A 115,343-nucleotide genomic window follows, 5' to 3' on the forward strand; every position below is an offset into this window, starting at 1 on the left:
GCACCAGATGATTCATGGAGATAAAAATCCGTTCTGGGATAATCTGTACACACAGATTTCATACTGCCACAATTGAAGTTTAAATTTGTCCAATGTAAAGTTTCTGATGCATCCAGCTGAAGTGATTTACCGGTATAATCTTTGCCTTCATATAAGGTCACACAGTTTGGATTATTATTTTCGTTCATCATTAGTGTTGGTGCATCTTCTCCAACTTTTAAAAAAGTAAACGCAAAACTTTCAATTGCTGTTTGTGTAAGACTCCGGTACGCAGCCATACCAACGATGGCATACCCTTCTCTTTTGTATGAACAGACAAGACTTCCATAATCATCGTGTGTTCTGATAATCTGATCATTGCTTAACACAAATAATATATTCTGACTCTCTCCATCAAGAGTCATCCCTTTATGTACTCTGATCTCTTTAATATATAAAGGGCTGATATTCCCAGAGCCATTCGTAGGTTTACCGGCTTCCGCTTCACCCGGATAGCCTGTTGTTGCTTGCTCAGTATTCACCCAAAATAAATTATAAACAGCCGGGTTATCAAAATCGTGCATCATCTGCCAACGAATGTAGTCAATATTTGAAACAGGCGTATTCATACTCCCTTTGTTCACACAGAGTGTTTTATGAATTTCGCTGTTCGGTGCAAGTAGAGAGTCTACATAATATGATTCAAGTGAACCTTGAATTGCTGACCGTCCTGAGACAAGATCGTGTACATAAGCAACAGGGAAATTCGCCACATCTACACTATAATCGTGACCATAGAAATCACTGAAGTTTCCATTCAAAGCATATGCAATCTGATTGACAACTTCGCGTAAATTTAAGCTCACCCACATTCTAAGCTGTTGAAATTCGTTGATGTCATTGATAGTAGAAAAAATGCTGTGCATATTTTCTTCAATAAACAAACAATATTCATTTGCGTTTATTAATAAGCTTTGTAAATTGGTTAACTGACCTCTTAAAAATGACTCTTCAAGAGAAAGGGTTTCTGTATATTTCTGGTTAATCCAATAAGATGCCACCATTGATATCCAAGTAGAATAAAACCCAGCGGTATATGCAGCAGATCTGATGTCATTTTCAAAACTAAACTCTTCTGCAACCCCAACCATTTCCATTGAAATATCTTTATACCTGACATAAGCTTCTTGAATATTTCCATCAGCAATTAAGGCATCAATAGACTTGAATTTTTCCTCGTACATATTGATTTTGTTATCCAGAGACTGACAAATGTGGTCTAATATATCTTTTTCTATATAGTTTTTTGCTCTACATAAAAATAAATTATATAAATTACTATAATCTGGATTACTCTTAGGCCATATAATGTTAATGATTTCTGATAGTGGTTTGCCGACTTCTGGGATCGCCCCCGTAGAAATGATGAATACCTTTTTTAAGGCATTTAAAGCATCGTAGTGAGCATCAACATTTATTTGTTCACATCCTAAATCATAACTGTATTTTTCATTCATAATTTTAACCTAGCTTTATATTTAATGATGTCAATCAAGTTTTGTGAAGAATTTTGAATCTGCTGTGATGAAAAATGTTAAAAATCAATTACAGAAAACGTTTTTACAGTAACTGTGCAAAAGAACAATTAAACTTTCGCTCAGATAGTTCTTTATTCATCACTAACTTCACAAAATTTATGGTAAATTTAAATTGCAAAACAGAGCATACCTCTGCAGATTCATGATTACAACCACATCAGATCTCATTATATAATTGTTGATTCAGTAGATAGCCATGCCAACAGAATTAAAACTTCATTCATCAATAATATTACGCAAAATCAGAGCATGAACGGTGTCAGCTCTGTTTAAATTGAACCTTCAATACCAGGTTATGGCTTCTCAATAAGTCCAGTGATATTTTTTATTCTCTTCATTTCAAACATTCAATAAACCCAACTCATGAAAACATGCGTCACAATTCGTCAAACTCTCAGCCTCTATTTCTTTTCTCAGCTTTCAGCATGAAAAATTGCGACGCTTGCTTCAAATTGAAGGGTTAAGCTTCAGGACTGTGACAAACCACTTCGATGTTATGCCCGTCAGGACCAATGACAAAAGCAGCATAGTAGTTCGCGTGATAATGCGGTCGCAGACCTGGCTCACCATTATCTTTGCCGCCTGCCGCCAGCGCAGCCCGATAAAAATCTTCAACTTGCTGACGGTTTTCAGCCGCGAAAGCTAAATGCAGATGTGACGGTTTCTCATCCGTCTGAAATAAGCACAGTGACGTTTTATCGTCTGCACTCAGCTCAATTCCAAGCTGATTCTCCGCAACGATGACGACACCAAGCGGTTCAAGTGCCTTGAGGAAGAACACTTTACTCTCATCATAGTCACTGACGCCAAACACAACGTGGTCAAACATAAGGTCTCCTTACCCTTGAAAAATCCCAATCAACCGATAACCATGCTCGCTTAGCGAGCGCAGCCATTTCATTTACTTCAACTTCGCGAAAGACGAAAAGTCATGTCTTCAACTGGAAGCTTTCACTGTCTTCCTGATTAAACTCATCCCTCATCGCACTGATGTCACTTTTGATAACTTTGCGGAATCCAGCTCAGACAGAGTGATTACGCTTTTGGGCCACTTCAAGCGCTTTTTGTATTTTGATTCGATGATTCGCTTCCCATTCGGCCAACTGCATACCACGTTCTGCATCCAGTTTTTCTTTTGCCATCTGGTACACTTCATTTGCTCTGGATTGCGGAATCGCAACAATGCCTTCCATATCAGCGACAATCATATCCCCGGCACAAACCCTCACCCCACCACAAACAATCGGCATGCCTGGCTCAAAAAACTGCTGCTTTTTACCCGGGACAGGAAACACGCCTTTTGCATACACCGGAAATGCCATCTTGGTTATCTCACCCAAGTCTCGGATCACACCGTCAATAATGAAGCCCTGAATACCGCGTTCTTTTGCCACTGCACAGACATTCCCGCCCGCGACTGCATACTGACAGTCAACACCGTCTACAACCACAATGGAGCCTTCAGGTGCACTGTATATGGCTGAATGCAACATCAAGTTATCACCAGGCGCCAATTGCACTGGGTAAGCGGGTCCGGAAATTCGCTTCATATGCTGCCAAAGCGGACGAATCGAGAGATCAAAAAAGTGTTCGCGACTTAACACATTTCCATAATCAGTCGTCGCCAAATCAGAGAAATTCAGTTCCATCTTTTCTTCCTTTATGTCCTTCAGTTCAGACAAGACGAGCATTTCCAGAAATATATCTAATGCAATCGCCCAATCTGTCTCCGTTTTATCAATACAAAAATGAATTCATGTGTTCATTCATGACGGGCTTGCCATGTCGCTCTTCGGCCAAAGCCAGCTTCGCTTTCATGAACCGAGAAACGCCGCCCACAAGCTGAACATTGACAGTCAATCTCTGATTCAGATGTCTTTTGATTTGAATTACATGCTCGTATTTTCACCCATCCCCGCTCTGCTTCAGCATAAACAGAATACGAGCAAATGAAATACTTTGAGCAGCGGCATCCTGTTTTCTGAACCCGCTCTAAGAAGCGCACGATTCGGTCAACTGAAATAAGGATTTTCTGCTTCTCTGCAAGTCCATCCCAAACGGATGACCTCGACAATGACACAATATTGACCAGATGATGGGCAAGTTCAACAAGAACTTGATTATCCGGTATATTCAAAACCCTGTATGACAAATCCGAGATTTCTCTTTCATTGCCAGAATTGAGAGACAAGAGCAGCGATTCAATATTCACAGACAAAACCTGATATGAATGAGGTTAATGCAACTAAATATAGTTTCACTCCCGTGCCAGCAAGTATCAGCGCTGTCACTTATTTGTGATTTTCGAACATCAGATCATTTGGAAAATAAACACTTTCCTTCTGAATGGTGAACAATCAAAACCTGCCCCATGGATCAATACAGGTCTCTTACACGACGCAAACAATACCAATGCTCGTCCGGACGAAGGACCCATTCCAGTAAGGGCGGCAGCTTGAAGAAAGACGGCTCAACGCTGGTGATCTGCCAACCGGCAAATGCAGTCTCGATTTCTTCACGATCGACGCCACGAATCAACGGACGAATACGTCGCGGCCAGCATAACAGGATCACAGTGGCATCCGGGGTAGCCAAAGCATCCACACATCGAGCCATATCGCGCTGCTGTTCAGTGTTGAAATCGTGAAACGTACCGGTGTCCAGAATCAGCCGGAAGCCAGAACCCACGTCAGTTTCTGAAAGCCGGGTGACGTCTCCCTGTACTATCGTCATCTCCACACCCTCAGCCTGAACCCGCTCACGTCCTCTTTCCAGCGCCTTCTCAGCAAAATCCACACCGGTCACCTCCCAGCCACGCTTGGCCAGTTCAATTCCCCAGATAGCACTGCCTGTGCCAATATCCAGGGCACGCCCGTATGGCGGCTCACGATCCTGCTCTGCGCGAACGAGCTGCAAAGCTAAAGATTGAAAAAATTCCTGATCGGTATCCTCCCAGGGATGAAAGCCGATCGCATATGCAAATTTCCAGTTCATGTGCCCTTCCTTACACCGCCAGAAATCACATGTGCCAGCGCAGAGGCAGACGGTCACTGTCGAGCGTCTGGTCAAACAACATGTGAGGCATTGCCCTCTGGGCTCAAGGTGATTTCGGATAGAGATGGAGCAGCAACTCCGGTTCCAGAATTTGTCGCGCAATGCCGCTGTAATGATAGTAGTCGTTTTTTAACCGCCACTCATTCAATCGGTTCATTCACCGCCCATGGCATGCAAAAGAAGGATTGGTTCGTTACAGCTCCCTATTGCTGAAACCGCAAAGGTAACCGGATCACAATTCATGCTACCTGTTCATTGCTGTCTGAAACTGAGCTTAAATAAAATTTAAACTTATCAATAAGTTTGAGGCTTTACATTTCACTAAATATCTGTGTATAAGAGTCGCCTTTAATCAGCAGTCCTCTTCAAAAATAAAACCATGAAAATACTTTATATCATCATACTCGCCATTTCGATTTCAGGCTGTTCCAGTATCATTGCCCGAGTGGGTGAGAATCATCAAAATGGGAATGAATATGCTGGCTTTGATTACGCACTGGAAAATGCGGCTAATTGCAATTTTTCGTTATTTGTAAATGCTCCGCCGGCAATCGTCCTCATGCTCCCGATATCAATCGCTGATATCCTTTCGTCTGCAATTCTGGACACATTGCTTTATCCGATAGATGCCTTAATTGAAAATAATAACCGGTACAAATCAGCACTATGCCGGGCGTCTCTGCACTCAAGATAATTTGGTTTATTCACCAGATAAAGTCAGTTGACTCAGTTTAATTTCACCGAAAGATGGAGCATCAGTGGCATAAATCTGGCCCCCGATGCTTACGATGATCTTTTGCTGCCCGGGGCTCGTGTTTCCAATTGGGGAAGCGAATCGGTGATTTGATACCAGGGCGCTTTAGACGATATGAAAATATGAGACTGAGGCGTTATTCCCGGATCGCCCTGAACTGTCCCGAGCGTGATGCTTGTAACCTGGCCATCTTCCGTCCCGGCCAGAGTCGAGCCGCACGCTTTACAAAAGCACCATCCATTGCCTTGTGGCGTTTCGTAGACCTGCAAAAATTCTTTCCCATCCACCCAATGAAAATCAGTCGGATTTACATCTGCATAAGTCGCAAACGCTGCGCCATGTTGTCGCCTGCACATTGAACAATGGCAGTTACTGGCTTCAAGGAGCGGCCCTGTTACCTTATAAGAAACGCTGCCACATAAGCATCCACCTTTGACTCCCATAGCCACATCTCCCTTGTTTTTCAAACCAATGGGCGGGGCCCGCGCTGATCCTCTGCCAGATGGAGATCGTCGCTTTGAACCCGGATCCAGTCAGCATTTACTGTGGTGTCTGTAACAGATTAAAGATGGCAGGAGAAACCTTAGAGGACAAACGCTGTATTCAGTCTTTGCTGGATCCAACGAAAAGACAGCACAATGATCCCATCAACACATGTAGCAAGAAAGCGCGCAATCGGAGCGGTTCAACATCGCTGCAGTCATAATCCTTTCATCCAGTATTTCAGCCATGCAGGCACTTCACGGACGTATGAGTAAGTATCGCGCAGCTCAGTATAATCAGGCGCATAACCGTAAACTTCATCAAATCCTGCATGTTTTAATGAAAGCTTTGCGCGAGAGAGGTGGTAGCGTTGTGAAATTGCAACAACCGACATCCCCTGCCCGAACTTAGACACCGCATGCAATGAAGTTAAATGTGTATTGATGCCACTGCTATCAACATCAATATCCTTTGAGGGGATGCCTTTCGCAATCAAATAGTCTTTCATTACCATCGCTTCATCAAAGCCTTCCGGCCCGGTTCCGCCACTGACGAAAATGCTTTCAATCTGATGATGCTGATACAGGTAAAGTGCTGCGGCTAACCTTGCTTCCAGCCTGTCCGATGGCGAGCCATCAGGCTCAATTTTATTGCCATAGACAATACCAACATCCGCGACAAAAGCTGTTTTACCATGTGAATCGACATAAATCGCCAGGACGCAAAGAGTAAAAATGATGCTCAAAGCACCTAACATTCTGACCATCATTGTAGAAAATAACCCTTGAGATATATTCACTCTGTGTAGTTCCAAAGTTCATCCAAAACTATCTTTTTTCTGTTCTGAAATGAGTCGTCAACCGAACTGCTCTTTTATTTCACTGTTCAGATAAAGCCATAATCTGCAAAAAATCACCAAAGGCATTGAATTCATTTGATTAATTTGTGATATATCGTCCTAGAAATGAAAATATTTGGCCTTTAGTGACCAAAACTATAAAACTATTTATGTGCTTGATTGCATCTTGTTAATTTTAATCCAAAAAGATTCTTGGCACTGATTCATAAATATTTTTTTCTTCGGCGTAATTTCCATCTCTGCCGGTTGGGAAATAATTTCATAGCTGATCCAACACTCAGAACATGCTTGTTCACTATATTTATTCGTTTGATCGCGTTCGACCTGATTTTTTAATGTCACACCATTTTCAAACTTCACAACCAATTCACTTTTTTCAATCATGATGTCTCCGTCTACAGCCGTACTCTGATGAAATTGTTGCTCCAGAACAGACACACCATTCACTTTCTCTTTAAGAGCTAAAACATATGTAAATAGAGAATTCATGTTATTTCATCCTAAAAATAATATAATATCCTGTCTCTAGACCCCAGTGGCAACAAACCAAATTCCTGTCGCTGCGATCAAGGTAAAAGGGATTGACGAACCGATGATAGATCGTTTATTGAATCGTTTATGAAACAAAAGCATCAAACATAAATATGGCATCCAAAGCACCGCTGAATACAGCAATGTAAAGCCGACAACATAACGTCCTTCATAGCCTACTGGGTTAGACCCATCATAATATGCTGAAATTCCTATCGTATTAAAATAACACAGGCCGACCATAAGCATGGAAAGGCATACAACTGCGATCTGGAGTAATGACAGACGATTCATTTTAAAAGAACTCACCTGATGGAACAGAGACAAACATAATCGAGTTCCCGGCATGCGAATATACATCACCCAATTCTACGCATATTCAGCATGCCATTCAGAAAGATAGACTGGATAGCTAAACACTGCTCACTCGCTACCGAAATCGTCGGGTTTCAGTGTGTTCCGGCTTGCTTTACTTGCTGTGCTCATTTTAAGCCAAGCTCTTTTGATAGAAAATTTTATCAACCCCAATTTTCGGAAAGTCTGTATATCGGCCAACCTCTTTAAAGCCGAGCCGTTCATAAAATCCGGGTGCCTGGAATGTATACGTATCCAGGTATATGTTTTTTACACCCAGACTTCTGGCTTCTGACTCAACAGAATCAATGAGCTTGCTTCCAAGACCTAAACGACGGATCGGCTCAGATAACCAAAAATAGTTCACATGAAGGCTGCTCAAGATGACCTTCCCGACTAAACCACCAAGAATTTTGCCATCTTCATCCCGAATGAAAGCACCAAAACCTTTCTCATCAAGATCAGGAAAATGTGGTTCATTATATTCAACTAAACCACGATATATTTCAGATATCTCATCTTCAGATGGTGAGACAGTAAAATCTAAATTCATCTTAACCTCAGATTGAACAACAACTGACATGGGACTTGACGCTGTCAGGTCTCAGCGATGCCTCTGTATTGCTTATTCCGGCATCTTCAAATACATCCCAAAGAGCGACCTGACGGATCTGCACCAGAACAGACACGCTACCGCTCTTAACACTGAAGTTACCCGACAGGACTGTTCTGAAAGAACATCGCATGATATTTCGATATGGGACAGATTTCACCATTTGGCGTCTTTTTGATTATATATCTGTGGCTTAGGACAAGCTTCAGGGCGGTAAAAAATCGCCCCAAATCAAGGAGGCGATTTTATTCACTTCAAACGTTATTGCATCAGCGCAGAACTACTTCTTGTAGTACTCATAAACTTTGTTGAATGCCGCGGCGAAAAGCGCCATATGCTGTTCTGAATAGACCGGGTGCGTATGGAAGACGATGGATGTATCACCCAATTGTCTTGCCGCCGGGCAGTCGGTTTGCGTGTAATCAATCTGACGATGCGCCGGGTCATTAAACGGATAATTATTGGAGCCAAATCCATTTTGTTTCTGGAATGCTTCTTCGTTATAAACTTCCGGCCATGGCACCGGATAACCGGGTACGCCTTCCGCTTCAATTGCTTTGATGAACGTTTTGAGATCGCAGTTGAGCAGGCTGATATCAAGCACAAATGGTGCCCACCAGAATGAGTTTACCCGAACCTCATCATCTGCCGGAGCGTGCAGAACGAGAGGATGTTCCTGCAACAAAGCACTCAGAAAACGGCCGTTTCGGATACGCTGATCCAGTGCCGTTGCTTTGAAACGGGACAACTCGCAAAGACCAATAGCAGACTGAATCTCAGTCATCCGGTAGTTGAAACCAACCTGCGTGTGAATATAAGGAAGTTTCTGAGCAATTTCGAACAGACCCAGTCTTTTGGCAACGTCATAGCCATGATCGCGAAAAGAACGACATTTCCAGACCAGATCTTCCGAGTTCACATAGACGGCACCGCCCTCACCGCCGGTTGTTATGTGCTTGCTCTGACAGAAACTGAAACAGCCGGCATCGCCAATCGTGCCCAGATAAGCATCTTTATATTTTGCCCCTAACGCCTGTGCGCAGTCTTCGATGACCTTCAGGTTGTGCTTTCTGGCGATAGCCATGATGGCATCCATGTCAGTCGGCACGCCAAAAGTATGCACAACAACAATCGCTTTGGTTTTTTCGGTAATTTTACTTTCGACGGATTGCGGGTTCAGTGTATGGGTATAATCAACATCAGCAAATACCGGCAAAGCTCCCGCCTGGAGAATTGAAAATGCAGTGGCGATAAAAGTGTAAGACTGGCAGATCACCTCATCGCCCGAACCAATCCCCAGCGCAGCAAATGCCGTGTGCAGTGCAGACGTCCCGTTGGTTGTGGTGACAACATATCCGTCGCCCAGATAGGCAGCTAATTCGGTTTCAAAAGCCATGCCCCGTTTGCCGGTCCAATAGTTAATTTCGCCGGTTTTCAGGACAGATTCGATCTCGGTCATCACAGAGAGGTCAAGACTTGGCCAGGCTGGCAAAGCTTCTGAAATCACTGGGGTGCCGCCTTGAATTGCAAGTTTACTCATGATTTTTCCTACTTAAAGATGTGAGGCAAGCCAACGGGAGAGAGAACAAATCGTTAATGCAGGGTTCGCAATACCCAGCCGGGGAAATGCCCCGGGCCCGATGGCATACACGCCCGGCATGGACGTAAGCTCCAATGATTCGGTCAGTGCAATATCACCGCTACCGCCAATGGGATGCGTGCAGCTTTCATGCTCATAAGCGCCATAAGGGAATACAAATCGTGTGTATACATCGGATTTTTCAGTTTGATTCAGCGCATCCAGTGCCTGATCAAGCTCGGTTCCTTCTGTTGCTCCGAAGAAAGCACCCGATTGCTCTGTGGGCGTGTCATACAAAGGCACTAATTTTGTGTTCAGTTGATCACTGGCAAAGTCCACGATCCGTCTGGCCAGCTGGTTATAATTCTCAACCGCGGCAGCAGCATGATTCGACTGGATTTCCAGCGTGGTTTTCCCTTCACTGTATCGACAGTGCAGCTCACTGAATTCAGACTGCTCCGGGTTTTGCTCCATCACCGCCATCAGTAATATCAGGCGCTCCCCACGCTCGAGGTTCGGACGTTCAACGACAAAAATATTGGCATTGAGATCGTGATGCTCACTGAAACCATGCCACAGCATTTCATGGCGATAATCAGCAATCCGGTCGCCGCCTTTGGTTTTCACGGCTATCCCCAGGCAGTAGTGATCAGTCACCCGGGCGGTCGTTGAGTGTCCCAGCGATTGCGTAATAATCTTGTTATTTACCAGTGCCGAGGCCGAGAGAATGCATCGCTCAAACGGCACTTCATTCATCGTCTGGCCTTGCTCGTCAATCAGATAAAACCCGTCCGGTTTCTTGTCTACTCTGGCAATGGTGGCACGCTCAATGTTGATCACGCCGTCCCGGACAAATGGTTCCAGCTGATATAAAGGGCTGTAAGACGAAAACGCAGCATTCTCGCCGACAACGGCCGCCTGAGGTGCATGCTTCAAAGGCATGCTGACCGCCTGCTGCCGGGTCATTTCCGGATATTTCTCGGTGAATTCCTGCTGCAGCTGACGATAGAGTCCACCAGCACCGTTCAGGCGTTTTTGCCAGACTTCCGGCCAGCTTTCCAGCGCTTGGGGTTCAAGTGGCAGCATGACACCGTGATAGCACAGCGAGCGACCGCCCAGGCGTTCACTGATTCCGCCAATGGCCCAGTGTGCATCTGCTGTCCAGTGCACTTTCTTTTCGTCACCCGCCAGCACCCGGGTATCAAAATGAACATGGCCTTTTCGTAGATCTGGCCCGGCTTCATAAACCACAATTTTGTTCCCCTTCACGGCGGAATGAAGCGCGAATTCGAGACCCGCAAGCCCTCCTCCGACGACACAAAACGTCGACATATTTTCTCCCTGATTAAAAGCCCCTTTCGGGTTTAAAATTATCGTCTGTCGGCGAGGTAAAGAATCAATAACCCCAACAAACCGACAGCCGAAGAAATAAAAATGGTTTTTCCGATATCGAAGAAATAATTACCAATAAAGTAGACAATCGATGAAACAGATGAAGAGATAAAAAATGAAATGGAAAGTAATGAACTGCCGATACCAGGCCGCCCTTCAGCCAGTGATTGTAAAAAACCAATCGGAATACTGATTAAACAAGCGGCCCCCAGCGCGATCATGGGGATTAACAGATAAACATGAATAATATCCTGCGTGACGGACAATAACATGGTAGAGACAGAAAAGATAAATGCACCCGTGATAATGACCCCGGATGTTTTCTTGCGCTGTGCCGTCTTCGACCAGTAGAAAATAAAGAACACTTCGAACACTGCAATACAGGCTTCAAAGATACCGATATCCGAATACTCTCCCTTAACCTGATTCACAATAATAAAAGGCACCGTTGCATCCAGCGTAAACAGCATGTTGGTGACCAGAGAAACACTCACCAATTTCAAGATGTTTTTACGGTGAAATACCTTGGACACAGGCTCTGAAGACAGCTCAGATTGATAGCTTTCATTCACAAAATTTTCTTTCAGATAAAGCGTAAAAATGAGACAGCACATGATCCCTGAAAACAGCCAAATGAAGATCAACTCTTCTTTTTGTAAGGCCAGCATGCCAATCATGCCTAATGTCAGCACATATCCCATAGAATAGGTTGACCGAAGGGCCGCATTTTCATGATGAGCACTCGCTGATCCTTCCACATTCCGTTTGGCAGCGGCATAACCAAAAATCAGTGAATTCAGCACACAAAATACGGGCAGCAGCAGACAGTTCGCTAAAAAGTAGGTCAGCGTATTCGGCCAAACATAAACGGTGATGTTCCCTAAGATCCCACAAATGCTGCAAAGCACGATGAATTTGACAAAACTCCCTTCTTTATCCGACTTCATGCCAAAGTAAATGCTGAAGAAGGTAATAATGACGCCTGAGAATAAAATCACCAGACTGTAATAAATCTCAGGTAATCCGATGACATCGACACCAAATATATTTTTATAGGGGTTCACCGCCGCATTTGCACTGGCAAACAGTAAAATCGCAAACACCTGTTTATTGAAGAATAATGAAGCGGATGAATCTGACCGGCCAAGTGACTTTAAAATATTGAACATAATATGCCTTTGTCTCACATACACAAATGAGAACATCATCAAATAAGGATTATTTTTATTCCTGACTATAAAGAGAAAGGTCAGTTGGCGAGAGCGTAATGACAGGTAAAACTTTTTTAAACGACCGAAATAAATTTACTCGAGTGACTTTGAATTCCCTTTAGAAAACATTCAGAAATCAGACAGTAAAGTGTGAGCCAGATTTTCCAAGTTGTTTAAAACACTCACAATATCACGCTGATAAAAAGTTCATTTAATTCCGAAATAATCGCTGATGAACCAAACACCCTGAATGATTCACTTCTATTTGCATTGTAACTGATACTTTATTCCGTCACCCCCTGATTCCTCTTAGGCAGCATCCAATTCGCCATAAGACGGTAGCAGTGCTGGGAAGTTGATCTGTCAGACGGCCTTGGAAACGAGTTCAGGACATAAATGTTTTCTCTCAGAAGTCATGGGCCCTTACCCGATAGAACCCTTAGCCGATATACTCCTTAACCGATAACCCCCTTCCTGCTGGTCGAAACCCAGTCTCTCAAACAATGCGCGTGAACGGGCATTTCGCCGGTCAACATCTGCATTGAGCGTCCTGATGCCTTGAGAGAATGCATAATTGATCAGTAACTGAAGCGATTCAGACATGAACCCTTGCCGCCAATACGTTGCATTCAGCAGGCAACCCAGCTCACACGATGAACCGCATGCACTAAAACTGTGAATACCACAGGTTCCGATAACTTTATTTGTCGATTTCTCCACAATTGCCCATTCGAATGATTCCTCAGATTGCTCAAGCCGAATAACACTCTCGATCATTTGATGAACTGTTTCCACAGCGCTGAACACAGGATCGGAAGCAAACACCATCACCTGCACATCACCATAGATTTCGAACAGGTCCTCAGCATCGGCATGATGAATCGTCCGTAATAAGACACGATGACCGACTAAATCAGGCTTCATGACTCTCCTTTTCGAACAGGCAATTTTTCGATGCGCTTTATCCCGGAAATTTATCAAATTCGGGAGAATTTAATCCGGCCCGGTGCCACGCCGTCTGCTCTGAACAAAAAATGCGGGCATCGACCTTTTTCGATGGTTCATCATTCAGGCTGCCGGCCGGAACAACGAGGCTCTTGCCACTTTTTGACTGATAGGGCAAAGCGGAACCACACGCCGTACAAAACACCTGGGTAAAGGAACGCACCGGATCATCGTAACGCTTCAATTGATCCTGCCCATGAAGCCACGTGATATTTTCAGGTGATGTGAACAGATTCGAAGCGTGCGCAGAACCCGTCATCTTTCTGCACTGTTCACAGTGACAAAAGTAGAAACTGCTGAATTGATCTTCCAGCGTATAGGCAACGCTTCCGCAGCAGCAACCGCCAGTCAGTATCTTGCGCATTGAAACCTCCTTGTTTTCACCATTTACCATGGACTTTTACGGCAAACTCAAAGCACCCTCCTCATGTCGTATGCTTCGAGTCTGCATGTCAGCCTGATCATTCAAAGACAACAGCTTAACTCACGCATTCCTTCGCCGTCTTCGCTTTTTCCACCCCCTTTTCAATCAGCGCCATCACCTCTTTATCTTTGACTGATGACAGCACTTTATCCATCAGGCTTTCTGCCGTTGCCTCTGAGGATGAATCAATGAAACAGCGATACGCATTTGCAATTTGCTCTGTTGCAGCCATGAACGCCGTAGGATCGCTCAGATCGGTTTCAGCCACTTTCTCCACTGAGGCGGCAAAATCTTTCGCCGACTGCGCTGCATCACCTAACCGGTCAAAATTCATCTGACTCAAATCAACCGATTCAACTTGTTTCTGAAAGCCATCCACGGCCTTGCTGGCAGCTTCTTGCGCCTGATTCATTGCATTCGTTGCATCCTCACATCCAACTAAAGCAGAGATCAGAAAGAATGCCGTGATTGTTTTTTTCATTTTTCGCCCTTTAAGCAGAGAATTGCAGGTGGGCCATACTAGTTCAAGGCAGAGCGGCATAGAACAAAAATACCGTAACGGAGTGTTTACCGGAACAAATGTGCCAGCCACGATCAATCGGCTTTCACGCTGACACCAGCCGATAAAAAACCCCGCATCATGCGGGGTTTTGATAGGGTTCTGTCTCTTTGCTCTCGCCTCAGATAAAGCTCAGGAATTTCTCCTTGCTCTCTGTATTCAGTAGATCGACTGCAGCGGTGATTGCTGCTGCAATCTTCTTCTCCCGTGCAGCCAGCATCGGCGGATCATCAGGGTCAACTTCATCTTTATGGCGATAAATATTGAGCATTGTCTGGTACAGACGCTTGAGACCATTGTCGTCACTGAAGTCATCCAGATCATCCTCATACTCGTTGGTCTGATGCACCACTAAGATACGGGACAGGAAAACATACTTCTCGTCCATTTTGAGTTCAGACAGGACATCACAGAAAGCTTCCACCTCTTCTGCTGTCGCATCGCTGCAGAACTGGTCGCCCGATGAGAATTCAATAAAGCTGAGCAACAGGGTTTTCGACGGGAACAGCTGCAAAATCAATTCATACAGACTCAGCAGTTGCTTCTTCTGTGGTTTTTTTGCCACCCGGGCCGCATACAGCACGGAAGCCAAAATCATGCCGATATCATCAGACACGAAGAGTGACGTTCTCTCCTCCTCATCCTCTTCTGCTTCGCCCAAAATGAGCAATTCACGGGCAAAGTGAAGCGCCTGATCACTGGAAACAGCTGCATCGGTCTGTTCCTCCTGAGCCGACTGCTGCATGAAACGGGCAAACAAACCGCCGGAGGCTTTCGCCTGTGAATCAATATAGGCTTTGATGCCGGCTATCAGTCGCGTGGCTCTATCCCTATCTTCATCGTCAAACGAATGCCTCAACGCATTCAGGTTTTCCAGTTCACGATAGCAACTCTGGAAAAGATGCTTGTGATAAAACGCCCATAAAGGTTCCAGCGCCGGATCGGCAAAGAAGCCATTTGATTCCTGAGACAAAATATAGGCGACCGACAGCAGCTGAGCCCCTTTCGCATATTCGGCCTGATTCAGCGAAGGAACGACCGCCAGAAGATCGTTGGGGGTATCTTCATACGCGCGCAGAATAATATCGTTGAGTATCTCACCGAAACCAGCTTTATCCCGCTGATAAAGTTCGTGGATCTCCTGAAGGCGTGTCAGACCGAAATGGCTCACCAATGGTTCGTTAATCAGGTCGTAAAGCCTCTGCCGAATCTCTGCGGCACTCAGCGCTCTGATGGTAAAACGGGCAGCCGCTTCTTTTTTACTGCACAGCTCAAAGTCATCCGAGATAATTTTCAATTCAGTGCCACTGAGCTCTTTTTTGCCCATCAAGCGCACCAGCACATCCAGCGTTCGCAGGCACTTGTCGTTCTGAGCCGCTTCACCATCATCGTCAATGTAGAAGCTGTCCGGATTCTGATAGGTCACCAGGAAGCGCTCAATAATATCTTCCAGGGTCACATCCTGCTCCAAGTCAGATGACAGCCGCATTCCGTCGGAGCCGAAATATTCAAAACGCTTGTAAATATAGTGTTTGTGCTCAAACGCCAGCTTTCTGAGATTGACCGGCTGTAACTGTTCCAGAATTTCGGGGTGCTGATTCTCTTCAATGTAAGCCAGAATCTGCTCGCCGTTCTCGAAACACTTCAGGAAAAAGCTTTTGTTGGTCTCGTACTCGTTATACTCGTCGTATTCCTGATAGAAAGGGTCATCCTGAATATCGGCCAGCGTAGTTGTCTCATCATAAACGGGCTGATCGTAATACCAGAGATCTTTCAGAGGCACATCTTTGACCGCTTCGTACATCGCCTGACGCAATACCTCGCGCTCCTCTGCGATGGTCCGGCCATGAAAGTTCAGATCATCAAACTCACCCTCGGCTTCTTCCCGCGAGATCAGCTCATCTGCAAACTCTTCGTCGTCATCATAAGCATCGCTGACTTGACTGAAGCCATGTTCCATCCGGACAAAGGGATCATCATCCGCAATATTTCTTGGCCGGCGTTTCAATGACTGAATCAGGGCCTCTTTGTAATATTGATAACGGCTTTCGTCGGCTAAGAAGCAATTCAGCAGATCGGGGACAAAATTCTCCGATTCCATGTAATGCGTCATGATACAGCCAAACATCCCGTCAAAATGACAGCTGGCGTACGCATCCAGCACCAGATTACTGTACCCATGCTGATAGAACAGATACGCCATATAATCAGCACCGTGATACATGATCTGGTTAAAGTCACTGTCTTCCGGATAATACTCGCCAATCAGATAAGCATATTCCGGGTATTTTTCCGCCAGTAACACCAGCAGGTAAATACCAAACAGCATGCTGGATGAGAAAAACAGTTCGTTGGAAGCATTCACCCGCAGGCTGAATTCCACCAGTTCTTCACAGAACGCTACGATCAGGGGTTTCAGGTCTTCCTGTTCTAATGCGTGCTGAAACACCACCATGTGGGAAAAACGCAGGTACGCATCATCTTTGCTGAGCCTGACGAGCGCTTCATCCGTCAAGGCTTCCACAGGTTCGGACTCAAGCTCGTCGTCACTGCGCAACAGGAAGATCGCCTTAAACTGATCTGGGTTGAACAGGTCGCAAGGCTGAAACTGTTTTTTATCGTGGGAAATAAAACCACCGACTCGATGAATCAGTTCACCGGTTTGGTAAGCATGCCGCAGTTGAGATTGAAACGTGAAAATGGCTTCTTTTAATGAATTTTTATCTTTTAAATTGACCTGGATAAACTGCTGTTCCATGACTGTCCCATTCATGCTTTCTTGAAAATCACATCATTCAAATACTCAGGACTGAATGACTTTGAAAACGACCTGTCCTGGATATCCGGCTCTGGTTATCCAAAACAGGCCATGATCTCAAATTAATAAAAAGTAACCGACTCCAGCCGATCCAATGAATCCCCCATGGTGAAGGTAAACGGCCTGCCTAATTGAGCCGCCATGTTGCGGCACCTTTGATCAAGAGAAGAACTGGTTGAATAATCAACCTTGCCATATTCGTGGCGGACTGTACCCAGTGAGCCCAGCTCGATCTCTAGCTGGTTCATGCCCCCTCTCCCCTGGATGCGCCGGAGGGACTCACGCGGGGAATTATTGGTGATTTCAGTGGAAAGCAGAATCTGATGATTATCCAGTTTGGCCTGCAGATGAGGATATGCTAACCGGATATCCGTAGGCACGGCATAACGACTTCTCACAACGGACATACCGACAGGCTTCTCATCTTTATGGTCCACGACAATCGCGCTAAATGGCAACGCTGGAGACAGTGTCATCGCAACCGTGCAGAACGCCTCTCCCTCAGTCTGTGTTGTGCCTTGCATCGCCATCAGAAGCGAATCCATCATACTGTAAGAAATGCCAACCATAACTTCCTTCACGGTCAGCTCCGTTGTGAATTCTTTTTTCAGTCTCGCTGCTTCCTCACGATATTCCGCTTTTTCTATCTCCATATCTTCTGGACGAAGTAAAAAGCGAACATTCATCGTGCTTTTTTTATCCGCCAGAATTTTTTCGAATGCACTTTGAATCGAAGCCTTTTGTGTTTCAGTGATCTTGTTCTTCTCGGATGTGCTTAATAGCAGGCTTCTCACATTACGTTTTTCATCATCAAAATGAATCTTCACGACCTCTGGTGCGATACCAGCCTCTTTGAAGATTTGATGCAGCCCATCCAGATAAACCGGCTGAATCTTCTCGTCATCATTCAGCGAGAAACCATCGGCAACCGGCCGATCAAAATTCAGCCTTGCGACGTTCACATCATTTCCGCAGCCGCCCAATACCAAAGTCAAACCAATGATCCCAATGTGAGAAAACTTGTACATCTAATCCCTTACACTCAAATAATGCATTTAGTTGAACAGCTTAGGCGGCAGTGGATACATGAAAGGGAAAGGAAACACCCTTGTTTGGGACAACCATCACATGAGTCATTTGAGTGATCGTTTTGGAGTCGTTATTCAACCAATACGGGGATTATGCCCGGAATAAAGACAAGAACGGTTGAGGGACAGAATCAATGAGTGAAATGAAGTAAGTGAGGTGAAATACGAGTTTTATCATATGTTTCCCAAAGCAAAGGTTGCAACATGGCTTAACTGTTCAGAATCAAAGTCATATTCAACAACTTGTAAGCTTGAGATATTGCCAGAAATACAAAAATCTATCCGATTCCAATGGCTAGCTATTTCCTGGCACGCCTTTGGATTCAAACTATTTCCGATGCCGATGTGAGGAATAAAATCTATATCTAAACGCAGGTTTTCTGAAAAAGCACCTTCGTACAGCCTGTCATGTAATTTAACCAGATGGCTATAACCTTCATCAGGGACAAGAAAAACATGATAGTAATCGTTGAACGCATCCTTATTGATGGTAGAGCATCGTATTTTGAATTCGAATGGTATGAATCCTCGTGCTATCGACGCCACTTCTTGTGTAAATGTCTCAGCAGCAATATCGAAAACAGGAAAAACCAGCGTGAAATGGGGCTCAACCACGGTATAGAACAAACCATCATGCTTTGCTCTGTAAGCTTGAATCTTGTTGTAGTCTTGCTCAGAGATTTCCGGGACAGCAATAACCAAAAGCGCCATGATTCCTCCTTTTCACATCAGGCCAAAAGCAAAGATAAACATTCGCACAACCGACCCTGAAAGTGATGCTGCATTAAGAATGGAAAGCCTCATTCAGATTCATCGGCAGTCCCTTCCCTGTAATCTACTCGTGACCAAGAACAGGGCAAATGACCACAACACGCCCCAGACACAAACCTCAATACAAACCCATGATGGTCATTTCAGCCATAACATGAAGGAACGCGTCTTAAAGCACATACCAGATCCAATTGAAGATCTTGCTAACTTTTAATACTGAGACCAAAGCTTATTCGCATCAATTGATAAACTTATATCTCTTGCTGAAAGCATTAACATGTGCTGAGAACCTTTTTGACCGCAGCTAATCGAAAGTTTTCTTTCTCCATCCTTTGATAAATACCCATCAAATATTGAAAATACCTTACCTGAAACATGAATGGTTTTTTCAACTTTTAATTTTTTATACTTCCGGTCAAGAACATCAAATATTGATTTCAATTCTATTGAACAAGCAGATGCATCTGGAAAATATTTTTCGGCACTAATTGAGTACACCTTTTTATTTGATTCGATTATTTGAACTTGAATTTCATCAAATATTTTTATCTCTGAAAAATCCAGAACATTAAGTGTAATTAACCTTGTTGGATAATCATTTTGAGCCTCACCAACAAGCTCTTGCGGCAAAGCAATACCGATCGGATATCCCAAAACATTTTTAAGATCAGCATCAAACGCAAAGGCTTGACCACTAAACAATGCTACTACCCACAAGTTGGCATGTGATAATTTCACATTTTTCTCCATGAAAGCTAACGCCCTAAACCAAAACCAGTTCATACTGTTCATCATCCTGAACAGAGGAGTCTGAACCCGCATGAATTGGTGCTATTAACATGCTTTGTGATCTGCATTTTTAATTCAAATCGATATCTGGATGGTCTTTGAGACTGTACATTTCTTCTAAGAGCTTTTTATAAAATTCTAGCGGTGGCATTCCCATCTCGGCTCTTCTCTCATCAACTGTCTCAGGGTTTTCGATGGGCTTGAATACAATTGCTCCGTCACTCAAATTGGCCTGGGTACCATAAAGTTGTTTGTGACCTTTGTCTATACGTACGCGGTCAGTCAATAATGCGACCTCTTGCCCCGTCACACCTTCCCGATTCAAGTAAGATTGCTCCAACAACGGAAGCATTTTCTCCTGGAAATCAATATCCGGTGAATGTTGAACAATTAACCATGCTGAGTTAATCCCTTCCTTACCCACTTCTGCTGCTGTAAACCAAGAACGTCCATTCAGAATGGATTTTAGTTGTTGAGTGTTTCGTTCATCTATCAGCAATGCCTTTTCCTGTAACGCCTTTGACGATTTATGCCAACCAGATTCACCCAGCTCTTTACGGATTTCCTGATCAACTTTCGCCATTTCTAAAAGTTGGGATTGTAAGTCTAGGTTTATTTCTGCTGAGACATAACAAGGGATGATTAGCAATAAATAAAGGATTCGCATGATTGAATGACCCAGTTCGCATAGAACAATCGGTTTACCGAGAAAATTTCTGATACGGTTAAATTTTATCTGCTAGCTTTTTTAGATAAGATTTTGCTAACTCATGATTGTCACGACTCAGCCATTTTATGCAATCGAAAAGTTCCCAGATCAGACCTTTGTCACCATTCGTATAAGCCAGAAAGTCTTCGTGTTTTGGAGCCGGTTTGTCCGTTAGCCTGGTATTTACGACATCCGCCTTATCAAATAGCACCTTGTACGGTTTAGAGATTTCAAAAGACTCATTTAAATCCAGGCAATGGATTTCTGCACTGGTCAAATCGTTAAAAATGTATTTTTTAAAATACGCATTTTCACTGTGAAAACCGTCGAGACAATAGAAGATCTCTTTACCCGATTCGAAGGAGGCAAAACAGGATTCCGCCGCTTGATGAAAACCATTTTGCGTGAAAACGAGGATGTCAGCATCTGAAACACGGTCCCCTTGGCCTGAAGCCAATGAGCCCAGTAAAACCGCTGCAACGACATTTTCTTCTGGTAAAAATGCTGAACATACCGACTGAACTAATTCATATTGAAGCGGCAGATGTTCAAATGTTAAATCGTCCTGACTCAAAATTTTCTCCGTTTGTATCAGACCTCATTCAGGTGTTTGCAATGCCATCATGAAACCGAATCCATTGCACCATAAACACTCTGTGAAAGTCGCTATTCACTCAATAAACTTTGTGTAATTTGATCTGTATTTTTTCTCAAATATTCGATGTCGGCTAGATACGCGAGATGATGACCATCTCTGATGTTTTCAATGAAAGCTTCATTGCCATTGGACGCTTCACTGTGCATATGGTCTACCAAAGCTTGAACTCTGTCGATCATCGTCATGACCAAAACCTCACGATCAACGTTACATAAACCATAAGCATCACAAAACTGTTTTGCTCTGATGGACTGAGAGTTCAAATCACCCAATGCGTCATATTCATGTGTTTTAAAAGGCGCCCAACAGTAAACCGCATATGCAATATCCCAAATCCTTGGGGCCGGATGGGCAGTATCAAAATCAAAAATTCCTACTGTTTGGTTACCTTGCAGTACAACGTTATAAGGTGCGTAATCACCGTGGCAAATCACCTCCATCGGTTCTCTGCCAGGATGCATCCATTCTGATTTTTCAAGCGACAACCTTGAAATAAATGAGCGCGATGCGTCATGGTATTTACGCAAAAGCCGGCCCGCAGATATGAGTGCTTCTTTTGTCGCAATATTCCCTTTTAATGGATAATTGAAAACGTCACCATGAACATATGACAAAACTTCATTCCCATTCTCATCAAAGCCGTATGATTCAGGCGCAGCATCAAACCCTTCATTCTTGAGGTGTAACAAGAGCTTATGGACAGCCGCGGACCATTTCCCTTTGGGTCGATAAATTTTGTCTTCAGAGCGAAAAATTGAATTGGCTCGCCCACCTCGTAATTCTTCCATCACTATCCTTGTGTCGTTTGGACTCGTACTGATAAATCCGCACTCATGTGAGCGACGCGACTACCAAACCTAAGCCATGATGCGGTAAACACGAAAGCCAACCTTGAACTTGAAAAGCCAACCCTCAGGGACGCGGTTCAATGCTTTGTGATAGTTCATGCGTAAACGTATTGCTCAATCCTTTTACCACGATTATCGATTGGTACCGCTCATAGTAAAAATGCCATACGTTCTGAGTCACGCTCGATCAGTTTGTTAAACGTTATCTGACCTTGTGCTTTTGATCTCCCTTTCGGGATCGTGTGGAAAGCAGTTTGTATATGACCGAGCCACATGACACTTACCTTTGTCATCCACCAGCACACAAACCAGATTACACGGTTTACCCAACGCACTTCGCCAATGATGATGTCGATGCTGATAATCAGCCTCAAATTCAATTCTTATATGAGCTGCGTTGACCCATTCGGATGGAATATCTCTTTTTGAGAGAAGTTTCAGTAACATCTCTGAATACTTCGCAATCATCAAATCAAAACTTGGTGAGTACGGTTCAATATTCTTGGACTGAAGATCGATGGAAAGATGTTTAGGCTCTAGAAACTCGATGTATTTATATAGCTTTCCTATTGCCCAATAACCAGAGACATCATTATTTCTGCTACAAAATGAGCCAATAATGCCACTTGCGATACTTCCCAATTCTCTTCTTCGCCCCATCATATTGTTCCTTAGCTTCTAAAACCGCATTAGATGTGAACTATGCAAACAGCTGATCTAATCCATTGCACCGTAAACACAAAAACAAATTGAATTAAATCCATCAGTCCAGAGTTACCTTGATTGCTTTGCTATCTTTTCGTTTGTTTACAATACGGAGTCATACTGCACTAGCAATAACAAACTTTATGACGCATTGATCTTAGTTTTTTTAACTAATTCGAATTGGCGAACTGTCATATTTTCTGCATTCATAAAACAACGTGAATGATATTTAAAATCATCAGATATATATGAGATGGCGACAAGTAATTCTGTTTTATGATCAATGCTAGATAACTCAAAATTTTTACCATGTTTTTTACGAGCATAGTAGATGCATGAGTTAACATTTAAATCGATTAAAGCTTCTTTATATTTTCTTTCCTGTTCAGATTCTCTATAAACTTCTTTTTGTTTTTCAACTTCAATCATCTCAACAAGCTTATTTGTTTTATAATCAACATAAAATTCATAACTTACGAATAAAGTGACAACAGATAGAACAACGCCTAAAAACACACCAACAACTATTTTTAACATCTTCAGCTTCCAAGAAAAATTTAACAAATTACATGGTCTCTTCCTCATCAGACTTTGCCACACTTAGTAAGTCTGATCCCGTAATTACCGGAGGCCACCATGTCACAATCTACTTATGGCATTGATTGAGCTAAACATCGCTTCAGTATCCACAGAGAGGCGAACCGAGGCAAGGTGTTGATCCACAAAGAATATCACGTTCAAAAGTTCTCTCAACAATTGCCAATATCCCACCCGCGATCAACGGTATGGAAGTCTGGATGCTTCTCACTACTGGGTTCGAGAGTGAACAAAACTTGGACACATCCCTGAGAGCATGGCATCAAAATATGGCACGCCTTTCAACGCGCTTCGTCAGAATCAAATCGCCCGGTCAATAAGCGATTTTACTGCTGCATCGTGCCCGTGATCATTGGTTTCATGAGCGGACGGCATTACTGAATCAAATTCATTCTGTACGTTAGAGTGTCTGTCCCGATACTTTTTTAAAAACCAAGGGCGTCTTCGCCAACGAAACCAGCTTGCTAAAACTGCTCTGTACGGGGATGTTGAAGGCATCCGAGAAGTGGACATGGAACTATGACTGACGCTGACACAGAACAATGAATACCCACCTTCTTAGCGACATCCGTACCTCACTTTGATCCACAAAGATCAGGAGGTACGAATGCACTCTCTTCCAAACCATTTCAAATTTGATCTGAAGTCATACTTCTGACTAGATCCAACAAATTCACGCTAATCAGTCGGACACAAATACGACCCGACCAACGGCACTTCCACTCTTTCAGCCGTTAAACTGCCTTCTACTTCAATGTTTAAAGGATTCGATGAAATTCTAGATTCTTCCACCGGCACGATCGAGTTTTGAATGTGGTATTGATAAATACCTCCCTCTTCAGGATATGAAAACTCCATTCCAGATAAAATTTCGGTTTCTTCTTGTCGGAGTGCAAAACGACTACGAACTACAAAGTGATCAGCATGCTCTTCAACGTATTGTTCAAGCAATTCAGCAAAGTCTTCGTAGCATTCAAACAGTAACATCTCATAATCGTATTGTGATCGATCGTCTCTGTTCAGTAACGGCTTGAAATATACATATGGCTGGCAACGAGTTTCACCTTGATAAAGCAGTTCGATACCTTCTTCGTTTTGCTCAGCGATGCTGAAATCACTTTTGCTAAGAATTAATGTTTGATCAAAATTGATCAGGGTAATGGTTACATCATCCATCGTTCATCTTCTTCTACTTGACCGGTTTGAATTCGATTGTTTTGACGCAGACAGCTCTCGACTACTCACCAGTAGAAAGGCTTTCCCACGCTTGGAAAGTCGGATGCCAGACTAGCCGGAGGTCACCATGTCACAATCTGTTTATAACATTGATTGATCCAAACATAGCTTTAAAAGTGTCTGTCCCGGCATTCCTGACAGTTCCTCTGGAATTTCCTGTTATGCAATTGGCTGCCATAAATGCAACTATTTGGTGTCAAAATCAAACTATCGCTTGGTGGCAACTGTCTTTATTGAGACAATCCTCACCGTTATTTCTATACCAACGGACAACCATGAAACTCTTAGTTCGCAACCTTGCACGCACGACAACCGAACACGACATTCGCAAACTGTTTTCTGAATACGGTGCAGTCGCTGAATGCACTCTCGTTTTAGATCAGGAAACTGGTTTATCGAAAGGCTTTGCTTTCGTCGAAATGCCTGACGATTCAGAAGCAAAATCTGCGATTGCAGCACTGAATCTGACAAGCGTTGCCAAAAGCAAGATTCGAGTCAAAACAGCTCAATAAAACAGATTCTTAAACCAGCTGAAAATGCTGGTTTTTTATTGCCCCAAAACTGCGTAACGCCTGGCAAAGGGGCTGGCAACGCATGACCATTCAACTCAAACACAACAACCTTAATCACCGCAATTCAAAGCGACGGGAAACACCAAGCCCTGACAGTCCCTTTTGAGCCGGTGCTATGTGTTTACTCTACGTATTCTTGTTCAAACACTATCCCGTTAAATGTATGCGTACAACACTTACAGAATGGTCGTAATGTTGACTCGTTTACTTCAGGATTAGTCACTTTCAGAATACCCAGTTCATCGACATATAAGCCACTGTAATAACTACTTTCACCAAGACGAACATAGTCTTGAGCACTATCAAATTCTAATGATACCAGCCAGTAGATGGGTTCTTTTTTATCGAGCCTCGAAGCTGCCTCACTAAACACCACATCCCACTCATTTCCTACTTTAGAAAGAAGAAACTTAAACAGTGGCGTGTAATCTAAACCTCGCCTCACTCCTTTTCTCATACCAAAAGCCGTATCTTTTCTTCGACTCTCTCGATAATCACCACCATGACAATGATAGACACCATGAGTTCTGGTATTAACCTTTCGATATAAAGGATTCTTCTCAAACTTTTTCACCTCAGCCTCTCGAACACAGAATGAATGACATGGACTCCCCCTCTTTTGGCTTTGCCACAATTGGAAAGTCTGATTACAAAATTCTGAAAGACCAACATGTCACAATCTATTTATAGTATTGATTTATCGTAATATATTTTCAGCTGTCACGGTGAGGGTTATACATCTACACCCAATTAAGGTGTGAGCAACGCTGTCACGAAACTAAACCATTGTGCCTTCAACGCCGAACCTAAGCTTGAACTGAATGAAAATATCAAGTGTTGGGAATCACTCTTAAATGCTTTATTATACTTTAGCTTTATTCCACGGACTTGAGTACGCTGATATTAAATAGCTTTCTAAGGGATCGATTACTTCTTTTGCATACATCCCAAAATAGATATCGATTTTCCCATGCTTTTCAATCGCTTTCATCGTTTCAGGAAACATATGCTCTTCCCAGTGTTTTGTTGGTGCTTTTCCTTGAAGTGACGACCTCAAGCCTCCTAAATGCTGCTTGAATCTTTTACGTAGACTAGGATTCTCCGCGCGCAAACCGTATAAGCCAAAATACAAGGGAATAATATTGTCACCCTCTTTTATTGTCCATGCATACACACCAGAGCCGACCCTATTCAACCGATGAACATCCATAGTCGTTAATACTAAAGCTGTGACCATCAAATGTAATACTCAACTTCGGTGTTGGGAAAAAACCGTGTTTGATTGGCTCAAATTCCATTTTATAGCTCCTTTTTTTAAGAGAGTTTTCTTAACATGTCGATAGTTTTCGTATTGTTTTGAATGTGAGCATAACGAATGACATGGACTCCCTATACTCAGACTTTGCCACAATTGGAAAGTCTGACTCTTAATCACCGGAGGTCACCATGTCAACATCTGTTGATGGCATTGATTGAGCCAAACAGAGCTCCAGTATCCACGGTGAGGAGCACCAAAGCCGGCTGTTGATCCACAAAATAATAACGCGCTCAAAAGTCCTTGAAACTTTGCAAACATGCCATCCGCCATCATCGGCATGAAAGCCTGCGGAACAAAGGTGCCCGTCCCGATATTTGCAATGGTTTTCAAGTGGCTGTCCCCGTCATGAACTGTAAAAATCTCGCGTCTTTTCCTCTTTTGATCAACAAGCAGAGCAACGGCCACCTTATCTACGCATGTCTACGCAAAAGGAAAGGTCCAAAGCCGCTTTAATCACATTGTTCAACAAAGGCCCAACGAGATGCGCTTGTCATCGTTCCGTTCAGTTTTACTTTTTCTTTCGCTGCAATTTCAGTAATACCGAGTGATTGTGCGTTCGCTTTCAGATATTTCCCAAATTGTGCATTCCAGGAGACAGAAGGCGGTACTTTCTTATTCTGGTGAAAACCACCCATGTAATTTTCAATAATATCAGTGGTTAGTACAGATGGAAGTTGATTTTCATGCATCTCAGCAAGGACATCCTTTAATCGGTTCATATCTACAGAAATATGTTCAGCCATCATTACCTGCCTGTTCTTGATGTACATTCACGTTTCCTCAACAGATTTCACCACACTGGGTCAGTCTGACGAAGAAATCTTTGGTGGTCTTCATATCACAATCGGCCAACGTATTCATAAAGTTGAATACAACTTCAATGTCCGGCTGGGAGGCGCATCTCGCCTTTCTTCAGTAACCGCCCTCTTCCATGACTGTCCCGCCATTCAACAAGTGATATTGCTTCGGCTTCCCACTTTAGGTGCCTGTCCCGATATTTACTGCCTTGTCATACGAATTCTATCTCTTGGTTTGGCCATTGGTAGCCCCAAACTCTTAATGACTCACCCTCAATACTAAAGGGAATGCAATTACTCTTGAGAAGGCTGATAAAGTACTCGGTATTGTCCGTGACTTTATCAGGCAGCACATGGCCCCGATGTTCTTTATTAATTGGATATATTTCGAGCCACTCAATATATTTGTATTCTGGAAGATGGTAGTACCAGTCACCATCCCATTGAGGTTCGACTTCTCGTTTATCCCTTAGGCAGCGTACACGCCAAACAGGTTTACGCTCAGTCTCTTCGAGCATCAAAGTTCGGAGCTTTTCCCATTTCGTGTTGTTCATAACTTTTATAAGAGATTCACTAATGATATAGCGCTCTAATCTTCTGCGATCTTTGAGCTGATCTTCAGTATCCATAATTCGTATTCCGAATGACATGAATTTCCCCCTATCAGGCTTTGCCACACTTTGAAAGCCTGACTCTTAATCACCAGAGGTCACCATGACAAAATTTGTTTATGGCATTGATTGAGCCAAACATAGCTTCAGTATCCACGGCAAGGATCATCAAGGCAGATGTTGATCCACAGAACTGCTAACAAAAGTGTCTGTTCCAGTATTTTTAATCTTATCTAGTAGTGGACTTTTTGTTCTTTCCAAAAAAGCTTAATGCTTCCTCTAAAGACAAGATAGTCCAACCAGCCACCTCCACTGGATCAGACAAAACGATACCGAACTTCCTTTGAAGCCAAGCCAGCTCCAAAAGAAGAGGTGAGGTGCGATCAGGTACATTTAGTAAGTACCCGACTTCAGGAACTGTATAACCTTTCTTTTCACAATGATTTAAAACACCATGCAAAGAGAGGTCTGCTTTTCTCTTCACCGTATTCCAGTCACAATTTGCATAGACATTTTGCTCACCTCGTAAACGATTTATTGTTAACATATCTTCATGTTTAATAAACATATGGCCATGAAATGGTTCTTTCCTATGACAATCAGCACAGAGTGCTATAAGATTTTGAGGTGAATTATCTGACTTTTCACGATTGCGATGATGTACATGTAGCAATCTTTTAGCTTCTTTTAAATCAACTGAACAATATTGACAAACATAGTTTGATTTTTTTCTGATATCTGCTGACACGCTTTCCCAGTCTTCTGAGTATCCTTTTTTTGCTAAAGAAGCATACTGTTTGGGCAGCTTTCTAAACAAAGAGCTATAGGTGGAAAAGAACTCTTCAATGTCAAATTGATTAACTATTTCGTTTCTTTCACTAACTGTTGCATTAGCAGAACCTTGGTAATTCAAATGATTCAAACAAAGCTTACATACATTTAATCCAGCCGTTCCCTCTAGAAATTGTTTGTTCGCACCATGACCATAAATAGGAAATTCACCAGAAAAATTATTCGTGATTTTATAGCGTTCTTCAAAACTATTTTTTCTTCTCATTTCATCTAACTTTGTACAATCTGCCACATGAAACTTGTTACCCTCTGAACCATCAAGTAAAGCTTTTTCAACTTTAAAGCCATGATCAGGAATAAAAAGTATAACTTGTCGTCCTTTTACACTAAGAATTCCTTCCTCAGAAGTTAAATCCTCTATATCAACGTCAATCCCACTTTCGAGTTCATCATCAAACTCTATATCTCCATCTTGCCAAACTGTTCCAATGTCAAAATCTGTAACTTCAGCCCCCATTTGATGAACACGCGCCCAAAGAGAAGATAAATCGACGTTGAGTTTCATGACTCTTCCCCTTGTAAAATCTGTTTAATCTGAATATCCGCATTAGTTAACACACGAAAGCTTACCCTTCGTGATCTCACTTTATTCTCTGTACCATTTTCATCATAAATTAACTTTGATGAGGATAAGCCAACTGCTGAAAAATGACTTTTCACCCAAACACTATAATTACTGGTGATTTTTAAACTATACACATATCTAAGCACTGACCTAGTTCTTTCTTGAGATAAACGCATATTTTCAAAATATGCATCATCAGCGTTTAAAGAGTTCCAATCACTGCTCGTATGCCCTTCTATCCTAATTTCATTAATAGATTCTTTAAATGGCATTAAGATAGTCATATATCTTGGGAAAAATTCATCGAGTAGACTCCTATAATCGGGGCTAAGCATTGAACTTCCTTCCTTAAATAAGACTTCCGGGGCTTTAAAAGTAAATGTCAATGTGTCTTCATCAATATCAGCATTCCACCTAGATAAGTCTTGGCTAAACTCCGTCTGCAATGCTTCATATATAGCCACCTGATTGTCTTGATATGCTACTGCGACTTCCTTTATTTTATCTCTCTCCTTGAATGCATTCTGCATCAACGCAATAGCAATAAATAAGAAAACCATCATTAGTCCGGCCATTAGATCTGACACAGATAACCAATGGGACTCATCCTGTTCTGAACTCTTTCTATCAAATACTGTTGACATCTATCCCACCTACGCTTGTTGAGCAACGATATCAGACATTTTTTTGACCAACCGGCTATAGTCCTCTGTAAAACGTCCACTAATCGAGGTCAATGCTGTCCCCATTGACTGCAATACTTTCTCGATTTCTTCTCCCATTGTTTGGTCAATCATGTTCACTTGTTTTTGAACCGACTCTCCGGTGTTAGATAGAGCTTCTTCTATTGTTTTTTCCAATCCAGCGAATATTCGGTCAGCTTGTTTTCTATGTTCTAATGCTTGTTCTTCAATGGTAGATGATAAACTGTTTTTCATTTGTTCCATACTGTCAGAAAATGAAATCCTTACCTTTTCCGTATCCTGAATGATTTGTTCGCTTGCTTCTCTATAATTACTATTAAGTGTTTTGCTACCTTGCTGAATTTCTAAAATCAAGCTATGCATTTGACTGTTTATATCTTCTAAAGTTTTTGCAAACCTCTCTTTAATCTCTTCACTCGAATTTGCTGTCGCCTGGGCTGATTCTGTTAATGCCGCACGTGTTCGATCGACCGTATCTCTATAATTTTCAGCGCCTTCAGATATAACAGCCTTTATGTGCTCGCTACTTTCAACAATTCCGACGGCTAACTTATCACTTGCCTCTCTCGCTCCTGAAATCGCTAATTCAATTTGTCCTCTGATTTCTGGCACAGCTTCTACTGCTTTATCTCTAACATCTTTAAAGGCATTTAAATGACTATCAAGTTCTTGAATTTGGTGTTGATTCACTTCCATAATTTGCTTAAGGACACTCATAGTCTCTGGTATATTTTGGGCTTCTCGACTGATATTTGAAACTGATTCCTCAGTTTTAGCAATAGCTAAAACTCCCAGATCGTATTGTAATTTCATGTCGTTCAATTGATTTTTGTAATTCTCTTGCCAAATAACTAGTTCTTTCACTGCTTCATTTAGATCTGAAAAATTCTTTCCAAATTGTTCGGTGAGCTTGCTATTGAAGTCCTGAATTACTTGCTTTAATGCATCAATAACTTGTTCTGTCGCCGATTTAGACATCATATCAGCAAATTCTTGTAACTTCAGCCATAGTTCTTTTTCAAATTCATTAAATGTGTTCTGCTGTGATTTGGAAATAGATAGTAATTCTGTCGTGTTTTTTGTTATTAGATCAAGAAAAATCCCATTATTCTTATAATTTTCGTTAATATCAGATCGGGTTAGTTTTATCTGACCGACTAAGCTTGCTTCATCATTCTCTGAGATAGACTTTCTTAGCAGTGATATACCATCCAATTGTTGATTCATAACTTTATAAAGGTCAACAATATCTATATCTTCTTCAATGGTTCCACCATCTTCAACTTTACTTAGTACACCCGACGAGATGAAAACTTTATAAATAATAGAAAGTAACATCCCCGCTAGACTAGTTATAAATGCCGTTTTTAATCCTTCTAGTAGCGGACCAACACTATTATCAATATCACTTGTATCAAAGTCGAGTAATCCTGAGATAATCCCTGTGAAAGTACCCAATATACCTAAGGATGTAAGTAAAGTAGGCGTGTAATTTGTGAATGCATGATGCTTATCTGATTTCTTCCATAGTAAAGATAAACAAAAAATAAAAACTAAAGTAACCAGAAAAAAATCAGTAATCGAAGATGCATTAACACCTTTCAAATAAAATTCAAAAATAGAAGTTAACATTCCTTTCCATCCAATACGTAAATATTATTAATTTATTTTTTATAACAAGTCACACCAATAAATTAAACTTTATAAACATTTATTCCAATTTAATCACCTCATTAATAGAAATTTAACATCAATTCATTTAGTAAAATGCCCGGAATTTTTGATGTATGCAGTCCAATCTTGTGAATAATTCAGAGACATTCTTTCTCCGTATAATGCTTGATTCTATGCAGCCACATCATGTTGCTTACCTCATTTCACCCCAAAACCACAACCCACCCACGCTACCGCCCTTAACACTGAAGTCACTGGCAGTTGAGCTGTTCTGCCGCAGCCATCCTATTCAGTTATGGGATAGGTTTCACTAAACGGTATGTTTTGGATTGCATATCTGTGCTTTGGGGCAAGTTCTGCGGCGAAAAAAAAGGAGGCGATGCCTCCTTTGTCTGTATCATCGATGGATTATGTGTGGATTACTGCACCACCACGCTTTTCACCATACCGGCTTCGGCGTGGCCGGGGATGTTGCAGGCGAATTCAACGTTCGGTTCACCGTGGAAATGCCAAAGCAGCTCCTTCGCTTTGCCCGGTTTGACGGTCACGGTCGAGCCGCTGTCGTGGTCGTGACCAGAGGTCATTTTGCGCATCATCTCGCGGTGTTTGAGTTGTTCTTCCATTGAACCAATGGAGAATTCATGGTCGATTTTGCCGGTGTTCATCACCACAAACTGCACGACGTCATTCGGTTCGATGTTCACTTCTTTCTTGAAACGGATTTTCATGTCATCCGACAGCAGGACGTACACCACTTTGTCTGGTTTCGCGCCTTTGGCTGGCATACCAACGGCGGTCATGCCTTCCATACTCATCGTCGAGTGATCCATTTTGGCATTATCCATTTGCGCATGATTCATTTTGGAGTGATCCATACTGCTATGGGCTTTCCCGTCCGCCAGAACCGGGGTTGCGCTCAACGACATGAGCAATACTAGTGCTGTCTTTTTCATTGAATGATTCATTCTGTTTTCCTTTTTAATTTACACGTCTGAGTTGCTTATCTTGCATTCGTTGTATTGGATTGAATCCAGCTTCTGCTCACAGAAGAAACCGGTTCAATCGTTCAGTTTTGGGTTTGGGTTTGGGTTTGGGTTTGAATTTCTCTGCGTTTCCAGAGTTTGAATATGGCCGGAATCACCAGTAGGGTCAGTATCAGGGCCGACGCCATGCCGCCAATCATCGGGGCGGCAATGCGCTGCATCACTTCCGAGCCGGTGCCGGAACCGTACATGATGGGGACCAGACCAATAATGACGGTACTGACGGTCATCATCACCGGGCGAACCCGCAATCCGGCACCTTCACGGATAGCATCGGTCAGATCTTCCGGCTGCAACGATTGCTGTGTTTCTTCTGCTCGCAGCTTGCGGCCATGCCAGGCCTGATTGAGGTACACCAGCATGATCACGCCAATTTCGACCGCAACCCCGGCCAGCGCGATAAAACCAACGCCGACCGCAATAGAGAAGTTATAATGCAGGACGTACATCAGCCAGACCCCGCCAACCATCGCCAATGGCAGCGTCGCCATAATGACCAGCACTTCACCGAAGCGTCGGAAGCTGAAATACAGCAGCAGCACGATGATCATCAGGGTGATCGGCGTGACCACGCTCAGCCGTGCTTTGGCGCGTTCCATGTATTCGTATTGCCCGGACCAGGTCAGGGAGTAACCGGCGGGCAGCGACAGTTCCTCCGCCACCACTTGCCGGGCTTCGGCAACGTAGGATCCCAAGTCGCGGCCTTCAATATCGACAAACACCCAGCCGTTTGGCCGTGCATTCTCGGTTTTGATCATTGGCGGGCCGTCTTCGTAACGGATATCCGCCACATCTGCCAGTGCAATACGGGCGCCATTCGGGGTCACCAGCGGCAGGTTCTGTAACTTAACGACAGAGTCACGATAATCCTGCGGATACCGGACGTTGATCGGATACCGTTCCAGCCCTTCAATGGTTTCTCCGACATTCATCCCGCCGACAGCCGACGCGATCACTTGCTGGACATCCCGGATGTTCAGACCGTACCGGGCCGCCTGTCGGCGTTTGATATCCAGCGTGACATAACGGCCACCGGCCACCCGCTCGGCATACACCGATGCCGTGCCCGGAATCCGGTTGAGGATTGGTTCAATCTGAGCACCGATCTTTTCAATGGTCTTCAGATCCGGTCCGGCGATTTTGATCCCGATGGGGGTTTTGATCCCCGTTGCCAGCATGTCAATCCGGGTTTTGATCGGCATCACCCAGGCATTGGTCAGGCCCGGAAACTGGACCAGCGCATCGAACTCCTTCCGCAAAGAATCTGTGGTCACACCTTCCCGCCACTGATCCCGGGGTTTCAGCTGGATCACGGTTTCGATCATGGTGAGCGGTGCCGGATCGGTCGCAGTTTCAGCACGGCCGATTTTGCCCCACACGGTGTCCACTTCCGGCACGGTTTTGATCAGCTTATTGGTCTGCTGAAGCAATTCGCGCGCCTTCCCCACGGAGATCCCCGGATAGGTGGTCGGCATGTACATCAGGTCGCCTTCATCCAGCGGCGGAATAAACTCACTGCCCAGTTTTGACACCGGGTAATAAGCCGAGGCTAACAACACCAGTGCCACCACAAGCACCGATTTCGGGTAGTTCAGGCTGAGGTTGAGCAACGGACGATACAAAGCCACCAACCCGCGGTTCACCGGGTTCTTGTGCTCGGGCAGCACATGGCCGCGAATGAAGTAACCCATGAGTACCGGCACCAGCGTAATCGCCAGACCCGCCGCAGCGGCCATCGCGTAGGTTTTGGTGAAGGCCAGTGGCGAGAACATCTTGCCTTCCTGCCCTTCCAGCGCAAACACCGGCACAAAGCTCAGGGTGATGATCAGCAGCGAGAAGAACAGCGGCGCACCGACTTCCTCGGCCGCTTTCCCGATTACCTGCCAGCGGTTTTTGTCCGTGAGCGGCGTTCGCTCAATGTGCTTGTGCACGTTCTCAATCATCACGATCGCGCCATCCACCATGGCGCCAATGGCAATCGCAATCCCGCCCAGTGACATGATGTTGGCGTTGATCCCCTGCCAGTGCATCACCACGAAAGCTACCAGAATACCGACCGGCAGACTGAGCGCAATGACCAGGGATGAGCGGATATGGAACAGGAAGAGTGCACAGACAATAGCAACCACGATGAACTCTTCCGCCAGTTTCTGCCATAAGTTCTCAACGGCGGCATTGATCAGCGTGGACCGATCGTAAGTCGACACAATCTCAACCCCGTCCGGCAGGCTGCGCTGGAGTTCGGCCAGCTTGGCTTTCACCGCATCAATCACCTGACTGGCGTTTTCGCCGTAGCGCATCACAATCACGCCCCCGACGGCTTCCCCTTCACCATTCAGCTCGGAAATCCCCCGCCGCATCTGCGGGCCGATATTGATGTCAGCAATATCCCCCAGCAGTAAAGGCGTGCCTTTCGCCGTCACTTTCAGAGGCAGTGCTTTGAGATCGTCAACCCCGGTCAGGTAACCGGTCGTTCTGACCATATGCTCGGCCTCGGCCACCTCAATCACCGATGCACCGGTTTCCTGATTGCCGAACTGAATGGCCTGATTGACCTGCTGAAGCGTCAGGTCATAAGCGCGCAGCTTGGCCGGATCGATCTGCACCTGATACTGCTTCACCATGCCGCCGACCGTGGCCACTTCCGACACCCCATTCACGGTTTGCAGTTCATACTTCAGGAACCAATCCTGCAGACTGCGCAATTGTGCCAGATCATGCTGACCGGTTTTGTCCTGAAGCACATAGCTATAGACCCAGCCCACCCCGGTCGCATCCGGACCGAGTGTCGGTTTGGCGTTTGACGGCAGTTTCGGCGCGACCTGACTGAGATACTCCAGTACGCGCGAACGTGCCCAGTACATGTCGGTATCATCGTTGAAAATGATGTATACGTAGGAATCGCCGAAGAAGGAATAACCCCGGACCGTCACTGCACCCGGCACCGCCAGCATGGCTGTGGTGAGCGGATACGTGACCTGATCTTCCACCACCTGGGGTGCTTGTCCCGGATAACTGGTTTTGATGATCACCTGAACATCCGACAGATCCGGCAACGCATCCACCGGGGTATTTTTCACGCTGTACAAACCGCCCAGTGTCAGAAACAACGTAGCAATCAGCACCAGAAAACGATTCTTCAGCGACCAGTGAATGACAGCCCCGATCATTGCTCACCCCCTGCTTTTTCTAACTGCCTCAGGGTGTATTCACCGCCATCGCGGGCGATCAGAAACCGGACGGTCTGACCTTCTGAAAAAGCGGACAGGTCAATGTCATCACCAACGGTGAAGTTCATTTCACCCGGTTGCCACGACCACGCCGGAACAGCCGGATAAGACAGTGTAATCATACCGAAGTCTGCCATCAGCATAGAGATATCACCTGTCACCCAGACTTCACTGACGAGTGCCTGATCCTTCACCTTGTAATCCATGATCTGGTACTGGCCCGCTTCGGTTTTGGCAATCTCGAAATCCAATGCCTGTCCCGCTTTCAGATCCGACATCGCCAGCGTGTCTGCCAGGGTAAAATTCATCACCATACCCGGCCAGTTCCATTCAGGGACCGGCTGGTGATTAATGGTCAGCATCCGGTGTCCGGCCATCACTTCCGTAATTTCTCCGGTTGCCCAGACACTTTCCTGCGCAGCTTCAACCCCGTTGATCCGCGACAGATCCGCACGCTGGCTGGATTCCGAATCCAGCAGGAAATGCGCTGAAGTCACCACACGGTCCTGCGATGTCAGTCCCTGTCTGACCTCAACACTGCCGTTGGCTTCACGGCCGATCTCAATGCGTGCGGAACGATATTTGCCTTCGCCTTCTGCAAGCACCACACGGGCCATCCCGCCAGAACGAATCACCGCAGAAGCCGGGATCGTCAATACGGCATCCTCCGTCACCGGTTCCAGCGTAATGTTGGCAAACATGTTCGGCTTCAGCGCACCGGCGGCATTATCGAAGGTCAAACGCATTCTGAGTGTTCGCGTCTTGGGATCGAGGATCGGATAGACATAATCCACTTTGCCCTGCCAGCTTTTTCCGGGAATGGCATCCAGTCGCATGCTGGCCTGACTGCCCTGACGGATCCAGTGGGCCTGACGTTCAAACACTTCCGCATCCACCCAGACGGTATTCAGCGGACCGGCACTGATCACGGCCTGTGCCGGTGACAGATATGCACCTTCCCGGACATTCAGTGTGGCAATCACCCCATTGGCCGGTGCTTTGATTTTCACCGTCTGAACCGCTTTCCCGCTGCGGGCAATTTCCCGGATCTGTGCTTTATCGACGCCCAAAGCGACCAGTCGTTCAAACGCCCCTGTGATCAGGCCATCCCGCTTGGTCCGGTAAGCATTGAGCAATTCTTCCTGCGCTTTCACCAGCGCCGGAGAATACAGGGTGAACAGCACATCCCCCTGCTTAACCTGCTCACCAACCGCATTGATATACAGCTTTTCAACCCAGCCGCTGACCCGGACATTGGTCTGCCACAGATGACGCTCATCAAAGGCGATATACCCCACGGTTTCAATCCGGGGGGACAGCGGCTGCACCTTGGCCTGCTCTGTTTTCACGCCCAGATTGTTTTCAACCGACGGATCAATCCGGACGGTACCCGGCTTGTTTTGCGTGCTACCCGCGTCCTCTTCGTACACCGGAATCAGATCCATCCCCATCGGAGACTTTCCCGGCTGATCACGCTTGTAGTTCGGGTCCATCGGTGCCACCCAGTACAGGGGTTCTTTTTTACCGGACTGTTTTGTCTCGCTGGCATTCACGGCCATGGCGTGCTGATTCAGTGTCTGGCTGCCCAGATAGCCCAGACCGCTGCCGATCAGGAGTGCCAGTACGGTGATTGTCATTGTTTTCATTGTTGCTCTCCTTGCGAATTCAGTCTGAGAGACCAGGGGTCATCAGCGACGGCGCAATCGCCCGCAATGCCGGTCCACCCAGCAAAAATGCCAGATTACTGCTGGTCTGGTTCAGGTCGGTGGTTAAACGGGCCATCTCAATTTCCAGCGCCAGCACATCACTGGCTGCGGAAATCACATCGCTAAATTGCGCGGTATTGTTCTGATAGCCCCGCTCCACCGCTTTGGTCCGTTCTTGTGCCTGCGGCAATAAGCGGGACTGATAGCGGGTGAACCTTTCCTGCTGATTCACCCGATCGGCAATCAGCGCATTCGCTCTGGCGTTCATCTGCGCGAGGAGAAGATCTTTCTGTGATTTGGCCGCACCAATCTGATACTGGGCCGCGGCATGCTGATGATCCTGTCGATTGTCAGTAAACAAAGGTAAATCGACAGTGAGATACGCGCTGAGCAAATCAGATGCCGGTTCACCTTTCATGTTTTTTGCCTGTCGGTAGGCATACATGACTTCAACCCCAAACTGAGGCTGATAGGCTTCTCCGGCAATGTCGGCCTGCGTCTCACTGGCTGCAATGGCAGTGTCGGCCACCTTCACCATCGGATGCTGATTGAGCAGTGCATAATACTGATTCGGCTGCGGTTGAGAACGCAGTAAGGTATCCAGATCCTGCCAGTTCAGGCTGTTACTGGCAGTGAACGCGGTGGTTTCTGATAACCATGCTGATCCCAGCCACTCCGACATCTGGGCACGCAGTTTTCGCTGCATCTGCTGGTTGGCCTGAATTTTATCGTCCAGTTTGCTGACCTGAAGCTGTGCCTGCAGCAAGTCCTGCGCTTCATTCTGACCCACCGAATAATTGGTCTGAATATAGCCGGCCAGCTCTGACATCAGCCGCTGGTTTTCCCGCAACAACCGTTCGGCCTGCTGCTGATAGCCCAGCTCCAGCCATAACTGGGTCAGACTGTTCGCGACTTCGCGCTGTCTGACCTGACGCTGCCAGTCGACACCTTCTGCCTGCTGGCGCACTTTTCGGGCCTCGAGTGTCAGGGAATCTCCCCGGGCAAACTGTTGCATCAGCCCGACGGAGATATTCGTCATGGGGTCTTCGTCAAACTGAAAACTGTCGACAGGCAACCCGCCGACACCCACTTTCAGTTTCGGGTCCATCTGGGTGGCACTGGCAATCGCCGTTTCCCGCAACGCATCAGACTGCGCGGAAAGGCGTTTCTGACTGGCATCATTGCTGAGTGCCAGTGCGATGAATGTGGGTAATGAAACGGGCTGAGAGACCGCCTTCACAGGCAGTGCTGTCGTCTCCGCTGCCATCAGCGGCGACGCAAACAGCCCGAGCGCACTCAATGAAAGTGCGAGTAAGCTCGATTGTTTTTTCACAATGAAATCCACGGTAACTGCCGTTCAACGGCAGAGCAACAACAGTCACCGCACTTCAGTCACGGTGACACGACGTACAAAACGTGGATTTAAGCGATCGGAGGGCGGAACAATGACTGAGCCGTATGCACCGCAGCAACAACAGGCTCCGCAGGCCGCACCGCGAACCGGCTCTGGAGAGAAGAAAATGAATGGTATGAAGGCAGGACCGTGGCTGTCCCGCAGGCTGCAGTACAGCAGGTATGCATGCTCTGATCATGCGAACAGCCGGCTTCAGGCTGCTGCGCAACACTTTGATGATCGGCATGGCTGTTGTGGGACATTTGCGCACAAGGGTTGTGCTCAGAAGACACGCTGTCACTGATCATGGCGTCATTGTTCATGACGTCACGGATCATGCTGAACGTCATCACGGACGTACTGTTCGCCACACCGGACACAACCAGTGCCAGCGCAGTCAACACAGCAATCCACATTGTCCGAACAGATTTCCGACGCATAACCAGCCTTCAATTTACAATCCCGGCCACCATAAAGCTTTCCCTAAGGGGAAGGTCAATATTGATGGAACAATCTATATCAAAAATATGTGACGGATAAAAAAGGTCAAACACAAAAGTACCACACACACCGTTTATTCCCGTTTGTCTTATGATTGCGACAATCGCTGGCCATCTCACCGGGACAAGACGGTCATACTCAACAGGAAGTTTCAACGGAGCCGGCGCATGCGAACATGGTCTATCCCAACATGGCTGGTGGTTGCTATCGGGTTATTGCTCAATATCATTTCGGCGTTAATGACCAATTTCTACATTGATACCGCCACCATGGATGCAGGCCAGCTACTCCAGCAGCAAAGTAGCAATGACAAACTGATCAGTCTGACCTGGCAGCAGATTGAATCAATCGAGCGGAAACGGGAAGTCACCCTTTCGCTGCTGACGCTGAGTCAGTCCAGCCAAACACAGCTGCCTGAAGCGGTACAAAATGAGTTACTCCGGGAACTCCACGCCTGGCAAGCAATGCGGTTTGAGACCCTGACGCTGAGCACCCTGCCCGACATCATGACCGCCATGAACCGTGAACAGGAACAACTCAGGGAGAAAATCAATCAGCTGTATATCGAGAACCTCACTCTCGGGGAGCAATATACCGGGCTGATGTCTGATATCTCCGGCCTGAGAAACCTGGCGCTTTTTCTGCAAATCATTGGCCTTGCCATGGTCCTGGCGCGGGATTTAAGCCGGAAACAGAGCTGAGCGGACAAATTTAAAATTGCTGTTGTGAGATTGGTCTTAATCACCGCCGCCAGAACAACCACCACCACCAAAATCTCCGCCGCCATCATAACTGCCGCCGTCATAACTGCCGCCAGAACCATATTCAGTTTCCAGTGAGCTAAAGGTAAATTCTGATTGTCCACCAAATACGACTTCAGAAATTTCTCGTCTCATTTGGTGATAATCATGATTTGTATCAGTTGAATGACAGATTTGAGAGAATTCCCGGGGAGAACAATACATGGCATAAGCGTAGTAGTCATTGGGCGTGATATTTCCACTTGAATGACGTAACCTCTGCCTGATTAAGGCACGATCAACCTGAGATTTGGAATAATGTTTCTTTTTTCCGTATCGCTTCTTTAAATCTCGAGGCAATCTTTTTGCGTAGCTTTTTATTTTCCTGTTTTTTAAAAACCGTCCAAACATGGCGAATCCTTCTACAGTCAAACCTTTCTGTTAAACATTCGGTGAAGATGAAAAGCACGCACAAACCAAGCGCCTGTAATGTGTCATAAGCATCTCCTCCTTCAAGACGAAGTCAATTGAAATCTAACTGACATTCTCGAACCAGCGATTTGATACTTTGACCGCAGTCACCTGCCCCTGACAACAAAGTTCATTCTCTGAGTAAAGGTCACAACTTAACGTCATCTTATGCTCACTCAGACTTTCAATCACAGCGACTAATTCAACCTCTTGGTCAATTCGTACGGGTTTAAAATAGTTCACTTCCAATTTTCCTGTCGCATACCACACAGCTTCTCCACTGCCAATCTCCCGGTTGAGTTGCTGATACCCTTTCGCAATTGCCGTGCATATACAATGGCAATCAATAATGGTTGAAATAATTCCGCCATTTAAGAACTGCGTAGGGCCAGCGCTGTGGTGTGGCGCGGGGACAAAAGTACAGGCCGATTTATCTTCTCCTATCCAATAACTTTTGATTTGCAAACCGAGAGTATTGTTTGGACCACAGCCAAAACAATGGTTATTGGGGACCTGATCCTGAAATGCTTTTTCACGTCTCATCATAACTCCTAAAAACGAACGCTTGGTGAAAGGCCAACACGTGACAACAAAACATAGCGCTATCAATACGAAAACTCAATTTTGTATCGACACTACCTACTTTGCATCAACATTGCCTAGCATGAGCCGTTCACCGTCATCCGCTTATTATATTCCGCTATCTGATAAAGCGAACTCGACCCCCTGATTCGCATGAATTTCTGTTGTGTCATACAGGGTTACTTTTGTGTCGCTTTGCTGAACCAAAAGAGAAATTTCAGTACATCCTAAAATAACAGCCTCAGCGCCACGGGCATGAAGCTGATTGATAATATCTAAATATTGAATTTTGGATTGTTCGCTGATGATCCCTTGACATAACTCGTTGTAAATCACGTCATGGATAACATCTTGCTCATCTGCATCAGGAACAATAACCTGAATGCCAAATTTTTCCGTTAAACGTCCTTTGTAAAAATCTTGCGCCATTGTAAAGCGAGTGCCCAATAAACCTACTTTAGCCACATGATTCTGTTTTAATAACTGAGCCGTTGCATCAGCAATATGAAAAATAGGGATTGATATTTCAGCTTCAATTTCAGGAACAACTTTGTGCATGGTATTCGTGCAAATCATCAGAAAATCAGCACCACCAGCTTCTACAGACTTTGCTGCCTGAGAAAGGATTTTTGCTGTTTCAGGCCAATTCCCTTCATGCTGTAGTTTTTCAATTTCCTGGAAGTTGACACTATAAAGACAGATTTTTGCTGAATGTAAACCGCCAAGTCTTGATTGCACCGCTTCATTGATCAGCCGGTAATAACTGGCCGTAGATTCCCAGCTCATTCCACCTAAAAGACCAATCGTTTTCATTTCATCTCCTATATCCTTTTCATTGTGTTCAGTGAACACCCTACCACGGCCTGTCACAGCGAAATACGTAAAAAGGGCTGAGCTGTATTGACCTGCGCACAGCCAGCATGTTCGTTCATGACAAGCAACTTATCAGTGCTGTAATCTGTTCTTGTAAACAGCGAGCTGCGCTGCAAAAGCGCGCTGATATGCGGGGCGAGCCTCACCACGGGCAACATAAGCTGACAGGTTCGGATATTCCTCCAGAATGCCCGATGATTTCAGCCTCAGTAACACAGAGATCATCAGCAAGTCTCCGGCGCTGAATCGATCCTCCAGCCACACTGCATCACCCAAAGATACAGAAAGCTGATCCAGGCAATTGCGAATACGTTTCTCAACCAGCGGCAAACGCTCTCTGGTCCAGGGCTTGTCGCTTTCCAGCAGCCTGGCCGTTACGAGTTCAAGTATCGGCGGCTCCACGGTATTCAGCGCTGCAAACATCCACATGATCGCCCTCGCACGCGCATTGAGATTTTCCGGCAACAAACCTTCATGACGCTCGGCGATATGCAAGACAATGGCGCCAGACTCAAACAAGGTCAGATCGCCTTCCTCATAGGTCGGGATCTGGCCAAAAGGATGCAGCATCAGATGTTCAGGTTCTTTCATCGCGCGTAATGATAAAAGGCGAACTTCGTAAGGTTGAGCCACTTCCTCAAACGCCCAACGCACACGCGTATCACGCGCCAGTCCTTGACCACGATCGAATGGCTGTTCAAATGCAGTGATGATGGGTGTCATGCTGCTCCTCCTGATCGATTGCCGGTAACAGACCATAGTCGAATGAGAAAAGGACAAATCGACAGACGTTCTTAATATGATGGCTTAGTATTGACCTGCTTTGTTATCACTCCACGCCCAGAGACTGACAACACATGATGTGCATTGTTACTTATTGCACAACAAAATTGAATACTTCAAACCCAGCCCCTTCGCTTCCATACGATTCATTATATTGAATTGGGTAAGCGTTAATTTTGTCATATTCCACTAAAGTAATGTCGCATTCTGGTTTTGCCTTGCAATCTTTCATTCTTGTAAATAGCTCATCAATAGTTGGCGCTGTTTCTGCACTCAGCACAGCTTCAGGAGTTCCAGTTCCCGTATAATTTACATAAATAACTTCACCATCAGCGACTTGAATTTCCCAAGCGTCGCCTGCTATGGGTGTAAACCCTGTTTCTTTATACTCGAAGCTATAGAATTGAATGTTTTTGGCTTGCCATTCTTTTTGAAAATCATCTTCGCTTGAAGTAGACGAGTTACAACCTGCAACGAATATACTGAGACAAAAAACAACGTCTTTTTTCAAAATAGTCTCCTGTTCCATAAAATATGATGACTGGCTAAATGGTGAACTGACTTTATCACCGAACGGAACCGAAAAAACCATCAACAATGTGGTTTTTTGCAACAGGAAATACCATGACTTCCAGTTTTACTCTTACTATTTTTTTAAAGACACTTTTCAAAGTAATTTACGGGCATGTTCTCAAATAGCCCTGAGCCTCGGGGTTGAAAACCAAGCTGTAACAATATATGCATTGATGGGGCATTTTCGGATTCCGTCAAAGCCCATACACTTGGACAACCCATTTGCTTTGCGTAACTCAAAACTGCTGTACTGGCTTCAAATGCATACCCTTTTCCCCTCGATTGTGTCCTTATCCGATAACCGAGTTCTACGACATCGTTCCCTTGATGCTGAAATGTCTCAATCCCACAATAACCAATGAGTTCGCCTGACAGCTTTTCAACCAATGCCAATTTTCCAACACCACATTGTTCATAAGCGGTGAGCAATTTCTGAAACCGGCATTCTGCCTGCTCATTTGTCATCGCTCCTGTGGGTGAACACACCATAAATTCAGGATTTTTTAGTAACGCAATTGTATATTCTCTGTCGGTTGGCTCAAACTGTCGGAGTAACAATTTCTTTGTTTCTATCATTCGTGCTTCCCTGCTTATCACTCACTGAAACATTGAATCATACGATGCATCACTACTGAAGTTGCGTTGCAATCAATCCTCGGATGTATTCTAACCAACGACAAACATCTTGCTCTGGCCCTGGGCCGTAGTAAGACCCCATCTCAATAAGGTCTTTTATTCCAGGTTTAGAGAGAGCTGCTGTTTCAAGTTCCATATACAAGTTAGTTGTTAATTCTTTCGTCTCCGAACTGACAAAATCACAAACAACCTCTTCCAGAGAAGCTCCATCAAGCGCATGCTGATATAAATATGCTTCTAAAAAGTAACCAAGTGAGGTTAAATGTTTTAGTCCACTCACAACAACCTTACCGAATAGATTAATTTAATATTCACAAAACGCTCCTAGCTGGGACACAAGGATACGTGTTCAGCTCGAAGGTGATGCTGTCTATGCTGCATTGGCTACTCTGAATTGTATGAACCAAATGGCCCATAGACCACCTTGCCAGAAGCAATACTTTTTTCAAAATCGCTTTGATCAGGCAGGTCACTTACATATGCTTCCCATAAGTCATTTATATGTACTGTCCAATCAGACACTTGCATCTCATGGATTGGCTGAAGAATTTCTTCAGGGTGTAAACCATCGTCCGCCAGTTTTCGTAGCGCATTCTTTATCGCCTCAATATATGTTTCTCCAGCTGCATAACAGCTTACATAGGCACCATACAAATCTGGCGGCATTATCGAGTTTTCAAGTGGCTTTACATGGAAAGGAATAATAAAGACTTTCTTTGAACCTTTCTTTTCAGCAAATAGTTTCTTAAACATACTCTTTCTCTGGGCACCGTCTCATTACACCCTTAGCATATACAGACAAAACACACCTGTAATCTGGCTGTCATGCGTGAGCTTGTCATGCGCCATGGGCAGCTTTGCTGAGTGCGGCGATCAAACGATCAATGTTTTGCTCGTTTGCTGTGCCAGCCCTTTGTTTGACAGCTTGTGCTGTTTCGGCGTCTTCAAAAACTTGCTCCCAGATTAAATCTGTCCCCTCTTTTTCAGGCGTGAGTTCAATCGTCAGCCTGAAGTTTGGAGGGCAATCGTGATGTATGACGATTCTGGAATCTGGTACAAGCTCCTTGAAGAAACTTTCATTGAGATAGCTTTTTCCATCAGGGCCGTGCATCACAAACTTCCACCGTCCGCCCGTCGTAAATTCAAAAATTTCAAAAGTGTTAGAAAAGCCTTCAGGGCCCCACCACGATGCCAGTAAATCAGCCGATGCAAAAGCACCATAAATTTCTTTCGGCGAAAATGGCAAAATTCTTGATGTGCGCAGTGTTCTTTCTTCAATCATGATGCTAACTCCGATATCTGTCTGTTGAATGCCGCATAACGAATGACATGGGCTCCACTTCATCAGGCTTTACACACTTTGGTCTTCTGATTCTAAACCCTTGTCGGCCACCATGTCGCAATCTGTTTTGGTATGGATTGAACCCAGCACAGCTTCAGTATCCACTGTGAGAAGCAAAGTTAAGGGTTGAGGTTCTGTATACCCAGTTCTTTTTGTTTTCGCTGACTCAAACCGAGTGCCACAATACGATAAGACTCTGATAAATAATATTTTAAATCTTCATCCAATGGGCCTGAAGTTTCGACTTGTTGAATCCACTTCATGCCACGATTGGCAAAGTAAGGCGCAGGAATATACCCCTCTGACACCCGCAAGAATTCAAAGTTTATATCCGAGGTTTTGAAGGTAAATGCAGGCTCGCCGCTTTTGCTCTGAGTTCCAATCGCGAAAACCTTTCCCCCAACTTTCCAGACATGGGAATTCCCCCACTGAACCACATACGTTGTTGCTGGGAAAGAGCGACAGAATTGATTGAATCCGTTGTGATCCATGATTGATTTCCTGATAACTCATCACGATGACATGGATTTCATCTCTTAGCGGAACTGACAGGCACAAGAGATCATGGCATCAAAAATTGCTTTTTGGGGCGGTTGTCAATGTTTTGTCTGTGTCCACTTTAAATGAGTTACATATTGATCAGCCAAGCCGAAAACATGAAACAACAGAGCGACATGATTACGCCAATGAAAGGGATTTTAAACCAGTATTTGTAAGCTAAAATCAAATAAGCAAAACCAACGATGACTGGTAAGACAGACAACCAAAGTGAACTTTTCACGACTTCAAAATGGTAAGTCGCGAGTGATATATAGACAGCAGCGAAAAACATAACGCCTAAGCTGTGACTGGCATTAAACCCTACCCATGCTCTCCAAACCGTCGTTTCCTTTGTTAAACGTGGTGATGTCGCTTTCATTGCCTCAGTGACTGACGCATCAAATGGCGTAAATTTTTCTGTGAAAAACGTATAAAACAAGTGAATTGTTCCGAGTAATCCCAAAATCGATAACCCAACGACGAGCAACAATTGATCCATATTTCTTCCCTTCTCTGTTGAAGACGACTTTTACAGTCTCATTCGCACACATAACGTTCACGCTGTGGCGTAAACAAAGCGCAGTGTAATTTGTATCCGAAAATTCATGTTCTGATATGACTTTAAAGTGACTTCCCGGCTTTGCCATGAACGAGGGCGATACACAAACTTGAAATTTCGGGATTCAATGAGCCCCCGAATCATCGCCACATGCTGATTAGCCCTGCGACGTTTTCGTCGCATTAAATCTGGCCTCAGCATCTTTAAAAAGCGTCTTCACTCTGTCGACATTCCAAGGCCGCTCCATCAGCGTTTCGTGATCCCATTCGCTTCTCGGAGTCTTAGGTTCAAAAAAGTCGCCACCGTATACATGAAGCGCGCAAGTCATTTTACCAATTGGATTCAGGACTGAATGAATCACCGAACTATCCAGGATTGCAACGTCTCCGGCCCCCAGAGATTTTGCACCCACGACTTCAATCGTGTTCTCTTTTCGCTGCCAAAAAACGTTATCTTCTCTGCCGCAATAGATACCAACCACTGAAAACATCTGATGATTATGCGGCATCAGGCTCATACATGGCGCCCAGGCAAAATTGATAATGGTTAGATTGGGTGATCGATAGAGCGGAAAAAGACCTGCGTGCTGAGGTTCGCCAAGCTCAGACATTATCCCGGCACCATCAGAAACGGCGTCTGATACAACCTCATTCACGGCCTCACGACCTTCAGCTATCGCTCTGATACAGTCTTCTATGAAATGCTCCTGACGAAACATGACTTAGCCTCCCACTCGATGGCCTGCCCGATCATAAACAAGGAGCACACATCCCGCGGATGCGCGTTGACTTACAACTTGGCTCGGTCTCTTGTTGAAACCACGAACGCTCACATCAACTCCCGCCAAAGATTTTAAGACCATGTAAAGAGTGTAGTTCCTAGCCTGTCACTTTTTCAGGTCATGTTTTCATTCGCTTTCAACTGAACGACTTTATATGCAGACTCGTGACAAGCTGTTGAAATATCATGAAGTCTGGCCGCCTGCATGATTCTGGATCTTAACGCCAGGTCATTGATTCAGCGGACTGTTTCACTCAATGCTTTCACCCATTGTTCAGGTTCTGCAATGATGAACTCGTAAACTTGCTCACTGGATAAAGTGATTCGAATTGCATCTCTCGTGACCGGCATGATGCCGCCTCCTTTCCCGAAGCACTGCACTACGGAAGCAATTTCATGCCGGCTGAATCTATAGGGGCCCAATCCAAATTGTTGGTTAAACGGTACAAAAGTAACGTCTGAATCCGTGATAGACAATTTTCCATCAGCTCGAGCCACACCAATCTGAACAGTTGCTACCGAGGATTGAATGATTTTTTCGGATATAGTGCCCCCTTATTCATGATTTACGTTTGTAAACTAACGAAGCAGTAAGCTGCGACTGAATGGATGTGGCTTCAACGGGTTAGAACCTGCCTCAATCAGAGCTTGGATTGTCTTCTGATTCAGAGCCGCATTCGGCAAAATATCCGAGGCTTAGGTCGTGCCTACACCCAAGAGTGCGAGTAATGAAATAAAAAATCTGCCCATATGTTTCCTTGTAATTTAACGTTTCAATCATCCGAGGTATCAGTGGTCGGCTGTATTGATTTGTTAGCACTGCCCGAATCGCTCATATCAGGCACCTATTTAAGTTTTTCAATGGCTTGTTTTTCTTGCTGTTCTACAAACCGAAAAATACTTTCTCCATCAATAAATGCGCTTGGCGATCCGACCTTTGTTTTTCTATCTCGATTAGCAAACAAATTATTTTTATGTGGATGATTCGATAAATTAACCGTAACTGATGGGCTTTCAGCAGCCAGCTTCTTGATTCGAGCCATACTCGCCAAAAACGTCTTTGCGAGGTGCGGCTTTTGAAAATTCGCTCCGTGTCCCCCCACGACAAATGCCCGATAACGCTGGCCATTCTCTTTCACCATAAAATCGATAGACAGATCGCCCTCTGTATGCCCTGGCGTAATATAGAATTTGAACTCAGTATCACCGACCAAAATCTTGGAGCTGTCTTGGGCGAACGATTTTACATCTGGGGGCAAGAATTTATTATTGCCACTACTTTTATTTGCTTGCTCTATGGCTAACTCAAGTCCTTTCTTCGTCATGATCACTTTGGAACCATACATAGACTGGAGATACTCTGCGCCCCCAACGTGGTCGGAATGCCCATGCGTGACGAAGATATGGGTTACTGGCTTATCCTCTAATCCAAGCTTTTTAAGGTTGGCGGGTATCCACTTGCTATATGGAAAATCAAGAGAGTCTATAATGACCAGCCCGGATGATGTGTCGACAGCATACGACGATACCCACTTATCACCGACGTAGTACAAGTTTTCAAACATTTTAAAAGGCTCAACATACCCATTTTCGTCACTCATTTCTGGAGCTTCTACATTTGCCAATGCTTTTAACGAAATGAAAAGGAGTACAACAACCATCAGTTTATTCATGTAATTTCCAAAATTGCGAACGCTTCGCTAAGGGATGAGCAATGCAATACCGAAGCCTCTGCATACCACCTAAAACATTAAACACAACGCATGGTAAAAATGCCACGCGTTGCGAATCACTCTTAAACAGTTTGTAAGGCATACAACTACCATTTCAACAATTCAAGGTTGAGTTCTTTAACGTATTTATTGTAAGGGGCAGTTAAACCATCCACCAATGCAGTCATTTCAGCGTTGGTAAAATACTTTCCATATGACCCATGATCCTTAACCGAAGGGATGTCCAGCCAAATCTTATCAAATTCATCAACCATAAATTGAATTGTAGTACCTTCACTGTCAGTGAAACCGATAAAGTTATTAGGACATTGTGCTACGTCTACAAGATATCCATAAATTTCCCCAGTACCTATTTCTATTGGAGACTGGGCGCTTACGTTCTCTTTAGTTTGGGCTATTGAGAAAAACACTCTTTGGTATCCATTTTCTCCAAAAATTTTTTGAGCCACTTTTCCTCCTTAGGAACGTAAAAGATTAAAATACAAACTCATGGCACCTCAGGATGCCTAACGCCACATTAAGGTGTGAGCAACGCTACCACCTGACCTAATCTATTGCACCGTAAACACGAAACCCAACTTTGAACTGGAAATGCCAAGCGTTGGGAATCTGCCTTAAACGCTTTGTTATGCATATTCCCACTTATCACCTAAAAAATCACCCTTGGCATCCCACGCAAGAAAATTACTTTGTAATTTAGAGAACTCGCTAAACAAAATGCCCAGCCGATTCAGATCTCTAGGTTCAAGTTGTATACAAAACTCTGATATGTGTTTGTAGGGTAAGGGAGCATTATTGCAGAACCTAATTTGAAGAGCACATTGCCCTCGAGGGCTCACCATAAATGCCCTCAGACGAAAATAATGCGCAAAGTTATCCTCTTTCCTTTCCGAACCTATTTCATACAGGAAAACGTCTTTTGGATGACGCGGGAAAACCTCTAGACCTTTAGCGATTTCCATCAAGTCAGAGGCATTATTATAGAGTTCAAACCTTGTACTCTGCATACCATTTGAAACATCCCACAAAAGTTGCAGATGGTATGGCTCTTCATAAGGAATTCTTTCTATTTTTACGCAATATTCCATTTTTATCCTTATATGCATAACGCCGCGTTAAGTAGTGAGCAACGCTACCACCTAACCTAAACCATTACACCTTAAACACAAAACTCAATTTAAACTGAGAATGCCACGCGTTGCGAATCTGCCTTAAACGCTTTGTTAGCTGTATTTTTCCATGACAAAGTTTCTTAGTTTTTGACCACGGATTTCCATTTCTTGGGCTTGAACTACTTTAAAACCAAAGTGCTCGTAAAATGGGCGAGCAGTGATACTGACTTCAGAAAAATAACGTTTTATACCCCGTAAGTTGCCAACCTTAAAAACATGATTCATTAAAGCTTTACCTACACCTTTGCCTTGACACTCATGGTGACAAAAGAAATGGTCTATAAGTCCGCTAGGTTGCAAATCTGTGTAGCCAACAATGACACCGTCTATTTCAGCAACAAACGGAGACAACCCTTTCATCCGTTTTTCCCAGACTGACGAATCTAGACGTTCTGGAGCCCAAGCTTCGACTTGAGCTTGAGAATAGTCACGAATATTAATATTCCGAATTGTATAAAAGTGAATATCCCATAGTGCTTTGGCATCTTCTACGCTGTAATTTCTAATTGTAATCATCGTGCTTAATCCGTAATACAGCTAACGCCCAAAGCAGCGGCGTGCGTTAGCGCGTCCAGCCCGCAGGGCGATGCTGTCTTTGTTTGTTATGTGTTGCTTATTACTCTTCATCACGAAGCCTATTTCTGCATGCAGCAATAAAGTCCGTATATTTAAGATCAGAATCTTGATGTAGAGCCTTTTCAAAGACACAGCATAAATTCCAAAGAGCCCTTTCTTCGGCTTGGTCTTCAATGCCTAGTTTATCGGTATCACTGAATCTGCGAGTAAATTCGAACAGAACCCACGCTTCATCCTCAGTGAGTGTAATTTGCACTTCCTTGCTCATGGTCTCTCTTTACTCATAACGCCGCGTTAAGTGGTGAACAACGCGGCCACCAAACCTAAACCATTGTGCTGTAAACACTAGAGCTGATTCAAACCAAAACTGCCAAGCGTTGTGAATCCGTCTTGAACGCTTTGTTATATACCGATTGGAAGCTCTATTTGATGGTCTGTAGGCTGAGGAGTTATTGTCATGACCTGCACACCATTTGGAGTCTCAAAGCGGTGCCATATACCTCGGGGAACAACTAACAGCTGCCCTTTAGAAAGCTCATTTCGCTGTTCTTGACCTTCTACAAGTAACACCAACGTCGTTTGACCTCTTAAAACTTGCACCAACTCATCGCCATGTGAATGTCGTTCCCACTCACTGTAACCATCGTAGTGACCAATATAGACACCTCCATTTGAATATTCTGACAACATAGCAAAGGCATCTTTGGACTCTTCATCAGTAGTTTTTGGGGTACGTCCACTAAGATAGTTCAGTTTAAAAAACTCTTCTTCAATTGTAATAACCGTCGATTTGGCCATTTTTCCCTCCGTCCTTGAATAGGTATATAACGCCAAGCTAAGTGGTTGCAAACGCTCCACTATACTCAAAATAAACACCGTATACACAAAAACCAATTTTGAACTAAAACCGCCACGCGTTTGCAGTCCGTCTTAAGCGCCTTGTTAAAGGGCATAGCCACCTAGTCTACTAATTGTAAAACTAATATACTCACCTATAACTTTCGGATCGTGTGTATGTATGACGTCTTCTTCTATCAACACACCGCAATCCACTTTAACTGGATTTATTGAAATGATTTCACCAAAAGCTCTGTATTTCCAACCCGAAATTTGTTCAATACACTTTTTCTTGTCAGGGTTTGATTCGAATAAGGACTCCCAAGTTTCATCTTCGTCAAGTAAGTTCGAAAACTCGAAATCAAAAATGTCACCTATCTTCGGCATACTTTCTACCTTTACGGTTAATTCGTCCATTACAAAATACTGCACCCCCTCAATTTCGAGAGTTGCTTCAAGATATGTACCTTCTGTGCGCACAAACTTCGCTTTCATATTTGCCCTTTAATGCCTTGTTAAGGTGTGAGCAACGCAACACCGATACGACCGCATACCACCTTAAACACTAAACGCAACGCATAGTAAAAATGCCACGCGTTGCGAATCACTCTTAAACAGTTTGTTATATTTTTATCTACAACAAGCGCTTAGGTCAGCTTTTATTTTTACTACAAGGTCATCTATGCTGACCACCTTACTGATCACAACACCTTTCTTTTGCTTCATAGACTGCAAAATATTGGGTTTGGCTAGCTCCGGGAATTTCCAAATAAGTTTGAATAATTTGGGTATTATCAGGATCTCTGGGCAGTTATCAGGAAGCTCAGGGCGAGAACGAAACAGGTAAGGTAGATTACGTTTAATGCAACGGGTCACACAAATATGCCTTGGCACATCAAGAAAAATAACATAATCAGCGCTGTCTCGAACTGTTTTGGAAACACCCTCAATAATCCACTGTTGCTGTTTAATTAGTTTTTGCTCACCCAGTGCACGCTCCTCTCTTGAAGCTGCAACCCATCCATCTCTCCAAACTACGCTATCTAAACTCTGGACTGGTATGTTCAAGGCTTGCCCTAATTGTTTAGCCAACGTCGTTTTACCAGAACCTGCATTCCCCGTGATATGAAGCTTCATGTTCCCTCAATAATATAACGCTTCAATATGGGGCGCGCGCAGTTTGCGCGTACCAGCCCAACTTGTTGGGCGAACATGATTGACTTGTTATAAGGCTCTGATTTTGCACAAAGCCTCCTTAACTGCTTGATCAATATTGGCCGTTGATTTGTAGCCTTGTTCATTAAGGTTAATCTCATCGCTAATCCAAATAAAATGGCTGAACGGATCTGATCCCCATTCAAGTGAGAGGTACATTTGCTCGCAAGCCTTGCCTAATTCTTTCAATGAGATTTCATCTGAAGCAAGAAAATCCAACATTCGCTGAGCTATTATTTTGCAATCATTCATGTTTATTGGATAGATAATCAAATCCAGCTGATCCTGAAATTCAAGAGAGGAACCAGTTGAAATATCAATCATCCAATCTGGAAAGTCGTCGTGGTCCGCTATATATCTATCAGCTAAATCGATTAGCTCTTGTTTCGAAATTAAACCGATTTTTTCTTCGATAAGCCAAGTTCTGGCAGTAGATCTCATTCCCTAAGCCTTATAACGCCCTGTCAAGGTGTGAGCAATGCAATACCGATGCTGCCGCATACCACCTTAAACACTAAAACCAACGCATAGTAAAAATGCCACGCGGCATGAATCCCACTTGAACGCCTTGTTATGTGGCTAGCTCAATGCGGTAGTATTTAAGTAAACTATTAAGCTCTTTTTTTATAGCTTCCTCTGCGTTACTTTTTATTTTTAGTAATAACGCTTGTCTAGAATTTGATAGCTCTGTCGTTTGGGATTTTAACGAAAGATCATAAGCAAGTGCCAAGCAACTACTTTTTGCGTAAGAATCTGACTGTCTCAATGCAATTTCTAAAACTTCATCAACTAATCTAAAGGAATCCACCGTAGATATTATTCTTTCCGAAAATTCCATTCTCAGTCTACATACAGACCATTCATCAAATTCCAAATTATCAAGAGCGACCTCAAGTTCATTCTCGAACTGTTCAATGTCCAATATGTTCTCCTGCCACATAACGCAGCCATATGGGGCGCGAAAAAGCTTGGCTAAAATTAGCGACGAAGGAGCGAAGCCAAGCTTTTTGCGTCCCATTCATAATGGCTTTGTTATACGAAAATATCACTGAACTTGTATTTTTACAGACTCACGAACAAACTTTGAAGAAGCACCCTGTAATGCCATAAACTCTTTCATTTCTTCAAGTTGGTCTTTGCCAAACGCTAAAACACCTGCTTTTTTTGATGCTGGAATTCTTAGCTCACTGGTAACAACATACGCAGTAATTCCATCAACAACCACTCGCTGGTCGGTAAAGGTGCCATATGGGTTGCCGTGCTGATTCGCGCACATGATTCTTCCGACGGATGTTTTGTGACCACTAACATCAATTTCTTGAGGGCCGTTAAACAAAACATCCGTACAACTTTGCTTGGATAGAGAGAACATTTGCTTTTGAAATGACTCTGCCGAAGTTTTAGACCCTAGCGTTAACATTTGTTCGGTGATTATCCATTTGGATGTTATTGGGCTTTCACCTTCCGGCACCCACTCTTTTATGTATTGAGAGTTATCAGCACGATCCGACACAACCGACCATTTAACATTATGAGGCAACTCGACATTAACGCTGGTAACGCTACTACTAGGCGAAGTTGAAGCACAAGAAGCAAGGAAAGCAGTTCCCATTGCCATTAAGAATTTACGCATTGTTATCTCCTTTTTGCGTATAACGCCCAATTAAGGTGTGAGGCACGCAATACCGATGCTTCCGCATACCACCTTAACCACTAAAACCAACGCATAATAAAAATGCCACGCGTGCCGAATCACTCTTAAATTGTTTGTTATAAAGCGGACTCTACGTTAAATGCTTTTTCTAACCACACCGAGCTAATGTACTGTCCATGTTTCTTTGCATAGTCATTGAAAACACCGACCTCTCTGAAACCAAACCGTTTATGTAATGCAACTGATGCGTCGTTTGGTAATGCAACACCCGACAATACACGATGGACACCATAAGCACTAATTGATGAGAACAACTGAGTATATAGTTTAGAACCTAAACCTTTCCCCTTAGCTTCTTGTGCCAGATAAACGGTAACTTCTACGGTGTCGTCAAAAGCTGAAATTGCTCTGTACTGTTGGGAACATGCAAAACCTAGTAATACGCCGTTTTCTATAGCCACATATAGTTGATATTTGGTCGTGCTAGAGAACTGAGAAAACCATTCCTGACGATTTTCCAGAGTAAATGGAACTTCTTCAAAGCGTGCATTTGTGTGCTCAATATAAAAATTAAAGATATCTGTGATATCAGCAACATCTTCAAGTTTACCTGTTCTAATTTCCACGAAATATCCTTTTTCTTCGAGCTTTATAACGCTGCGTTAAGGGGTGAGCAACGCTACCACCCAACCTAAAGCATTGTGCCATAAACACTAAAGTTGAAGTAGAACCAAAAATGCCAAGCGTTGGGAATCCCTCTTAAATTGTTTGTTATGTTTTTAACCTTAAGCGTCCAGCCAACTGACTTAGGGGCACCTCTAAAGTTAAGACCCCATTAGTACGACTTAACTCTTGAAAGCCGGCAGAATAATACAAGCTCTCAGCAGGGTTATTTTCAAACACACAACACCGAACACTTTTGACTTTAGGTAGCAAGTTAGTTTGTAAAAGCGAAGCTTTAAGTAAACGACCACCCAGAAGTCCATTTTGATGTTGTTTAGCCACTTGCAAGGAGTCAATGAAGTGGAAATCATCACTTTGATGGAAAGCAATGAAACCTAGAATATTATAGTCTTGTTCTATAACGATAACTGACTTTCGTTTATAGAATTTTAGTATGGCTTCTCCATCCCACTTCAGTCCTAGCTCAAGCTGCATTTCGAGCATATTATCTTCCATGAGTTGATACACCTGTTCCCAATCTGCCTCCTGAATATCTCGTATTATCATTATCTCTCCAAAAACATAACGCTGCGTTAAGGGGTGAACAACGCTACCGCCTAACCTAAACCATTGTGCCGTAAACACTAATACCGAATCAAACCCAAAATGCCAAGCGTTGAAAATCCCTCTTGAACGCCTTGTTATGTGCGTGGTTGATAGGTCACTGTTTTGGCTCAGGTAAGACTGGTGGCGTACTATCCATGTAAGTTAAAAAGTTCGCCCAAATTTCATGAGTTCTTTGCTTCGTTAGCTTAGTTTCGCAAGAGATAGCCATAACACCGCGAATCGTACCCTCACGCCACTGAGTATAAACAGAGTCGCAATGAGACGACATGTAAGCCTGCCAGTCATTTTGAGCCACTTTGATAGCATTAACTAGCTCAGGGTCATTTGAATTATGCTTAAAGCTAGCCTCTAGATAATTCAACAGTTCTGTTTTTGCGGACTCTAGTTCAATTGATGCACACTGGTTAATTTGAAGAGTATTCAATGCATTATCGCAGTCGATAGCTGTATCTTTGGCATTAACCGCCACAGTAAAAACCAAACTTGAGAGAGACAATAATAATTGCTTTTTCATCATTTTCCTCGAAAGCACATAACGCCGGGCATAAGGTGCACCAACACCAAACTAACCAAGTGCACTAAACTCAAAACAAAAATCGCCGAGTGTAACGTGTCACCTTGATGCCTTTGTTATGCCAACAGAACTCAAAATAGCTCTGATTTTGTTGAAAGCAACTATGGTATCAGGAGAGAAACAACCGACTTTAACTTTGTAGTAATCTCTAGCCCAATCAAATAACAGTGGGCCATGAATTAAACCTTGCTGCTCTGGATAGATGCTTAAAAACGATTTACTTAACAAGACTGTTCTTGGAAAAAGGTGGAAATGAATAATACTGGCCGCTTCTCCAAATTTGCAGCAGTACACTTTTTCGGGAGCTAACACTTTTGTAATACTTGATTCAACTTCGCTAAGTAATACCCCAAGCTGACATTTAGCTTCATGAGGAAGTTCACTTAACTCTCTTAGATTCTCTTTATACATAACGATTAAGTAACCCGGCACATCACAATCGCTGCACTGACTTACAGTAAAATATTCTGTCTCAAGTATTGTGGTGTTCATTACTCCATCATTCCTTAGGCATAACGCCCTGTTAAGGTGTGAGCAACGCAATACCGAAGCTTCCGCATACCACCTTAAACACTAAAAGCAACGCATGGTGAAAATGCCACGCGTTGCGAATCACTCTTAAACAGATTGTTATGCCTACTTTTTGTCAGTGATTGCACTAATTCCACGAACAGTGAAACGACGTGAGAATAAAGGTGATTTGTACAACGTCTTAGTTTCTTTTTTGGCAGACATGATTAGGTCATCAATTGCTTTTTCCAATCCTTCATCTTTGTAAGCAATTGACTTTTCGTTAGAGGTGAAGGCTAAATCTGGGTTGATCGTTTCACAATCTACAGTAGGGAAGCCGATTTCAGCTAGGTAGTCATAAAATACTTTTTTTGGAACAACCAATCCATACTCACGCCACGCATACTTTTTGCCCCAATAGTAACCATCGGTGGCATCATGGTGAACGCGCTCATCATTTTTGCCTTTGTTTATAACGTGTTTACCTTTTGCTTCTTCTTTAGCAAACAAGAGGCTAATAATTGGGTTTACTTCAGTATTTTTTGATAAAGCCGACAAGTCGATAATTTTATCGCCGTGGTCATCAACGTAATATCCAATATTGTAACGCTCGCCTTCTTCAACTTCTGCTGTACCATTAGCAATAAACTTATAAACAGTATCAGTTGTAGCTGGCGTAAACGAATGCTCAAACTTACCATCACCTAGTGGTTTGATTTGGTAGTTTGAAACGATCAGATCATGAATAGTATTAAGCTCACGAGATTTCATAAAACACCTTACATTGCAATTAAACACATAATAGCTATATATGGGCTTACTATCGACTTATCAATCACTTGTAGGCATAACGCCGCGCTCAGCCGCGGACAATTTTGGGCGCTTTATGCGCGATAATGGGAGCGCAGCGACCGCGCATAAAGCGCACAAAGTTGACCGTCGGCCTGCAGCGCATTGTTAAGCATTTTAGGTGGGCCATACCACCTCACTCTTGACTTTCTTTTTTAGTTCAAAAGTAGATATTTTTTCCTTTCCAACTTTTTCGGACCACTTGATTGATACCTTAAGAGAATCAGCTTCCGAAAATTTATTTGATGTTGCTGCATCAATTACTCTGTAACGGTACAAGTAATACCCTCCTTCAAGAGTCTTTGGAGAAGCATCCAAATTTAGTTGCAGATAAAGGCTTTCACCAGTTTGGGAAGACGTTACCGAAATCGACTTTAACTCGACTGGAGCTCCACTATTTTGAACGATATACACATATGCGCTTGCCGAATAGCCAGGCCAGAACCTGTAGAAATCTACAACAAGGTATGGCTGGCCAGTATTTATATTTTCAGACGTTAGTTCCGGGTTTGGCAGTGACCATTGCAGACTTCTACGATCGGCCTCAGTTTCATCATGGATAAAATGATACACCTCAGCCGTTTTACATCCAGCAAGGCATAGAGCTAACAATACGACGAGTAAAAATCTATAAATCATGGCTAATGCTTAACGCCCCGCTCACCCGCACATACTGCGGAGAGCGTTTTTGTGTAAAGTGGCGCGCAGCGAAACACAAAAACGAGCGTAGCAGTATGTGTCGGCGTGCAGCGGTTTGTTAGCTGTGGCCTGCATGATGAATTTCGACATAGTGCGACTCAACCAGAGCAATGTGCCCAATGACATTTTTTGAAACCTTAGCGCCACTTATTTTGCACATAATGTAGCGATTATCGATAACGCCTTGAGGATTCCAATCAAAGTAACAGATAAAATCGAGGGTTAAATCATCTGGATCAACGGTATGTATCTCGTGATCCCAGTACCCGTGATTTACATTTGGTATTCGATTGATCATTATTGGCAATCGCGAACCTTGCGCCTGTAGTTTGAAGCATGAAATTGACTCATTAAACCAATCGTATTTCTCATAACCAATATTCAATGGCGCACATACTAAATGTTTAAAGAGTAATACGCTAACCTCCTCAAAATCATCCAATATATCCCACACATCATCATCTTTAGGAACATAATAAATGTTTCGAAGGTGCCTTGATGCCTCTCTGTATTTCTCGAAATATTCCGTTACTTTTTTCATAGCACCTTATGACAGCTAACGCCGCGTTAAGTGGTGAACAACGCCTACGACCTAGCCTAAATCATTGTGCCGTATACACTAAAGTTGATTGAAACTAAAAATACCAAGCGTTGTGAATCCGTCTTGAACGCTTTGTTATAAGCCTGTTTTCGCATACATTGCCGTACTACTCAACTCACCTGACGGCAATCTTCGGTCATTGCACAGTATCCCTTCGAATGTATATCCACCACGCTCTGCTACAGATCGACTTTTCAAGTTATTTACAGCAGCTTTGATTTCGAGACGATTAGCCTTAAGTTCTTTGAATGCGTAAGTTTCTACAGCTTTGACTGCTTCCGAAATGAAGCCATAACCAACGCTCGAACTACGTAGCCAATAACCAATTTCGAAATACGGGACTGTTTTGTCACGAATGATAAGCCCTATTGCTCCTAGAAAACGACCAGTGCTTTTCTCGACGATTGAATATCGTAACTCACCTTCAAAGTTCTCAAAATTGCTGATAGCTTGCTTTGTATTCTCGATAGACTCTGCTTCAGTCAACGCATATGGAACCCAAGGAAGATAAACACCAAGCTCATCTTGGCTTTCTAATATCGCTTCGAGCATCAAAGGCTGATATTCCATTGAAGGAGGCACTAGTTTAAGCCTTTCTGTTTCCATATATAACAATCTCCAATTAAGGCTTATAACGCCGCTAGCAACGGCGGCCAATACGTAGCTTCTGCTGTGTTAAGTTGAGAGCGAAGCGAACAACACAGCAGAAGCGAAGTGTTGGACGTCCAAGCGCACGTATTTTTGTGCGCTGATGTTGCCTAGCCTTGTTAAATGCCAGAAGCGCCAATTACAACAATGCCCAAAAATAATGCAATTACGCCAAGTAACCTTAACCACCAGAAGCGAAAACGCTTAAAAAATAGATTAGCTAAAAACAACAAAATGCTTAGTAGGCCAATAACTATAAGGATGCCCGCAATAACTGCTCCAGGCTCACCTCCGTAAAAATATTGGCGAACTTCTTTCGGTATATGACTCCAGAAGAAGATCTCTATAAGCACAATACATACGCCCAATAACCCCAGAGTCATCCCAGAAACTTCAATTCTTTGCCACATACCTTGTGCCATTTAACGCCACGCTAAACCGCGCCACTTTTTGGCGTCGGTTTTGAGCGGCTTGTTATACGTTTTTTCCATTGGATGTGAGCCTTGATAACTTTTAATGTTATCTTCTTATCTAGAATCGTAAGAAACTGAAGAAAGTACATAGGAATGAAGAGCATCAAAGGGACTAGTTGATGCCTTACCCCTGCCGCCTCCTGCTTTGGATATAGTAAAAACATAATCAAAGCAAAGACAGCATAGATAATAGTTATTGTTGCCAAACTCCAATATCTTGCTATTACCCAATTGACTCTAACTTCATGTTGTCGATTCTTTTTGACTGCTTTAAGCATCCGTAGCTTTAGTCTTCGGGACAGCATGTTTCCATAGACGGGGATTTTACTGGAAACACTTTTGAAGATATTTGGAACCCAGCTAAATAGGATCTTTGTGAGAAAAAGACCCACAAGAACAAAAAATATTCCCGTAAACCACCATGAGGGATCATTTAGATTTTTTAATATTTGTTCCATTCGATTCCTTTACGTATAACGCCAAGCTAAGCGGTGCACGATAGTGCATCCGCTTGAGCTTTTTGTTAAGTGTTTTATCTGCGCGTACTACTTGCAAATCTAGGATGACGGCCATACTGATCAAGCCAGCTTTTCATTTTCGTATCAACTCTAAACATTGCTTCTCCTTGGATTGTTAAGGATTCGGTCTTAGCATGTGGTTCCCAAGGATAAGCAGGTATTTCTAGCACGCCCTTAACGATAGCTTTAAGCGAGTATGAAGTTCTACTAGGCCCCGTTTTAACTTTCCAGTTGAAGTCCAAAGCCTCACCACCAGAAAGTGTGGTGTTTGTAGATGTCATAAGCTCATCGCTAAGCAACTCTAAGCGTTCATCTACAACTAGCTCTGCTGTAACGTCAGTTAATTGGTAAATTCCACCGAAAATTCCACTAAGTCCTGAGATCGACACGTTCACATTTATGTCTAGTTCTCGATTTTCATGTATTGCCATTTTCATTGGATGAAATTTCACTTTTAATGGCTGAAATGAGCCCACGAGATCTTTGCAACAATTTACTGAGGGTATAGACGTAAGCTCTTCATAGGGAATTAGAGTGCATTTACCCCCTCTAGTGCCTCCCCATTCATCTCTATTCCAAGGGTCATTGACAATAAATCCTTCCTTATTCCAACCAGTAATCAACATTGCATGGCCACATGTATCTAGCACTCTTGCCATTTCCTCAGGCATTGGATACATCTGTGTCGTAAAATGTACCCTCACAAAGGCAGGAGCTTTAGTAGAGAAAACAATTGCTTTAAAAAATTCGAAATCTCTTTCTGCGAACATCTCTGCGTTGCCTGATATGAAATCAGCACCCTCGACACCAGTAGGAAAATTAGGTAAAACATAATGCCCAGGATAATAAACATTGGGCATATAATTTAAACGCGCCAGATACCTTACTAAGTCTTCAGATAACGTTTCATGGTCGAACTCCTGCCAATTAGTCCATCTTGCATCATGAGCAATTAATTCTTGTGGCGGCACTATCCTTTCATGGAAATCTCTGAGCATTTGAACAATGGCACAGCCAGACCAAAACATTTTCTCTTGGGTATAATATGGTACGTCAATTTCATACTCCTCTGGCAAGTTGCTCAATATAGTTTGCTCTTCACTGTTTAAGCTCGGAAGCAGCTCATCCATTTTTTTAACTACATCTTCTTTCGAAGTCATAAAACTCTCCTTCTTTTATGGTTTTCTTGTAGTCTGATTGATACTGCTTCAGACACTTAACATTTTATTCAACGACATCATGTCGTATAACTCTGTCATATATCTTCACAGACCAAATGAAACATAACCATCTGATAAATAAAGACATAATCAAAGTATCACAAAAACAATTCAATAAGATATACGACATCATGTCGTGTATCTCATTTAATCAAAAATCATAACCATTTGTTTCCAGGCACTTTTACCACCATCTGATAAAACATCCTCATTCAGCGACAGTGTATCCACATCTGAAAAGCGACATCACACCACCACCGACGCCTGCCCCACCACCAAAAATCAAACACGCTACCGCCCTTAACACTCAAGTTACTGAAGGATGTAAATTTCTGTAACAGTCATCATATTGAGTTATGGGCAAGGTTTCATTAAAAGGCATGTTTAGGGTTGCATATCTGTGCTTCGGGACAAAGTTCTGAAAAGGTGGAGAAAGAAGGTGATGAAGTTTGAAGCGGAAGTGCCTGATGTGTTGCCATTGCTTGGCACAGGCGCTGGATTTCAGTCGGAAACAGGATAAGTATGCTCTGTAGGCAACGGATTTCGCCAAACAATGAAACAAAAAGAGCATATGACGACATATGCTCTTTTCAATCTATTGGTAACTGGCTGTATTATTCAAAACTGACTGTTGCAGAATCACTTGGCATGATGGGCTGCGAACCATCATCATCTTCAACCGTTGCCGTCACAGTATTCACATGTGGAGAGCTTGTCACAATTGCAGTAAATTGACAGCTATAGGTGTCTTCAACTTGTGCCGCAGGTTGAATCACTTGAGGTACAGAACAAGTTGTCGACTGAATACTACCCGTGACCTGAGTGATGTCTCCAAACAAATTATCAACCAGACTTGTGATTGTCAGCGCTTCAGCATCCGAATCATTCGAGATACTCACTTGATAAGTCACCACAGCCTGCGTGGCTTGTTTCACCACTGATGCGGCTGGCGGCGCATTGAGAACATTCACCGTCGCATCATCCACAGCACTGACGATTTCACCATCATCATCTAAACCAGACACAGTGATGATGTTCGTCACTGCCGTATTCCCGTTGCCTGAGACAAAGGTGACAATCGTACAGGTGTAAGAACCACTTGGTGCTATTACCTGTGGAAGACTACAGTTTCCCTGACCATTCAGCATGCCTAACTTGTCGTCATCAGCGACATCAATGGTCACCGGATCAACACTTGAGGTGTTATTGATTGTGTATGTATAAGTGACGTTACCACCCGGTTCTTCAATCGTTGATGGAGAAGCCGTTTTTATCACTCCAATACTGGAGGGCGTGTTGAGAATCACAACCGTTGCAGAGTCACTCGCGCTGACTGGATTATTTTCATCATCCTTACCTAACGCTGTAACAGTATCGGTTTCAGAACCACCCGCATTCCCAACGACATTGATCTGGAATGAACAGCTGTAGTTTGCCCCAACCGCGATCACTTGCGGGACCGAACAATCACCTTGTCCATTTAAATCCCCATGAACGTTATCGACCAGCGAATTGATGGTGACCGGATCTGATGCTGCCGGACTTGAGTTGCTGACAATGACAGAAAACGTGACCAAACCACCCGGTTCATTCAACTGTTCTGGCGAAGCGGTTTTGATGAGCTCAATATTGGGTAACAAATCAGTGATGGTAACCTGTGCAGTGTCTTCGCCTGATAACAGATTGCCGTTATCATCAATGCCACTGGCGGTCACGATATCTGTTTCTACATCACCCGCGTTACCGACAATATTGGTCGTAAAATGACACGTATAGGTATCAATGCCACCCGGATTTCTGTCGTCTGACGGAATAGTCTGTGGAACACTACAAGTCGTACTGACAATACCATCGTGATTTGCTGTCGTAATGTCACCGTAGATGCTGTCTGTCAGTGTATTTAATGTCACGTTATTTTGCGGGTCGATACCCACATTCGTTACCGTTACCGTAAATGTCGTACTCCCCCCCGGCTCTGCTAGCGTTTGTGGATTGACCGATTTCGAAACTAACAATTCCGCTGGCGGGACTGCGATTGGAATGTTAAAGGAATCATCACACTTACATTTAGAAGGCGAGCCCGGGTATGCATCAGAAGGGGTCACGCAAAGCTCATTCGCTCCGGACTGGCGCCAACTCGTACAATATGGCAGGTTTAATTGGCCATCATTATCCGGGTCAACACACGTAGCGGTTAAAGTAAAAGTGGGTGAAAGCGGGTTATACCCAGGCTTTGCAATGTCACCACATTCATCCTGTACACCTGAAGGTGTGGTTGTGCCCGGATAGGGATCGTTTGTACCGTCCAGATCCAGCCAAGGGGGTGACGGCTGGAAAGGTAAAGTAGAGATACTGCATTGCCCGCTTTTTGCACCATCCGAGTTAGGATCGCCATCCGTGACAAAGTAGATCCCAACATCATGTCGCTCTTTTGATGTGGTTTCGATATCAAATGTCGCAGTAAACTGCACAACATCACCTTGATAAGCACAGCCGTCATCCAGAATTTCAAGCTTCGGCGTTCCGTCGGGGTTAGTCGCTACACCAGCGATTTTTACATCATTCGCCGTACACTGCACCGCAAAACCTGCGGTTTCTTCCATACAGCCGCCAAACTCAGTACCCACAGCACTGACGTTTTTTATGGGTAGAGCCCCTGTGAAGACCAGGACGCCTAATATCCAGTGCCTCTTGATTTTAAACATGTATATACTCCTTCCATTAATTATTTCAGATATTAACCCTCACCAAATGGTGTATTAGGGTTAGCGAGTTCAAAAGCATTCACGACACCTAAAACCAATGCTTTATTACTGCAAAAGAGCATAAACCTGTCACAAAGGGCCCTGAACTTTTCAATTTAAAACCTCAATGAGACTGCATCAAAACCATTCAGTCAGTATTCATGCTTTACCAGACAGTTCACAAAATTCTGTGAAATTTAAATTAAACCAATACATTCTTACTCCAATCTGATATTTAACTGAAAAAATTCAGCCATACATACAAAAAATTAAGTTTTTATTTTTATCAACAAAAGTAAACAAGATGAATTGAACAAGTACTTGAATATTCTCCTTGAGTATATCGGGTGATACGAATAAAACTCACCCGGTAAATAAACCTGAATTTAAATCAAAAAAACATGTCTTCGTGTATTCCAACATCACGTCGGATAGCGACGCATTAAAATCTACCCGTTCGGTTCCTGCAATCAGTTTTTAGGGCGTCTGTCCTGATTTTACTCCCACTCCCCTGAATCAAACACGCTACCGCCCATAACACTGAAGTCGCCGGAGAATTAAAAATAAAAATTGCTGTTGTCGCCATACTTTCCAGTTATGGGACAACTTTCATAAAAGACATACTTGAGGATGCGGAATTGTGCTTTGAGGCAAAGTTCTGAGGGAATTGAAATGAAATAAAAACGATGAGATTTGAAGCGGCGCACTGGAAGCCAGTGCTATGAATTTGGCACTGGATTTCAACAAGAAACAGACTGTATCAGGCGGGTGTAACTGCAGGCAATTCACACCATCACCTAACCCATGTCATTGTTTTATTTCGGGTTGGGGCCATATTCATTAGTGCCGGACTGGCCGTCCTGCACAAAGAAGTAAAGTAAGATGAGGAAGCTCAGAATTGAAAGCCGGTTGAGCAACATACACCGGCCAGATCGGCCAATGTCAGGCGTTGCGAGTATCACTTGAACCGTTTGTTAAAGCTTTTCTATCTTGGCAAATGAACTCGCGAGCAGCTGAATTTCCCCAGTTTCATGAGACTACATATATACTTTTGGCTCGAATTTCCCTGCTCCTTTTAAGAAAACAATTTGCTCTCCAAGGCCATTACTAGCAATGACTAATGTATATTCAGGAAAGTTTCCAAAGCCAAAACACGACTTTTTTTCTTCAATAATATGTTATAAGTACGAGCTAACCTTTTTCGACCAGAAGTGTCCTTGATTGAATACAATTCCCAATCATCTTCTTCAGTCCTAGCTTCCCCACCATTTTCTACTTTCATTGATTCACGATAATCATGCGGTAGAGTTTCGCCAAGTTCTGTCTCTCTATTGACTAATTGCTCTTCTGATCGATTCAATGCCACTTTTATCTCCAAAGATATAATTCCTGCATTTTCGGTTGATTTGAAGCGCAGCGGAAAGAGAGTCCGACAACATGCGCTTGTTAGCCTTTTAGTAACTGAATAGCTTTGATTACACTTTCTACTACGGGCTTTGAAGTTTCAATTAGAGAAGCAAGCTTATTAGAAAAACTCACTATTTTATCTATATTTGGGGAGTCAGAAGATAACGCCGACTCAATATCTTCGACTATAAAACTTGCTACAGATTGGTCCTCCGTACTTAGAGAGCCAGATTTAGCGTATGAAAGCAGCTCTTCGATGGCAGAAAGTGTTTCATTGCTCATTCCTTCGAGACCACTTTGAATATTAACAACTGTGCTTTGATCAATTGATGCGTTTCCAGTGGCCACGGTCGATTTATTCGTTGCGACTATCGAATTATCACCAGTCGTTATAGTTGTTTCATGATGCTCTATTTGTTTACTCATAACTTTTTTAAATCCAGTAACTATAATAGACACTATTGCGACTATTAAGCAGAGATTACTGAGACCTTGAAACGATGAAGCTGTAGCAACTTTCTCTCCAAAATCAGGATCGTGCAAACTACTCGGTACAGAACCGCTAGCAATCATATTTAGTAATAACCATGCTATAGTAAACCCAATTGATATTTTTGTTGATGACATCATTTCATTAACTCCCTCTATTCATATAAATTACTCTCGGTTTATATGCTGTGTCTCAAATGGCTAATGCCGTGTTAAGTGGTGAACGACGCGATCATCCAACCTAAACCATTCTGCCTTAAACGCTTTGTTAGCCTAAGCAAACTGAAATTCCCCACCATGCTCTTCCATAATAAATGAAAGATCTTGTGCGGCATTTTGGAATACTAAACCATTGCACCGTAAACACGAAACTCAACCTTGAACTGAAAATGCCACGCGTTGCGAAACCCTCTTGAACAGTTTGTTATATTTCGGATTTGATGAAACCCTTCTTCGCTAAAATTAAGCTATACTGACACTCCTGCTCTAACGACAAAAGGTCGATTTGATTGCTAATTACATGCGACAGATATCGATTTAAAATCTACAAGGTCAACGTAATATAAAATAGCTCATCATCATTCTTAATACCCCTACCACGAGTATTAGATTGTGAGGTTGACGACAGTGGTGAACCATGACTATGGTTAGACAAAATACGATAGTAAAAAGAATATTGCTCCTTTATTAAACCGCAACGCTTTGAAATAACTTCATCACTAATATGCATATCTGCATTGCCAGATTTAATCTTGTTTTGCATGTGCTTAGGAAGTAAGAGGAAAAACGCAGACTCAACAATTTCTTTTTTACTTTGAGGCAACCCTACTTTAAATGACTCTAATACTTCATGTTCAGGTTGACTAGAGTAAAGACGATACTTCTCCATATTCGCGTGAAAGAAGTATAGCTTTCTCCTAAACTCCAATTCGTCATCAGACAGTTCCATTTCCGAGATATAGCAATAACGATGAGCAGTTTCAATAAAACTACGAGCTAATATAGCTATTGATGAAAAGTCCCAAATGCCGAATTTTGTGGGAAGAATACGCTCTAGTGTGATAGCACTCAGAGTTAACCTAGTATAGATTTTTGTAGCTTCTATCCGCTGACCTGAAGTTAGTATACCTCCAGACTTATCTGACACATCAACTGCCGCACTCACCAAGCTTTCAAACAGCGAATAATTTTCCTTAAAATGTTCTTCGTCATTCATATTTCAAATTCCCCGAGAAATATAACGCCGCGCTCTGCGGCAAATTTGGAGCGCAGCGTAAAATTTGTCCGACAGCAGGGCCTTATTATGTACGATATTCATCGGGGTAATGACATTAAGAATGAATCAACCTTTTCAAACATATAGTCATTAGGATCATCTCCCTTCTCTTTCATATCGAGCATATTGCATAGATCTTCATTTGTCAGATTAACTATTAACTTACCATGTTCCCTCATAGCCCCTTGAGAGAATTTCAATGCGTTATCGCTAATTCCTTTTCTTGAAATGATAAAAGCGACTGATCGAAGGGCTCTTTTATGTAGATATTTCTCAGTGGTTAAGACCTGCCCCTGGTTTATCTTGAGCTTATAGTTCTTGAACTCAAACACCACATATCTACTATCTAGCTCATTACATATAAACATCCAAAAATCTGAAACTGTTCTTATTCTCGTAACAAGATCAAACCTGTTAAGCCCATCATCAGTACGTTGCTGGGTTTGCCAGCCTGTTAAATCCAAGTCGAACAGGTATTTTAATATTTCTGTACATTTTTTCTCGTAATCTGACCACCCTTTCTTTCCACCATGTATACTTTTTAATTCACTGCATAAGCATGGTGTACTCGATATAAAATCAAGGAACTCCTCTGCTTTTGGCCTTTTAGTCGGTTTTGATGATTTTATTTTTTGAATTTTATTTTCTTTTGAAGAAAACTCGCTATCATCTTCAAGTAAGGATGATAGCTTTTCAGATAACTCTATTGACCCTGACGCCATATTAAATATGTCAGGTCTGGAGATAACTATGATCCCTAATCTTTCTAATTCTTCGATATGTTCGGGTCTAACATAGCTAGAGATGACCAATATTCCATTAGATATATTGGTTAAATCCATTAATCTGAGAAGTTGATTAGTTGCTTTTTTAAGAAGAGATGTGTTTTGAGAACTTTGGCGATAAAACTTTACCTCTACCACATACCTTTTATTTTGAATGGTTGCAGAGAAATCTAATTCTGTTCTACCTCCATCGGTTTGGTACATCTTATTCTCATCATCAATTTTAAATCCTTGATGACGGAAAACATCTTTTACCAATTCCTCAAATTCGTAAAACTCTCTCATTCCCTATGCATCCCGAGTACATAACGCCGCATTAAGGTGTGACGCACGCTTGGCCATACTTGAGCGAAGCGAAACCGCCAAGAGTAAGGAATCACGATTAAATGCTTTGTTAGGCTACTGTACGATAACAGTGAATGCTGCCCATTCATTACCCGCCTGACTAAAATCAGCTGCTTGAATGTAAACTGTCGCTTCATACTTACCCTCAAATGACATAACATCAAAGCTCTTATTTTCTAGCGTAATTGACTCAGGTTGAGATTCTCCAAAGTTTGAAGAATGCATTTTAAGTACCACACCACCTTTATCAGTCTTTACGAAATTAAGTGTTAATTTTCCTGCTTGAGTATTGTTAACAACCCAAGATTTGCCTACATATATACGCTTGGAGCTTACTATTGATTTCGGTGTCACATTGACCTCTGGTCGGACAAAACCTTTAGATTCGATCTCGGAGTCTTTGAGCATTCCCAAATTGATGTTTCCGACCTTAACATCGTAAGAGTCTCCATATGTACTCCTTTGCAAAGATACTATTTTATCTGAAAATAGATCCTCAGCAGGCTTTGGTATACGAACTTCAGCAACCGATTTACTCCCTTGACGCGCATCTATAACCAATTCTATCCCTGTCATATCCGAAGAGTAGGTCAACACCGACTTAGGGATAACCTCAATTTCTAATGGTTCAAATGCGTCCCTTGCTTTTGGATATAGATCTATTGGTACATATAAGGCAACAGAGACAACAGAAATAAAACCGGCGGCTACAGATAGTCTTTTTGATACCTTACCGATAATTATTGCTATGGCTGTAGATGCAATAATAACTATTGGAGTTCCAATACTATTTAGTGCTCCTATTAATGTTTCATTCATTCAACTAACTTCCTTTGTTGCACATTTGTAGCCTAACATTTTATTCAACGACATCATGTCATATATACCCACGGGCCAAATAAAACATAAGTGACTGATAAATATATAATCAAGAGTGTCACATCAACAACTCAATAAAATATACGACATCATGTCGTGTATCTCATCTCACCCTAATTCAGCGACAGTGTATCCACATCTGAAAAGCGACATTGAACTGCCACCGCCGTCTGCCACTACATGCACCAAACACGCTACCGCCCTTGACACTGAAGTCACTGAACAAAATAAAATTGCAGTTATCACCGCACTTTTCAGTTATGGGACAGGTTTCTTCTAAAGGCATATTCGGGATTGCATATCTGTGCTTTGGGGCAAAGTTCTGAGGAGATAGAAAAAAGAAGCAATGAGGTTGGCAGCTGTCGCAGCGACTTCTTGTCAAAGCATGAGGGATTTACGCTTGGAGCAGGATGTATGGGGGGCATCTTTTGGTGAATTACACCATCATTTGACCCATATCGTTGTTTTCTTTCGGATTAGGGCCATATTCGTTGGTGCCGGGCTGGCCGTCCTGCACAAAAAAGTAAAGTAAAACGAGAAAGCCCAGAACCGGGATCAGGCTGAGCAGCATCCACCAGCCAGATCGGCCAATGTCATGTAACCGCCGGATACCGACAGCCACCGAGGGTAAAAGTACGGCCAGTGAATAGACTCCCCCGAGCAGCCCGGTACCATCTTCCGAGCCGGGGGTATTGAGCAGATGATCGACAATGCCCAACGCCAATGTAATCACCAGATTAATCAGGAAGAAGTACCAATACTCCTGTCGCTGAGCACGTCCTGCAAAAACCGCGTACTTTTTGAGTGCGTAAAGATACCAGTTCATCTGACTCCCTCTGGGCAATTGACCTTTCAGGCATGTCTCATTACGAGCTGATGGACACTTACAGTCTAGTATAGAGGCAGATCACAAAATTACCGGGCAGCTCATTTAAAAATAATGAGAAATCGCCTGATAAGCCTGACGAATATGCTCGATCAGTAAGCGAATTTTTTGTGATGGCTGGCGCGTGAACGGGTAAACGGCATAAATTCCCAGTTTCTTGCCAACCTGATTGGGTAACAGATCAATCAAGGCACCCGACATTAAATCGTGGTACACCAGACATCGCGGCATGTATGCAATCCCATAACCGGCCAAAGCGGCCTTTCGGAGCGCGGCGGCATTGTCCGTCGTCAGATTACCGCGGACTTTGAGCGTATATCCTTGCCCGTGTTCATCCAGAAACTCCCATTCTGCTGCGCCAGTGCTCTGATAGGCATATTGCAGACAATTCTTGTGCAACAAATCTTCAGGCTTCCGGGGCTTTCCTTCCCGGCGGCAGTAATCGGCCGAGGCACAGACCACCCATTGCGAATCAATCAGATGGCGGGCAATCAGACTGGAGTCTTCCAGATAGCCGGTACGAATGACGAGATCAAATCCCTCACCCACCACATCCACAAACCGGTTTTCCATCGACATCTCAACCGTGATCTTCGGATGCTGCTGACAAAAACCGGCCACAGCTTCGGCCAGTAAGAGTTCACCTGAAATCGTCGGGACAGACATCTTCACGTGCCCGCTCAGGCTTTCGCCAAAACCACTGACGGCATCCACGGCCTCGGCTGCCGCCTGTTTGACATGTTTTGCCCCCTGATACAGCACTTTTCCGGCTTCACTCAGCCGGATACTGCGCGTGGTGCGAAACAGCAATTGAACGCCCAGTTCATTTTCAAGCCGGGCGATATGCTTACTCACCACGGAACTGGTGATCCCCAGGTTATCTGCCGCTTTGCTGAAGGAGCCGTCTTCTACGACCTGCACGAATAAAATCAGATCATCGGTCTTTATCATCTGGATTCATCAACTTTTGGAATGAATGTTTTTCATTACATTCATTTATTGCCAAAAAATAAAGCGATAGTGTTCACAACCGTTTCACATGGTTGAAAACAAAATGCAAACCTGGGATCCCAAACACCCATTCCTGTTGCAGGCACGCTAGACTCAAAATCAGCACCAAATATCCATCTGATTCATAAACAAAAGATTTTCTCAGAAAACAAAAAGACTCTGACCCAAAAACAACTGAGCAAGGGCACCTGAGCAAAGGCAGATCAATCATGACGAACAATGATCAACAACTGATTTCCCGGCTGACACAGTTCCTCACCCCCGAACAAATCATCACCGACGAAGCCAAGCGGCTGGCTTACGGTACGGACGCCAGCTTTTACCGCATGGTGCCCAAGGTCGTCCTTCGGCTGCACACGCTTGAAGAAGTCATCCAGGTGATTGGCCTGTGTGCCGGGCTGCACATTCCCTACACTTACCGGGCAGCAGGCACCAGCTTGTCAGGGCAGGCCGTCTCCGATTCCGTGCTGATCACCCTGAGCGATCAGTGGCGTCATCATGACATTGAAAATGAAGGACAGAAAATTACGCTGCAGCCCGGTGTGATCGGGGCTGATGCCAACCGTTATCTGGCCCCTTTTGGCCGGAAAATCGGACCGGATCCGGCCTCTATCAATACCTGTAAAATCGGCGGAATTGCGGCCAACAACGCCAGCGGGATGTGCTGCGGCACCGCACAAAATTCATTCCGTACGGTAAATGGCATGACGATTGTGCTCACCGACGGCACCGTGCTGAATACCCGGGATGAAGCAAGTAAAGCTGCGTTCCGGCAAAGTCATGCCGATTTACTGGCGGGAATCGCGGCACTCAGAGAAACCGTCGAATCCAATGCCGACCTGAAAGCACGAATTAATCACAAATACCGGCTGAAAAACACCACCGGCTATGCGCTCAATGCCCTGACCGACTACAGCGATCCCATCGACATCATCGAACACCTGATGATCGGCTCCGAAGGCACGCTGGGATTTATTGCCGATATCACCTACAACACCGTGATTGAGCATCCGCACAAAGCATCTACCCTACTGGTGTTCAGCACGATTGAACAGGCCAGTGAAGCGACTTCTGTGCTTGCAAAAACACCGGTCTCTGCAGTCGAAATGATGGACGGCCGCGCAATGCGCTCCGTCGCTGATAAGTCCGGCATGCCCGCCTTTATGACCGGGCTTGATCTGGAAGCCGCAGCTCTGCTGGTCGAAACCCGGGCCGGTACAGAGCAAGACCTGATGAACCAGTGCCAGAAGGTGATGGACAGCCTTACAGATTTCCGGATTATCGAGTCCGTCCCCTTCACGACCGAGCCGACCACGGTCAATACTCTCTGGGCCATCCGAAAGGGAATGTTCCCTGCGGTAGGTGCGGTGCGGGAAACCGGCACCACAGTGATCATTGAAGATGTCGCCTTTCCGGTTGCAGATCTGGCCCGTGGCGTCCGTGACCTGCAGGCTCTGTTTGATCAGTTCCATTATGATGAAGCCATTATTTTTGGTCATGCGCTGGAGGGGAATCTGCACTTTGTGTTCACTCAGGGCTTTGAGGCGCAAAGTGAAATCGACCGTTACGGCGCTTTCATGGATGCTGTCGCAGAACTGGTCGCGGTGAAATATCAGGGGTCGCTCAAAGCCGAACATGGTACCGGACGAAATATGGCGCCCTATGTCGAGCTTGAATGGGGCAAAGACGCGTATCAGCTGATGCTGCGGATCAAACAGCTCTTTGACCCTCAGGGGTTACTGAACCCGGGCGTGATCATCAATGACAACCCGCTTGCCCATATCACGCACCTGAAACCCATGCCCGCCGCCGATCCATTGGTGGATCGCTGCATTGAATGCGGCTTCTGTGAGCCCGTCTGCCCGTCCAGAACTCTGTCGCTGTCTCCGCGGCAGCGGATTGTTCTGTACCGCGAGCTGCAGCATCGCCGGCGCAGCGGACAAACAGCGCAGGCAGCTTCGCTGGAAAAAGTCTTTAACTATGAGGGTATCGATACCTGTGCAGCCACCGGCTTATGTGCTGAGCGCTGTCCGGTAGGGATTCATACCGGCGAGCTGGTCAAAAAGCTGCGCACTGAAAAATACCGGCGTTTTACGCCGATTGCCCGGTGGACCGCCAATCATTTCTCGACCACCACGCGACTGGTCAAAACGGGTCTGGGCGCTGCGCATGCGCTGGAGTCCATGCTGGGAGAGCCGCGAATGCTCGCGCTCAGTGAACACGCGAGAAAATTTACCCGGGGTGCCACCCCGCAATGGTTGCCGGAACTGCCGGTGCTGAATCGCCACCAGCTCGGTGATGCTGACAGCACCCAGAAACATGGCGACAAAAAAATTGTCTACCTGCCGTCGTGTGCCAGCCGTGCGATGGGACAGCAGCCGGATAATCCGGAAACCCGCTCTCTGACAGAAGTGACAATGTCACTGATTGAGAAAGCCGGATTTGATGTCATCATCCCGCCGCAGGTGAATGATTTATGCTGCGGCATGCCCTACGACAGCAAAGGCATGGCTGAACCGGCCCGCCAAAAGATAGAGCAGCTGGAAGCATCACTCTGGCAAGCCAGTGACCATGGCAAGTATCCGGTGCTGATTGATACCAGTCCCTGTGCCAAGCGCAGTCTGGAGCACTTCACCAAACTGATGCATGTTGTCGAACCCGTTGGTCTGGTTCTTCATTATTTACTGCCTCATCTGGCGCTCAAACGGAAACAGGAAACAGTCATGCTTCATATTACCTGCAGCAGCCGCCGGATGGGCCTTGAGCATGAGATGGTCGAACTGGCAAAAGCCTGTGCCAGTCAGGTTGTGGTGCCGGAGCATATTCAGTGCTGTGGCTGGGCCGGTGATAAAGGATTTTCCACACCGGAGCTGAACGCTGCCGCGCTGGCGCCGCTGAAAGCACAGGTGCCAGATCACTGTACCCGGGGATTCAGTAACAGCCGTACCTGTGAGATTGGCCTGTCACACCATAGCGGGATTCCCTACCAGTCGATTCTCTACTTAGTCGATGAGGTGGCCAGCTGACCCGACGGCCGCATAGCAGATATCAGATGTGCTGTTTTATTTTCTATCAATAGTGGTAGGCAGCGCCCATTTCTCACCGTTAAGACAGTCAGGGGGAGCCGTGACCACTAAGATCAGTAATGCCTTTAGGTCTTACAACTAGCGATGAAAAAACCCGCCTTGGGGTACCAATGGCGGGTTTCTTATTTCGGTTTTTGTTTAGGTTATTAGATAATCAGAAATTCGCTTCTCCGCTGTTTCAGGACACCCTGAAGAAGCTGACCTGAGCCTTCACTTCCTGGCTGACCCGCTGCATGTCATCACTGCACTGAACCGTGTCAGAAGCAATCGAAGACGTCTTATCCGACAATGCCTGCACCGTATGAATGTTCTGACTAATGTCTGCAGCCACGGCGCTCTGCTCTTCCGCTGCCGTTGCAATTTGCTGGGTCTGTTCATTCACCTGGTGGATCATATTCATGATGTCATCCAGCAGCTGATTCGTTTCGGCCATTCTGGATTCGGCCTGATCGGCTTCCGTGGTGCTGTCAGCCATCATATCAACCGCACTGCTGCATGCCTGCTGCAGCTGAGTCAGCATCTGCTCAATTTCATTGACTGAGGTTTGTGAGCGCTGCGCCAGTCCGCGCACTTCATCTGCAACCACCGCAAAACCGCGGCCCTGTTCACCGGCACGGGCAGCCTCGATGGCAGCATTGAGCGCCAGCAGGTTTGTCTGCTCCGCAATCCCGCGGATCACTTCCAGAATGCTTTCAATTTTTCTCGATTCGCCATGCAGCTCATTCACAACGCCCGAGGTCTGCTGCAGGGTTGCCACCAAACGTTGCACGACTGACTGCGTGTGATTGGACGATTCAATGCCCCGCTCTGCCAGCACCAGCATCTGATCTGAAGCCCGGGCAGAATCTGAGGTGTTCGAAGCAATACTCTTGCTGGTGGTCGACAGCTCTTCAATCGCCGTCACCGCCTGAATGGTGTGCTCCGACACTTCACCGGCAGCGACCTGAATATTATTGTTGGCTTCCTGCAGAATGTGACTGTTTTCCGCAACCAGTACGCTGGAGCTGACAATTCCTTTCACCGTATTCTGTAAACGATGCACCGTACTGTCGATCGCGCTGCTGAGCTGGGCCACTTCATCCCGACCCTGAACATGAGACAGCACATCCAGATGACCGCTTGCCAGTGCTTCTGCCGTGGCTTTGACCCGGCTGATCCCGTTCACCAGACCCCGGGCGATCCACTGACTCAGGACAAAAGCCATCACCACCGCCAGCACAATCGAGATATAAAACACCATGTTGGCATCATTGATCGCTTTGACTGTATCGTCATTGGCGCGGACAGCGTTCTCCTGACTGGCCTGCTGAATTCGGTCAAACTGTAAGTTCAGCGCCGCATAGCTGCCCACAAATGCCCGGAAGACCGCATACGGGGCCTGATGATTCGGGGCACTTTCCATGTCGTTGACAAATTGCTGTGTATTCTTCTGATAGATATTGAGTTTGGTTTCAAACTCAGTGAACAATGCCGGATCACCGCTGTAATCGTGTTTGAGTGTTTTTACTAACTCAGGAGTCTTTGCACTGTTCTCATCAATGATGGCGCGAAACTCTGGGACCTGCTCCGTGAGACCCAGCAGATAAACGACCTGCAGCCCCCTGACATTCCCGATGATGTCGGCCTGTGCCTGGCGGATCTGCCCGATCAGCAAAGAGACCTGATAATTGTGCTGGTAAAACTCACTGAAATTTCGGCCAATCCGATCATTGGCTGACTTAATAAAAAGCATTGCAACCACAAACAGCAGGGAAACAGCACTACCTAATACGAGAATTTTGTTACGAATGGATAAATGACTCAGCTGCATCGAAGCATCCCAACAATCAATTGATGTTATTTTGTGCACCAACTATTCACAAATTGGATACTAAAGGCAATAAAATGCGGCATAGGAATGATAGAATGTCCCTCGGGCTCAAATTTTCTTATAAAAATTATCAGTTTTCTTAATTCCGACTTGAATATCGGACAATGATTTGCTTGATCATTGTATACAAGAAATGTATATGCATCGCGCTGATTACATGACAGCATACGGCTCATGAGCCCTGCAGCTCCGGGATATGCAGTGCATACAAGATGAGGCATCGGTGTTTTGTCGCGGGTACTTTGTGGCAGGTACTTTGTCGCCGTCGACGCATAACTGCCCTGCCGTTCAGCAAAGTTCCGGAAACAGCGATGCCCGAGGGTCAGGGATGGCCGAAAGGCGGGAGGTGGATTCCAAAAACAAACGCCTTTTTTAGAATAAAACATTCCTTTATGGGATAGTTTAAGAACATTTCGTAATCTAAGATTCCACATCCATACCCTTTCTCCCTGATTTTCAGCCACTTAGCGTTGTCTTCATAGAGTGTTCAATAAACTGCAACAAACCTGTCATAAAACTCTCCTAACCTGTGCCTCGTTCGTTAAACACTGATTGGCAATTTCGCCAAAATCGAAAGGATTAGGAAAATGAAAGCAAAGGTTCTCGGCGCAATCGCACTGGCAGGCTCAATGGTTTTCAACCCGGCTATGGCGGCTGAAACAATCTCTGTCGTAGGTTCTTCTTCTGTGACTCCTCTGATGGAAGTATTCGGTGAAACTTACGCGAAATCACACGATGTTGTCGTTGAAGTTCAGGGCCCTGGTTCTTCTGCAGGTATCCGTGCTGCGCACGACGGTTCTGCTGACCTGGGTATGAGTTCACGTGATCTGAAGTCTTCTGAAGAAGCTCCAAACATCAAGGAAGTGGTCATTGCACGTGATGGTATCGCTGTGGTTGTTCATAACTCAAACCCAGTGAAAAACCTGACCAAAGAACAAGTTTCTAAAATCTACAAAGGCGAAATCAAGAACTGGAAAGAAGTGGGTGGCGAAGACAAGCCAATCGTTGTTGCGACGCGTGACACCGCTTCTGGTACTCGTGGTGCATTCGAAGAAATCATGTCACTGCAAAAGAAAGTGAATGGTAAGAAAGTATCTGCGATTTCTCAGCGTGCACAGGTTGCCAGCGGTAACGGTCAGCTGAAAACCATGGTTGCCAGCAACCCATTCTCTATCGGTTACATCTCTCTGGGTTCAGTCGACAGCTCTGTAAAACCTCTGGCAATCGACGGTCACCAGCCATCTGTTGAAGCGATTAAAGCCGGTGATTACGGTGTTCAGCGTCCATTCCTGGTGGTTTACAAAGAAGGTCGTCCTTCTAAAGCTGCACTGGATTTCCTGGACTGGATTAAAACTGCAGACGCTCAGAAAATCGTTGCTGCAAAAGGCTTCATCGCAACTCACTAATTTGCAAAACTTTTATGTCCGGTCTGATTTCAGGCCGGACATTTCGATTCCTCAGTACCTGAATGTTTTGGTTCAGTGTCTGGAGTAAGAAATAATGACCATCGCGAACAATTTTGAAAGCGCCAACAACAAATCCCCGCTGCCCGCAGCGGAAAAAATCGACTGGCGTGAACTCTTCTTCAAGTATCTGTTTCTGGCAAGTGCCGTTCTGGGCATCTTGTCTCTGATCACCATCGGCTACTTCATCTTCCGTGAAGGCTATGCGGCTTTTGCAGAAGCTGGCGTGGCCGGCATTGTGCTGGGTGACGAATGGCTGCCACCTGCGCTGTTCGGTATTTTCCCGATGATCGTGGCTTCCGTCGTTTCAACCGCCGGTGCCGTGATTCTGGGTGTACCAGTCGGGGTCATGACAGCGATTTTCATTGCTGAAATCGCCCCGAAACGCCTGTCGGACATCATCCGTCCAATGGTCGAGCTGCTGGCCGGTATCCCTTCGGTGGTTTACGGTTTCTTCGGCCTGGTGATTATCGTGCCGATGATTCAGAACGTCTTCAACGTTCCTGCCGGTAACACTGTGCTGGCCGGGATTATCGTGCTGGCAGTCATGATTCTGCCCACGGTGATCACGGTTTCAGAAACCTCGATTCGTGCCGTGCCCCGCAGCTATAAAGAAGGCTCGCTGGCACTGGGTGCTTCGCACATTTTCACGATTTTCAAGCTGCTGGTTCCCGCTGCCCGTTCAGGCATCATGACCGGTGTGATTCTGGGGATTGCCCGTGCACTGGGCGAAACCATGGCCATCATTATGGTCATGGGGAACTCCCCGGCGATGCCGCAAGGTATTCTGGATTCCGCACGGACACTGACCGCAAACATTGCGATCGAGATGTCATACGCGACCGGTATCCATGCAAGCGCACTCTACGCGACCGGCATTGTCCTGCTTGTTTTCATCATGGTGCTGAATGCAGCGCTGCTCTACCTGAACCGTGAGCGTGCGAGGTAATCACAATGAATTTATCGACTTCGAATATGATCCAAAAGGCAGGAAACCCTGCCAGGCAACAACTGAAAGACAAGATTTATCTGGGCCTGATCTGGACATGCGCCACGATCACCGTCGGATTCCTGCTGTGGGTGGTCTGGTACATTCTGAGCAATGGCTTGGCCTATGTCGACTGGACCTTTGTTTCCAGCAATTACACCACTCTGGGCGAAGAGTCAGGCATCTGGCCGATGATTGTCTCCACCATTTATATGGTGCTGGCTTCCATTCTGGTTGCTGCGCCACTGGGCATCATGACTGCGATTTACCTGACCGAATACGCCCGAGTGGGCAGTCGTCTGGTGAAAGTGATCCGTTTCTGTACCGAGTCACTGGCGGGTATTCCGTCAATTATCTACGGTCTGTTCGGGATGACCTTCTTCGTGGTCGTGCTGGGCTTTGGATTCTCGATCCTGTCCGGTGCACTGACCCTGAGTATCCTGATCCTTCCAGTGATCATCCGGACCACAGAAGAAGCGCTGATGGCTGTGCCGCAAACCTATCGTGAAGGTTCATACGGCCTGGGTGCTTCAAAAATTTACACCATCTGGCGTCTGATCCTGCCAAGTGCAATGCCAGGTATCGTTACTTCTATCATCCTCAGTGTAGGTCGTGTTATCGGTGAATCAGCGCCGGTCTTCATGACAGCAGGGATGGTGGCGCGTCTTCCGGAGAGTCTGCTTGACTCCGGCCGAACGCTCACCGTTCACCTGTACAAACTGACTCAGGAACTCTACACCATTCATGAATGGCACCAGGCTTACGCCACCGCCACCATTCTGATTGTTGTGGTTCTGGTCATTAACCTGTTTACCAAGCTGATTGCAAAACGCTTTAACACTGCGACTTACTGATTTCGAGGAAAGACAAGATGAACAAATTCAACATTGAAAATCTGGACCTGTTCTACGGCGAAAACCAGGCACTGAAAAAAATTAACCTGCCTATTCCAAACCGTCAGGTCACCGCATTGATCGGCCCTTCAGGCTGCGGTAAATCGACGCTGCTGCGCTGTCTGAACCGGATGAATGACCTGATTGAAGGCGTCAAAATCAAAGGCAAACTCACCATGGACGGTACAGACGTCTATGGCAACATCGATGTTTCCAAGCTGCGGATCAAAGTGGGCATGGTATTCCAGAAGCCAAACCCGTTCCCGATGAGCATTTATGAGAACGTGGCCTACGGCCTGCGTGCACAGGGCGTCACGGATAAGAAACAACTGGACGAAGTGGTTGAGCGTTCACTGCGCGGTGCCGCGCTGTGGGATGAAGTGAAAGACCGTCTGAAGTCTCACGCGTTTGGCCTGTCTGGTGGTCAGCAACAGCGTCTGTGTATTGCGCGTACCATTGCGATGGAACCGGAAGTTATCCTGATGGACGAACCGACTTCTGCACTGGACCCGATTGCGACCAAAAAAATTGAAGACCTGATGGAATCTCTGAAGAAAGATTTCACCATTGTCATCGTCACACACTCCATGCAGCAGGCGCGCCGTATTTCAGACCGCACTGCCTTTTTCCTGATGGGTGAACTGGTGGAACACGATGATACTTTCGCCCTGTTCAACAATCCGCGTGACGATCGTACCCGCGGTTATGTGAACGGTGACTTCGGCTGATTCACCCGAAATCAGCAGTGTTCAGCTCAATTGTGCCCGGCAGGCTTTGGCCAGTCTTCCCGGGAACAACCGGATAATAATAGCGATGGTAAACACTTGCCCCCTTTTCAGGGGGCTTTTTTTTGTTCTCATTTTTTACTCGTGCCTGACATATGAATCAATAGCCGGACATAGACTCCAAATGAACACTGATTAATTCCCTGAAAGCCAGAACCATGGCCCAGCTCTACAGGTGAAATGATGCAAAAGAGTCATGAACTATCACAAGCAAAGTCCTGGATTGACATGCTCTCAGCTATGGATGCTAAACCTAAACTTACTGGCATTCTCCAGTCTTCAAGAGTCATCACCCAACAGCTGGCAGCATTCAGCCGGCTGCATCATCTGATGGCCTTTGCCTATACCCGAAAAAGCCACCAGCAGTTGCTGGCCGAGACCATTGCTGCGTCTGGCTGCGACACCCTGATCTGTGATCAGCACCACTACCCTGCGCTCTGGTATATGCTGCGTCAGGTGAAACGCCCTATGCTGATTATTCTGAATCAGGAACTGTGGACCCCTGACTGGTGCTGGCAGTTCAGCCATCATCGGTTTCTTTGTCAGCAAGATCTGCTTTAAAAGCATCCCGATAGTCCACGAATCACATCTCGGTACGCCTGTGACCGTGATGACCTGTTTCTACCTGTCCGCATGAATCCGGAATCCATTCAATGATACGCACGCTTTTACTCCTTTTTACCTTCATCACTTTCAGCTTCAGTGCTCTGGCAGAACCTGAAGTCTCCCGGTCGAAACTGGACGATCTCGCCCAGCTCAATCAGGAAGTCATGGAACTCTACCAGGCCAGCCAGTCGCGTACCGGCTCCACCCGGGATGTCCTGCGTATGCAGGTGCTCAATAAAAATAACGACCTTAGAGACCAGCTCGGCCAGCTTATCAGTGCCCCGCCTGATGGCTCAGAAGGCAAGCTGATTGACTATGTGAAGCGTCAGGTCCGCTACACAAATGCGACGACAAAATATCTGGCTCAAAAGATTAAGACGGATGAGAAGGCACTGGACAGTGCACCTCAGGAAGAACAGCTGCTCAAGCAAAAGCAGCTGGATGAAGAGCGCCAGCTCTCCGTCGAAATGCTGGGAGACCAGTGGACAAACTACAACTGGCTTGAGCAGTTGAGTATCAACACTGACAGAGACAAAGCCAGACTGGCCAAAGATATCAGTGAGCGTCTGGCGTTTGTGTCGGCGTCACTTGAGTACAATAATCAGCAGGAAAGAGTGCTGTCAAAGCAGCTGAAAGACGCCTCGGAAAGTGAACAGTCTGCGCTGCAGCTGATGCATATTCTGGCGCAGCGAAAAGTGTCCAGCGACATTGATCGTCTGAACTATCTGGTCAGTCTGGGTGACAAAGTTCAGATAGACACCTCCGGCTATAAAAAACAGCAATTTGAAGTGACCGGTGACCTGACCAACGATATTCTGAATTTTCAGGTGATTTACTCGATTTTTGCCACCTGGTCCGGAAACCTCAAGAGCTGGGTGGTCGACTACGCACCGCAGGTGCTGTTCAAGATTTTCATCTTTATTCTGGTCATTCTGGTTTTCCGGTTACTGAAAAACCTGACCCGCAGAGTTGTGAAGCGTGCAGTCTCCTCGCCGAACCTGCGGATGTCGCAGCTCATGCAGGACTTTTTCATTTCGATGTCCGGCAAGACAGTGTTTTTCATCGGCCTGCTGATTGCCCTGTCGCAGATTGGCCTGAATCTGGCCCCGGTACTGACCGGTTTCGGAGTGGCGGGTGTGATCGTCGGTTTCGCGTTGCAGGACACGCTGTCGAACTTTGCCTCCGGCATGATGCTGCTGATCTACCGTCCCTTTGATGTCGGAGATTTTGTTGAAGCGGGAGGTGTTTCAGGAAAGGTCAGCCATATGAGCCTGGTGAATACCACAATCCGAACCTTTGATAACCAGATCATCATTGTGCCGAACAGCAAGATCTGGGGCGATACCATCAAGAACGTGACTCATGAGCGTGTACGGCGGGTGGACATGGTCTTCAGCATTGGATACCACGACAGCATTGAGCAAGCCGAAGCCGTTTTACACGATATTATTGACAGCCACCCGGCTGTTCTGCGGGCCCCGGAAAAAACAATTAAGGTTCATACCCTGAATACTTCATCCGTGGACTTTATTGTCCGCCCTTGGGTAAAAACAGATGACTATTGGGATGTGTACTGGGATGTCACGCGGACGGTCAAACTCCGATTTGATAAAGAAGGACTGACCATCCCTTTCCCGCAACAGGATGTGCATTTACACATGGTTCAAGCGGAAAATCTCAACTCGTAACCAACAGCGCGCAATTCACTTCTACAATAAATTGAGTTGCGCGCGGAATTTTTTGTCTCGACGAAAGTCAAAAATACTCAAATCCATCAGGGGAAAAACAATGAAAAAACACCTGCTGACCGCAATGGGCACTGCCCTGTTGTTATCTGCCTGCGCCGGAACAGGTGGCAGTACCGCCTCTCAATCGTCAGGCGATCTGACTCAGTATGAATGGGAACTGACGAAAATCGACAGTCAGGCTGTCACTGTACCGTCCATGGGCGCCGTTCCGACGCTGGGCTTTGAAAATCAAACGATGGCACATGGCCATTCCGGCTGTAACCGCTATTTCGGCAATGCCGAACTGAAAGACGGCCAGTTCCGCATTGAAAAAATGGGCATGACCATGATGGCCTGTCCTGAAGATGCGATGAAACTGGAGCAAGTGATGAGTGACACGCTGAGTCAGTGGAGTAAAGCGGAATTGAAAGGCAATACGCTGACCCTGTCGAACAGCCTGCATACGCTGACGTTTAAAGCGACCCAGCCTCTGTAATCTCAGTCCTTTTTTGTCTGCCTGATCCCAGGCAGACAATCTATCTATCAGCTGAGTGCCTGCTCAGCTGATGTTTCCCCTTCAAGCTGAACCGCACATATCTTATTGAACCCTTCTTCCTGAGCGCGGCTGAGTAGTGCTTCAGTCTGATGGAACAGGGCTTCGGCCGTCATCTCCCGGGTTTCAAACACCGTCAGGACTCCGACCGATACCGTCAGATATGGATTGGCACTCATTTCCGTGCTGGCAAGATTCAGCCTTTCAGCCGCAGAACGCAGCTGTCGTGCGACGACTTCCCCATTATTGGTGTTCGGTAAGACTGCTGCAAACCGGTCGTCATCCAGACGCGCCATTTTATCTCCGGGACGTTTCAGGGTCCGGTCCAGCTCATTGGCCAGCATCCGCAGGCTCGAATCCAGCATTTCAGCAGAACACTGTCTGACAAAGTGTTCATAGTCGTCGATCTCAATCACCAGCAGTGCCAGCGGTGTTTTTTCCCGCCGGGCAATCCGGACCGTTTTATCCAGCTCTTCCTCAAATGCACGCTGGTTGGCAATCCCGGTCAACGGGTCGACCCGGCTCATGCGTTCCAGTTTTTCATTCACAAGAAGCAAACGGTCATTCTGCTGATTGAGGTTATCCAGATACACCTGACCGCGTTGAAACACAAAAAAGCTCACCAGTGCGGCCAGTGCAAAGAACGCATTGACGCCAAAGAACACCCACCACGGCGTTGATGCCTGGTGACTGGTCACATAATCCTGCAGCGGAACCGCTTCAATCACCCAGCGACGACCACCTTTACTCAGCACCTGATGAATATACCGGTAGTTTTCATCATAGTGTTTTGCCAGTGCATCCGGCGTGAGTGCTTTCTGAACGTAGTGGTAACGCTTCTGCTGACTGACCAGCCCGGTTTCAGCTTCCGGCACCAGACTGAACACCACGCGATGGCCCGAAGGCGCCAGCGTGTCAATCAGCGTCAGTGAAAAAGCGTTGGCCTCCCGGGCGCCGGAAGACGATAAAAAGATTTGTGCCGGATTAAAAACGCCGCCCACGAAGCCCAGCAGGCTGTCCTGCCGTTCGACAGAAGTCATGGGTTCCGGAAATTCATACACTGGCAACAAGCTGAGCACCCCTTGCGCCTCGACGTTATTCTGGCGTATCTGCAATGGCACGGTCAGTTGCAGCTGACCGCTGTCACGGGCGCGCTGTACGGCTTCAAAGCGCAATGCATGTGACCCTAAGTCATACCCCATCACCGCTTCGTTCCCGGCGACTGGTTCCACATAGTAAACCGGGTAGTACAGGCCCCGGTCTCCGGCTGCAACACGCGCGCCGGAAGCAACCTGTTCGGTAATGACATAGCCCGGCAGCCAGGCACTGGCCTCTGATTCATGCGCAGAACGCGCCTGATGTTCCACTTCAGGAATCCACTCAAGAGCGGTGATTGCCGGATAACGTTGCAGGATTTTGCCGGTCAGGGCCTGGAAGCCCTTGGCATCAGGAATACCCTGCGTATCCAGGTTCAGTTGCAAAGAATATAAAGCTTCGAAATGACTGTTGATCGCCTGGATAAAAGCATGCGCCGTTTCCGTTACATCCGACTGAAACTCCCGTTCGAGCCGCTTCGTTTCCAGGTGAGAAAAAATGAACAGCAGGACCACGGATAACAGCATCCCGGCGGCGAGCAGTAAACTGATAAAGGTAAGGCGTTGTCGCTTCATTGATTTCCCTTACACACGCTACATTCCATTCGGCCTACCCCTATTTGTATGCGAGTTACATGATATTTGCCAATGAGTGATCGGAATACGGATCCAAGATCAATATGCGGCAGTCTTTCAGGCCAGATGTAATCATTTATAGACGTCTAGATGTTTACACTTCTCTCAAGAACCAGTACCCTGATTCACAGAAAACTTCAGGGACTGAGTGAACATGATCGAGATTAAACACCTTCGCACGTTAGCGGTACTGAGAGACACCGGATCCCTGACCGCAACAGCCAACACGCTGTGCCTAACCCAGTCAGCACTGTCCCATCAGATTAAAGATCTGGAACAGCGCATCGGTGCCCCGCTTTTCCTGCGAAAAACCCGCCCGGTGAGATTCACGGCGGAAGGAGAGATTCTGCTCCGGCTGTCGGATGATCTGATCCCCCGCATTACACGGGCAGAACATGAACTGGCGAATTTGAAGGAAGACGCCAAAGGCCGTCTTCATATGGCAATAGAATGCCACTCCTGCTTTCAGTGGCTGATGCCGGCGCTGAAGGAATATCAGATCCACTGGCCGGCCGTCAGTCTGGATTTTTCTTCCGGTTTCAGTTTCGAACCGATTCCGGCTCTGGCAGCCGGTGAATTGGATCTGGTGATCACCTCCGATATCAACCCGCGCGCTGAAGTTCACTATGAGCCCTTATTCGACTTCGAAATGCGTCTGGTGGTTTCGCCGCAGTCACCGCTGGCTGAACTGAGCACCATCAAACCGGCTGACCTCGCCAGCCAGACCATGCTGACGTATCCGGTTCATAAAAGCCGCCTGGATGTGGTGAAACATTTTCTGCAGCCAGCGGGGATTGAACCAATGGTATGGAAACAGGCCGACAACACCCTGATGCTGGTTCAGATGGTATCTGCCGGTCTGGGGGTTGCCGCCCTGCCAAACTGGGCGATTCACGATTTTGCCCGGCAGGGACTGATTGTCAGCAAACCACTGGGCAAAGGGTTGTGGCGCAGACTGTACGCTGCGGTCCGGGCTTCAGAACGGGAACGGCACTATCTTCAGGCATTTTTTGCCACCGCCCGCCAGCAATGTCAGACCCATCTTGAAGGCATTAAAGCAGCCTGACCCATGAAAGACGACGGGCGCCATTTCCGGCGCCCGTCACACTGACTCACTGATTATTTAAACTGATTTGAGATTGGATCATATCGGTAGCCCAGCGACGCCATTTTTTCTCTCAGCGCGTTCTGATCCAGTTCATACCGGGTTGAGAGTTCCTCAATCGTATCGCATTCCAGCCGCAGTCTTTCGTTCACGATTCCCAGGACAATGTTGGCATCCATGTTCAGCAGGTTTCTGATTTCCACAGTCCCTCCTTCGGCGACAGCCGTCCGATCACCAGCAAAGGGAAATGGCTTCCCCCACAATTCATCTCAATCAGAATGATTGACATGACCTGTTATTAGCATAGACGCCGACGCTGGTATCTCACCAACAGAGCACCATCCGTAACTTTCAAAGCCAACCTTAAAAGAGGGAAAGCTGCAGACCGGCCGAAACTGTCAATAAGAACGATGCGCAGGCAAGCTGCCAGACATGAACGGTTTTCCCCAGGACAATGTGGCCGACCCAGACCAGCAGCGCAGCAATCAGCAGCAGCAGTGCCGCACAGATAACCAGCAACTGATTTTCAACAGCGGCCTGAGGCAAGGTGTACAGCTGCCACAGCATGAGCAAGACCGTCAGCATGGCACTGACCAGACCAGCCGCAGGTAACAGGCGATGAAATGCCTGCAATCGGGTCCGGGCACGGGTCAGCAGCAAATGGGCTAAGGAAGATCCCAGCAAAGCAACCGCAACCAGGCTCATCCCGGATACAGGTAATGTCAGTGAAGGCAACAACAGCAACCAGTTCAGCAATGCCGCAGCGCAGGAGGTATACAGCACCCACAACGGACCGGCATCGCGGGTTTTGCCGGTTTTCACCTGAAAGGTAAACCAGGCTAATGTCAGTAACGGCAGCAGCGCAGCTGGCTGACTCGCAGTCACCAGAACCCAGCCAATCAGCAGCACAGGCAAGGTTTTATGGATTCGTCCCCGCTGACCCGGGCATATTTCCCCCTTCGTCAAAACCAGAGACAGAATGAGCTGTGCCCCAAGCAGGGCAGGAATCAAAAATGTGGTATAGGTAATATTCATGACAGGCAAACAACGAAGACACAGATAAGGCGCGAATTATATCAGAAGGCTGCCGGAAATACCCAGCGCTCATATTTTGTACACCAAACCCGGTTTCACATGTGTTATATGAACCAGGATCACGGTTTTGAGCCGCATCATGTAGAATAATTGTCCAATTATAAAAATAAAGGACGATTAGCGTCTGTTTTTCATTACAAAAACAGATGTCAGATGAGCTGGAAGCAAAGATGATATCAACCTATAACCATTTTTACAGGCATTTGTGCCATTCCCTCAGGCTCTATGTCCCGGATTTATGGAGTGCGAAGGCGCACACCCAAAATTTCCAGAATACCCGAAGCGGTTATCTGCGCAGCCGCATCTCACTGCTTGCTATCGTCTGGGCGATCCTGATCATCGCCTGGATCCCATTTGATTTCTTTTATCTGAAAACCGGAGAAGATATCCGCATTGCCTCCGCACGGCTGATTCTGGCAACATTTCTGATCCTGGTTGCGCGGCTGAATGAGTCTCACACCACCCTGCGCCAGTCGCAATTCTGTATGATACTGCTGGTCACCGGGCTGAACCTGTTTTACAGCTATTCCATCTGGGTCCTCGGTTTTCCGAAAGTCTACAGCGGATTTGAATACGGCTATACCCTGCTCCCGATATTGCACGTCGCGATTCTGACGATTTTACCGATCACCCTGAAAGAAAGCCTGTGTTTACTGGCGATCACCGCGATTACGGAAATGAGCGTTGATGCGCAGGCAGGCAGAATACAAACCCCGGAAACACTCGCCAATTACTGGCTGCAAAATATTCTGGCCGTCATTGTGATCTGGTCACAGCTCTCGAAGCTTTATATGCTGATGCGCCTTTACCGTCAGGCAACACTAGATCCCCTGACCGGTATTTACAACCGGCGCATGCTGTTACAGCAAGCCCAGAAAGCACTCGATATTTGTCAGGCAAAACGGCAGCCTTTCGCGCTGCTGCTGTTTGATATTGACCGGTTCAAGCGAATCAACGATACCTGGGGACATGGTGTCGGAGATAAAGTGCTTCGGGGCTTTGCCGAGCACCTTCAGCAATCCTCCCGAAAAACAGACTTGTTCGGGCGCTATGGCGGTGAAGAGTTCATCCTTTGCCTGCCGTTTTGCGACACTTTAACGGCTCAGAAAATTGCAGGCCGGATGTTGCAAGACATCCGGGAGTTATCATTACCGACCGATATCGAAGACACTCATATTTCCGTGACTGCCTGTATCGGCATCTCCGCCTACACACCAGGTGACAGCCTGATGACCATGATCGACAGAGCCGACCGCGCACTGTACGAATGCAAAGATGCCGGCCGGGACTGCTTTCGTTTTCATCCCCACGGTTATCAACCTGCCAACCATGACCGGAGAACACCACTTGAGGCACGTACAAAGAAAACCCCAAGGGTTGCTGTGGTTGATTAGGGGGATGAACCTGCTCACTTCCCCCTGAAATCATCAGTTTGTTATTTGTGGGGGAAGTCAAAAAAGTCACTCAGTGAGTGTTTATCACTTACCCAGTTTTCGACGAATTTCTTGATAACTTTCAATCATAAACTTGATCAAACCACCCTCCGGATAAGAATTATTATACTCATCCAGCGCATAAATATAATTCGATCGGAACTTTTCTACCGCTTCTTCAGGTGTATCTGCATAAATGACATCATCTTCAACTGCAAAGCCTGATTGCAACAGCTGCTTCTTTTCTGCTAAATACGTATCACTTTCCATATTGATATAGGTAAACTCCCTGCGCTTGGAATCGGGTATACAAAAAAACTGATATTTAGCCACTCTTCATTTCCATTTTCAGTGATAAATGCAGCGACAACCAAGCAGTGATGTCACGACTTGGCTGATATATTTAAGAGAATATTGATGTCGAGAGCGACGTATCCAAACCAAAAGCAATAACAGAAATACTGCTCCGAAGTCGATACTACCACCACCTCTTTTACTGTTGTTATTGGCTCGCATCAGATCAAGCGTTTCACGCAGAAGATCATATGTGAGCTTTTGATGTTTGATATCAGTTACGCTGACGTGGCTATCTGATTCATTGCTATATTGATGTCTATGATATACCAGACGAACAATATTACTTTGATTATACATCTCAATCGAGTGCGAACCTCGGTTAAAGATGCCACCTAAATTACCGCCTCGCATCGTTTGACTTTCTTTACCATTCACATAAATAGTCAGTGAATCGAGAAACTCATGAGAATGCACCCAATAATTAAACGTCAGCTCTCCTCTTGGCAGGCCTTCTAATACCAGCTCTGAGACTTGATCTTTTTCAAGAGAACTTGTACTTCTCAGATTTTCTCCACTGACTTGCCAAACATTGCCATTATCGTATGCTTTGTGGCCAGGCAATGTGGATAAATAATCAGTGACCTCTTGAGGCGCATCCTGCAATGCGTGATAGTCGAGCCAAGCAACAACTTTACCTTCCCTGAAATCATCCGAGTCAAATTCCAGCTGAACTCTACCCTGTTTGAATCTTGGAATCAGATAAGATATCTGGATGTTACACTCAGCACCGGGTTCTAAATCACCGCTACATTGATCTTGACTTGAATCAATATAGCCAAGTTCCATACCATCTACAGTCACTTTAGGGTTATTAAGCCGAATCGTATTGTCAGAGTGGTTCGTCAACGTAAAAGTATGGAAGTAGTTACCCATTTTTATGATGCCGAGGTCTTCACTTTGGCGATAAGAGAGCCCTTTCGTGTGATCGGAAATCCAATCACTGTAATGACTGACTTTGGTATACACACCAGGGTAAATACCACATCCTCTGCCCCAGCTCACAATTCCCATTTGTCTGGGACCATCATTCGTGTCGAATATAATTGGACCACCGCTGTCGCCCATACAGGTATCTTTACCCGTTTCTCCCGCGCAAAATACACCCTCCCCCAAATTTTGGTAACTGCCGGGCAAGTTTTTGCATTGCGTCAGTGGAACAAAGGGAACTTCGACTTGATGTAAAACAGGAGAACTATCGCTGCCTTCTCTCCGAGTCGGATCATATTGGCGATAGCCAAAGCCAATCGCTGTGAGCCCAAATCCCGCTTTCAACTCCTCAAAATGATTCAGATTCGCTAACTCTATGCGTGACTTTCCTAGCGCTCGGGTTAATTCAAGAATTGCAATATCATCGCCTTGGGCTTTGGAAGAAATTTGATAATTTTTATGCAGGTAAATATGTTTGATAGAGACACGCTCGGCTGATGATAAATTATTCATATCATAAGCACCAATCACAACTTCAGCATCGGTTGGCTTTAACCCCTGAACACAGTGAGCAGCGGTCAGAACATATCGATCGCCTAAAAAGCTGCCGCCACATAAGGCGTCATTTTTATTCAGCCGTGTTAAAGCGACCATAAATGGCCATGCGTTTAATTTCGCTTTGTCACCACCAATAATTCGGCTAGTTATGTCAGATTCCATTCCAGAAGCAGCAAAGGAGAACGATGCCAGCAAGAGTGCTCCAATCACTCCTGATAAATAGAATTGCTTCATAGATACCTCAAAAATATCCCACAGCCTTCGTGGGAACGGTACCATAGCATGATTGATTCAAAAGTAAATCAAAGAGATTTAGGCGTGAAAATTTTTACGATATGTATACTTTTATAAAACAAATCTCTTTAAATTTTTCAAAAATATCAGGACAGACATCTAAAGAAACAATAACCTTCCCTGATTCGTCTCATTAAAATCAGAGAAGTCTAATCAAATTTTTCTATCGGATGACTGCCCCGTCATTTTATGTGCTGGAGCCATTCATATTTAAAACACGCCATTTCCATTTCGAACTTGGCCACCCGTCATCAGTGCATACAACCGCATAGAGAAACTAATCCCTTGCACCGCATCCCAGTGTTCAACCAATCGACCGTCAGAAACTCTCCACGTATCTATAATATTTAAGCCCTGAGTATCATCACCACGATGTTTCGCTTTCAGCGTGGCATGCGAATGTAAAATCACGGAGTCACCATCCACATAAACATGCTTCACGTCATAGCTAAACTCTGGCGCATTTTTAACCAAGTTACTCACCGTTTTAACCACGCCCTCAATCCCATTCGCGATGTTCCGATTGTGCTGCTCATAAGGCTGGCCTGCATATCGACGCGTCATTTCGTCAAAATTGTGGTCGTTCATCATTAGCTGTACAAATTCGATTGCCAGCGCTGCATTCCTTTTGTCTGTGTTGCTCCAGTGAGATTTTTCCAGCGCTTCCAGATTGATTTTTGGGGATGACATCGATTCACTCCTCATCATTTCAAGAGACTTTCCAGTGTGACCAGGTGGCCGCACATTTAACTTTCAAAATGCAAGTTAATCCATTTGCTTGCAATGTGCAAGTGTTTTAAACTGAGCACTTCAACTGAAAACGAGGTAAGACATGACACGACGTTCAAACTGCCCAATCTCGAATGTACTGGATATTGTCGGCGACAAATGGAGCTTACTGATACTTCGGGATCTCATCTTTTTTGGCAAACATTCGTATTCCGAGCTACAACATTCGGAAGAGCGCATGGCAACCAACATACTTTCCAGCCGCTTAGAGCGGCTCGAGAAAGACGGCTTGATCACCAAGCAAACTGATGTCAACGACAAACGAAAAAAACGTTATGCGCTGACACAGGCTGGTAAAGACATGTTACCTATCCTGTTAGAGATGATTATTTGGAGCAGCAAATACGATCCGAATACCAATGCACCCACTCAGGTCATAGAGAGAGCACAAAATGACCGTGAAAACCTGATCAATGACTTGCTGGCAAGAATAGAAAACTGACAAACGATATGATCTCGCACATCAGATTAGGCCAACATATCACTCGCGATCATCGGCATAGAAGCATCCCATAAAACACTATCATTTGTTATGTTTCTGAGTACATTTCTCAAATCAAGTTCGTACCTTGATTTACTAATACGGAAATGGGCAATGAGGGCAAACATAATGAATGACAAGGCTCACCAACCAGGTATTGCTACACTTGGTGAGCCTGTTTAATTTAATCAATTCCGATATATGCCACTTGGTTTGATAATTCAGTCGTATCACTCGTATTCACGGAAATATTCACTTTCCTCTCAGCTGCTTTTGCTGCGAGCGCAACAGATAAAAAACCATTAAATGCAGGATGACTTAAATCTGCATGAACATAGGATTTACCACCACAGCTCTGAATGAGTTTAATCACTAACTTGTTTTCAAAAAAATGCTTATCATCGCGCGAACCTTCCACGGTCACTTTATCCAATGTGATACCTTCACAATCAATGGTCTCTGCCATTGAAATACTCGAAAATAAAAATGGCAAAACCAAAAAAACTTCTTCATAAGAACTCCACGATTGATAAAAGTTGATACGTCTAACCCTATCGATTCATGCCATAGCGACTCGCAGCGAAATTCATCTGCTACAGCGCCTTCCGAACCAAGCAATACCGCAGAGATGATAAAGATGTATGTGCACCGTTTCATGAATTGATGCATTTCAAGTCGCATCTTTGCGGGTAAGCGCAAAGTTGCATTGAGGCGTCAATCTAAATGCGTGTGCTGGAACCAATCAAAGCGCCCCGTCACACAGGAGCGCTATGAATTTCATCAAGTTAGGAGGGGGTTCTCAGGATAAGACGTTAACAACGGCTGTTTGTTAACAATGTCGTTCCCGTTCAGCCTTCAGGTTCGCTATTATATGCTGGCTGCAAACTTGAATACCTTCACACTCTAAGAGAGCCGCCGTTACTCCCGGACCGCCACTCGATGAGCCCCCGTCATAATCGGCCACGTTCTGATGCCCCAGCAAGTGAAGGATAAACGCATCGCTCGAAGAGGCAATCCCACCGCCACAATAGGTAATCACGCGCTCGGCCGCCAATATTGGCAGAAACAGCTTACGTAACTCTTCAGCCGGACGATAGCGCATCGTAAAGCACGACACGAGTGCCCTTCCCGATACCTAGCCGGCCCATGTGGTCGGCGAACCATTCCGCGGTTGGCATCGTAAACGTGTAGGAAGACCGTTGGGGATCCGATATTTTCAGGAGATCAGCAAATGTTGCGCCTGGAATGTGGCTTCGCTTAAACTCACGCCTCCCGCTTCTGATACGCGGAAATGGTCAGAGTTTAACTTGCACCGTAGCATCCACAATGCGCAGGTCAGGGTCGTCCAGATGTTTCTCCAGCCACTCTGGTTCGACAAGCGGGTGGAGAGTGCCTGTCTCGGGTAAATGCATATTGAACTGACTCATAGCAATCTCCCTGTGTTCCGTACCAGTGTCTAATCGCGCCTGACGCGCCGAGAGGAGTGCAGCGTATTGAGGTCGAATTTATTGAGATCTGTCAGGTTCTGAAATCAGCTTTTCAGGGTGTCTGTCCCAGTATTCCAAACAGACGATCTGCATGTAACGAAGCTTTTTACAGCATATCGATTAAAAGGGGAAAGCCCCACACTACTTCCATCAGGGCTCAAGTGGGGTCGTATCCTCTTTCGTTGCGGCAGAACGGTAGACCTTATGTTAAAGCAAAATACATCAATACTCATGGAAGTAAAAAGTCATCGAGAGTCGATGACTTCACCGTCAAACAGTCAGATGAAGATATTCACTATGACGGTCTACCTCATGGCATTTTGTTATGACTCTGATGCTTCCCCATTTGGGCGTAGCTGATGTTGTAGACCTAACAAAAAATTTCGAAGAACTTGGTCTTTGCATTCTCTATAATGTTTGTTCTCAGATTTACGGAAAAATGCACTGAGTTCATGCTTGCTTAAATGAATGTCAACACGCTGCAGAATGTCGAGAATATCTTCAGCTTTCAAATTCAAAGCAATGCGCAACTTTTGGAATACGATATTATTACTCAATTGCGCTTCCGGCTTGGGTTGTTCACCTTCTCGCTTGCCACGTTTAAAGTTGATAAAACCGTTTAAAAATATTGCCAGCTCAGTATCGCTAAGTTTGACAAATGATTCGTCGTCTTCATTCTTTAGCCAACCGGCAACTTGTTCGTCTGTCACATTGAGATCTGCTAGAGAGAAGATTTCAGTCATTACATTATCTTGTAAATCAAATGTATAACGTACAGAGCATAAAATATCATTATTGGTCAAAATAGTTCCTAATCTTAGGTCAATCCAGTGCTATCAACGTGATTACTGGAAGACTGGGATTTTACCAGACTTACTTCCTGCTCCCTACCAATTGTGTCATTTGGCCTGAGAATCATAACGAATGATATGACTCACCCCAGCCAGGCATAACCACACTTGGTGAGCCTTATTGATGGTTTAAAAATTCAGTCGTAAGGCTCGTGTTCACTGAAAGATTCACTTTTCTCTCAGCGGCAGAAAGATACGTTCCATTTTGGGCCATCATGATAGCGAAATATGAGCAGCATTTCGGATGCCATCTTTGCGGATAAGCGCAAAGTTGCATGGAGGAGTCGAACAAAATGAGTGCGCTGGAACCAATCAAAGCGCCCCGTCACACAGGAGCGCTTTGAATTTCAACAAGTTGAACAGAGGAATTATCAGGACGAGGCATTGGAAACAGTCGTTTCCGACATCGGGGCCAGATTGCCCAGTTTCCAGCACAGGCCGTAAAGCAGCAGATAAAGCCCGCTTCCACCCGCCAGCACACCGTGCCATCCCCAGTGTTGCCAGCAGGTAATCAGATAAAACCCGCCGAGGCTGCCTCCGAGGTAATAATGCACCAGATAGAGTGCCGTCGCGGTGGCTTTGGCAGTTCTGGCTTTCTGACTTACCCAGGCATAGGCCAGAGAATGGGTGAAAAAGGCGCCGGAGCTGATCAGCAATAAGCCGGCCAGCATGGCAGACAGTGAATCCAGCGCTGCAACCCACATACCCAGTACGCTGATGGTCGTACCAAGTACCATGCCATTGAGCGGCTTATACCGAAGACTCCAGCGACCGCTCAGTTTTGCAGTCAGAGTGCCGCTCAGGTAACACAGAAAAATCATCGAAGCCCAACTGACGGGTAAATTATACGGCGGAGACACCAGTCTGAATCCCATGACGGTATACAGATTCACAAATAAAGCAAAATTGATCCCGCCGATCAGCATGGGTATCCATAACACAGGCTGCTGCACATGTCGGATCACATGCTTGGTGTGATGACGCAGTTGCCCGCGCTGTGGTGTGAAATACTGTTGCGGGGGTAACAGTCGCGCGACCACAACGGCACCAATCAGGCTCAGGACCGCCATGCCTGCAACAGCACCCTGCCAGCCCCAGGCATCAGAGGCGAAACCGCCGAACAGGCGACCGGCAATGCCGCCTAAAGAGTTCGCACTGATATAACCGCCAACCGCCAGCGACAGCGCTTTCGGCGAGAACTCCTCGGCCATATAAGCCACTGCGACAGCAGCAAACCCCGCCAGTGAAGCTCCCATCAGTGCTCTCGCTAAGCTGAGCATCAACAGGCTGTTGGCAAACAGCATGATCCCGCCCACCAGCGGGAGCAGAAACAGGCTCAGCAGCATCACGCGACGCCGGCCAATCATTTCAGAGCTGACAGCCCAGGGCACCAAAGTCAGGGCCAGAGCCAGTGTCCCCGCAGCCAGCAGCCAGTTCACCCGGGTCGCACTCGCCGAAAAAGCCTCGGTCATCACAGGTAACATGGGTTGAAACAGGTAAAGATTACAAAACACCAGAAATGAACCCAGTGCCAGCGCAAAACTGGCACGACGATACGCAGCACTATGGGTTTCTATCATAAACAGCGACCACACAATAAAAAGATACGCAGACGGTAGCAATTTCCATGTGATAGTGAAAATATATTAAAAATATTGTCTCCATATATTTTATTAATGGATGAGTTTGCAAGCCATGGACGTCCGACAGTTAACCTACTTTATTACCATTGCTGAATGCGGCAGTTTCACCCGTGCTGCATCAAAACTCCATATCGCACAACCTGCCCTGAGCATCGCGATGAAAAAGCTTGAACAGCAATTGGAGATGCCGCTGTTTCATCGCAGCGACCGGCAAATCGCCCTCACACATGAGGGCGAGGTATTGATCCAGCATGCCCGGCTGATTTTGCAGCAGGTGGAAGATGCGCGGATTGCCATGGCAGAACTGAAAGGACTCCAGAAAGGAGAAGTCCGGCTGGGCGTTCCGAGTATGCTGGGCTCCTACTTTTTCCCGGAGATTCTGATGGGATTTAAATCCCGTTACCCTAACCTCAAACTGACGCTGGTTGAAGCAGGCACACAGTCCATCCGCAGTATGCTGCTCAGCGGCGAGCTGGATTTAGGGGTTATCCGCAGTGCCGACCTGCCCGACAGTCTGGAAGCTGAGCCCTTACTGACTTCAGAGATGGTCGCCGTCGTGAGCCCGAACCATGAATTTGCTCAGCTTCCCGCCGTGTCGTTTGAGCAGTTCTTCAGTCAGGAACTGGTGATGTTCAAGCAAGGCTACTTTCACCGTGACTATCTGGATTCGGTTTGCCAGAAACACAAACTGAAGCAAAAGATTGCATTTGAAACCAACCTGCTACCAATGATACTCAGCATTATCCGTCAGGAGTTTGCCGTTTCCGCGCTGCTCAAAATGGTGACCCGTCACGAACCGGGGCTGACCGCCATTCCTTTCCGTGAGCCGGTTCACCTGAATCTGGCGATTGCCTGGCGTAAAAATGGTTATCTGTCGCTGGCTGACAGAGCCTTCATGGAGTTCATCAAGGCACATCAGCGTCACCGCAAACCTCATTCCATCTGATTTCGCTTCGTACCGGGATATTTGAGCCCATTGCAAAGACGCAACGTGATCAAGATCACGTGATATTTTCCGATAGATGATGTTTGTGTTTCATTTTCTTTTACAATGGAAGCGAACCTGGAAACCTGATCGCACCGGAATGTCAAAAGCCATACCGGATTTCTGGTTGTCTGATCTCTTTGCTGACAACAGATTTTCGATCAGACTCACACGACCATCATGTGCTGGTGGTCTTTCCGGGCATGTCCACCGTATCACTGACTAGCATGGATGATTCACGAATGTTTGAAAAAATCGTTGCCGCACCTGCCGACCCAATCCTGGGCCTGACTGAAGAATTCAAAAATGACCCTCGCGCTGAAAAAATTAACCTTGGCGTGGGCATCTACAAAGATGAATCCGGTAATACTCCGGTTCTGGCGACAGTGAAAAAAGCTGAAGCAATCCTGCTGGAAAAAGAGACTACCAAATCTTACCTGAGCATTCCGGGTACCGCTGAGTACGGTCTGGCTGTTCAGGAACTGCTGTTCGGCAAAAACGCATCAATCATCTCTGAAAAACGCGCGAAAACCGCGCAAGCACCAGGTGGTACAGGTGCACTGCGTGTCGCAGCTGAGTTTATCAAACGTCAGTTGGGCGATGTGACCGTGTGGATCAGTAACCCGACCTGGGCGAACCACTTTGGTGTTTTCGGCGCAGCTGGTCTGCAGACTGAACAGTACACTTACTACAGCGCCGAAACCAAGAGCATGGATTTCGACGCGATGCTGAGCTCGCTGGAAAATGCCAAAGCAGGCGATGTTGTTCTGCTGCACGGCTGCTGCCACAACCCAACCGGTATCGACCCGGATGCTGATCAGTGGCTGACCCTGGCAAAACTGTGCGCAGAGAAAAATCTGCTGCCGATGTTTGACTTTGCTTATCAGGGCTTCGCCAAAGGCGTTGAAGAAGATGCAGCCGGTCTGCGTATTTTTGCCGAGCATAATACTGAACTTCTGATTGCCAGCTCATTCTCCAAGAACTTCGGTCTGTACAACGAGCGTGTCGGTGCGTTCACTCTGGTTGCGAAATCTGCTGACGTTGCGGACACCGCGTTCAGCCAGGTGAAGAGCATTGCCCGTGTGATCTACTCAAACCCACCAGCGCACGGCGCTGCCGTTGTGACTGAAATTCTGAACGATACTGCCCTTCGTGCTGAATGGGAACAGGAAGTTGCAGACATGCGCGATCGTATTCAGGAAATGCGTACCCTGTTTGTACAAACGCTGAAAGATCTGGGCGTTGATGCTGACTTCAGCTTCATCGAGCGCCAGAACGGCATGTTCTCTTTCTCGGGTCTGAATAAAGATCAGGTTGCACGTCTGAAAGAAGAGTTCGGCATCTACATCGTTGGTTCCGGCCGTATCAGCGTCGCCGGAATGACAAAAGACAATATGATGCCGCTGTGCAAAGGCATTGCTGCGGTTCTGTAATTCATCCTGAATCAGGCTGAATATCAGAAGGGGCGCCATGTGCGCCCCTTCTTTATATTGGTCCTGATGGTTTGTTCCTGATTCTTCTGCAATGCCTGAAGTTATTCTGCGATGCCTGAATGCTGTCAGCCCGATTTATCCAGAGGCAGCACATTACAGAACAGTTCCCGTTCGTACTGTTGTTCCAGCTGTTCACGCCAGGAACGTTTCGAAATATGAACGAGATAGAAATTTTCCCGTGACGTGTCTGTCACGAATGCCATGCCGTATGGCATCAGCTCATAATGAATATCGTGAACAAAACCCAGTGAAAAGCTCTGGCGGCCTGTCAGCTGGTTAATATCCTCACGTGTTAAGCACACACCCTGTTCATCCTCGGCAAAACGGCTTCTGAGCCATTCTGAAAACTCTCGAGCACTGATCATCGTCATATCACCTCGTCTGTGAGTGCCTGCATCCGTGAATAACCCGATCCTCATATAAGGTATAGCAGAGTCACATTACTTCGTCAGAACAAAACGAAATTACACAATAAAATCAGCCAACAACGGCAGAAATAATAAAGACGGGAACACAGAAAAAGAAAGGATAAACAGTTGAAAGGAAGAGAGATGAAGATACCCGCTCCTGAAGCGTCTCAGGAACGGGACAGGACAATTATAGCGCTTTATATACGACTTTATTGCCAGCCAATTGAAGACGCTCAACGAGGTTTTCTTCAACCAGCTTTTTCAATGCACCTGTTGCCCAGGAAGCGGCTTTGCTGTCTTCCTGACCGGCTTCAAGGCCGATGCTTTTCGGGTTAATGCCTTCAGCATTCTTAGCCACGATATCCAGCACCTGTTGCTGTTTTGGTGTCAGAGAGACTGAGGTAGCGACTTGAGCCGCTGGTGCCGCTTGCTTCTCTTCAACCTGAGGCTTTGCCGCTGCCACTTTAGCTGGGGCTGCCTTTTTCACCGCTGCTTTGGTGACAGGTTTTTGAGCAACTGCAGTGGCTGCTTTAATGCGTTTTTGCAGTTTCAGCTGTACTTTACGTTTGTGAGAGATTCTCATTAACTTCCTACTCCGTTGTACTACTTTCAGTCGCCAGTTTGGATGTCCAGCGGGAAAAAAGTAGCGCGTGTTATACCAAGTATGTCAACGAAATGCCAGCAAACGGCTATTTTAAGCACGATAAAAGCCAGATTTAAGGGATTTTAAGCGACAAGATCTCATTTTTATCTTTTTTACGGACATGCCATTTATGGCATAAAAAGTACATTTCATGCACACTAACTCCCTGTAAATCAAAATGAAGCTGTCAAAGGTTTGACATCAGAAATGCACGTTACAGGTGCTGATGGATCTGCTGTAAATTTGCCATACTTACTCAAGTAAGCTTGTTGATTTTTTGCGCTGTCCCGGAGTGATTTTGAACACGGTCTATATTCTGCCCCGACATCCCAAACCCGGTGCTTACCTGATCTGGCTGAGCCTGCTGGCCATCCTGGGTCTGGGCGTGACCGTCTTTCTTTTTCCCGACATCAATGGCGCTGCAGTTGCCCTCCTCCTGTTCGGGCTGCTCTGCCTGCTGGGGATTGGCATCCGGCTGAACCGGCAGCCACCTGTGGGTTTCACGCTCACTTTCATGCATCTTCAGTATCACAGTCCGCAGGGGGGATGGATCACCAAATGGCAGGATGTGGCTGAGATTGGCCGTGCTTCTGTCGGCTACGAGGGCTGGTATCAGCCTTTACCCTGGATTGGCGTGCGGCTGAAGCATTACGATGACTTTCTGGACAGTATCTGTCCCCGCATCGCCAGCCAGATTCTGATGGAACAGCGCGGGCTGCTGATCATGGCTTACAAGCGTGCAGACAGTCCACCCCATGAAATTGAAGACATGCTGTTCGATGATAAACACTTTGTGGGCGAAAACGGGAAAGTAAACAAAGGGTTGCTTGCCATGCTGGCAAACCGGATGCGTTACAACCGTGAACTGATGGGGTTTGATTTCTTTATTTCGGAAGATTTACTCGACAGACCAGCCGATGATTTCATCGGGCTGGCCCGTCGTTTTCTGGCGCAGTCCAGATAGGCGAATCAGTACAGTGGCATTTGATCCGCGACATGCGGATTGCTGGCACGTTCTTCACCGAAGGTAGACATCGGGCCGTGTCCGGGAATAAAACGGGTTTCATTCCCCAATGGCCACAGTTTGTTTTTGATTGAGGCAATCAGTGTTCTGTGGTCACCGCGGGGAAAATCTGTCCGGCCGATGCTGCCGTTAAATAACACATCACCGACAGCCGCGAGCTGTGCTTCCGTGCTGTGCAGAACCACGTGACCCGGCGTATGACCCGGCGTGTGGTACACGTCCAGTTTCTGTTGGCCGAAAGCAATACTGTCCCCTTCCGCCAGCCAGCGATCCGGCTGAAATTGCGTCACCGGCGGGAAACCGAACATCTGACATTGCTGCAGGAGGGCATCAAGCCAGAATGCATCGTCCTGATGAGGTCCCCAGACCGGCACATCCAGCTGACGCGCCAGCGGCTCAGTCCCGCCGACATGATCCAGATGACCATGGGTCAGTACGATTTTTACAACCCGGATCCCTAATGCATCAATCCGTGCAGTGATACGCTCGATATCGCCGCCGGGATCGACGACAACACCTTCCATCGTCTGATCACACCACAGAATGGAGCAATTCTGCTGGAAAGGGGTCACTGGCACGATTTCAAACTGCAGACTCATAAACTTGTCCTAACTGTTCCAAAACGGCGTCAGCATAACACACTTCATCCGATCCCGGATGCCACACAATGCAAGCGATTTCAGTCTGATTTACCAGCGACGGACCGGACCGGTATCAATATGGACAAAACCACTGCGGGGATAATAGCCCACCCCACCCAGTTTCAGATCCAGGGCCACACTGCGCACTCGGGACAGTGAAACCCCTTCAAGGTTAAAATCGATCGCCTGACCGGTCATGTGGTAGCTTTTCTTCGCTACACCTTTGGTCGTGTTTCGCAGCATCTGGTTGGTTTTGGCAGAGCGGTAGCCAGAGATAATCCGAACCTGGCCATTGTGTCCCAGTTCTTCCCGAATCTGAGAAAGTGCATCGAACAGACGTCGATCCATCGGAGCGATTTCATTCTGACGGTAATCACGGCAGATATGATTCAGGCGTTTCAGTTCACGGTCGAGGTAGAACTTCCCGTCAAAGTAGCGGGTTTCCACTTCTTCCTTGGTGTGAATGTTGCAAAGATACAGCTCTCGGGGGCTCTTGGCCCGGTATGGGCTTGCCACAGCAATCTGAGGCAACGCCAGGGCGCCTAAGGTCAGCCCGCTCGCGATCAGGAACTGACGACGCTTATTATCTACTTCTGACATCCTGAAAAAACTCAACTGGAAAACACAAACAAAAAACAGGCGCGCAAGCCCGTAAACGACAGCAAGATAGCCGTGTGTTTTCTTTGAGTCAACGCACAGATGTCAAAAAAACAGACATTGAAAAGACGTAATTTTGACTACCTATTGACGAATAAGGAATTTAGTTTTTGTAAACGGATGCAAGTTTTTCTGAGTCTGGTGAATTTTTGCTCTGGTCATCATAACGGTAAACATCATCCCGGTAGTTCACCAGCCCCTGCTCATCCACCCAGGCCGTCTGATAGATAAGGTGAACTTCAATTCGGGGTTTCACACCAATCGTTCTGGTCGATTGTCTGCCCGCAAGCTGCGCAAACCGTTCTTCCGAGACACCGGCATAGGTCAGCAGCATTTTGGCAAGTTCGTCGGCGCCCTGGACACGGATGCAACCTGAGCTGAATGCCCGGACATCTTTATTGAACAGGTTTTTAGACGGCGTATCGTGCAGATAGATCGACTTGTTATTGGGGATATTGAACTTGAAACGTCCCAGCGCATTGTGCGCACCGGGTTGCTGGCGCAAGCGGTACGGGAAGTTTTTGGCGGAGACATAACGCCAGTTAATGCTGCTGATTGGAATCTTCTCGTTACTGTTCCAGCCACGCAGCACATCATAGTGATGACGGTACAGATAACCCTCGTCGTAACGGACTTTGGGGAGTATGTCCTTCCTCAGAATGGAATTGGGTACATTCCAGTACGGATTAAAGACCACGGAAGCGATGCGTGAACTCATCACAGGAGTCGGCCGTTTGGGCTGACCGACAATCACTCTGGCATCAAAGACCTGCTGATTATCCAACCGCAGTTTCAGCGCAAATCCCGGAATATTCACCACCAGCTGGGACGGAAAATCGGACATCCACGCTCTGCTGCGTTGTGCATTGATTGCCAGCAGACGAATACGCTGTTGAGGTGTCACAACCAGCCAGGCACTTGTCTGAGGGCCGATGGCACCGTCCGCTTTCAGACCGTGGCGCAGTTGAAAGTGTTTCACCGCCTGCACCAGATCCACGTTGTAATGCTTCTTGCCTGATGCCCTGAGCTGTTCGGCCTGATACGGGGTTAAATCTCCCAGACACTCCAGAATCGTAATCAGAGCATCGGGGTTCCTGAGCCGGGCACCCAGCCGGATAATCCGCCGCTCACTGTAAACGGGCCAGGGCTGCTCAGCCAGACTTTCCATCCGGCGTATAGCCTGCATCAGCTGGTGATATTGTTTACCGGCGGGCTTCAGAGACAGCACGAAAGCATTCAGCTGATCACGCTCGAGGATGCTCATCAGCGTGGTCATGGTCTGTTCAGACGGAGCAGGAATTTGGGGTGGGACCGTTTCACCAAACAGCCAGTGCGTGCGGCTGTCACGTACGTTTTCGATGAAACTCAGATAAGCCAGCAAAGTGTCTGTTGCCAGCAAATCGTATTGCCGCCAGTCGTTTGTCTGTTTGAGGTGCCTGAGCTGACGTAGCCGGTGCTCAAAATCCGGACTGACCTGCGCTAGCGTGAGAAACCAGAGCTGCTTTTCAAACTCGGTGACCGTAAAGCTGTCCTGCCAGAGCGGGACATAACCCAGACCATGGTAGACCTGAGCCAGTTGCTCCCGGTACCGCAACCCGGGCAGCTGGCCGGAGACTTCGTTCACCCAGGCAAGCGACTTCTGGCGGACTTTCGCCAGTTCTGCGGCCTGAGCCTCAGCCTGAATCTGTTCCGGAGTGAGTGCTGGTTCTGCCTCAGCCGGCACGGCTGGAGGAATGGCAGGATCTGCAGACACTGCCTGCTCAGCAACGGAGGCTACCGTTGCCACAACCATACCATCAGCAGGCTCACCCGGATCTGTCTGCTGACTTTCCCGGGACTGCAGAGGGAGTGAAACGCTGCCCACGAGCAGAAGAAGCCCAAAACGACCTAGCCTCGTCATGTGTGCTCTCCGATTCCGACATTATTATTATGGCAAAGCGAAACACTTACCGCCTGAAGCAAGCGGTAAGTCAAAACTGTTTCGTTCTGTTAATAAAAGTAGCGAGAAGTGCGGAGGGTCAGTTGTTTCAAAGTTTCAACTGAGCAGCAGATTCCAGTGGTTATCCCACATCACAGCAGACTGAGCAATCTGCCCGGCATTTTCAGGGCCACGGGTCAGGATCTTACCGGCCCCGGAGCCCACCACCCATTGTCCCTCGCTGACAGCGACACCGGATGCGTCCGTGAGCGGTCGCAAATCGACCAGCTCACCACTGGCTTCGTGCCAGATCCCGTAACAGTTTCCGCGTGGCGAGGTCGCCAGCAGATAACCGTCCAGACTGGCAATGCTGGCGATGTAGTGATTGAAATGCAGCCATTCCTCGTCTTCAGCCAGTAAGGGCCGGAGAGCCCCGCCACGACGGTGAAGATGAACCAGCGGCGCAGCCTGTTCTGGCAGGCCCCGGTATTGTTGTCCGCAGGCAATTTCACCGGTATCCGTCACAGACAGATGCCGGATGCTGAGCCGCTTATCCGCCAGAACCGCTTTTTCCAGCACTTCCCCGGTTCGGATATCCAGATACACCAGCGCCGGTTGCATGGTCTCCAGATTCAGCGGTTCACGTCCATGGGTATGCACACCACCGACACCAACAGCCAGAGTATGAGCGTCAGCAAGCACCACCTCATGCGGTCCGATGCCAAACCCCGTGTATTCCGCGACTTTCTTTAAACCGGCTGAGGCATCGTAAACACCGATGACGCCCTCACTGGTTGCGCTGATCCCTTCAGTGGTAAACAGATAGCGGCCATCCGCCGAAAACGCCCCGTGGCCATAGTAATGCCGGCCTTGATCCGCGCGTCGCAGTGGTAATGCCACGCCGGTGTTGGGATTGAAAGCCTGCATATAGCTGCCAGGACGCCTTGCAAACGCAACCGCCAGCTCACCGCCCGGCTGAATGGCAACGCCATGCCCGCGCTCCGGCAAAGCAATCTGATGCAGCGGTCGGCCGTGCGTGTCAGCCACGACCACCGCAAACCGGCCGTCTGGTGTCCGGCTGCAGCCAATAATGCGATCACCTTGTGCCACAGACAGACTTTCATCAGCTTCTGCTGAAACACAGGCCGACAGCACGCCAGCCGTCGGCAGCAGAATCGCCGTACCAAGCGCTTTTTTCAGAAGCGCACGTCGTGTTAAATCAGTCACCATCGGTTGCATTAAACCCTACTACAATTCCCAACGCCTGCGAGACTTCATCATGAAGCGTGAAACGGATGGACTCCAGATCATTGTAAAGACTGATCAGCTCACGATATCCGTCCTTTGATTTCAGCATCGCCCCCATACCCGGACTCTGTGGCCAGTCTGCCAGGACATTCCTGAATTTGTCCGTCAGCCGTTCAGCCATCGCTGTTTCGCCTTTCGCACGCAGCAATGCATCCAGACCATTGCCTTCGGCAAGGTACAGCGCCTGCATGGCTTGAACATTCGCCTTCAGGTTGGCCAGTGAGGTCTGAGAGCGCCACGATTCCGCCTGGTATGGACGCGGATGACCCGGTTTCCCCATCGGCAGCGTCAGTTTCTTCATAGCAAAATCAAGCTGGTTTGTCAGGGCGCCTAAATATTCCCCCAACGCCAGTTGCGGCGTCATTGCCTGCCACGGGTTGTCCTTCCAGGCACGTTCCAGCGCGTCACCGCTTTGCATCAGCCGTTGGCCAATCGCTGTGGCAAGCTCACAGCCGTAAGGCTGGTTCAAACGCTCCGGGTTGCCATACAGCAGCCATTCCATCGCGCCGACACCCTGCACAGCCACGCTTTGATCCGCCAGTTCACGGGCAGTCCAGTTTTTCTGCTGTGCCAGCAACTGCTCCATTTTACGGCCCGTGATGTCTTTTTTGTCCGGCCAGAACTGAATCTGCCAGGACAGAGACAATGCCTCTTCACTGCCTTTTTCCCGCCCCTGCAAGACCATCCAGTCCTGCATCAGCGTCTGCCATGCAAAGCGGCTGGCCTCAAGCGTCTCTTCTGAAGGTGAGGCACACATCGTTGTCACGGCACTTTCAAGCCCTTTAGAGGCGGCATAAACTGCAGCCGCCGCTTGCTGATGTTGCTGGTGAATCGCCGCTGTCACTGAGGCTTGTTTGTCGTTACACCCAGCCAGCCCGGAAAGGACTGGCAGCAGACTGAGCGCAATTATCGATTTTTTCATGCGATTGTCCTTACAGTGAGTGCAGGAAGGCCATCAGCGCTTCACGATCTTGTTTGTTCATTTGCAGAACCTGCGCACGGCTTCGCTCGGCTTCTCCGCCATGCCAGAGGACAGCTTCCATCATGTTCCGCGCACGGCCGTCATGCAGGAAATAAGTGTGACCGTTCACTTCTTCTGTGTAACCAATGCCCCACAGCGGTGCGGTACGCCATTCACGGCCATTCGCCAGGAACTCCTCCCGGTGATCCGCCAGTCCTTCGCCCATATCATGCAGCAGTAAGTCTGTATACGGATGAATGGTTTGCTCTGAAAGTGCAGGCAGGCTGTCTACTTTCGCAGTCTTCAGCTGACTCTGGTGGCAGGAACCACAACCACTCTCCGCAAACAGGTGCTCACCGCGCTGCACCTGAGGGTCGGCCAGATTGCGTCGGACCGGCACACCCAGATGGCGGGAATAAAACTCAACAAAGTTCAGAATCTTATCACTGACTTCCGGTTCGCCACCGTTTGGTAACGTCTGGCAGGCGGTTTGTCCGCTGGTGCAATTTTCAACCGGGAAGAGACTGCTGGTCAGCCCCATATCCCCGTTGAAAGCACCGGCATCCTGCTGTTTCAGGGTTGGCTGACCGGCTTTCCACCCAAAACGGCCTGCAACGGTCTGTTGTTTCTCAACATCCCAGACACGGTTCAACCGGCCGGAGACGCCTTGATCTTCTTTCAGCTGTGCTGCTGCCAGAGATTCCAGCGTCTGCTCAGGAATCTGCTCCAGCAATCCCAGTCCGATCATCGGTGGTGCGACACGGGCAGACATCATGATATCCGGGTGCATCTCACCAAAATTTAAATCGGTGATGGCCAGCTTCGGCTTGCGCAGAGTCACCACTTCACCGTCAGCAAAAATCACCGGAACATCGGTGTAAATCACCTTCACCTGCCCTTCCGGTTTGGCATCCGGCAGTGCAAAGTCCTGAAGTTGTCCGCCGTAAACCGGATCAGGCACCACGCCATCCATAATCAGGGATTTCTTCTGTTCCGGGGTCATCGCCGGAATACTCAGGCGCACCAGCATAGACACACTGTTCTTGTCACCGGCTTCAGGCGGATGGCCGCGACCATCTTTAATGTGGCAATTCTGGCAGCCATTGGTGTTAAACAACGGCCCCAGACCGTCACGGGCATCCGTCGTCGCAGGCGCCTGAACCCATGGGTTTCTGAAAAAACTGTTGCCGACACTGAAATCCAGACGGTTCACCAACGGCAGGTTAGCCGCCGGCATTGAAAATGCGTTCGCGCCGGCCTTATTCACACTGGTCTCTCCACCTGATTTCATCAGGGCAGATTCAGTTGTTAAGGCATCAGCGGTCTGGGCAAAAGCCGGAAACGTCAGCGGCAGAGAAAGCACAGCAATCCTGGCTGCAAAAGTCCTCAAATTCATTGTTGATACTCACATTTTTTCATAGTTTTTCTGATGAACAATGACGACAAAAGGGCTCAACTGAGCCCTTCTCTTTATTTATAATTTTTTGACGTCATCACGAATTAAAACTGGTGATCCGCAGTATCCGGATTCAGGCTTGTGACACCCAGAATACCAGCGGCACGTTCAATTTCTGCCGTCTGTTTTACCAGTGCCATAATGGCGTCATTCACAAGCTTATTCCCGGCTTTGTTGCCTGCTGCAATTAGCTGGTCAAAATGCTGGTTATTTTTCTCAGCTGATTCAACCAGGGCATAAACCTGTGCACGCGTCTGGTCAAATTCAGCGTGGATGGCTTTCGCCGCTTTTGGATCTTTCTCAGCAACCAGGTCATGGATGCTCGGACCGGACAAGGTGCTGCCATCAACACGCTTGTAAGTACCGGTGTAGATGTTGTAGATACCCTGCTCATCGTAGAAATGAGAATTATGGGTATTGTCTGAGAAGCAATCGTGCTCATCTTCAGTCGAGTTTGCTTCCAGCGCAACTTTCATCCGCTCACCGGCCAGTTCGCCCAGCGACAGAGATCCCATTCCGAACAGCATTTTGCGCAGACCGTTTTCCGGGCTGTCTGCCAAAAGCTCACTGCGGTAATTGCCTTTCTCTGTTGCCGACCATTGCTTGGTCATCCAGCCCAGATCCGTCAGCAGCAGCTGAGAAGCGGATTTCAGGTAAGTCCGGCGACGGTCACAATTGCCGTGAGTACAACCCTCACCGCTGATAAAGTCGGTGTAAGCACGTTCACCTGCACCCGCATTGGTGCCATTCAGATCCTGTCCCCACAGCAGGAACTCAATTGCGTGGTATCCGGTTGCGACATTCGCTTCAGAACCACCAATTTCATTCATGTCTGCCAGCAGCTCCGGCGTAATTTGTGACGCATTGATGGTCACATTGCCAACCTGAATCTGTTCATTTGCAATGATATTTGCCGTTGCGCCTTCATTACCCAGCTCATGATGGTAACCCTGTGCGACATAGTCGATCAGGCCTTCATCAAGTGGCCATGCGTTCAGCTGGCCTTCCCAGTCATCCACAACGGCGTTACCGAAACGGAAAACCTCAGATTGCTGATAAGGGATACGCGCCAGTTTCCAGGCAGCTTTTGCCTCGGCCAGCGTCTTTTCAGATGGGTTTGCAATCAGAGCATCAATCGCCTGGTCCAGGTTGCGCGCTGTCGATTGCGCATCGCTGAATACGTTAAAAGCAATATCTGCATAGTGTTGAACAACGTCTTGCTTGGTGGCCGCCTGTGCATGACCTGTCGCCAGCACTGAAGCTGCGAGTAAAGAAAGGGCAAACGTCTTTTTCATTGTGACATGTCGTCCTTGATCAGTTTAAAAACAATTAAGGCTAAAATTGATAATCATTATTATTCACATGAGCAACAATAACAAGTAACAGAAAGACACAATTTGAAAAATAACGCACAAAATTTGTACGAACAGAAATGTGCAACGATGCTTCGCTTAAGTTTTGTACAACATAAAAATCTCATTTTCACGGCGGCCTTCCGACAGCTTATTCACCCGTACTCACATCAAAGAACCGTCACAATTTATCACTCACTGCCAGTCGCCTAAACTCAGTAAGAGGCTCCTTCCGGTTGTACAAAACAGCTGCGAAAGCGCTCATCGGCATCCAGAAGTACTAAACAAAGATGAAAAATCGAGCAAATCATGGTTTTTACTGCGTTTTTTGATAGAAGGCTAAACAATTGGCATGCTAGAATTTCGCATCAGCGAAAGGGACCTGCCGGTTTACTCCAATCTCACGCAGCTGTTTACCCTAATATAAGAATCAATCATGCATTTGCCGCTTCAGCTTCTGTCTGAACTTTCAGGATGGACGAACGGCAGAAAGGTGGGAGAGCAACATGGACAAACATGAAGAAGTCCTTATCGCCCTGCGACAAATCATTCGTGCAATCGATTTGCACTCAAGACAACTGAATAAGTCGACCGGACTGACCGGGCCGCAACTTGTATTAATGAAAGCCATTCGTGATTCAGGTGAAGTCACCATCCGTCAGCTTTCCAACAATACCAATATGAGTCAGGCAACGGCGACGACCATTCTTGACCGTCTGGAAAAACGCGGACTGGTCGTCCGGGAAAGAAGCACACTGGACAAGCGAAAAGTCCACGCACACTTAACCGATGAAGGACGAGCACATCTGGAAAAGGCGCCTCTGCCGCTTCAGGAGAGCTTTGTATCCCGTTTCCAGCAGTTAGATGAGTGGGAGCAGTCGCTGCTGTTATCCTCCGTCCAGCGAATCTCTGCCATGATGAATGCAGAACATCTGGATGTTGCACCGATGCTTGAAGTCGGCAGCATTACACAGACCCATCCGGACGACACCTCGAACAACTAATCCCCCCTTTCCAAGCCGCCAGCATCTCATGACTGGCGGTTTCCTGTTTCCTGTTCCGCATACACACGATTCTTTGCTAGAATTCATTCCGTTTTTTCATGAATGAGTCATCCGGAGACGCTGATGCTGCTTGAAGGTGTGGAAACGCTGCTGGTTCTTGCAAAAGAAGGCACAATGAGCCGTGCAGGCAGCCGTTTGTATATCAGCCAGAGTGCGGTCAGTAAGCGTATCGCCCGGCTGGAAAAACGGTTGGGAAAAAAACTGATTGTTCCCGATGGCCGCCACATCAAACTCACACCGGATGCACAGGCATTAGTGGCTCAGGTTGGCCCCGGATTCAACGAACTGAAAGGCCGGATTTTCGAGCAGCAATCTGTCCGGGATAATACACCGATCACAATGGCGTGTTCAGAAACGCTGGTCTCCGGCTATCTGGCCCCTTTCATGGGGAAATACCTGAAAACTGATCCCTATATCGTGCTCAGTACGCATCACACCCCCGTGATCGTCGAGCGGGTGCAGTCCGGAGATGCGACTCTGGGTTTTTGTGCCGGACACATGCCGGGCCAGCATGGTCTTCAGCTCATCCACTTGATGAATGAGCCCTTTACCGTTGTGTACGACCGGCATCTCGCTGAGCCGCCCTCCGCCCTGCTGACCAATGATCTCAGTAATCCGGCCAATGCGTATCAGGCCGGATTACTGCAGCAGGCCGGTATCAAGCCACTGATGGAAATGGACTCTTACACCGCCGCAGCCAAGCTGGCTCTGGCTGGCACCGCACCGGCCCTGGTGCCCTTCTCTGTGGTTCAGACCCTGGCCATTCCACCTGAAAATTGCCAGCACTTTGCCTTTCTGGATGATTTAATCCGCCCGATTTATCTCTGCTACCGCCAGCACAGTTACCGCGCAGAACGGGTCAGAACTCTTATTGAAACCATTGCGGATTTTGTTCCCAGAGCAGCTTTGCAGCCATCAGCATCGACATCGTCACCACCATCGGACGAATCAGCTTCCGCCCCCTGCTGACGACTACTTTGGCACCGAGCCGCGCTCCCATAAATCCGCCCACCGCCATCACCAGACCCACTTTCCAGACCGGCAGCCCGGCCAGAACAAAAAACAGCAACGCGGCAATGTTCGAGGTGAAATTGAGGACTTTGGTTCGTGCCGTTGCTTCCACAATGCCAAGCCCCGCCAGCGTCACAAAGCAAATGGTAAATAATGAACCGGTGCCGGGACCAAAGAAGCCGTCATAAAATCCGATGCCCGTTCCCACGGTAAACGCAAACAGGTTGTCAGATATCCGGGCCTTTCCGCCATGAATACTGGCCTGTGGCGCCAGCAGAAAGTAGAGTGAAATGGCAATCAGCAGCACCGGGATCATCATGGTCAGCACACTGGCATCAATCTGCTGAACCCATTCTGCACCGACCGCTGACCCCGCAAAAGTACAGGCAATCGCCAGCCCCATTTGTCTTAAATTCACCATCCCGTGCCGGACAAAATAATAAGTGGCCGAAAAACTGCCGAATGAGCTTTGCAGTTTATTGGTCGCCAGTGCCTGAGTCGGCGGAATCCCGGCGGCCAGCAGTGCTGGCATCGTGAGCAGTCCCCCGCCGCCAGCGATCGCGTCAATAAATCCGGCCAGTCCGGCTACAAAAAACAGCAGCGCCAGAATGTCTAATGATATGTCCATACTTCTCCCTGAAACCAAACACTTACATCAGGCGAGAAAAGTAACAGCCTTCAGCTACGGATAACAGCGAAAGCTGAGATATAAACTCATTCCACTATGGAATTGATATCAATGCCGTGCTGAACAGCAGAATGAAGCTTGTCGTTGACGGGTCTACAATTACTGGGGAGGTGCAAATTTATGTGTTTCTGCAGATATTTGAACACGATTAAGCCAGGTTTTCCGGAAACTGAAACCTTGCAGGAATGGGTCGAAGCCGCCATTCAGGCCATTGAGGACCTGTTTAAGTCACCTCAGGATGCTGCAACGTACTGAATGGATGAACACGATGAAAAAAGGGAGCCTCAGCTCCCTTTGAACATTCAGTTCAGCGTCCTTCGCACCCCTTCACCCGGCGTCTGCGGACGCAGGCTGCCACGGAGAGCAGACCAAAGCCCAGCATCGCCATTCCGGAAGGCTCTGAGACCCATGTAGGCGGTTCATCAAAGTACACGGTGCTATGTGCCCATTCTTCATATCCGGAATCAAACTCATCAAAACTCGCATACAGAACAAAGTTGTTCTGCCCGTCAGGGATGGATGACAGATAATCATCATTGATGAAAAATGCTATGTCCGTTGCACCGCTCCCCGGCCCGTTATTATTCTTCCTTGCATCCAGACGGATTGAATTATCCTGAAACGTACCGCTATCACTCCAGTCCAGACTCCACAATAACGTCTTGTCTTGCAGGTGACTGATGTCGTCTACATTCTGGCTTGGTGTACTGGTCGAAAAGAGCATCAAATTCGTCAGCACGATTTCGTTGTCATTTCCTGTTTCATCAACATCCAGAATGAAAGTATAAAACCCGTAAGCGGACTGAAGCTCAGAAAACAATACATCACGTGTAAAATTTCCTGAGGGGTGCTGATCCATCATGTAAGGATCCGTGGTGCTGGTATTAAATCCTTCCTGAATACCGTTGCCATCTCCGTTGCTATTTCCGTTCCCGTTGCCATTTCCGCTTTCCTGAATACGCAGGAAAGATCCTAAATGACCTGAGCCGGCCCCGGTTTGCTGGTAAACAGTAACATAGCTGTTACCCTGACTCCCCATGTTCAGAACAGCCTGATCCGTCCCGGGTGCTGCCAGGTTAATCTCAGCTGCACTGGCCGAGACTGCAAAACAACACGATGCAGCTAATGTTAACTTAATCAACAATTCCATGCTTTTATCCCCTGCGCAAACCACCTTGACATGGGTAATGAAAAGCAAGAAGCAGACCAAAATTAACCAACAGTTTTTCACCCAAAAGTATTCGCCCGAGAAGATGAAGTCTAAAAATTTCCGGCGTCACACTTTAGTATGATGGAAGTCGTGTCATTTCTGCAGCCAGTGTCAGTTGCACCATGACATAACGTTTAAACACTTCATCATAAGGTTGAGCATCCAGTGCATACTGCATGCAATCAAGCCAGGCTTGCTTTTCTGCGCCGTTCAGACGGAGTCGTTTGGGGTTCGCCGACAGATAGCGCCGGCCGTTTGCTTTACTGTATAACGGCGTTTCTCCGGTCATCCAGATCGTGAAAAAAGAAACAAGAGAGGCCCGGAACTCTGACAGATCTTCAGGATATTTCTGACGGATACCGCTCGCTTCCGAAATTGCATCCAATGCATTGCAAAATGCATCAGCAAGCAAACCGATGCCCGCTTCTCCGCCGACAGCCCGCATGCGGTTTTCACCGGAGGAATAATCTTTACTGTCCAGACTGACAATGCCTGAAATATCGCGTTCTGGTGGTATCACAACAGCAAGAATCCCGAAAATCATCCATGTATTGATTATGTGTCAGCTGCTGTGAATTTCTGTATTTGAAATGGGAAAAAGAAAGCCTTCACAACGGGTGAAGGCTTGATATTGCATAACAGGAGAAGAATGATTGGCGTTATGCGAAAAGGGAATTACAGTGAAGCACTGTAAATCGTCTGATTTTGCTGATACAGCTTCAAACGCTGTGTGAATTTCGCAATTCGCTGTGCCTCAACATCCTGCTCCAGCTTATCCAGCGCAATTTGCTGGGCTCTGACAGCCTGTAGGAACTGACCGCAGGCAGCATATGCAGCGGCGAGGTTGTCGTAATCACCTGCATCAGGACTGGTTTTACTGATCACCTGTTTTGCCAGTTTCAGCGCCAGATGACCATCACGTGCTTTTTCATCTTTACAGGTTGCATACAACCAGACCAGATTACGTTTCGAATCCAGTGAACCGCCGTTCGATGCCTGAGTAAACCAGTGAATGGCTTTACCGCAGTCCACCTGACCATCCGCACCTGAGGCATAGAACATTCCCAGCTCTTCCATCGCCGGAATGTCACCTTCATTTGCGGCTTTCGTGTACCAGTGCACCGCCAGTTCGCTGTCCTGTGGCACTAACTGACCGTTCTTGAACAGATCACCAATCATGGTTTTCACTTCGGGCATATCCACCGAAGCCTGCTCCAGCCAGTACAGACCCTTCAGCGGATCCGCTTCAACTCCGCTTTTACCTTCCAGATAGGCGCGCCCCAGGAAAAGCTGCATATTTTTATCGCCTTCCTGAGCCTCCAGCTCTACGTACTTCAACGTAGACTCCAAATGATTTGTTGGCTTCGTTGTCACAGATGCCTGTGCCGGGTGAATACCGTACCCGAACACAGCCAGACCAAGCACTGAACTGAATGCAAATTTTTTGAAAGAAGTGAGTCCGTTCGATGCCGGTGAAAGCAGTTTGCCACTGAATGTCATAGCTGTTTCTCTTTGTTTCCAATACGCGATGCAGAAGGAATGTAATGAATCGGAGGTTAAAAAACAACCAGCAAAATCTGGGCAGGAAGGGATGAAAACAGCGACATTTGCGACAAAAATCACAAGAATCAAAGAGTTGATATCCAACGATTCAGATAATTTTTGCGCAAAAATGAGATATTGATCTTGCTACAAAAGCTAAAAACTCACATGTACAGCATGATCATCTGAGTGTTCAGGGAGTATTCAGTGTACGCCCCAACAGCAAACCGGCCAAACAAAGTTGGCCGGTTGGTTCGGTTCATGCAACAGCAGCAACTTTAATTCATTGAATCATAAAGGTCGTAGTTACCCGACGCATTATCGGTGACTTCAACATCATACTTACCATAGCCGGAGAACTCAGGGATCGCATCGTCTACATCACACATGATTTCGAAGTCGTAATACC

General features: G+C 46.2%; 126 protein-coding genes (2 of these 126 only partly in view). 19 read left to right on the plus strand and 107 right to left on the minus strand.

Features of this window, described 5'->3' with window-relative positions; all coding sequences use genetic code 11:
• The 5 genes from L4174_RS09365 to L4174_RS09385 all read right to left on the minus strand — a co-directional run.
• Positions 1-1,496, minus strand: partial view of a hypothetical protein gene (locus tag L4174_RS09365; protein WP_248140506.1) — the 5' portion only. Its footprint begins 130 nt before the window's first position; only the first 1,496 of its 1,626 coding nucleotides appear in the window; the start codon lies at positions 1,494-1,496; its stop codon lies off the left edge, out of view.
• Between the two features lie 541 nt (positions 1,497-2,037).
• Positions 2,038-2,406, minus strand: a complete 369-nt coding sequence (locus L4174_RS09370; protein ID WP_248140507.1) for a VOC family protein — start codon at positions 2,404-2,406, stop codon at positions 2,038-2,040.
• A 193-nt stretch (positions 2,407-2,599) separates the two neighbouring features.
• Entirely contained in the window at positions 2,600-3,226 is a 627-nt protein-coding gene (locus L4174_RS09375) for an RraA family protein (protein WP_248140508.1), read from the minus strand.
• A 113-nt stretch (positions 3,227-3,339) separates the two neighbouring features.
• Positions 3,340-3,789, minus strand: a complete 450-nt coding sequence (locus L4174_RS09380; RefSeq protein WP_248140509.1) for a hypothetical protein — start codon at positions 3,787-3,789, stop codon at positions 3,340-3,342.
• 164 nt (positions 3,790-3,953) lie between these two features.
• Entirely contained in the window at positions 3,954-4,571 is a 618-nt protein-coding gene (locus tag L4174_RS09385) for a class I SAM-dependent methyltransferase (protein ID WP_248140510.1), read from the minus strand.
• A 439-nt stretch (positions 4,572-5,010) separates the two neighbouring features.
• Here L4174_RS09385 and L4174_RS09390 point away from each other — a divergent pair, with 439 nt between their 5' ends.
• Positions 5,011-5,325, plus strand: coding sequence for a YceK/YidQ family lipoprotein (locus L4174_RS09390; protein WP_248140511.1), 315 nt, complete (start codon positions 5,011-5,013; stop codon positions 5,323-5,325).
• Between the two features lie 89 nt (positions 5,326-5,414).
• On the opposite strand, the gene L4174_RS24120 is transcribed toward L4174_RS09390, so the two are convergent.
• The 20 genes from L4174_RS24120 to L4174_RS09485 form a co-directional block, all read right to left on the minus strand.
• Complete coding sequence (locus L4174_RS24120) at positions 5,415-5,828, minus strand: GFA family protein (RefSeq protein ID WP_248140512.1); 414 nt, start codon at positions 5,826-5,828, stop codon at positions 5,415-5,417.
• A 257-nt stretch (positions 5,829-6,085) separates the two neighbouring features.
• Positions 6,086-6,625 (minus strand): vancomycin high temperature exclusion protein, encoded by a 540-nt coding sequence (locus L4174_RS09395; RefSeq protein WP_248140513.1) that lies wholly within the window; start codon positions 6,623-6,625, stop codon positions 6,086-6,088.
• A 249-nt stretch (positions 6,626-6,874) separates the two neighbouring features.
• Positions 6,875-7,216: a hypothetical protein gene (locus L4174_RS09400; RefSeq protein ID WP_248140514.1), complete on the minus strand. Its 342-nt coding sequence runs from the start codon at positions 7,214-7,216 to the stop codon at positions 6,875-6,877.
• Between the two features lie 529 nt (positions 7,217-7,745).
• Positions 7,746-8,165 carry a GNAT family N-acetyltransferase gene (locus L4174_RS09405; protein ID WP_248140515.1) on the minus strand — a complete coding sequence of 140 codons (420 nt, stop codon included), beginning with the start codon at positions 8,163-8,165 and terminating at the stop codon, positions 7,746-7,748.
• Positions 8,166-8,505: 340 nt separating this feature from the next.
• On the minus strand, positions 8,506-9,765 hold the full coding sequence (locus tag L4174_RS09410) for a DegT/DnrJ/EryC1/StrS aminotransferase family protein (protein WP_248140516.1): 1,260 nt from the start codon (positions 9,763-9,765) through the stop codon (positions 8,506-8,508).
• Between the two features lie 12 nt (positions 9,766-9,777).
• Positions 9,778-11,136: an FAD/NAD(P)-binding protein gene (locus L4174_RS09415; RefSeq protein WP_248140517.1), complete on the minus strand. Its 1,359-nt coding sequence runs from the start codon at positions 11,134-11,136 to the stop codon at positions 9,778-9,780.
• Between the two features lie 38 nt (positions 11,137-11,174).
• Positions 11,175-12,365, minus strand: a complete 1,191-nt coding sequence (locus tag L4174_RS09420) for a hypothetical protein (protein WP_248140518.1) — start codon at positions 12,363-12,365, stop codon at positions 11,175-11,177.
• A gap of 465 nt (positions 12,366-12,830) precedes the next feature.
• Complete coding sequence (locus L4174_RS09425) at positions 12,831-13,331, minus strand: GNAT family N-acetyltransferase (RefSeq protein WP_248140519.1); 501 nt, start codon at positions 13,329-13,331, stop codon at positions 12,831-12,833.
• Positions 13,332-13,368: 37 nt separating this feature from the next.
• A complete protein-coding gene (locus tag L4174_RS09430) occupies positions 13,369-13,776 on the minus strand; it encodes a GFA family protein (protein ID WP_248140520.1) in 408 nt (135 codons plus the stop codon).
• 115 nt (positions 13,777-13,891) lie between these two features.
• Positions 13,892-14,317 carry a hypothetical protein gene (locus L4174_RS09435; RefSeq protein ID WP_248140521.1) on the minus strand — a complete coding sequence of 142 codons (426 nt, stop codon included), beginning with the start codon at positions 14,315-14,317 and terminating at the stop codon, positions 13,892-13,894.
• Positions 14,318-14,516: 199 nt separating this feature from the next.
• A complete protein-coding gene (locus L4174_RS09440; RefSeq protein ID WP_248140522.1) occupies positions 14,517-17,153 on the minus strand; it encodes a hypothetical protein in 2,637 nt (878 codons plus the stop codon).
• 122 nt (positions 17,154-17,275) lie between these two features.
• Positions 17,276-18,241 carry a hypothetical protein gene (locus tag L4174_RS09445; protein WP_248140523.1) on the minus strand — a complete coding sequence of 322 codons (966 nt, stop codon included), beginning with the start codon at positions 18,239-18,241 and terminating at the stop codon, positions 17,276-17,278.
• 234 nt (positions 18,242-18,475) lie between these two features.
• Positions 18,476-19,012, minus strand: coding sequence for a 2'-5' RNA ligase family protein (locus L4174_RS09450; protein ID WP_248140524.1), 537 nt, complete (start codon positions 19,010-19,012; stop codon positions 18,476-18,478).
• 270 nt (positions 19,013-19,282) lie between these two features.
• Positions 19,283-19,855, minus strand: coding sequence for a hypothetical protein (locus L4174_RS09455; protein ID WP_248140525.1), 573 nt, complete (start codon positions 19,853-19,855; stop codon positions 19,283-19,285).
• A 76-nt stretch (positions 19,856-19,931) separates the two neighbouring features.
• Positions 19,932-20,528, minus strand: a complete 597-nt coding sequence (locus L4174_RS09460; protein WP_248140526.1) for a DUF6624 domain-containing protein — start codon at positions 20,526-20,528, stop codon at positions 19,932-19,934.
• A gap of 58 nt (positions 20,529-20,586) precedes the next feature.
• Positions 20,587-21,144, minus strand: coding sequence for a nucleotidyltransferase domain-containing protein (locus L4174_RS09465; RefSeq protein ID WP_248140527.1), 558 nt, complete (start codon positions 21,142-21,144; stop codon positions 20,587-20,589).
• 92 nt (positions 21,145-21,236) lie between these two features.
• Positions 21,237-22,016, minus strand: coding sequence for a phosphotransferase enzyme family protein (locus tag L4174_RS09470; RefSeq protein WP_248140528.1), 780 nt, complete (start codon positions 22,014-22,016; stop codon positions 21,237-21,239).
• 255 nt (positions 22,017-22,271) lie between these two features.
• A complete protein-coding gene (locus L4174_RS09475) occupies positions 22,272-22,736 on the minus strand; it encodes a hypothetical protein (protein WP_248141668.1) in 465 nt (154 codons plus the stop codon).
• A 186-nt stretch (positions 22,737-22,922) separates the two neighbouring features.
• Positions 22,923-23,318, minus strand: a complete 396-nt coding sequence (locus L4174_RS09480) for a hypothetical protein (RefSeq protein ID WP_248140529.1) — start codon at positions 23,316-23,318, stop codon at positions 22,923-22,925.
• 738 nt (positions 23,319-24,056) lie between these two features.
• Entirely contained in the window at positions 24,057-24,554 is a 498-nt protein-coding gene (locus tag L4174_RS09485; protein ID WP_248140530.1) for a hypothetical protein, read from the minus strand.
• A gap of 335 nt (positions 24,555-24,889) precedes the next feature.
• Between L4174_RS09485 and L4174_RS09490 the strand changes: the two genes are divergently transcribed.
• Positions 24,890-25,126, plus strand: a complete 237-nt coding sequence (locus L4174_RS09490; protein WP_036747821.1) for an RNA-binding protein — start codon at positions 24,890-24,892, stop codon at positions 25,124-25,126.
• A gap of 181 nt (positions 25,127-25,307) precedes the next feature.
• Here the strand turns inward: L4174_RS09490 and L4174_RS09495 are convergent, their stop codons facing one another.
• The 13 genes from L4174_RS09495 to L4174_RS09555 all read right to left on the minus strand — a co-directional run bounded on the left by L4174_RS09495 (position 25,308) and on the right by L4174_RS09555 (position 39,519).
• Positions 25,308-25,760, minus strand: a complete 453-nt coding sequence (locus L4174_RS09495) for a hypothetical protein (protein WP_248140531.1) — start codon at positions 25,758-25,760, stop codon at positions 25,308-25,310.
• A 288-nt stretch (positions 25,761-26,048) separates the two neighbouring features.
• Entirely contained in the window at positions 26,049-26,423 is a 375-nt protein-coding gene (locus tag L4174_RS09500; protein ID WP_248140532.1) for a hypothetical protein, read from the minus strand.
• Positions 26,424-26,627: 204 nt separating this feature from the next.
• Complete coding sequence (locus L4174_RS09505) at positions 26,628-26,834, minus strand: hypothetical protein (protein ID WP_248140533.1); 207 nt, start codon at positions 26,832-26,834, stop codon at positions 26,628-26,630.
• A gap of 119 nt (positions 26,835-26,953) precedes the next feature.
• Positions 26,954-27,274: a hypothetical protein gene (locus tag L4174_RS09510; RefSeq protein WP_248140534.1), complete on the minus strand. Its 321-nt coding sequence runs from the start codon at positions 27,272-27,274 to the stop codon at positions 26,954-26,956.
• Positions 27,275-27,513: 239 nt separating this feature from the next.
• Positions 27,514-27,930 carry a DUF6678 family protein gene (locus L4174_RS09515; RefSeq protein ID WP_248140535.1) on the minus strand — a complete coding sequence of 139 codons (417 nt, stop codon included), beginning with the start codon at positions 27,928-27,930 and terminating at the stop codon, positions 27,514-27,516.
• A gap of 211 nt (positions 27,931-28,141) precedes the next feature.
• On the minus strand, positions 28,142-29,269 hold the full coding sequence (locus tag L4174_RS09520) for an HNH endonuclease (RefSeq protein ID WP_051641817.1): 1,128 nt from the start codon (positions 29,267-29,269) through the stop codon (positions 28,142-28,144).
• Positions 29,266-29,973 carry an OmpA family protein gene (locus L4174_RS09525; RefSeq protein WP_036747836.1) on the minus strand — a complete coding sequence of 236 codons (708 nt, stop codon included), beginning with the start codon at positions 29,971-29,973 and terminating at the stop codon, positions 29,266-29,268. Before L4174_RS09525 ends, L4174_RS09520 begins: the two co-directional genes overlap by 4 nt.
• A gap of 9 nt (positions 29,974-29,982) precedes the next feature.
• Positions 29,983-31,665 (minus strand): MotA/TolQ/ExbB proton channel family protein, encoded by a 1,683-nt coding sequence (locus L4174_RS09530; protein ID WP_248140536.1) that lies wholly within the window; start codon positions 31,663-31,665, stop codon positions 29,983-29,985.
• Between the two features lie 461 nt (positions 31,666-32,126).
• The gene (locus L4174_RS09535; protein WP_248141669.1) at positions 32,127-32,660 is read right to left on the minus strand and encodes a cupredoxin family protein; all 534 of its coding nucleotides are present in this window, start codon (positions 32,658-32,660) and stop codon (positions 32,127-32,129) included.
• A 113-nt stretch (positions 32,661-32,773) separates the two neighbouring features.
• A complete protein-coding gene (locus L4174_RS09540) occupies positions 32,774-35,920 on the minus strand; it encodes an efflux RND transporter permease subunit (protein ID WP_248140537.1) in 3,147 nt (1,048 codons plus the stop codon).
• Positions 35,917-37,626 (minus strand): efflux RND transporter periplasmic adaptor subunit, encoded by a 1,710-nt coding sequence (locus tag L4174_RS09545; RefSeq protein WP_248140538.1) that lies wholly within the window; start codon positions 37,624-37,626, stop codon positions 35,917-35,919. The genes L4174_RS09540 and L4174_RS09545 overlap by 4 nt, the downstream gene beginning before the upstream one ends.
• Positions 37,627-37,645: 19 nt before the next feature.
• Positions 37,646-38,953 carry a TolC family protein gene (locus tag L4174_RS09550; RefSeq protein WP_248141670.1) on the minus strand — a complete coding sequence of 436 codons (1,308 nt, stop codon included), beginning with the start codon at positions 38,951-38,953 and terminating at the stop codon, positions 37,646-37,648.
• Between the two features lie 155 nt (positions 38,954-39,108).
• A complete protein-coding gene (locus L4174_RS09555) occupies positions 39,109-39,519 on the minus strand; it encodes a hypothetical protein (RefSeq protein WP_248140539.1) in 411 nt (136 codons plus the stop codon).
• Positions 39,520-39,747: 228 nt separating this feature from the next.
• Here L4174_RS09555 and L4174_RS09560 point away from each other — a divergent pair, with 228 nt between their 5' ends.
• The gene (locus L4174_RS09560; RefSeq protein WP_248140540.1) at positions 39,748-40,281 is read left to right on the plus strand and encodes a hypothetical protein; all 534 of its coding nucleotides are present in this window, start codon (positions 39,748-39,750) and stop codon (positions 40,279-40,281) included.
• Between the two features lie 36 nt (positions 40,282-40,317).
• Here the strand turns inward: L4174_RS09560 and L4174_RS09565 are convergent, their stop codons facing one another.
• From L4174_RS09565 to L4174_RS09790, 43 genes are all read right to left on the minus strand, one after another.
• Positions 40,318-40,731 carry a DUF6559 family protein gene (locus tag L4174_RS09565; RefSeq protein ID WP_248140541.1) on the minus strand — a complete coding sequence of 138 codons (414 nt, stop codon included), beginning with the start codon at positions 40,729-40,731 and terminating at the stop codon, positions 40,318-40,320.
• 123 nt (positions 40,732-40,854) lie between these two features.
• A complete protein-coding gene (locus L4174_RS09570) occupies positions 40,855-41,337 on the minus strand; it encodes a PaaI family thioesterase (protein ID WP_330959321.1) in 483 nt (160 codons plus the stop codon).
• 144 nt (positions 41,338-41,481) lie between these two features.
• Positions 41,482-42,186 carry an aspartate/glutamate racemase family protein gene (locus tag L4174_RS09575; RefSeq protein WP_248140542.1) on the minus strand — a complete coding sequence of 235 codons (705 nt, stop codon included), beginning with the start codon at positions 42,184-42,186 and terminating at the stop codon, positions 41,482-41,484.
• A gap of 132 nt (positions 42,187-42,318) precedes the next feature.
• Positions 42,319-42,969: a glutathione S-transferase family protein gene (locus L4174_RS09580; protein ID WP_248140543.1), complete on the minus strand. Its 651-nt coding sequence runs from the start codon at positions 42,967-42,969 to the stop codon at positions 42,319-42,321.
• 151 nt (positions 42,970-43,120) lie between these two features.
• On the minus strand, positions 43,121-43,540 hold the full coding sequence (locus tag L4174_RS09585) for a DUF6174 domain-containing protein (RefSeq protein WP_248140544.1): 420 nt from the start codon (positions 43,538-43,540) through the stop codon (positions 43,121-43,123).
• 143 nt (positions 43,541-43,683) lie between these two features.
• The gene (locus L4174_RS09590) at positions 43,684-44,178 is read right to left on the minus strand and encodes a GNAT family N-acetyltransferase (protein WP_248140545.1); all 495 of its coding nucleotides are present in this window, start codon (positions 44,176-44,178) and stop codon (positions 43,684-43,686) included.
• Positions 44,179-44,230: 52 nt separating this feature from the next.
• Positions 44,231-44,518: a contact-dependent growth inhibition system immunity protein gene (locus L4174_RS09595; RefSeq protein WP_248140546.1), complete on the minus strand. Its 288-nt coding sequence runs from the start codon at positions 44,516-44,518 to the stop codon at positions 44,231-44,233.
• A gap of 104 nt (positions 44,519-44,622) precedes the next feature.
• Positions 44,623-44,991, minus strand: a complete 369-nt coding sequence (locus L4174_RS09600; RefSeq protein WP_248140547.1) for a hypothetical protein — start codon at positions 44,989-44,991, stop codon at positions 44,623-44,625.
• Between the two features lie 85 nt (positions 44,992-45,076).
• Positions 45,077-45,520, minus strand: coding sequence for an SRPBCC domain-containing protein (locus L4174_RS09605; protein ID WP_248140548.1), 444 nt, complete (start codon positions 45,518-45,520; stop codon positions 45,077-45,079).
• A gap of 179 nt (positions 45,521-45,699) precedes the next feature.
• Positions 45,700-46,071 carry an MmcQ/YjbR family DNA-binding protein gene (locus tag L4174_RS09610; protein ID WP_248140549.1) on the minus strand — a complete coding sequence of 124 codons (372 nt, stop codon included), beginning with the start codon at positions 46,069-46,071 and terminating at the stop codon, positions 45,700-45,702.
• 137 nt (positions 46,072-46,208) lie between these two features.
• Entirely contained in the window at positions 46,209-46,619 is a 411-nt protein-coding gene (locus L4174_RS09615; RefSeq protein ID WP_248140550.1) for a hypothetical protein, read from the minus strand.
• 217 nt (positions 46,620-46,836) lie between these two features.
• Positions 46,837-47,397 (minus strand): hypothetical protein, encoded by a 561-nt coding sequence (locus tag L4174_RS09620; RefSeq protein ID WP_248140551.1) that lies wholly within the window; start codon positions 47,395-47,397, stop codon positions 46,837-46,839.
• A gap of 907 nt (positions 47,398-48,304) precedes the next feature.
• Complete coding sequence (locus tag L4174_RS09625) at positions 48,305-49,132, minus strand: MBL fold metallo-hydrolase (RefSeq protein ID WP_248140552.1); 828 nt, start codon at positions 49,130-49,132, stop codon at positions 48,305-48,307.
• 146 nt (positions 49,133-49,278) lie between these two features.
• Entirely contained in the window at positions 49,279-49,641 is a 363-nt protein-coding gene (locus L4174_RS09635; protein ID WP_248140553.1) for a hypothetical protein, read from the minus strand.
• 177 nt (positions 49,642-49,818) lie between these two features.
• Positions 49,819-50,280: a hypothetical protein gene (locus L4174_RS09640; protein WP_248140554.1), complete on the minus strand. Its 462-nt coding sequence runs from the start codon at positions 50,278-50,280 to the stop codon at positions 49,819-49,821.
• Between the two features lie 135 nt (positions 50,281-50,415).
• Entirely contained in the window at positions 50,416-50,880 is a 465-nt protein-coding gene (locus tag L4174_RS09645; protein WP_248140555.1) for a GNAT family N-acetyltransferase, read from the minus strand.
• Between the two features lie 100 nt (positions 50,881-50,980).
• Positions 50,981-51,208, minus strand: coding sequence for a hypothetical protein (locus tag L4174_RS09650; RefSeq protein WP_248140556.1), 228 nt, complete (start codon positions 51,206-51,208; stop codon positions 50,981-50,983).
• 134 nt (positions 51,209-51,342) lie between these two features.
• Positions 51,343-51,738: a cupin domain-containing protein gene (locus tag L4174_RS09655; protein WP_248140557.1), complete on the minus strand. Its 396-nt coding sequence runs from the start codon at positions 51,736-51,738 to the stop codon at positions 51,343-51,345.
• Between the two features lie 144 nt (positions 51,739-51,882).
• A complete protein-coding gene (locus tag L4174_RS09660) occupies positions 51,883-52,272 on the minus strand; it encodes a hypothetical protein (protein WP_248140558.1) in 390 nt (129 codons plus the stop codon).
• Between the two features lie 135 nt (positions 52,273-52,407).
• Positions 52,408-52,914, minus strand: coding sequence for a hypothetical protein (locus L4174_RS09670; protein WP_248140560.1), 507 nt, complete (start codon positions 52,912-52,914; stop codon positions 52,408-52,410).
• An 87-nt stretch (positions 52,915-53,001) separates the two neighbouring features.
• Positions 53,002-53,433, minus strand: coding sequence for a hypothetical protein (locus L4174_RS09675; protein ID WP_248140561.1), 432 nt, complete (start codon positions 53,431-53,433; stop codon positions 53,002-53,004).
• A gap of 130 nt (positions 53,434-53,563) precedes the next feature.
• A complete protein-coding gene (locus tag L4174_RS09680; protein ID WP_248140562.1) occupies positions 53,564-53,914 on the minus strand; it encodes a hypothetical protein in 351 nt (116 codons plus the stop codon).
• A gap of 123 nt (positions 53,915-54,037) precedes the next feature.
• The gene (locus L4174_RS09685) at positions 54,038-54,625 is read right to left on the minus strand and encodes a hypothetical protein (RefSeq protein WP_248140563.1); all 588 of its coding nucleotides are present in this window, start codon (positions 54,623-54,625) and stop codon (positions 54,038-54,040) included.
• Positions 54,626-54,762: 137 nt separating this feature from the next.
• Positions 54,763-55,272, minus strand: coding sequence for a GNAT family N-acetyltransferase (locus L4174_RS09695; protein ID WP_248140564.1), 510 nt, complete (start codon positions 55,270-55,272; stop codon positions 54,763-54,765).
• A gap of 145 nt (positions 55,273-55,417) precedes the next feature.
• Complete coding sequence (locus L4174_RS09700) at positions 55,418-55,876, minus strand: GNAT family N-acetyltransferase (protein WP_248140565.1); 459 nt, start codon at positions 55,874-55,876, stop codon at positions 55,418-55,420.
• Between the two features lie 154 nt (positions 55,877-56,030).
• Positions 56,031-56,450: a lysozyme inhibitor LprI family protein gene (locus L4174_RS09705; RefSeq protein ID WP_248140566.1), complete on the minus strand. Its 420-nt coding sequence runs from the start codon at positions 56,448-56,450 to the stop codon at positions 56,031-56,033.
• A 99-nt stretch (positions 56,451-56,549) separates the two neighbouring features.
• Positions 56,550-57,002: an HIT family protein gene (locus L4174_RS09710; protein ID WP_248140567.1), complete on the minus strand. Its 453-nt coding sequence runs from the start codon at positions 57,000-57,002 to the stop codon at positions 56,550-56,552.
• A gap of 144 nt (positions 57,003-57,146) precedes the next feature.
• Positions 57,147-57,791, minus strand: coding sequence for a hypothetical protein (locus tag L4174_RS09720; protein ID WP_248140568.1), 645 nt, complete (start codon positions 57,789-57,791; stop codon positions 57,147-57,149).
• A 195-nt stretch (positions 57,792-57,986) separates the two neighbouring features.
• Positions 57,987-58,508 carry a hypothetical protein gene (locus tag L4174_RS09725; protein WP_248140569.1) on the minus strand — a complete coding sequence of 174 codons (522 nt, stop codon included), beginning with the start codon at positions 58,506-58,508 and terminating at the stop codon, positions 57,987-57,989.
• Positions 58,509-58,626: 118 nt separating this feature from the next.
• Complete coding sequence (locus tag L4174_RS09730; RefSeq protein ID WP_248140570.1) at positions 58,627-59,109, minus strand: hypothetical protein; 483 nt, start codon at positions 59,107-59,109, stop codon at positions 58,627-58,629.
• A gap of 135 nt (positions 59,110-59,244) precedes the next feature.
• On the minus strand, positions 59,245-59,775 hold the full coding sequence (locus tag L4174_RS09735) for a GNAT family N-acetyltransferase (protein WP_248140571.1): 531 nt from the start codon (positions 59,773-59,775) through the stop codon (positions 59,245-59,247).
• A gap of 161 nt (positions 59,776-59,936) precedes the next feature.
• Positions 59,937-60,239 (minus strand): hypothetical protein, encoded by a 303-nt coding sequence (locus tag L4174_RS09740; RefSeq protein ID WP_248140572.1) that lies wholly within the window; start codon positions 60,237-60,239, stop codon positions 59,937-59,939.
• A gap of 11 nt (positions 60,240-60,250) precedes the next feature.
• Positions 60,251-60,748 carry a hypothetical protein gene (locus L4174_RS09745; RefSeq protein ID WP_248140573.1) on the minus strand — a complete coding sequence of 166 codons (498 nt, stop codon included), beginning with the start codon at positions 60,746-60,748 and terminating at the stop codon, positions 60,251-60,253.
• A 74-nt stretch (positions 60,749-60,822) separates the two neighbouring features.
• The gene (locus tag L4174_RS09750) at positions 60,823-61,968 is read right to left on the minus strand and encodes a hypothetical protein (protein ID WP_248140574.1); all 1,146 of its coding nucleotides are present in this window, start codon (positions 61,966-61,968) and stop codon (positions 60,823-60,825) included.
• A gap of 674 nt (positions 61,969-62,642) precedes the next feature.
• Complete coding sequence (locus tag L4174_RS09755; protein ID WP_248140575.1) at positions 62,643-64,733, minus strand: hypothetical protein; 2,091 nt, start codon at positions 64,731-64,733, stop codon at positions 62,643-62,645.
• A gap of 854 nt (positions 64,734-65,587) precedes the next feature.
• The gene (locus L4174_RS24125; RefSeq protein WP_371929332.1) at positions 65,588-65,734 is read right to left on the minus strand and encodes a DUF805 domain-containing protein; all 147 of its coding nucleotides are present in this window, start codon (positions 65,732-65,734) and stop codon (positions 65,588-65,590) included.
• A gap of 155 nt (positions 65,735-65,889) precedes the next feature.
• Positions 65,890-66,138: an SMI1/KNR4 family protein gene (locus L4174_RS09760; protein ID WP_248140576.1), complete on the minus strand. Its 249-nt coding sequence runs from the start codon at positions 66,136-66,138 to the stop codon at positions 65,890-65,892.
• Positions 66,139-66,218: 80 nt separating this feature from the next.
• A complete protein-coding gene (locus L4174_RS09765; RefSeq protein WP_248140577.1) occupies positions 66,219-66,809 on the minus strand; it encodes a hypothetical protein in 591 nt (196 codons plus the stop codon).
• Positions 66,810-67,212: 403 nt separating this feature from the next.
• Positions 67,213-67,884, minus strand: a complete 672-nt coding sequence (locus tag L4174_RS09770; protein ID WP_248140578.1) for a DUF5677 domain-containing protein — start codon at positions 67,882-67,884, stop codon at positions 67,213-67,215.
• Between the two features lie 98 nt (positions 67,885-67,982).
• Positions 67,983-69,014, minus strand: coding sequence for a restriction endonuclease (locus tag L4174_RS09775; RefSeq protein ID WP_248140579.1), 1,032 nt, complete (start codon positions 69,012-69,014; stop codon positions 67,983-67,985).
• 114 nt (positions 69,015-69,128) lie between these two features.
• Complete coding sequence (locus tag L4174_RS09780) at positions 69,129-69,893, minus strand: hypothetical protein (protein WP_248140580.1); 765 nt, start codon at positions 69,891-69,893, stop codon at positions 69,129-69,131.
• 496 nt (positions 69,894-70,389) lie between these two features.
• On the minus strand, positions 70,390-70,779 hold the full coding sequence (locus L4174_RS09785) for a DUF805 domain-containing protein (protein WP_248140581.1): 390 nt from the start codon (positions 70,777-70,779) through the stop codon (positions 70,390-70,392).
• Positions 70,780-70,884: 105 nt separating this feature from the next.
• Positions 70,885-71,787 (minus strand): LysR family transcriptional regulator, encoded by a 903-nt coding sequence (locus L4174_RS09790; protein ID WP_248141672.1) that lies wholly within the window; start codon positions 71,785-71,787, stop codon positions 70,885-70,887.
• Positions 71,788-72,059: 272 nt separating this feature from the next.
• Between L4174_RS09790 and L4174_RS09795 the strand changes: the two genes are divergently transcribed.
• Positions 72,060-74,876 carry an FAD-binding and (Fe-S)-binding domain-containing protein gene (locus L4174_RS09795; protein ID WP_248140582.1) on the plus strand — a complete coding sequence of 939 codons (2,817 nt, stop codon included), beginning with the start codon at positions 72,060-72,062 and terminating at the stop codon, positions 74,874-74,876.
• 238 nt (positions 74,877-75,114) lie between these two features.
• Here L4174_RS09795 and L4174_RS09800 read toward each other — a convergent pair whose 3' ends face one another.
• Positions 75,115-76,746 carry a methyl-accepting chemotaxis protein gene (locus tag L4174_RS09800; protein ID WP_248140583.1) on the minus strand — a complete coding sequence of 544 codons (1,632 nt, stop codon included), beginning with the start codon at positions 76,744-76,746 and terminating at the stop codon, positions 75,115-75,117.
• A 647-nt stretch (positions 76,747-77,393) separates the two neighbouring features.
• Here L4174_RS09800 and L4174_RS09805 point away from each other — a divergent pair.
• The 7 genes from L4174_RS09805 to L4174_RS09835 all read left to right on the plus strand — a co-directional run bounded on the left by L4174_RS09805 (position 77,394) and on the right by L4174_RS09835 (position 83,764).
• Positions 77,394-78,212: a phosphate ABC transporter substrate-binding protein gene (locus tag L4174_RS09805; protein ID WP_248140584.1), complete on the plus strand. Its 819-nt coding sequence runs from the start codon at positions 77,394-77,396 to the stop codon at positions 78,210-78,212.
• Positions 78,213-78,306: 94 nt separating this feature from the next.
• A complete protein-coding gene (gene pstC, locus L4174_RS09810; RefSeq protein ID WP_248140585.1) occupies positions 78,307-79,218 on the plus strand; it encodes a phosphate ABC transporter permease subunit PstC in 912 nt (303 codons plus the stop codon).
• 5 nt (positions 79,219-79,223) lie between these two features.
• Positions 79,224-80,111, plus strand: a complete 888-nt coding sequence (gene pstA / locus L4174_RS09815; RefSeq protein WP_248140586.1) for a phosphate ABC transporter permease PstA — start codon at positions 79,224-79,226, stop codon at positions 80,109-80,111.
• A gap of 17 nt (positions 80,112-80,128) precedes the next feature.
• Positions 80,129-80,878 (plus strand): phosphate ABC transporter ATP-binding protein PstB, encoded by a 750-nt coding sequence (pstB, locus tag L4174_RS09820; RefSeq protein ID WP_248140587.1) that lies wholly within the window; start codon positions 80,129-80,131, stop codon positions 80,876-80,878.
• 285 nt (positions 80,879-81,163) lie between these two features.
• Positions 81,164-81,496, plus strand: a complete 333-nt coding sequence (locus tag L4174_RS09825) for a hypothetical protein (RefSeq protein ID WP_248140588.1) — start codon at positions 81,164-81,166, stop codon at positions 81,494-81,496.
• Between the two features lie 92 nt (positions 81,497-81,588).
• On the plus strand, positions 81,589-83,229 hold the full coding sequence (locus L4174_RS09830; protein ID WP_248140589.1) for a mechanosensitive ion channel family protein: 1,641 nt from the start codon (positions 81,589-81,591) through the stop codon (positions 83,227-83,229).
• Between the two features lie 100 nt (positions 83,230-83,329).
• On the plus strand, positions 83,330-83,764 hold the full coding sequence (locus tag L4174_RS09835) for an META domain-containing protein (RefSeq protein ID WP_248140590.1): 435 nt from the start codon (positions 83,330-83,332) through the stop codon (positions 83,762-83,764).
• A gap of 47 nt (positions 83,765-83,811) precedes the next feature.
• Here the strand turns inward: L4174_RS09835 and L4174_RS09840 are convergent, their stop codons facing one another.
• The gene (locus L4174_RS09840; protein ID WP_248140591.1) at positions 83,812-85,491 is read right to left on the minus strand and encodes a CHASE domain-containing protein; all 1,680 of its coding nucleotides are present in this window, start codon (positions 85,489-85,491) and stop codon (positions 83,812-83,814) included.
• A 214-nt stretch (positions 85,492-85,705) separates the two neighbouring features.
• Here L4174_RS09840 and metR point away from each other — a divergent pair, with 214 nt between their 5' ends.
• The gene (gene metR / locus L4174_RS09845; protein ID WP_248140592.1) at positions 85,706-86,617 is read left to right on the plus strand and encodes an HTH-type transcriptional regulator MetR; all 912 of its coding nucleotides are present in this window, start codon (positions 85,706-85,708) and stop codon (positions 86,615-86,617) included.
• Positions 86,618-86,670: 53 nt separating this feature from the next.
• Here the strand turns inward: metR and L4174_RS09850 are convergent, their stop codons facing one another.
• On the minus strand, positions 86,671-86,859 hold the full coding sequence (locus L4174_RS09850; RefSeq protein ID WP_248140593.1) for a DUF4250 domain-containing protein: 189 nt from the start codon (positions 86,857-86,859) through the stop codon (positions 86,671-86,673).
• 160 nt (positions 86,860-87,019) lie between these two features.
• Complete coding sequence (locus L4174_RS09855; protein WP_248140594.1) at positions 87,020-87,691, minus strand: hypothetical protein; 672 nt, start codon at positions 87,689-87,691, stop codon at positions 87,020-87,022.
• Between the two features lie 230 nt (positions 87,692-87,921).
• Between L4174_RS09855 and L4174_RS09860 the strand changes: the two genes are divergently transcribed.
• Complete coding sequence (locus L4174_RS09860) at positions 87,922-89,145, plus strand: diguanylate cyclase (protein WP_248140595.1); 1,224 nt, start codon at positions 87,922-87,924, stop codon at positions 89,143-89,145.
• An 84-nt stretch (positions 89,146-89,229) separates the two neighbouring features.
• On the opposite strand, the gene L4174_RS09865 is transcribed toward L4174_RS09860, so the two are convergent.
• The 3 genes from L4174_RS09865 to L4174_RS09875 all read right to left on the minus strand — a co-directional run bounded on the left by L4174_RS09865 (position 89,230) and on the right by L4174_RS09875 (position 92,010).
• The gene (locus tag L4174_RS09865; RefSeq protein ID WP_248140596.1) at positions 89,230-89,517 is read right to left on the minus strand and encodes a hypothetical protein; all 288 of its coding nucleotides are present in this window, start codon (positions 89,515-89,517) and stop codon (positions 89,230-89,232) included.
• A 15-nt stretch (positions 89,518-89,532) separates the two neighbouring features.
• Entirely contained in the window at positions 89,533-91,260 is a 1,728-nt protein-coding gene (locus tag L4174_RS09870; protein WP_248140597.1) for a trypsin-like serine protease, read from the minus strand.
• A 270-nt stretch (positions 91,261-91,530) separates the two neighbouring features.
• Positions 91,531-92,010, minus strand: a complete 480-nt coding sequence (locus L4174_RS09875) for a nuclear transport factor 2 family protein (RefSeq protein WP_248140598.1) — start codon at positions 92,008-92,010, stop codon at positions 91,531-91,533.
• A gap of 142 nt (positions 92,011-92,152) precedes the next feature.
• Between L4174_RS09875 and L4174_RS09880 the strand changes: the two genes are divergently transcribed.
• Complete coding sequence (locus L4174_RS09880; RefSeq protein WP_248140599.1) at positions 92,153-92,551, plus strand: helix-turn-helix domain-containing protein; 399 nt, start codon at positions 92,153-92,155, stop codon at positions 92,549-92,551.
• A gap of 223 nt (positions 92,552-92,774) precedes the next feature.
• On the opposite strand, the gene L4174_RS09885 is transcribed toward L4174_RS09880, so the two are convergent.
• From L4174_RS09885 to L4174_RS09900, 5 genes are all read right to left on the minus strand, one after another.
• Complete coding sequence (locus L4174_RS09885) at positions 92,775-93,056, minus strand: hypothetical protein (protein ID WP_248140600.1); 282 nt, start codon at positions 93,054-93,056, stop codon at positions 92,775-92,777.
• Between the two features lie 363 nt (positions 93,057-93,419).
• On the minus strand, positions 93,420-93,707 hold the full coding sequence (locus L4174_RS09890) for a rhodanese-like domain-containing protein (RefSeq protein WP_248140601.1): 288 nt from the start codon (positions 93,705-93,707) through the stop codon (positions 93,420-93,422).
• A 178-nt stretch (positions 93,708-93,885) separates the two neighbouring features.
• Positions 93,886-94,017: a hypothetical protein gene (locus L4174_RS24035; RefSeq protein WP_256549286.1), complete on the minus strand. Its 132-nt coding sequence runs from the start codon at positions 94,015-94,017 to the stop codon at positions 93,886-93,888.
• A gap of 383 nt (positions 94,018-94,400) precedes the next feature.
• The gene (locus L4174_RS09895; protein WP_248140602.1) at positions 94,401-94,880 is read right to left on the minus strand and encodes a DUF1456 family protein; all 480 of its coding nucleotides are present in this window, start codon (positions 94,878-94,880) and stop codon (positions 94,401-94,403) included.
• Positions 94,881-95,299: 419 nt separating this feature from the next.
• Complete coding sequence (locus L4174_RS09900; RefSeq protein ID WP_248140603.1) at positions 95,300-96,508, minus strand: MFS transporter; 1,209 nt, start codon at positions 96,506-96,508, stop codon at positions 95,300-95,302.
• Between the two features lie 115 nt (positions 96,509-96,623).
• Here L4174_RS09900 and L4174_RS09905 point away from each other — a divergent pair, with 115 nt between their 5' ends.
• Complete coding sequence (locus tag L4174_RS09905; RefSeq protein ID WP_248140604.1) at positions 96,624-97,517, plus strand: LysR family transcriptional regulator; 894 nt, start codon at positions 96,624-96,626, stop codon at positions 97,515-97,517.
• Positions 97,518-97,798: 281 nt separating this feature from the next.
• Complete coding sequence (locus tag L4174_RS09910) at positions 97,799-98,989, plus strand: amino acid aminotransferase (RefSeq protein WP_248140605.1); 1,191 nt, start codon at positions 97,799-97,801, stop codon at positions 98,987-98,989.
• A gap of 125 nt (positions 98,990-99,114) precedes the next feature.
• Here L4174_RS09910 and L4174_RS09915 read toward each other — a convergent pair whose 3' ends face one another.
• A complete protein-coding gene (locus L4174_RS09915) occupies positions 99,115-99,420 on the minus strand; it encodes a hypothetical protein (RefSeq protein WP_036751706.1) in 306 nt (101 codons plus the stop codon).
• A gap of 226 nt (positions 99,421-99,646) precedes the next feature.
• On the minus strand, positions 99,647-100,042 hold the full coding sequence (locus L4174_RS09920) for a MarR family transcriptional regulator (protein WP_248140606.1): 396 nt from the start codon (positions 100,040-100,042) through the stop codon (positions 99,647-99,649).
• Positions 100,043-100,394: 352 nt separating this feature from the next.
• Between L4174_RS09920 and L4174_RS09925 the strand changes: the two genes are divergently transcribed.
• The gene (locus L4174_RS09925; RefSeq protein ID WP_248140607.1) at positions 100,395-101,066 is read left to right on the plus strand and encodes a DUF2982 domain-containing protein; all 672 of its coding nucleotides are present in this window, start codon (positions 100,395-100,397) and stop codon (positions 101,064-101,066) included.
• A 5-nt stretch (positions 101,067-101,071) separates the two neighbouring features.
• Here L4174_RS09925 and L4174_RS09930 read toward each other — a convergent pair whose 3' ends face one another.
• The 7 genes from L4174_RS09930 to L4174_RS09960 all read right to left on the minus strand — a co-directional run bounded on the left by L4174_RS09930 (position 101,072) and on the right by L4174_RS09960 (position 109,362).
• On the minus strand, positions 101,072-101,725 hold the full coding sequence (locus tag L4174_RS09930) for an MBL fold metallo-hydrolase (protein ID WP_248140608.1): 654 nt from the start codon (positions 101,723-101,725) through the stop codon (positions 101,072-101,074).
• A 90-nt stretch (positions 101,726-101,815) separates the two neighbouring features.
• On the minus strand, positions 101,816-102,367 hold the full coding sequence (locus tag L4174_RS09935) for a YcbK family protein (protein WP_248140609.1): 552 nt from the start codon (positions 102,365-102,367) through the stop codon (positions 101,816-101,818).
• 160 nt (positions 102,368-102,527) lie between these two features.
• The gene (locus tag L4174_RS09940; protein ID WP_248140610.1) at positions 102,528-104,324 is read right to left on the minus strand and encodes a murein L,D-transpeptidase; all 1,797 of its coding nucleotides are present in this window, start codon (positions 104,322-104,324) and stop codon (positions 102,528-102,530) included.
• A gap of 135 nt (positions 104,325-104,459) precedes the next feature.
• Positions 104,460-105,581: a DUF1513 domain-containing protein gene (locus L4174_RS09945; RefSeq protein ID WP_248140611.1), complete on the minus strand. Its 1,122-nt coding sequence runs from the start codon at positions 105,579-105,581 to the stop codon at positions 104,460-104,462.
• The gene (locus tag L4174_RS09950) at positions 105,562-106,572 is read right to left on the minus strand and encodes an imelysin family protein (RefSeq protein WP_248140612.1); all 1,011 of its coding nucleotides are present in this window, start codon (positions 106,570-106,572) and stop codon (positions 105,562-105,564) included. Before L4174_RS09950 ends, L4174_RS09945 begins: the two co-directional genes overlap by 20 nt.
• Positions 106,573-106,582: 10 nt before the next feature.
• Positions 106,583-108,007, minus strand: a complete 1,425-nt coding sequence (locus L4174_RS09955) for a di-heme oxidoredictase family protein (RefSeq protein WP_371929334.1) — start codon at positions 108,005-108,007, stop codon at positions 106,583-106,585.
• A gap of 104 nt (positions 108,008-108,111) precedes the next feature.
• The gene (locus L4174_RS09960; RefSeq protein ID WP_248140613.1) at positions 108,112-109,362 is read right to left on the minus strand and encodes an imelysin family protein; all 1,251 of its coding nucleotides are present in this window, start codon (positions 109,360-109,362) and stop codon (positions 108,112-108,114) included.
• Between the two features lie 563 nt (positions 109,363-109,925).
• Here L4174_RS09960 and L4174_RS09965 point away from each other — a divergent pair.
• A complete protein-coding gene (locus L4174_RS09965) occupies positions 109,926-110,423 on the plus strand; it encodes a MarR family winged helix-turn-helix transcriptional regulator (RefSeq protein ID WP_248140614.1) in 498 nt (165 codons plus the stop codon).
• A gap of 123 nt (positions 110,424-110,546) precedes the next feature.
• Positions 110,547-111,452 carry a LysR family transcriptional regulator gene (locus L4174_RS09970; RefSeq protein ID WP_248140615.1) on the plus strand — a complete coding sequence of 302 codons (906 nt, stop codon included), beginning with the start codon at positions 110,547-110,549 and terminating at the stop codon, positions 111,450-111,452.
• Here the strand turns inward: L4174_RS09970 and L4174_RS09975 are convergent.
• The 5 genes from L4174_RS09975 to L4174_RS09995 all read right to left on the minus strand — a co-directional run.
• Positions 111,352-112,122, minus strand: coding sequence for a TSUP family transporter (locus L4174_RS09975; RefSeq protein WP_248140616.1), 771 nt, complete (start codon positions 112,120-112,122; stop codon positions 111,352-111,354). The genes L4174_RS09970 and L4174_RS09975 overlap by 101 nt on opposite strands.
• Positions 112,123-112,489: 367 nt before the next feature.
• Complete coding sequence (locus tag L4174_RS09980) at positions 112,490-113,332, minus strand: hypothetical protein (protein WP_248140617.1); 843 nt, start codon at positions 113,330-113,332, stop codon at positions 112,490-112,492.
• A gap of 133 nt (positions 113,333-113,465) precedes the next feature.
• Complete coding sequence (locus tag L4174_RS09985; RefSeq protein ID WP_248140618.1) at positions 113,466-113,912, minus strand: globin; 447 nt, start codon at positions 113,910-113,912, stop codon at positions 113,466-113,468.
• Positions 113,913-114,067: 155 nt separating this feature from the next.
• Positions 114,068-114,892 carry a tetratricopeptide repeat protein gene (locus L4174_RS09990; RefSeq protein ID WP_248140619.1) on the minus strand — a complete coding sequence of 275 codons (825 nt, stop codon included), beginning with the start codon at positions 114,890-114,892 and terminating at the stop codon, positions 114,068-114,070.
• Between the two features lie 320 nt (positions 114,893-115,212).
• Positions 115,213-115,343: the 3' end of a hypothetical protein gene (locus L4174_RS09995; protein WP_248140620.1), read on the minus strand. Its footprint extends 922 nt past the window's final position; only the last 131 of its 1,053 coding nucleotides appear in the window; its start codon lies beyond the right edge, outside the window — the gene reads right to left on this strand; it ends in the stop codon at positions 115,213-115,215.

Origin of the sequence: Photobacterium sp. CCB-ST2H9, from assembly GCF_023151555.2 — a bacterium.
In the GTDB taxonomy this organism is placed as follows: Bacteria; Pseudomonadota; Gammaproteobacteria; order Enterobacterales; family Vibrionaceae; genus Photobacterium.

Coding starts and splice junctions, on each gene's coding strand:
- L4174_RS09765 (WP_248140577.1), bottom strand. CDS start 66,809: ATGATGTCATCAACAAAAATATCAATTGGGTTTACTATAGCATGGTTA.
- L4174_RS09905 (WP_248140604.1), top strand. CDS start 96,624: ATGGACGTCCGACAGTTAACCTACTTTATTACCATTGCTGAATGCGGC.
- L4174_RS09395 (WP_248140513.1), bottom strand. CDS start 6,625: ATGTTAGGTGCTTTGAGCATCATTTTTACTCTTTGCGTCCTGGCGATT.
- L4174_RS09370 (WP_248140507.1), bottom strand. CDS start 2,406: ATGTTTGACCACGTTGTGTTTGGCGTCAGTGACTATGATGAGAGTAAA.
- L4174_RS09640 (WP_248140554.1), bottom strand. CDS start 50,280: ATGGAATATTGCGTAAAAATAGAAAGAATTCCTTATGAAGAGCCATAC.
- L4174_RS09735 (WP_248140571.1), bottom strand. CDS start 59,775: ATGGAAACAGAAAGGCTTAAACTAGTGCCTCCTTCAATGGAATATCAG.
- L4174_RS09755 (WP_248140575.1), bottom strand. CDS start 64,733: ATGTTTAAAATCAAGAGGCACTGGATATTAGGCGTCCTGGTCTTCACA.
- L4174_RS09510 (WP_248140534.1), bottom strand. CDS start 27,274: ATGTACATCAAGAACAGGCAGGTAATGATGGCTGAACATATTTCTGTA.
- L4174_RS09525 (WP_036747836.1), bottom strand. CDS start 29,973: ATGTCAACAGTATTTGATAGAAAGAGTTCAGAACAGGATGAGTCCCAT.
- L4174_RS09950 (WP_248140612.1), bottom strand. CDS start 106,572: ATGAAAAAATCGATAATTGCGCTCAGTCTGCTGCCAGTCCTTTCCGGG.
- L4174_RS09915 (WP_036751706.1), bottom strand. CDS start 99,420: ATGACGATGATCAGTGCTCGAGAGTTTTCAGAATGGCTCAGAAGCCGT.
- L4174_RS09480 (WP_248140529.1), bottom strand. CDS start 23,318: ATGTTAAAAATAGTTGTTGGTGTGTTTTTAGGCGTTGTTCTATCTGTT.
- L4174_RS09440 (WP_248140522.1), bottom strand. CDS start 17,153: ATGGAACAGCAGTTTATCCAGGTCAATTTAAAAGATAAAAATTCATTA.
- L4174_RS09500 (WP_248140532.1), bottom strand. CDS start 26,423: ATGGTCACAGCTTTAGTATTAACGACTATGGATGTTCATCGGTTGAAT.
- L4174_RS09530 (WP_248140536.1), bottom strand. CDS start 31,665: ATGTTAACTTCTATTTTTGAATTTTATTTGAAAGGTGTTAATGCATCT.
- L4174_RS09415 (WP_248140517.1), bottom strand. CDS start 11,136: ATGTCGACGTTTTGTGTCGTCGGAGGAGGGCTTGCGGGTCTCGAATTC.
- L4174_RS09920 (WP_248140606.1), bottom strand. CDS start 100,042: ATGAGAATCTCTCACAAACGTAAAGTACAGCTGAAACTGCAAAAACGC.
- L4174_RS09720 (WP_248140568.1), bottom strand. CDS start 57,791: ATGAAATCTCGTGAGCTTAATACTATTCATGATCTGATCGTTTCAAAC.
- L4174_RS09910 (WP_248140605.1), top strand. CDS start 97,799: ATGTTTGAAAAAATCGTTGCCGCACCTGCCGACCCAATCCTGGGCCTG.
- L4174_RS09685 (WP_248140563.1), bottom strand. CDS start 54,625: ATGCGTAAATTCTTAATGGCAATGGGAACTGCTTTCCTTGCTTCTTGT.
- L4174_RS09575 (WP_248140542.1), bottom strand. CDS start 42,186: ATGAAAACGATTGGTCTTTTAGGTGGAATGAGCTGGGAATCTACGGCC.
- L4174_RS09605 (WP_248140548.1), bottom strand. CDS start 45,520: ATGATTGAAGAAAGAACACTGCGCACATCAAGAATTTTGCCATTTTCG.
- L4174_RS09775 (WP_248140579.1), bottom strand. CDS start 69,014: ATGAGAGAGTTTTACGAATTTGAGGAATTGGTAAAAGATGTTTTCCGT.
- L4174_RS09435 (WP_248140521.1), bottom strand. CDS start 14,317: ATGAAAAAAACAATCACGGCATTCTTTCTGATCTCTGCTTTAGTTGGA.
- L4174_RS09475 (WP_248141668.1), bottom strand. CDS start 22,736: ATGGGGCGAAGAAGAGAATTGGGAAGTATCGCAAGTGGCATTATTGGC.
- L4174_RS09730 (WP_248140570.1), bottom strand. CDS start 59,109: ATGAAAAAAGTAACGGAATATTTCGAGAAATACAGAGAGGCATCAAGG.
- L4174_RS09470 (WP_248140528.1), bottom strand. CDS start 22,016: ATGGAAGAATTACGAGGTGGGCGAGCCAATTCAATTTTTCGCTCTGAA.
- L4174_RS09795 (WP_248140582.1), top strand. CDS start 72,060: ATGACGAACAATGATCAACAACTGATTTCCCGGCTGACACAGTTCCTC.
- L4174_RS09670 (WP_248140560.1), bottom strand. CDS start 52,914: ATGAAGCTTCATATCACGGGGAATGCAGGTTCTGGTAAAACGACGTTG.
- L4174_RS09615 (WP_248140550.1), bottom strand. CDS start 46,619: ATGGATCAATTGTTGCTCGTCGTTGGGTTATCGATTTTGGGATTACTC.
- L4174_RS09420 (WP_248140518.1), bottom strand. CDS start 12,365: ATGTTCAATATTTTAAAGTCACTTGGCCGGTCAGATTCATCCGCTTCA.
- L4174_RS09840 (WP_248140591.1), bottom strand. CDS start 85,491: ATGAAGCGACAACGCCTTACCTTTATCAGTTTACTGCTCGCCGCCGGG.
- L4174_RS09975 (WP_248140616.1), bottom strand. CDS start 112,122: ATGGACATATCATTAGACATTCTGGCGCTGCTGTTTTTTGTAGCCGGA.
- L4174_RS09445 (WP_248140523.1), bottom strand. CDS start 18,241: ATGTACAAGTTTTCTCACATTGGGATCATTGGTTTGACTTTGGTATTG.
- L4174_RS09485 (WP_248140530.1), bottom strand. CDS start 24,554: ATGGATGATGTAACCATTACCCTGATCAATTTTGATCAAACATTAATT.
- L4174_RS09780 (WP_248140580.1), bottom strand. CDS start 69,893: ATGAATGAAACATTAATAGGAGCACTAAATAGTATTGGAACTCCAATA.
- L4174_RS09745 (WP_248140573.1), bottom strand. CDS start 60,748: ATGGAACAAATATTAAAAAATCTAAATGATCCCTCATGGTGGTTTACG.
- L4174_RS09875 (WP_248140598.1), bottom strand. CDS start 92,010: ATGTCATCCCCAAAAATCAATCTGGAAGCGCTGGAAAAATCTCACTGG.
- L4174_RS09930 (WP_248140608.1), bottom strand. CDS start 101,725: ATGAGTCTGCAGTTTGAAATCGTGCCAGTGACCCCTTTCCAGCAGAAT.
- L4174_RS09770 (WP_248140578.1), bottom strand. CDS start 67,884: ATGAATGACGAAGAACATTTTAAGGAAAATTATTCGCTGTTTGAAAGC.
- L4174_RS09515 (WP_248140535.1), bottom strand. CDS start 27,930: ATGGATACTGAAGATCAGCTCAAAGATCGCAGAAGATTAGAGCGCTAT.
- L4174_RS09965 (WP_248140614.1), top strand. CDS start 109,926: ATGGACAAACATGAAGAAGTCCTTATCGCCCTGCGACAAATCATTCGT.
- L4174_RS09855 (WP_248140594.1), bottom strand. CDS start 87,691: ATGAATATTACCTATACCACATTTTTGATTCCTGCCCTGCTTGGGGCA.
- L4174_RS09540 (WP_248140537.1), bottom strand. CDS start 35,920: ATGATCGGGGCTGTCATTCACTGGTCGCTGAAGAATCGTTTTCTGGTG.
- pstA (WP_248140586.1), top strand. CDS start 79,224: ATGAATTTATCGACTTCGAATATGATCCAAAAGGCAGGAAACCCTGCC.
- L4174_RS09535 (WP_248141669.1), bottom strand. CDS start 32,660: ATGAAAAAGACAGCACTAGTATTGCTCATGTCGTTGAGCGCAACCCCG.
- L4174_RS09385 (WP_248140510.1), bottom strand. CDS start 4,571: ATGAACTGGAAATTTGCATATGCGATCGGCTTTCATCCCTGGGAGGAT.
- L4174_RS09610 (WP_248140549.1), bottom strand. CDS start 46,071: ATGGATCACAACGGATTCAATCAATTCTGTCGCTCTTTCCCAGCAACA.
- L4174_RS09620 (WP_248140551.1), bottom strand. CDS start 47,397: ATGTTTCGTCAGGAGCATTTCATAGAAGACTGTATCAGAGCGATAGCT.
- L4174_RS09940 (WP_248140610.1), bottom strand. CDS start 104,324: ATGACGAGGCTAGGTCGTTTTGGGCTTCTTCTGCTCGTGGGCAGCGTT.
- L4174_RS09405 (WP_248140515.1), bottom strand. CDS start 8,165: ATGAATTTAGATTTTACTGTCTCACCATCTGAAGATGAGATATCTGAA.
- L4174_RS09710 (WP_248140567.1), bottom strand. CDS start 57,002: ATGAACACCACAATACTTGAGACAGAATATTTTACTGTAAGTCAGTGC.
- pstC (WP_248140585.1), top strand. CDS start 78,307: ATGACCATCGCGAACAATTTTGAAAGCGCCAACAACAAATCCCCGCTG.
- L4174_RS09600 (WP_248140547.1), bottom strand. CDS start 44,991: ATGTTTAAGAAACTATTTGCTGAAAAGAAAGGTTCAAAGAAAGTCTTT.
- L4174_RS09455 (WP_248140525.1), bottom strand. CDS start 19,855: ATGAACTGGTTTTGGTTTAGGGCGTTAGCTTTCATGGAGAAAAATGTG.
- L4174_RS09430 (WP_248140520.1), bottom strand. CDS start 13,776: ATGCGCAAGATACTGACTGGCGGTTGCTGCTGCGGAAGCGTTGCCTAT.
- L4174_RS09830 (WP_248140589.1), top strand. CDS start 81,589: ATGATACGCACGCTTTTACTCCTTTTTACCTTCATCACTTTCAGCTTC.
- L4174_RS09400 (WP_248140514.1), bottom strand. CDS start 7,216: ATGAATTCTCTATTTACATATGTTTTAGCTCTTAAAGAGAAAGTGAAT.
- L4174_RS09880 (WP_248140599.1), top strand. CDS start 92,153: ATGACACGACGTTCAAACTGCCCAATCTCGAATGTACTGGATATTGTC.
- L4174_RS09750 (WP_248140574.1), bottom strand. CDS start 61,968: ATGACTTCGAAAGAAGATGTAGTTAAAAAAATGGATGAGCTGCTTCCG.
- L4174_RS09625 (WP_248140552.1), bottom strand. CDS start 49,132: ATGAATAAACTGATGGTTGTTGTACTCCTTTTCATTTCGTTAAAAGCA.
- L4174_RS09860 (WP_248140595.1), top strand. CDS start 87,922: ATGATATCAACCTATAACCATTTTTACAGGCATTTGTGCCATTCCCTC.
- L4174_RS09390 (WP_248140511.1), top strand. CDS start 5,011: ATGAAAATACTTTATATCATCATACTCGCCATTTCGATTTCAGGCTGT.
- L4174_RS09835 (WP_248140590.1), top strand. CDS start 83,330: ATGAAAAAACACCTGCTGACCGCAATGGGCACTGCCCTGTTGTTATCT.
- L4174_RS09375 (WP_248140508.1), bottom strand. CDS start 3,226: ATGGAACTGAATTTCTCTGATTTGGCGACGACTGATTATGGAAATGTG.
- L4174_RS09800 (WP_248140583.1), bottom strand. CDS start 76,746: ATGCAGCTGAGTCATTTATCCATTCGTAACAAAATTCTCGTATTAGGT.
- L4174_RS09580 (WP_248140543.1), bottom strand. CDS start 42,969: ATGACACCCATCATCACTGCATTTGAACAGCCATTCGATCGTGGTCAA.
- L4174_RS09785 (WP_248140581.1), bottom strand. CDS start 70,779: ATGAACTGGTATCTTTACGCACTCAAAAAGTACGCGGTTTTTGCAGGA.
- L4174_RS09520 (WP_051641817.1), bottom strand. CDS start 29,269: ATGAAACTCAACGTCGATTTATCTTCTCTTTGGGCGCGTGTTCATCAA.
- L4174_RS09675 (WP_248140561.1), bottom strand. CDS start 53,433: ATGAGATCTACTGCCAGAACTTGGCTTATCGAAGAAAAAATCGGTTTA.
- L4174_RS09555 (WP_248140539.1), bottom strand. CDS start 39,519: ATGCGTCGGAAATCTGTTCGGACAATGTGGATTGCTGTGTTGACTGCG.
- L4174_RS09805 (WP_248140584.1), top strand. CDS start 77,394: ATGAAAGCAAAGGTTCTCGGCGCAATCGCACTGGCAGGCTCAATGGTT.
- L4174_RS09870 (WP_248140597.1), bottom strand. CDS start 91,260: ATGAAGCAATTCTATTTATCAGGAGTGATTGGAGCACTCTTGCTGGCA.
- L4174_RS09900 (WP_248140603.1), bottom strand. CDS start 96,508: ATGATAGAAACCCATAGTGCTGCGTATCGTCGTGCCAGTTTTGCGCTG.
- L4174_RS09705 (WP_248140566.1), bottom strand. CDS start 56,450: ATGAAAAAGCAATTATTATTGTCTCTCTCAAGTTTGGTTTTTACTGTG.
- L4174_RS09460 (WP_248140526.1), bottom strand. CDS start 20,528: ATGCGAATCCTTTATTTATTGCTAATCATCCCTTGTTATGTCTCAGCA.
- L4174_RS09565 (WP_248140541.1), bottom strand. CDS start 40,731: ATGTTTGGACGGTTTTTAAAAAACAGGAAAATAAAAAGCTACGCAAAA.
- L4174_RS09450 (WP_248140524.1), bottom strand. CDS start 19,012: ATGGCGCTTTTGGTTATTGCTGTCCCGGAAATCTCTGAGCAAGACTAC.
- L4174_RS09545 (WP_248140538.1), bottom strand. CDS start 37,626: ATGAAAACAATGACAATCACCGTACTGGCACTCCTGATCGGCAGCGGT.
- L4174_RS09550 (WP_248141670.1), bottom strand. CDS start 38,953: ATGGCAGCGGAGACGACAGCACTGCCTGTGAAGGCGGTCTCTCAGCCC.
- L4174_RS09725 (WP_248140569.1), bottom strand. CDS start 58,508: ATGATTTATAGATTTTTACTCGTCGTATTGTTAGCTCTATGCCTTGCT.
- L4174_RS09885 (WP_248140600.1), bottom strand. CDS start 93,056: ATGGCAGAGACCATTGATTGTGAAGGTATCACATTGGATAAAGTGACC.
- L4174_RS09410 (WP_248140516.1), bottom strand. CDS start 9,765: ATGAGTAAACTTGCAATTCAAGGCGGCACCCCAGTGATTTCAGAAGCT.
- pstB (WP_248140587.1), top strand. CDS start 80,129: ATGAACAAATTCAACATTGAAAATCTGGACCTGTTCTACGGCGAAAAC.
- L4174_RS09560 (WP_248140540.1), top strand. CDS start 39,748: ATGCGAACATGGTCTATCCCAACATGGCTGGTGGTTGCTATCGGGTTA.
- metR (WP_248140592.1), top strand. CDS start 85,706: ATGATCGAGATTAAACACCTTCGCACGTTAGCGGTACTGAGAGACACC.
- L4174_RS09945 (WP_248140611.1), bottom strand. CDS start 105,581: ATGCAACCGATGGTGACTGATTTAACACGACGTGCGCTTCTGAAAAAA.
- L4174_RS09490 (WP_036747821.1), top strand. CDS start 24,890: ATGAAACTCTTAGTTCGCAACCTTGCACGCACGACAACCGAACACGAC.
- L4174_RS24035 (WP_256549286.1), bottom strand. CDS start 94,017: ATGAGTCAGTTCAATATGCATTTACCCGAGACAGGCACTCTCCACCCG.
- L4174_RS09660 (WP_248140558.1), bottom strand. CDS start 52,272: ATGAAAGCGAAGTTTGTGCGCACAGAAGGTACATATCTTGAAGCAACT.
- L4174_RS09590 (WP_248140545.1), bottom strand. CDS start 44,178: ATGATAGAAACAAAGAAATTGTTACTCCGACAGTTTGAGCCAACCGAC.
- L4174_RS09960 (WP_248140613.1), bottom strand. CDS start 109,362: ATGAAAAAGACGTTTGCCCTTTCTTTACTCGCAGCTTCAGTGCTGGCG.
- L4174_RS09970 (WP_248140615.1), top strand. CDS start 110,547: ATGCTGCTTGAAGGTGTGGAAACGCTGCTGGTTCTTGCAAAAGAAGGC.
- L4174_RS09570 (WP_330959321.1), bottom strand. CDS start 41,337: ATGATGAGACGTGAAAAAGCATTTCAGGATCAGGTCCCCAATAACCAT.
- L4174_RS09740 (WP_248140572.1), bottom strand. CDS start 60,239: ATGGCACAAGGTATGTGGCAAAGAATTGAAGTTTCTGGGATGACTCTG.
- L4174_RS09645 (WP_248140555.1), bottom strand. CDS start 50,880: ATGATTACAATTAGAAATTACAGCGTAGAAGATGCCAAAGCACTATGG.
- L4174_RS09935 (WP_248140609.1), bottom strand. CDS start 102,367: ATGTCAGAAGTAGATAATAAGCGTCGTCAGTTCCTGATCGCGAGCGGG.
- L4174_RS09955 (WP_371929334.1), bottom strand. CDS start 108,007: ATGAATTTGAGGACTTTTGCAGCCAGGATTGCTGTGCTTTCTCTGCCG.
- L4174_RS09980 (WP_248140617.1), bottom strand. CDS start 113,332: ATGGAATTGTTGATTAAGTTAACATTAGCTGCATCGTGTTGTTTTGCA.
- L4174_RS09825 (WP_248140588.1), top strand. CDS start 81,164: ATGCTCTCAGCTATGGATGCTAAACCTAAACTTACTGGCATTCTCCAG.
- L4174_RS24120 (WP_248140512.1), bottom strand. CDS start 5,828: ATGGGAGTCAAAGGTGGATGCTTATGTGGCAGCGTTTCTTATAAGGTA.
- L4174_RS09655 (WP_248140557.1), bottom strand. CDS start 51,738: ATGGCCAAATCGACGGTTATTACAATTGAAGAAGAGTTTTTTAAACTG.
- L4174_RS09700 (WP_248140565.1), bottom strand. CDS start 55,876: ATGATAATACGAGATATTCAGGAGGCAGATTGGGAACAGGTGTATCAA.
- L4174_RS09990 (WP_248140619.1), bottom strand. CDS start 114,892: ATGACATTCAGTGGCAAACTGCTTTCACCGGCATCGAACGGACTCACT.
- L4174_RS09425 (WP_248140519.1), bottom strand. CDS start 13,331: ATGAAGCCTGATTTAGTCGGTCATCGTGTCTTATTACGGACGATTCAT.
- L4174_RS09650 (WP_248140556.1), bottom strand. CDS start 51,208: ATGAGCAAGGAAGTGCAAATTACACTCACTGAGGATGAAGCGTGGGTT.